Source organism: Flavobacterium sp. CG_9.10 (assembly GCF_015752245.1).
In the GTDB taxonomy this organism is placed as follows: Bacteria; Bacteroidota; Bacteroidia; order Flavobacteriales; family Flavobacteriaceae; genus Flavobacterium.
This window is the reverse complement of the sequence record NZ_JADOVD010000013.1, coordinates 1-107948: the sequence shown is the minus strand read 5'-3', so window position 1 is coordinate 107948 and position 107948 is coordinate 1. Positions and strand designations below refer to the sequence as shown.

Genomic DNA, 107948 nt, shown 5'->3' with positions numbered 1-107948 from the left:
CAAGGGGTTCTATTCTAAAAAACTATTGTTTTTCAGTCTCAAGCCAATGAAATTGCAAATTTTATTATACTTGAAATTTATTTAGGACAGTATTGGTAAAAAACCTTTAATCTGGTTTTTTTCTAACACTCAAAAAGTTACAGTGGATCAATTTAAAATATGCTTAATATCGATTATAAATTATGGTTAAAGAACGAAGCGGGCATTAACAATCCGTGAATTATGTAATTTTTTTTAAAAATTGTATAAAACAACTCAAAAATAATAAACTGATTTTTACACCAACTCTATAAAAAAATTAATTTGAAACTATATATCAAATACATGGTTAGTAATCGCTGCAAAATGGTAGTGAAAGAAGAGTTGAAAAAACTCAAACTACACTTTATTGTTGTTGATTTAGGCGAAGTTGAAATCATGGAAAATATTACTATGAGTCAACGCGAACAATTGAAAATCGGACTTGTAAATTCAGGTCTAGAATTAATGGACGACAAAAAATCCATGCTTATCGAAAAGATAAAAAATGTGATTATTGAGATGGTTCACCATTCAACTGAAACAATCAAAATTAACTTTTCGGACTATTTAAGTCAAAAATTGAATCATGATTATACGTACTTGTCTAATTTATTTTCAGAAGTACAAGGAACTACAATTGAACAATTTATTATTTCCCATAAAACAGAAAGAATTAAAGAATTGATTATTTACGGTGAATTAAATATAACCGAAATTGCTTGGAAAATGAACTACAGTAGTGTCGCGCATTTATCAAGTCAATTTAAAAAAGTTACCGGTCTTTCCCCTTCCCATTTTAAACAATTGAAAGATAAAAGAAGGAATCCGATTGAAGAAGTTGGTATTAAAAATGAGGAAAAAGAATTGACATAATTCATATAAAAGTTTTTAAATAAAAATAGAAATCATACAAACTCAAGAATTGCAATACGCTAGAAGTCTTATTGAAGCCAGTTTAGATCCCTTAATTATTATTAACATTGAAGGGAGAATTACGGATATGAATGAAGCTTTGGCAAACATTACTGGGTTGTCTTCTGAAGAACTGAAAGGAACAGATTTCTTTAATTATTTTACTGCACCTCAAAAAGCACTAGAAGCTTGTCAGCAAATATTTAAAAATGGAGCAGTTTCTAATTATTCGCTTACCATTCAACATAAAGAAGGTAAACTAACGGATGTATTTTTCAATGGTGCCGTTTATAAAAATGATAAAGGAATTGTACTAGGTGCTGTAATTTTTGCCAGAGATATCGCAGAGCAAAAATGGGCTGAAAAATTACGAATTGCCAATAATGAATTGGCCTTCCAAAACGATGAAATGGAAAAGCGTGCTGAAGAGTCCGTGATTGCCAACAAAGAATTAGCCTATCAGAACGATGAAAAAGAAAAACGTGCGGAAGAGTTAGTTATTGCCAATATAGAATTGGCCTATCAAAATAATGAAAAGGAAAAACGTGCTGAGGAACTGTCTATTGCCAACAAAGAATTAGCCTATCAAAACGATGAAAAAGGAAAACGCGCGGACGAATTAGTCATTGCCAATAAAGAATTGGCATATCAAAATGATGAAAAAGGAAAACGCGCGGACGAATTAGTCATTGCCAATAAAGAATTGGCGTATCAAAATGATGAAAAAGGAAAACGTGCAGATGAATTAGTTATTGCCAACAAAGAATTAGCTTATCAAAATGATGAAAAAGGAAAACGTGCAGACGAATTAGTTATTGCCAACAAAGAATTAGCATACCAAAACGATGAAAAGGGAAAACGTGCAGATGAATTAGTAATTGCCAATAAAGAACTTGCTTATCAAAATGATGAAAAAGGGAAACGTGCAGATGAGTTAGTTATAGCGAATAAAGAACTTCGGTTTCAAAACAATGAAAAAGAAAAACGTGCGGCAGAGTTACTAATTGCCAATAAAGAACTTATTTTTCAAAATAATGAAAAAGAAAAACAGAAAATTGTAAACAAAGAACTGGAAGTATTAAGCAATTCTTTGAAATTAGCGTCTCAATATTCTTTAAGCTTAATTGAGGCAAGTCGTGATCCTTTATTTACAATTAACCCAAAAGGAAAAATAACAGATACTAATGAAGCATCTGTTAATGTAACTGGTGTTTCCCGTAAAAAATTAATTGGTTCTGATTTCATTAATTATTTCACTGATTCAGAAGAAGCCCGCAAAGGATACCTAGAAGTTTTTAACAAAGGGTTTATCGCTGATTATCCCCTAACTATCAAAGATCATCAATTAACCGATGTTTTATTGAATGGTTCGGTATATAAAAATGAACAAGGCAAAGTACTTGGTGTTGTGGTGGTGGCCAGAGATATTACAGAACAGAAAAGAATTGAAAAAGAATCAATAGAAGCACGACTTTTTGCAGAACTAGCTACTGAAATTGCCGAAGAGGCAAAAATAAACGCTGAATTTGCGACCGTAATTGCCGAAAATGCAGTGAAGGCGAAACAACAGTTTCTGTCGAATATGAGTCACGAAATTCGTACACCGATGAATGCAATTATTGGGTTTACGAAAGTGGTCTTAAAAACAGAATTGACTGTTAAACAGAAAGAATATTTAAATGCAATCAAAATGAGTGGCGATGCATTGATTGTACTTATAAATGACATATTAGATTTAGCTAAAGTAGATGCAGGCAAAATGGTATTTGAAAAAACACCTTTTAAAATGAATTCGTCCATTACCGCCATGCTCCATTTATTTGAAACAAAGATCCTAGAAAAAAATTTAAGACTAATTATGGATTACGACAGTAAAATCCCGGATGTTTTGGTAGGGGATCCAGTTCGTTTACACCAAATTATTTTAAATTTAGTCAGTAATGCCGTAAAATTTACATCAAAAGGAACCATTAATGTAAGTGTAAATATGTTGCATGAAGATGAGGATAAAGTAATAATTGAGTTTGCTGTTAATGATACCGGAATTGGAATACCTAAAGAAAAAATAGACACCATATTTGATAATTTTCAACAAGCGACAAGTGGAACTTCAAGGATATATGGGGGAACTGGATTAGGACTTGCTATTGTAAAACAATTAGTTGAACCTCAAGGAGGCAAAATCCGAGTAAAAAGCACTGTAAATATTGGAACAACATTTAGTTTTACATTAAGTTTTCAAAAAACAAATGTCGATGCGGAATTGGAAAGTGAATTTGTAGAACTCGATACTGATATAAAAAATATAAAAGTGTTAGTTGTAGAGGATATCGCTCTCAATCAATTATTGATGATAACATTATTAGATGATTTTGGGTTTCAGCGCGATATTGCAGAGAACGGCAAAATTGCTATTGAAAAACTACAAAATAATAAGTACGATATAATTTTGATGGATTTACAAATGCCAATTATGAATGGATTTGAAGCCACAGAATACATTCGTAACAAGATGAATTCAAAAATTCCCATAATCGCATTAACTGCTGATGTAACGACAGTAGATTTAGCAAAATGCAAATCAGTAGGAATGAATGATTATGTAGCAAAACCTCTTGATGAAAAACTATTGTACAGTAAAATAGTTGCACTATTAAAAAAGCCAAAACTTGAAAAGCTAAATAAAAAGCTTGCCGAAAATATTGAAAAAGAAAATAAAAAAAGTGAAAAGATAAAATGTATTGATTTATTTTATTTAAATAAACGTACAAAATCGGATCCAGAACTGATGTCGGAAATGATTTCCCTTTATTTAGCGGAAACTCCTGCATTAATTAAGACCATAAAACACAGCTTAGTAAATAGAAATTGGCCATTATTACAGGCCACGGTTCATAAAATGATTCCGTCATTTTCAATCATGGGAATTCATCCAGATTTTGAAACCATGGCTAGAAAAATTCAAGAATTAGCCAAAACTCAAGAATTAGCAGATGAAATTCATGATCTTGTTAACCAACTTCAAAATATTTGTACACAAGCATGTGAAGAATTACAAGAAGAACTTAATATAATCAAAAATACCATATAATGAAAAATGATACTAAAGTAAAGATTTTCCTAGTAGATGATGATGCCTTATTTTTAAAATCTTTAGAAATTGATTTTTTGGAGAATGCTGATTTTATAATAGAGACGTACCCAACCGGAGAGCTCTGTATAGCAAATATATCACACAATCCGGATGTAGTAATATTAGATTATCAACTTGATGGTATAGTAGAAAATGCGATGAATGGACTTGAAACCTTGAATAAAATAAAAACTTTCAATCCAGAAATTCCAGTGGTAATGCTATCTTCCCAAGATAAAATTGAAGTGGCCATAAACTGCATGCATCACAAAGCGTTTGATTATGTAGTGAAAAGTGAAACTGCATTTGTTCGCTTACAAAAAATAATCACTGCTATTTTCAAGTACCAAAAAATGGAAAAAGAATTAAATTGGTATATGGATCGTATGTAATATATTTGTTCGCTTACAAAAAATAATCACTGCTATTTTCAAGTACCAAAAAATGGAAAAAGAATTAAATTGGTATATGGATCGTATGTAATACATTTGTACGATTGCTTTGTTCAAAATTCATTCATAAATTAGATTAATCACACCCAAATTTGGTCGGATTAAAACCAAAATTGTTTAAAAAAAATGAAAGATAAAGACACCAAGGATATAGAACTTTCATTGTTATTAGAAGCCATCTATAGGAAATACGGTTACGATTTCAGAGAGTATTCGCAAGCCCATATTAGGCGCAGAATTATGAACAACATGGCACTTTCGGGATTTGAAGATGTTGCTCAAATGCAATCTATGGTTTTAAATGATGAGCAATTTGCTTCTAAACTCTTGCAAGATTTATCAATAACCGTAACCGAAATGTTTCGTGACCCTGCATTTTATAAATCATTACGAGAAAAAGTAATCCCTATTTTAAAGACCTATCCTTTTATAAAAATATGGCATGCCGGTTGTGCTACAGGTGAAGAAGCGTATTCGATAGCTATTCTTTTGCAAGAAGAAGGCTTGTATGAAAGAACCACCATATATGCCACTGATTTTAATCAGACGGCTTTGAATCATGCCAAAGATGGGATTTTTTCGAATAAAATGATAAAAGAATACACTTCAAATTATCAATTATCAGGAGGAAAAGAATCTTTTTCGAGTTATTATACTTCCCATTACGATAACGTCATTATGAATCAATCTTTAAAAAAAAATATTGTTTGGGCCAATCATAATTTAGTAACCGATAGTGTTTTTGCAGAAGTTCACTTAATATTATGCCGGAATGTTTTGATTTATTTTGATAAAAATTTACAAAATAAAGTCCAGACTCTTTTTTATAATAGTCTTGTTAATGGGGGAGTTTTATCTTTGGGGACTAAAGAAAGTATACGGTTTACCGATTTCTTTGAGGAATACATTGAGGTAGACCTTAAACAACGAATATTTAAAAAGAAATACAGAAAATGCAGTACAAAGCAATTGTAATAGGAGTTTCTTCCGGTGGTATGAATGCTTTGAAAACTATATTCTCAACCTTGCCTGCACATTTTAGTATACCCATTATCATCGTGCAGCATTTAAGCGCTCGTTCTGATAGCCAATGGATTAAACTTTTGAATGAAAAAAGTTCTCTCGAAATAAAAGAAGCGGATGAAAAAGAACAAATTGAAAAAGGCAAAATTTATATTGCTCCTCCTAATTATCATTTGCTGATCGAAAAAGATAAAACCTTTTCCCTTACGATAGATGAACGTGTGAATTTTGCAAGACCATCAATTGATGTATTATTTGAATCGGCAGCCGAAGCATACAAAAACAAGTTAATTGGAATAGTGCTAACCGGCTCTAATAATGACGGAACAAAAGGCATTAAACGAATAAAGGAATGTGGCGGTCTAATCATTATTCAGGACCCAAAAACAGCAGAATCAGCCTATATGCCACAGTCAGCAATTGCCGCTATTGAACCCGATTATATTAAATCATTAGAGAATATAGTCGAGTTATTAATAAAAATAGATCAATAAAAAAGATATTCAAAATAAACTTTACAAATAACAAAATGAAAATGACCCTTGGTAAAAAAATAGCAACAGGATTTATTGCTTGTGCGGTAGTGCTTTTAGGAGTTGCAATTTTCTCTGTTAAAAACAATGAAAAATTCATCGCATCGAATACCTTGGTAAATCATTCCAATAATGTACTATACGAATTCGGGCAAATATTGCTATTAACCGTTGATGCAGAAACAGGAGTACGAGGTTATGTCGTTACGGGAGATGTTGATTTTCTGCAACCTTTTACATCTGCCAATGTAAAACTAATCGAACAACTTAATAAAGTTAAGGAAATAACAAAAGACAATCCCATTCAGCAAAATAACGTTGAAGAGCTTACGAAAGAAATTAAAATCCATTTTGACAATTTAAGTAAAGTCATTGCTCTTCGCAAAAAAGATTATGAAAAAGCCAAAGAATTTGTTGCTTCAGGGGAAGGGAAACAAATTCAAGATGAAATAAGAAAAATAGTTGATCAAGCTCAGGAAACAGAAAATATTTTACTTACTGAAAGAATTCAAGCCAGTGAAGAAGATGCCAGCAAGTTTAACATTGTTTTTGTTATTTTATTATTAATCATTTCTTTGATTCTTGTAGTAGTTTACCATATAGTTGCTACAAATTTAAAAGCACTTAAAAGTTCCGAATCAGAAAATGCCAGCAAAAATTGGTTGCTTACTGGTAATGCAGAACTTAATGAAAAATTAATAGGCGACCAAAGCATAGTAGAATTGGCAAACAATACCATACGTTTTTTATGTACCTACCTGAAAGCCAATATTGGAGCCGTTTATTTATTTAATGATAAGGAAAACGCTCTTATTCTCAGTGGAAAATTTGCCTTTACGCCCGCTGAAGGCACTAAAGAAAATTTCAAGTTAAATGAAGGATTAATTGGTCAAGCCGCTTGGGAACAAAAACAGATTTCTTTTACAACTACAAATGAAGATCAAATACGCATTACTTCAAGCATTCTCAATGCAAAACCAAAAAACATACTCATTACTCCTTTTTTACTGGATGGCAAGACAATAGGTGTAATAGAAATGGGCAAGCTTACTGATTTCAATGAAACAGAAAAAGAATTTATCACTGTTTCTATGAACAGCATTGCAATAAGTGTTAATACCGTTCAACAAGCAGAAGAAAAAGAAAAACGAGCCGCAGAGTTAGGAATCGCTAATAAAGAACTTGCTTATCAAAACGACGAAAAAGAAAAACGAGCCGATGAGTTAGGAATCGCTAATAAAGAACTTGCTTATCAAAACGACGAAAAAGAAAAACGAGCAGCAGAGTTAGGAATCGCCAATAAAGAACTTGCTTATCAAAACGACGAAAAAGAAAAACGAGCAGCAGAGTTAGGAATCGCTAATAAAGAACTTGCTTATCAAAACGACGAAAAAGAAAAACGAGCAGCAGAGTTAGGAATCGCTAATAAAGAACTTGCTTATCAAAACGATGAAAAAGAAAAACGAGCAGCAGAATTAGGAATCGCTAATAAAGAACTTGCTTATCAAAACGATGAAAAAGAAAAACGAGCCGCAGAATTAGGAATCGCTAATAAAGAACTCGCTTATCAAAACGACGAAAAAGAAAAACGAGCCGATGAGTTAGGAATCGCTAATAAAGAACTTGCTTATCAAAACGATGAAAAAGAAAAACGAGCCGCAGAATTAGGAATCGCTAATACAGAACTCGTCTATCAAAATGATGAAAAAGAAAAACGAGCCGCAGAATTAGGAATCGCTAATAAAGAACTTGCCTTTCAAAATGAAGAAAAAGAAAAACGAGCGGTAGAGTTGCATTTTGTGAATAAAGAGCTCTCGACTCAAGCTGAGGAACTTCAAATACAGCAAGAAGAACTTAGGCAACTGAATGAGGAACTAGAACAGCAAGCACAAAATCTTAAACAGCAACAGGAGGAATTGCAAATGACCAATGAAGAATTGGAAGTGCAAACCCAATCATTAGAAGAAAGAAACAAAGAAGTTGAGGCTTCTAAAAATGATATTGAACAAAAAACAAAACAACTTGAAATTAGTAGTAGGTATAAATCAGAATTCCTTGCAAACATGTCGCATGAATTAAGAACGCCGCTTAATAGCTTGCTTATTTTATCTAAAGATTTATCAGAAAACAGAAAGAAAAACCTGGATGAAGTTCAGGTTGAAAGTGCTGAAATCATTTATAAAAGTGGGCATGATCTTCTCGTTCTAATTAATGAAGTACTTGACCTCTCTAAAATTGAAGCGGGAAAAATGTCCATAAATGTTGAAAAAGTATCGCTGAAAAACTTCACAGACGACCTACTTCTAAATTTTAAACATCAGGCAGAACAAAAAGGATTGAAACTCACTTGCCAATTGGCCAATAATTTGCCCGAATTTATCCACACCGATTCACAACGTTTGAATCAAATATTGAAAAACCTCCTATCCAATGCCATCAAATTTACTGAGAAAGGGAGTGTGACAATACGTATTGACCGCAATACCAAGACTAGTTTAAATATTTCAGTTACTGATACGGGTATTGGAATATCAGAGGATAAGCAAACGACCATATTTGAAGCTTTTCAACAAGCCGAAGGCGGTACTTCAAGAAAATATGGCGGTACAGGATTAGGACTTTCTATTTCGCGTGAACTCGCAAAATTATTAGAAAGCGAAATTAAAGTGAATAGTAATCCGGAGGAAGGTTCCACTTTTTCTCTCCTAATACCATTAGAAATACACCCTGAACAAGAACCCGCTAATACAATTCCATTGCAACCTATACCGTATATTCCTCGCTCTGGAAATGATGTAAACTATCTCAATTATAGCACTATTGAGGACGATAGAGATACCATAAACCCTACTGATAAAGTACTACTTATTATTGAAGACGATAAGAATTTTGCCGGCATACTTTTAAAGCAGGCCAACAAAAAAGGATTCAAATGCTTATCAGCAGCCACTGGAGAAGATGGCTTACTGCTTGCTACAAAATTCATACCACAAGCCATTATTCTGGATATTGGTTTACCGGGAATCAAAGGGAAACAAGTTTTGCAGGAGTTGAAAGCAGACCCATCTGTAAGGCATATACCGGTTCATATAATTTCGGCAAATGACCGTTCACTGGAACCAATAAGAGAAGGTGCTGTAGAATATCTAATGAAACCAATATCTAAAGATGCTCTGGAAGAAGCTTTTAACCGAATTGAAAATTTTGTCAACAGAAAAATAAAAAACCTTTTGATTATTGAAGACAATGAAAATTCCAGAAAAGCAATCAAAATACTCATTGGTAATGGTGATGTAAAATGTTTTGAAGCGGGAACTGGCAAAGAGGCCTTGGAAATTTATCAGCAAAATCAAATTGATTGTGTTATTCTGGACATTGGTTTACCAGACATGAGCGGTTTTGATCTTATCCACAAACTGGAAGATATAAAAGGACGTAACTTGCCTCCTATTATTGTTTACACTGGAAAGGAACTCACAAAAGAAGAAAATGATCTGCTTCATAAATATGCGGAGAGCATTATTATAAAAGGCATAAAATCCGAAGAACGTTTACTTGATGAAACGGCTCTTTTCCTTCATAGGACAATCAGCAATTTGCCAAAATCAAAGCAAACGATTATAAATAATTTGCATGATAAAGAAGCCATTTTCCATTCTAAAAAAATATTATTGGTCGATGATGATATGCGAAACGTATTTGCTTTATCCAAAATATTACAAGAACGTGGGATGGATGTCATAAAATCAGAAAACGGAAAGAATGCCTTAGAGATGCTGGATAAACATACTAACATCGATTTAGTACTAATGGATATTATGATGCCGGAAATGGACGGATACGAAGCTATGAAACGAATACGATCTCAGGTAAAATTCAGAAACTTACCCGTAATCGCCCTTACCGCAAAAGCCATGAAAGACGATAAGCAAAAATGTATTGATGCTGGCGCCAATGATTATATTACTAAGCCTATAGATGTGGAACGATTATTATCTTTGATGCGAGTATGGTTAAGCAAATAATTACACCATTTATTGAATACATGAAATTATAAACATAAAATTGCCAGAATAATTTTTATTAAAAATGAAAGAAAATAGCCTTATTAAAATCTTATTGGTTGATGATCTTCCAGAAAATTTATTTGCTTTACAAGTAATTCTTTTAGATGAGAATTATCTATGCGTAAAAGCTAATTCAGGCAATGAAGCTTTAAAAATTCTTCTTCACGAACAAGATTTTGCACTCGTATTAATGGACGTGCAAATGCCTGAAATGGATGGATTTGAAACGGTAGAATTAATTCGCCAAATAGAAAATCTTAAACATGTTCCCATTATTTTTTTAACGGCGAGTATGGACAATTCTCAACAAGTATTCAAAGGCTATCAAGCTGGTGCAGTAGACTATATGATTAAACCGCTTTCACCGGAAATATTAAAAGCAAAGGTGGCTGTTTTTGTAGATTTACATAAGAAAAATCAGGAATTATTAGTCCAGGCAGAACAACTGAAAAAACTTAATACCGATTTAAACGCTCAAAAATTACTTTCAGAATATTCTCTTAGTCTTATTGAAGCAAGTCATGATCCATTGTTTGCAATTAGCCCAAAAGGGAAAATAACGGATATGAATAATGCATCGGTAAAAGTAACCGGCTTATCACGAAAAAAATTAATCGGCACTAATTTTTTTGATTATTTCACCGATCCGCAAAAAGCTCGTGAAGTATATCAAAAAGTATTCGAACAAGGTTATGTTGCAGATTCTCCATTAATACTTCGTCATAAAAACAATAAATTGATTGATGTATTATTCAACGGCTCAGTATATAAAGATGACAAAGAAAATGTGCTTGGTGTTGTTATTGTCGCCAGAGATGTTACCGATCAGAAAAGAATTGAAACCGAATTAACTGAAGCTAAAATTTTGGCGGAAGCAGCCACAAAAATTTCGGAAGAAGCAAAAATAAAAGCGGAGAAAGCCACTATTATCGCTGAAAATGCCCTAAACGCAAAACAGCAATTTTTGTCGAATATGAGCCACGAAATTCGCACGCCAATGAATGCAATCATTGGATTTACAAAGGTGATACTCCGAACAGATTTGACAACTAAACAAAAAGAATATTTAAACGCAATAAAAATTAGCGGCGATGCATTAATCGTACTTATCGATGACATTCTTGATTTAGCAAAAGTAGATTCCGGTAAAATGACATTTGAGAAAACACCTTTCAAAATGAAGTCTTCGATCTTAGCTATGCTTCATTTATTTGAAACAAAAATTCAAGAACAAAATTTAAAATTAATTAAAGAATACGATAACAAAATTCCAAGTATTCTAGTGGGAGACCAAGTTCGCTTGCATCAAATAATTTTAAATCTGGTGAGTAATGCCCTCAAATTTACAACGAAAGGCGAAATTACGATAAGCGTTGATTTATTACATGAAGATGCTGAAACTGTTATTCTAAAATTTGCTGTCAAAGATACTGGAATTGGTATCTCCGAGGAAAAAATAGGAACCATCTTTGAAAATTTTCAACAGGCAAATACTGAAACCTCCCGATTATATGGTGGGACTGGGCTAGGGCTAGCCATTGTAAAGCAATTAATAGAAGCGCAAGGTGGTAGTATTCGTGCCAAAAGCACGGTAGATGAAGGGTCAACTTTTAGTTTTACTTTAAGTTTCCAAAAAACAGAATTCGATGCTGAATTGGAAGATGAGATAATGATTTTAGATTCAGAAATAAAAGATATAAAGGTTTTAGTTGTTGAAGATATAGCTCTCAACCAATTGCTTATGAAAACGCTTTTAGATGATTTTGGATTTGATCGGGACATTGCTGAGAATGGCAAAATTGCAATTGAAAAACTTAAAGAAAAAGAGTACGATATTATTCTGATGGACTTACAAATGCCAGAAATGAATGGCTATGAAACTACTGAATATATTAGAAAAACCTTGAAATCTACAATTCCCATTATTGCATTAACCGCTGACGTAACTACTATGGACTTAGCAAAATGCAAAGCGGTGGGAATGAATGATTACCTTGCGAAACCAGTTGATGAGAAATTATTATTCAGCAAAATAGTAAGCAATCTTAACAATAGCTAAACTGGTAAACGGTACTGAAAATGTGGAGGAAAAAGAGAATAGGAAAAAAATAAGGGAATACATTATTTAGTGCTGCAAGTTTAAAAAGTTTCTTTACAGGTCTATATCAATTTAAAGGAACAACTTAATAAAATTAAAAATCGAATTTAATAACACCGCCTATTTATTCTTATCCACATCCAATATTCATTGGTTCTTTGTGTTATAATAAGTACTATTTAATCCATTTATAAAATACATTTCCCTACTTTTAATCAAATATTTTTTTAGATTTTTAATTATGAGGTATCCAGGAGTTCAGGCTGAAACAAAAAATTGTGGCCAATCTCATAACTATAAAAAAAATACATATTTACTTTACTATGAAATTAGCTAAGAAACAGACTCTGAATAAATTGACTCCAGAAAAAGAAGTTGAAAAAGAATCTTTTACAGTTGTAGCTATTGGAGCTTCAGCCGGAGGGCTAGAAGCAGTCAGTATTTTATTAAAAAACTTGCCTTCTACTACCGGTATGGCTTTTATTTATGCACAGCATCTCAATCCTGACCACAAAAGTTTACTTACTACTATCTTATCGAAGATTACGAAAATGAAAGTGCAGGAAATAGATAATATGGAGAAAATGGAGCCAAATAATGTTTATGTAATGCCTCCTAATAAAGAAATTGCTGTCGTTGATGGACACATTAGGTTGCTTCCAAGACTAAAAAAAATGGGCTCCAACTTATCCATAGATGTTCTTTTTTCTTCTCTTGCCGAAACTCATAAATCAAATGTGATTGGCGTTGTTCTTTCAGGGTACGCACATGACGGGATGATTGGATTAAAAGCCATTAAAGCTGCAGGAGGAATTACTTTTGCCCAGGATGAAACTGCTCAAGCCAGTAGTATGCCTAATTCAGCTATAGCCACAGGAGCCGTTGACTATATTTTACCTCCTGAAGAAATTGCAATTGAAATAGTACGTCTTAGCCAAAATAATTTTTTATTAAAAGATAATAAAGAAAAAGATGAAGAAAGTGAAGTAGCTTTAAAAAATAATAATTTCGATTTAAATACCATTTTTGAACTTTTACTTAAACAAACTGGGGTTGACTTTAGTCATTATAAAATGGCTACTATCAAGAGAAGAATAAGTCATAAAATGCAGCATTATGGTATAAAAACTATAGAGGAATATGTAAAACTTTTACTCGAAAAAAATAATGAGATAGAAATATTATATAAAGATTTGCTTATTAATGTAACTAGTTTTTTTAGGGAAAAAGAAACTTTCAAATATTTAAAAACTACTCTTCTCCCTAAACTTCTAAAAAGCAAAACAGCTGACGATACATTGCGAATTTGGATTCCAGCTTGTTCTACAGGTCAGGAAGCCTACTCCATTGCAATGATAATTAGCGAATTGCAAGATAAAGTCAATAAGATACCCGTTCAGATTTTTGCCACAGACCTCAGCGAACATGCTATTAAACAAGCCCGCATTGGTGAATATTCTCAAAATGACATGAAAACCATTTCTAAAAAATATATAGACCTTTATTTTACAAAAGTAGGCGACAATTATCGCATTGTTAAAGAGGTTCGTGATATGTGTGTATTTGCTCCACACAATATTTTGCGTGATTCCCCTTTTTCGCGTATGGATTTTGTAAGTTGTTGTAATCTTCTTATTTATTTTGATTTTGCCGCACAGAAAAAGGTGTTTTCCTCCCTTCATTTTGCTTTAAATGATGGGGGATATCTAATGCTTGGTAAAGCTGAAAGTATCGGTATAACATCACAGCTTTTTACAATAATGAATAATAAGTATAAAATTTATTCCCGTAAAAATAATTTGGGAGTACTGAAATTACTTGAATTAACACCTCGCTTTACACGCGTAAATATGTCCAATAAAAAAACAATCCCCACACCGAAAAGTACAAGTCTAAATCCTGTTGGTATAGAGGATATAATCGATTCTATTCTACTTACCAATTATATGCCGGCCTGCGCAGTTGTTAATAAAGACATGGATATCCTCCATTTTAGAGGGCCTGTATCTGCTTATCTAGTACACTCCTCTGGAAAAGCAAGTCTTAACATTTTAAAGATGGCACGACCGGAATTTGCTTTTGAACTTCGTAATGCGATTAACACAGCTATTGCTACAAAGGAATCCGTATATAAATTCGGTATAGAAATAAAAATAGATTCGGTTTTACGTATGATGTCTTTTGAAGTTAGTCCCCTAAAATATGAATGGGACGAACCTTTATTACTTATTATATTTAAACCGCAAGAGGCTGTTGCACAGAGTAATGAAAATGATACAGATGGAAAATATATTTCTTCCCAGAAAGACTTAAAAATAAAAAAACTGACTGAGGAGTTAAATAAAATACGCTCAGAAATGATTTCCATCATTGAATCACAAGAAACTACTTATGAAGAATTACAAGCCGCTAATGAAGAAATCGTTTCATCTAATGAGGAATTTCAAACTTTAAATGAAGAATTAGAGACCTCAAAGGAAGAAATTGAAGCTACCAATGAAGAACTTATTTGCACCAATCAGGAATTGCAAATGCGACATAATCTTTTAACTGAATCACATGAATTTTCTGAGGCAATAATTGGAACTATTCATGAACCAATGCTTATCCTGCAAAAAGATTTTAGTGTAAAATCGGCAAACAAATCTTTTTACAAAAAATTTCTTGTTGAAAAGGTCGAAACGGAAGGAAAATCATTATTTGACCTGGGGAATAAACAATGGAATATCCCAAAATTACGGTTAATGTTGAATGATGTTATTTCAAAAAATAATGGTTTCGAAAATTTTGAAGTAACTCATACCTTCACAGGAATCGGGGAGAAGATAATGTTGTTAAATGCCCAATTAATTATTCAAAAAATGAATAGCGAACAATTAATTCTTCTCGCCATCGAAGATATCACGGATCGCTCTCGTTATTATCTTAAAGAAAAATATTCGTTAAGCCTAATTGAGGCCAGTCTTGATCCTTTAATGACCCTAAACATTGAAGGCAAGATTACTGACATGAATCAGGCAACTATAAAAATAACCGGTTTATCACGCAGTAAATTAAAAGATTCCAATTTCTTTGACCATTTTACTGAACCTCAAAAAGCCTGTGAAGTTTATCAAGAAGTATTTGCAAATGGAACTGTAACTGATTCTCCTTTAACACTATGCAACAAAGATGGAAAACTCACTGATGTAATATTCAACGGATCAGTGTACAAAGATGACAAAGGAAATATATTAGGAGTAGTAATTGTTGCAAGAGATGTTACAGAACAAAAAAGAATCGAAAAAGAATCTTTCGAAGCTATAATTTTTGCTGAGTTAGCGACTCAAATTGCTGAAGAAGCAAAAAGTAAAGCGGAGGCAGCAACGCAATTAGCAGAAGAAGCTATGAAAGCAAAACAACAATTTTTGTCCAACATGAGTCATGAAATCCGCACACCCATGAATGCGATTATCGGTTTCACTAAAGTAGTTTTGAAGACAGAATTGTCAGAAAAACAAAAAGAATATTTAGAAGCCATAAAAATTAGCGGTGATTCATTAATCGTGCTTATAGATGACATACTCGACTTAGCAAAAGTAGATGCGGGTAAAATGATATTTGAAAAAAAACCTTTTAAAATAAAATCTTCAATCGAAGGAATGTTGCATCTTTTTGAAACAAAAATTCAAGAAAAAAATTTAGAATTAATAACTCAATTTGATCCGACAATTCCAAATTTTGTTGCTGGCGATCCAATTCGTTTGCATCAGATTATTTTAAATTTGGTCAGTAATGCTATTAAATTTACAAACAAAGGTTCAATTGAGGTAAGCGTTCATCTTTTGCATGAAGATAAGGAAAAAGTAATTCTTGAATTTGAAGTTACTGATACAGGAATAGGTATCCCTAAAGAAAAAATAGCAAGGATATTTGAAAATTTTCAACAAGCATCCAGTGGAACTTCAAGATTATATGGCGGAACTGGATTAGGACTTGCAATAGTAAAACAATTAGTAGAATCACAAGGCGGCAGTATTCGTGTAAAGAGTAAATTTAATGCTGGTTCAACATTTAGTTTTTCATTAACCTTTAAAAAAACAAATGAAAAACCCGTTTCAGAAGCGACATTAATTGAATTAGATAATAAAATAAAAAACATAAGAGTTTTAGTTGTCGAAGATATTCCGCTTAATCAATTACTAATGAAAACATTGTTAGATGATTTTGGTTTCGTTCATGATATCGCTGAAAACGGTAAAATTGCTATTGAAAAATTACAAAAGAGTGAGTTTGATATTATTTTGATGGACTTGCAAATGCCAGAAATGAATGGATTTCAAGCCACAGAATATATTCGTAAGACACTGAAATTAAATATTCCTATCATTGCTTTAACTGCTGACGTCACCACCGTAGATTTAGCTAAATGCAAATCAGCAGGAATGAACGATTATATTGCAAAACCTCTTGATGATCGAATATTATACAGTAAGATAGTTAGTATTCTAAAAAGGGATCAACTTTCAGAAAACGTTATAAAGAGTACTGAAAAATCACAAAAGGATCAAGTTCAAAATAAAAAAATAAGATGTATTAATTTAGAATATTTAAAAACCCGTACAAAATCAAATGCAACTTTGATGGCGGAAATGATATCGCTTTATTTAATCCAAACTCCAACAATAATTTCGGCAATGAAACAAAGTTTTGGCGAAAAAAACTGGCCATTATTAAGCGCTGCTGCGCATAAAATAATTCCATCGTTTTCAATAATGGGTATCAGTTCTGATGTTGAAGATCTGGCGAAAAAAATTCAGGAATATGCAAGTAAAGAAAAACATTTAGATAAAATTGAGGACTTAATCATGGAACTTGAAGAGATTTGTATACAATCATGTGATGAATTAAAGGAAGAATTGGAGAAAATCAAAAATATTTAATTGCGAAAATTATTGTCAATATTTTATTTTAGTGTAATATCTCGCTAGGGTTATGTATTGGCAATTTATAAATTACACTCAATTAATTTAACTCATTTTTTGTTGTAGTCCTCTCTATACAATTTTTTTACATCGATATACCAAATTGTAATCGATAAATTATGAAAATCTAATCCTTTCAAATACTTAAAAAACAATTACACCTATTTTTTAAATTCATAATTGATAAGAATTAGGTAGTACATAAATAGTATCATATTTTTAGTGCTTTTTCAATTTTTCTTTCAGAAACGATAATGTTATAACTAAATATGAAAATTTTGTAACTTATTTAATGGCTATAGCTTCACATTTGTAATGTGATAAATACGTCACAAAAATAAATAAATGTGTTATGAAATTAAGAAATACGCTATCTACCCTTGCCATGCTATCGGTAGTTTTTTTATCCAGTTGTAACAATGATACTACTGAGGATTCAGCATCTACTATATCGGCAAATTCAAATAGTTCAAGTTCTCCTCTTACTTCTTTTAATGAAACCTATAATATGCAGTCAAAAGCTGGCTCATTGAGTGCAGTTAATCTTGGTATTGCAGGAGATTTTGCAATACTATCAAAAACAGGAATAACAGATGTATATAAATCATCTATTACTGGCGATATTGGATCAAGCCCAATTACTGGTGCTGCCATATTAGTTAAATGTAATGAAGTAGTAGGAACAATATACACAGTTGATGCAGCTGGTCCACTTCCGTGCAGCGTGAATAACGCTACAAAATTGACGGTAGCTATTGGTGACATGCAAACGGCATATACGGATGCAGCAGGACGAACTAATCCTGATTTTTTAAATTTAGGTGCTGGAAATATAGGTGGAAAAACACTTACACCTGGCTTATATAAATGGACAACTGCGCTTAATATCCCAACTGATATTACTATTTCAGGTAGTCCAACTGATGTTTTTATTTTCCAAGTGGCCGGGACACTTAAACTGAGTTCAGCTGTTAGAATGACATTAACAGGAGGAGTACAAGCCAAAAACATTTTTTGGGTAGTTTCAGATGCGGTAACCTGCGGAACAACTAGTCATTTTGAAGGAAACATATTAGGGATGACCGGTATCAATTTGCAGACTGAGGCTACAATCAACGGAAGAATGATGGCACAAACTGCTGTAACACTACAAATGAATTCGGTTACTAAACCACAATAGATTAAAATATTATAATTCTCATAAGAAGCTGCCTTAACGGGCAGTCTTTTTTTTTTATAAAAGTATTCTAAAAATGACAATCTGTGAATAATATAAATTTTTCACAAAATCGTGAAACAATTATGTTTTATAAATATTTTACTTTTGATTAACTTTATCAAATTGCATTAAATGTGCTTATTAAGTTTTTGTATCTTTATTTCTGATTAGTAAAACAGCTGTTAAAAACATCAATTTTATTAGTTGAAGAAGTTTTAAACAAGAACTTTTATAAAAATTTAGTTATATATAAACAAACCCTTAAAAAAAAAATTATGAATCTAAAAAGAATCTTTGGAGCGTTACTTACTGCTCTCGGAATAGGTGGTCTAATTTACACTGCAGTTGTGTTTTCAAGCACTACAGGTGACACACGCGATATTAAATCGCTTATTATTTACGGTGTACTTGGTATAGTGTTTTTCGTATCTGGTATTAGCTTAGTTCGTACTACAAAAGATGAATCATAGACCGTTTTTTTGTTAATTTGTTTAAAGTAGACTCATAGTTCTTTTGAAACAGAAAAGCAAAATAATTAATCCAATTGCATTGTAATCCTGCTTGTATTCTCTTACGTTAATAAGAAGATTTCTTCAGGTATCAAATTAAAAAAATTTGAACACTCTGCTTGGTCAAATATCGAATAAATCTCTCTGGACTTTTTAAAATTCAGAGGGATTTTATTATGTAATATCATTATCGTTACGTTTATTTAAAACCTTTTTCAATTACATCCGCAATGAATTTTAAAGTTTAAATTTTTATAGATAATACTACAATTGTTGCAACTGACACAACTAGTTGGTATAGTAAACTCTCTTTTGAAATCTCCAGTAAAATAAAACTTTCATTCAATTAAATACTTCAATTTTAAAATTCTTTAAGTAAATTTTACAATACCCTTTAGATAAAAAAACTAATTTAGTGTGTTATAAATTAGCTCATTAAAATAGTTATCATTAATCAGCCGTCTTAATCTTAAAACGATGCTAAATAAAAACACAAATTCTAAAAAATAATTATGAAAATAGCTGTATTCAGTACAAAACCATATGATCGCAAATTTTTGGATAAATTCAATATGGACAATAAGCATGAGTTAATTTATTTTGAAGCTCCGTTAAATGCCAATACTACTAATTTAACTTTAGGATTTGAAGCTGTTTGCATATTTGTAAACGACAAAATTGATGCTGTAACCATTGAAAAATTATCAATAACAGGTGTCAAACTAATTGATTTGCGTTGTGCGGGTTTTAATAATGTAGATATTGAAGCTGCTAAAAATAAAAATATAAAAGTGACGCGCGTTCCTGCTTACTCTCCGCAAGCAGTAGCTGAACACGCTACGGCATTAATTCTGACTTTAAATAGGAAAACTCATAAAGTCTATAATAGAGTTCGAGAGAGTAATTTTTCATTGGAAAACCTTATCGGATTTAATCTTTATGGAAAAACGGTCGGAGTAATTGGAACTGGAAAAATTGGCACTGCTTTTTGCCACATCATGTTAGGCTTTGGCTGCAAAGTTCTTGCGTATGACGTTTACGAATCGGAAAAATTAAAAGATAAAGGAGTTAAATATAAGACATTGGATGAAATTCTGAAAAACTCTGATATCATTTCGCTCCACTGTCCATTAAATTCAGACACAAAACATCTCTTTAACCGTTTAGCTTTTACTAAAATAAAAAAAGGAGCTATGCTGATTAATACCAGCCGTGGAGCGTTAATTGAAACCTGTGATGCTATAGATGCTTTAAAAAATGGACAATTAGGGTATCTGGGAATAGACGTTTATGAGCAAGAAGAAAATCTGTTCTTTAAGGATTTATCAGAAAGTATTATTCAAGATGATTTAATTCAGCGATTATTAGCTTTCCATAATGTATTAATTACGCCGCATCAAGGTTTTTTTACCAAAGAAGCCTTAGATCAAATTGCAATTATAACACTAAAAAATTTCACTGATTTTGAAAACGGAATGCCTTTAGAAAATGAAGTGAAACTCTAAAAATTAAATTATTAGTCTTTAAAATCTATAGTATGAAAAAGGTTTTTTTACGAATAGTTTTGGTAGGATCCGCATTAGTATTTAATGGTTGTTCCGCCCAGTTATGTTGACTAAGAACCCACTTATTTTGAAGTTGTAAGAAATCTAAGTCAAGCGGCTAATTTTATTTGGATTGACGAGGCTGGGTGTGGAATAAGTACGAAAGAAGATATAAACAAAGAGAAGTTTATTGGACTAGAACAAATCATGTACGCCCAAATAAAAAGGGGTATTCGGAAAAATCACCTCTTGGTTATCATTGGAGAGAACGAAGAAGATAGAGTAAAAAAATAAGCCTGTTTTAACAGCAATATTTTATACAAATGTGTGAAAGTTGTAAGTCATTCAGGAAATTGTATAAAGGTTTACAGGGGAATAAAGCGGAAATTTACAATATGTTAAGTTTAGCGCTATAAAATATAAATCAAATGAAAAGTACTAACACCATTATTGATAAAAAAGGAATACTTCAAGAAGAAAAAGGAAATTCAGAGAAAGCAGCAACCGAAATAAAACAAGGTTGTCGCAATATTTTTGTAGATGAACTTAAAGAAATATACTTCTCAGAAAAAGCATTAATCATATCTATTCCGATAATGATTAAAAAAGCTGCAAACAAAGAATTAGTTAACGCATTAACCATACATTATGATTTTACAAAAGCACATATAAAACGTTTAGAAGATATTTTTACTTCAATAGGTGAATCAGAAACTGTAACTAAATATGAAGCGATGTACGGAGACAATAAATCTTTAAAAGAAATTTAATGTTAATGTTTAAAAAATAAATATTATGCCAATTCAAACTGTTAATCCGCTTACTAATAAAGTTGTTAAATCATTTGAAGAAATGACTGACAATACAGTTGATAGTCTACTATCTAAATCTACAAAGACATTTACAGAATGGAGAGAAACAAGTTATGAACAACGAGCTGATATACTTCATAAAGTTGCCAAATTAATGCGTGAGAAAAAGGAATCCCTTGCCAAAATCATAACCTTGGAAATGGGAAAACTTATTGCTCAAGCAGAAGGTGAAATCCTATTAAGTGCCGATATTTTTGACTATTACGCAGATAATGCTGCTGGATTTTTAGCTGATAAGCAATTAGAACCAAAATTAGGAAGCGCTATTGTTCGTTGTAGTCCGATAGGAGTAATTTTAGGTGTAGAACCTTGGAACTTTCCTTTTTATCAAGTAGCCCGTTTTGCAGCTCCAAATATAATGGTGGGTAATACCGTTCTTGTAAAGCATGCCTCGATGGTTCCACAATGTGCTGTGGCAATTGAAGAATTGTTTAATGAAGCTGGTGCTCCAAATGGAGTTTACACTAATCTTTTAATTTCTGGAAAACGAGCATCTGCTTTAGTTTCTGATAAAAGAATTAAAGGAGTATCATTGACTGGGAGCGAAGAAGCTGGCGCATTTATAGCGGCAGAAGCTGGTAAATATTTAAAAAAATCTGTACTGGAATTAGGCGGTAGTGATGCCTTTATTATTCTTGATGATGCAGATATTGACAAAGCTGTAGAATGGGGAGTTATAGGTAGAATTAATAACAATGGCGAAAGCTGTATTGCTTCCAAAAGATTCATTGCTGTTGAAGCCGTTGCGGATGAATTTATTAAAAAATTCCAAGATAAATTATCCAACTTAGTCGTAGGCGACCCAATGGATACCAAAACGGAGCTTGGACCATTAAGCAGTGAGGATGCCATTGTACATTTATTAGATCAGGTAAAAAGATCAGTTGATGCTGGAGCCAAAGTTTTGATTGGAGGTAAAAGAATGGATAATCCTGGGAATTTTATGGAACCAACCATTTTAACTGATTTAACTCCGAAAATACCTGCATATTATGAAGAATTATTTGGACCGGTAGCGTCTTTTTATCGCGTTAAAAATGAACAAGAAGCAATTGATTTAGCTAATGACTCAAGCTTTGGTTTGGGCTGTTCTATATTTACCGGAGATGTAGAACGCGGAAAACGTGTGGCTGATAAAATCGACGTAGGTATGGTATTTATCAATCATCCAACTTGGACACAATCAGATTTACCATTTGGAGGAACTAAGGGTTCTGGTTATGGCCGAGAATTATCTGAATTAGGAATTCAAGAATTTGTAAATAAAAAGCTTATTCGCGTAAGTGATCTTTAAAATCCTTTAGAAAAAGTATGTGAATTGAAGAATTCAAATTATTGCCATTTTGCCTTAATGCAAATAGAAAGTGCTGAAACGAATTCTAAAATAAATAAAATACGAGATTATGAATACAAAACAAATAGTATTAGCATCCAGACCGAAAGGATCCCCCACTCTCGACAATTTCGAGATCGAGAATATTGAGGTTCCTGAAATTCAAAATGGGGAAGTTTTACTAGAAGGAATTTATTATTCAGTAGATCCTTATATGCGTGGTAGAATGAATGATGCCAAATCATATTCAGCACCTTTTGAGATTGATCAGGCTATTCAAGGAGGTGTAATTGCAAAAGTCTTGGACAGTAAATCAGATAATTTTAAAACTGGTGATATTGTTGCTGGAACGCTTCCTTGGAAAGAGAAATTTGCAATTTCGGAAAAAAGTATAAAAAAAATTGACACTTCTATAGGGCCGGCTAGTTACTATTTAGGTGTTTTAGGAATGACCGGATTAACTGCTTATTTTGGTCTAATGAATATTTGTAAACCTAAAGCTGGAGAAACGATAGTTATCTCTAGCGCCGCCGGGGCTGTAGGTGTTGTTGTTGGACAAATAGCAAAAATTCAAGGGTGCCGTGTAATAGGAATAGCGGGTTCAGATGAAAAAACCGAATTACTGAAAACTGAATTTGGTTTTGATGAAGCCATCAATTATAAAACTACTAAAGACATAACAAAAGCTATTGCGACCTTATGTCCAGATGGCGTTGATATTTATTTTGATAATGTAGGCGGTGAAATTTCGGATGCCGTTATTGCAAACATAAATTTTCATGCAAGAATTGCTTTGTGCGGGCAAATTTCTTTGTACAATTCTACTGAAATACCTGTGGGACCGCGAATACAAACTATGTTGCTTACCAGAAGCGTATTGATGCAGGGTTTTATTGTGAGTAATTTTCAAAATGAATTTCCGGAAGTTATTCAGCATCTATCAAAATGGGTAAAAGACGGGAAATTAAAATTTACAGAAACAATCGAAAATGGTTTTGATCAATTACCAAAAGCACTTCTCGGACTATTCAAAGGAGAAAACATCGGTAAAATGATTGTTAAAGCTTAAAACCTCTTAAAAAATAATAAAAAATAAAAATAAAAAACAACATTGTATGAAACCACAAATAGGAATTACAGAAAGTCATTTACAAAAAAGCAACGCTTTTCTTACCTCTATCTTAGCGAATGAAATGACATTATATATCAAATTAAGAAAATTTCATTGGAATATAGCAGGTGAGAATTTCATGGAACTTCACAAATTATTTGAAGGACAGTACAAACAATTGGAAGAATCCATTGATGAAATTGCAGAACGTATCAGTAAACTCGGAGGAAAAACAATTGGTACAATGAAAGAGTTTTCAGAAATGACAATTCTAAAGGAATCTCCTAACCATTATCCTTCCCAAAAGGAAATGAAAAAAGAATTACTAGATGATCATGAAACCGTGATTGTTCAATTGCGAAAAGATGTGGACCTATGTGCCGAAGAAAATAAAGATGCAGGAACAGCGGATTTCCTTACTGGTTTAATGGAGCAACATGAAACAATGGCTTGGGTACTTAGAAGATATTTGAGTTAATTTAAAGAGATAATAAAAATGGAAAAATCAGATAAAGAAGCACAACTAGTTTCTCGAAGCTATTGTAAAGTTGGAAAAATAATGCCAAAAACAAATCGTGATGAAGAAGTTTTAATTTCAGAAAATAAATTTGAAAATGAAACTTCTTAAACATTAAAAGAAACTTTTGAGTAATAAAATACTTAAACAAGGGCCTTGTTTGAAAATGCTTCTATAAGCTGATTTTTTTTTAAATAGCAAAGACAAACTAAAAAGAATATGGTTAAATATTAACTCGATATGAAGTAAACTGGTTATGCACATCGCAGAATAAGAATACATTATATTTTAAAATAAAGTTTGGTTAAGTTTATTTTTGGTTTAAGTCGGAAAGGCTGTTGGTAACAACAGCCTTTTTTATTTAAAAAATTTACATCATTTAAAATGTAATTTTTCAATTAATTCAGTAGTGTGAATGATAATAAATTATTGAAAAAGTTTTATAGCACTTTAATTTTCAATACATTTATATTTATATCCACAAAATTAGATAGTATAAAAATTTTAATAATATCATTTTAAAAATAAAATAAACATGAAAAAAAAATCAGAAAAAGGACCTACTGCCCTCGAGAAAATGTCTTCATTAGTTACTAGAGCATCTGGAAGCTCCGCGGCTTTTTTAATAGCCTTATCAGTGATTATAATCTGGCTTATTACCGGGCCGATATTTAAATTTTCAGATACATGGCAATTAATAATAAACACGGGTACTACAATTATTACTTTTCTAATGGTCTTCCTTATTCAAAGAAGCCAAAATAAAGACTCTATTGCGCTACATTTAAAATTAAACGAACTAATAATTGCCCAAGAGTTTGCAAGCAACAGACTTGTCTCAATTGAAGAAATTGGCGAGGATGACTTGAAAGTCCTTCAGAAATTCTATGACCATCTTGCTTTATTGGCAAAAAAAGACTTGTCAGTCCAAGAATCACATTCAATTAATAGCGCCAATGAACATGATGAAAGAAAAAGCAAACAAGAAAAGAAAATTAAAAACGCAGTCCCAAAATAAATGTAAAACGAAACCCTAGCTTCTTTTAAGACTTATTTTCTCAACAAAATTCGTCAGTTTCGCTTTTGGAATTAGAGATTCTACTTCAAATGAATCCTTGTAAAATAGTCTGCTCGATTTGAAAAACTAATTTACAATCAAACAAATTTTATCGTTTTTATAATTACCTAAATAGAAAATTTGAAACTTTTCTATTTTAAGATTCTTGCGTACAAAATAATTCTGAGCCAAAAAATCACTCCACATAATCAAGATTTATTTTTTAGCAACCAACTTAACTCACCAGTTTAAATTCCAAATATTGTAGTAAATCCATGAAAATTTATTAGCAGAATAAAATTTAAAACATGTGAATTATATAACTTTAGAACAAAGTTATATAACCTTTTTGCGGAATAAATAGCTGAAATTTAACTGATTACTATTTACTTATTAAAAAATATGGATTAGAGTACTACTTTTTCTAAAATTTAAAAAATACCACCATGAAAGCAAAAAAGAAATTAGGTGTTTGGATGAATCATTCTATTGCCCATTTAATGGAACTAAAAACTAAACATTTTGAAATTAAAACTATTGAATCAAAATTTACAGATGAATTAAAATTTGAAGATGTTGTCAAAGGTGAAACTGTATTGCCTAAAAAGCAAAAAAAACAACTCTTAGATTATTACAGAAAACTGAGCGAAGCAATAAAAAATTACGAGCAAGTTATTCTCTTTGGTCCAACTAATGCGAAAATTGAATTTTTTGATGTTTTAAGTGAAGATAGTCGGTTTGTTAAAATAAAATTTGAAATAAAAAACACAGATGAAATGACTGAGAATGAACAACATGATTTTGTTAAAGAATACTTTGCAGCGGTATAACTTTAATCCTTACTCAAACACTGATATTTTAAAATAAATAATAATAATAATAATAATAATACATATGCAATTAAAAAATTTAGGAATAGTACTGTTGATCATAGGAATAGCAATGATGGCCTACACCGGATTCAATTATGTTACCACTGAAAAAGTAGTTGACATAGGTCCAATTCAAGTAAATAAACAAGTAAATCATCCAGTGCAATGGTCTCCAATTATTGGAATCGTTTTAGCAGTAGGAGGTGTTGTTTTGCTTGTAAGCAGCAATAAAAGATCATAAATAGTACATATACCGCAAGAATTTACTTAATCTGTAAATAATATAATTTTTAATAAAAGTTATATAACAAATAAAATTGCAATCATTGTGACATTTGCATCTTGTAATTTGTTTTTTATAACCGTTTAAATACCCAATATTAAATGAATGCAGATAAAACAATTGAAGTATTGAATACATTCATCGAAATTAATAACGATAGAATTGAAGGTTACAAAGTTGCTTCAAAAGGAACCGAAAAATACAGTTTGAAAAGCTTGTTTTTTGAATTTCAACAAACCAGTAGAAAATGCAAATCGGAACTCATTGAAGAAGTTAAAAAATTGGGGGGAATTCCAAAAAAAGAAACTAAGATTAAAAATAAATTTTTAAAATTTTGGTCAGATTTTAAAGTAGCATTTATTTGCAAAGATAGTAAAGACATTATCCATTCATGTGAACGCGTTGAATACAAAGCCGTTAGGTATTACAATGATGTATTACTTCACCATATTAAAGATTTAAATTTCGACCAAGAAATCATGTTAAGAAATCAATATATTTTACTAAATGTTGATAATGATAAAGTTAAAGCTTTGAGAGATGTTTTATCTCAAAATAAATATTTCCGTTAATAACTATATAAAAAATAATTGCGAGTAATAATACATTTAAGTCATGGGAATGCTAAATAATACATCTTCAATTACTAAAATAATTATCTCACTATTAATTTGCGAAGTAATTGGAATTGTTAGACTCATTTATTTAATTTTATTTTGATTTTTATGTAGGCGAAACTATTGCGGCATAGTGAAAGTTGCGAGGGCAATAAAGCAAATTACAATTAACTTTTATTAACTTTAATTATTAGTATTATGTTTGTCAATACACGTTCTTAATTAACATTTCATTTTAAGCTTTACGCAAAGTATTTTAATTTTTAGAAAATCTAATTTATTTTAAAAACATAAATATATAATTTAGAAAAAGAAACAATTCTAAAGAAAATATATCAACAATAACAATTCATTAACCCCAATAAATATACAATTTTGACTATTTATTTAAAGAATATTTTTAACGATCTAGGTAAAGTATCGCTATTTGTAATTCGGTTTTTCAAAGAAGTTTTTAAACCTCCTTATGAATTTAAAGAGTTCATCAAGCAATGTTACACCATTGGATATAAATCCTTACCATTAGTAACCATTACTGGTTTTATCATGGGATTAGTACTTACACTTCAATCAAGGCCCACGTTAGCTAAATTTGGTGCAGAATCTTGGTTGCCAGGAATGGTTGCACTTTCACTGATAAGAGAAATTGCCCCTGTGATTACAGCCTTAATTTGTGCAGGAAAAGTTTCATCCGGTATTGGAGCAGAATTAGGTTCCATGAAAGTGACTGAACAAATTGATGCGATGGAAGTAGCTGCTATTAATCCTTTTAAATACTTAGTAATTACAAGAATTTTGGCCACCACATTGATGGTTCCCCTTCTAGTTATTTATGCCGATGGTATTGGTATGGTTGGTGGATGGATCGGTGTTAATATGCACAGTGATGTAAACGCGCCGCGATATCTCGCTAAAGTATTCGAGTCATTAGCCTTCATAGATATTGTTCCGGCAACAATTAAAACTTTTTTCTTTGGATTTTTTATTGGAATGATTGGTTGTTACAAAGGGTTTACTGCTGCTAACGGTACAGAAAGTGTTGGTAAAGCAGCTAATTCAGCAGTAGTAACTGCTTCCTTGACCATCTTCATTATTGATATGCTGGCAGTACAAATAACTGATTTATTCTTTTAATAATGATACAAGAACAAACATATATGGATACTCCTACTCCACTGGACAAGAAAAATGCCATAATAGAAATCGTCGACTTACATAAATCCTTTGGAAAAAACGATGTCTTAAAAGGAGTTAATTTGACCGTCAATAAAGGGGAAAACTTGGTAGTTTTAGGGAAATCCGGATCTGGAAAATCAATAACTATTAAATGCTTAGTGGGATTAGTTGTTGCAGATAAAGGTGAAATAAAAGTATTTGATACGGATATTACCAAATTGAACAATAATGAACTTAACGAAATACGAGGTAGAATTGGATTTCTTTTTCAAAATGCTGCTTTGTATGATTCAATGAGCGTAAGAGAGAATCTTGGTTTTACATTAGAACGACATGTACCTAATTTATCTTCAGAAGAATTAGAAACTGAAATAGTGGAAGTATTAGAAAGTGTTGGACTCGCTGAAGCTATAGATAAAATGCCATCTGAATTATCAGGAGGTATGCGTAAAAGAATTGGATTGGCACGTACACTTATACTCAAACCTGAAATAATATTATATGATGAACCTACAACTGGACTGGATACAATAACTTCAAGGGAAATAAGCGAATTAATACTGGACATTCAGAAAAAAAACAATACTTCTTCCATAATTATTACGCACGATATGGCTTGTGCAAAACATACAGCGGATCGATTGATGATTTTAAAAGATGGTGTAATCCATGCGGAGGGCACATACGAAGAATTAGAAAAAAGTGAGGACGAATGGGTCCGTTCCTTCTTCATTTAAACAGTAAATAATAATAAAAATATAAATTATGAATAAAGAATCTGGGTTCCAATGGAAATTGGGAATGTTTGTTATAATTGGATTAGTCCTTTTTATTGGTACTATCTATTTTATTGGAAAACAAAAAAATATGTTTGGCTCCACTTTTAATTTAAAATCAAACTTTAAAAATGTGAGTGGTCTACAAGTGGGAAATAATGTGCGTTTTTCGGGAATTAATATTGGTACAGTAAGTGAGATTGAGTTAACGACCGATTCATCTGTAGTTGTAGTTTTTTTGCTAAAAGATGAAGTGCGAAAGTATATTAAAACTGATGCTACAGTAAGTATTGGTTCAGATGGATTAATGGGTGATAAAGTTTTGACTATATCCCCTGGAAAATTTTCGAACAAGATTGTGAATGACAATGATGTAATTGCTTCTAGTCAGCCTATAGACATGGATGATCTTATGAAAAGCGTAAAAAAGAGTGTTGATAATGCAGGAATCATAACGGCACAACTTGCCGAATTTTCTGTGAGTATGAACAATAAAAATGGAACATTATCTAGAGTGATGACAGACAATGCATTTGCTAATAATATAACTAATACTATGGCCAATCTGGAAACTAGTTCCAATGAATTTTCCAAATTTACAAGTAAAATGAATAATGGAAAAGGTGCATTATCCAAATTAGTGACTGATGAAAAGATGGGGAAAATGGTTGATTCAACCATGAATAATATAAAAGTTACTACTAAAAGCTTAACTGAAATTACTGAAGCAGCTAAACATAATTTCTTATTAAGAGGTTACTTTAATAAAAAGAAAAAAGAAGAAGAAAAGAAACAGGAAGAGTTAGATAATCAAGATGAAATGGAAATGAAAAAAGCTATGAAGGCTAGTGAAGATAGTATTCCTAAAAAATAAGGTAAATAGAGAAAAAAAAGGATTACCAAAAACGTAGTGTTGAATTTTATAAATAAGACTGTCATGGAAAAATATATAGTAAAAATTAAATCTCTAGTAAATATCACACATGATGTGTTACAAATTGTGACAACAAAACCTGATAATTATAACTTTTCTCCAGGACAAGCTACAGAGATATCTATAAACAAAACAGGCTGGGAAAGTAAAAAAAATCCTTTTACTTTCACTAGTTTGCCAGAAAACGATTATCTCGAGTTTACTATAAAAACCTATCCATCTCACAAAGGCGTAACTAATGAACTTTTAAAATTAAAAGAAAATGATGAGCTAATTCTTCATGAAGTCTTTGGTTACATTACATATAAAGGCGAAGGTATTTTTATCGCTGGAGGAGCCGGAGTAACACCTTTTATTTCTATTTTCAGGCATCTTAAAAAAGTAGACAAAATAGGTCATAACAAACTTATTTTTGCAAATAAAACTAAAGAAGATATAATATTAGAAGACGAATTTAAAAAATTATTAGGCAATAATTTTATCAATATTCTATCTCAAGAAAAACTAGATGGCTATGCATATGGAAAAATCACCGCTCATTTTATAAAAAATTCCAAGGAAGGAAATGATGAAATTTTTTATTTATGCGGACCTCCACCAATGATGGAAGCTATAGAAAGTCAATTAATCTCGTTAAATGTCAAAAAAGATAATATCGTCAAGGAAAAAATGTAAATTAAAATAAAACTCCTTATTCATGTTATTTTCGATGTGTGAATCCTATAACTTAAACCTAAAGTTATATAACATATCCTATTATAGTTGCTATTACCTTTACTCAATACTATAAGGTATTTTATAACTAATAAAAAAATGAAAATGAAAAAAATGAAAATTATTTTTTCTTTCTTAGTTCTTGGAATTGTAATGATTTCATGTAATAATGATGGAAATACATCAAGTTATCCTTATGCAGTGAAAATGACAGATGCACCAGGACCGTATACTAAAGTAAATATTGACCTACAAGGTGTAGAAGTAACTGGTGATGCGGGACAAACAGTGACATTAAATGTACGTAAGGGGATTTATAACCTGCTTGATTTTTCTAACGGAGCAAGTACTCTTATCGCTACAGACTCATTAGAAATTTCTAAAGTACAACAAATTAGACTTATCCTTGGAACCAACAATACGGTAGTGGTTGATAATGTAACTTATCCGTTAAGCACTCCAAGTGCTGAACAATCAGGATTGAAACTTCAAGTCCACCAAACACTTGAACAAGGTATTTTATACAGTGTTCTTCTTGATTTTGATGCTAACAAATCTATTGTTAATACAGGAAATGGTACTTACAAATTGAAACCGGTTATTAGAACAATTGAAACTGCCATAAGTGGAAATATAAAAGGTAAAATTACACCTGCAGGTAGTTTGGCTGTTGTTACGGCAGTGGATATTCTGACAAATTTATCGTATTCAACTAATGTAAATGCAAGTGGAGACTTTTTAGTTATGGGACTTCCTTCTGGGACCTATAGTGTAACAATTACTCCTGTATTACCTTTGTTACCTGTGACTAAAACTACTATTGTGGTAACTACAGGTTTAACAACTAATTTAGGAACAATAGCATTTTAAAATTATTTAAAAAAATATTAAAACACTTCATTTATTATTGTAAAAAAGGGAGTGATATTTAAATAATACATACCATTTAAAGTTATAAAAGCATCGTAAATTTTTATGATGCTTTTATGTTTAAAATATGTTTTAATTTATTGTTTAATATTTACATTTAAAAAACAAAAAATCATTTATTATGAAAACAGAAAAAGAACTCGACGAAGCTATTTTGAATATTACATTAAAAATTAATTCGGAATATCCTGAACTATCCAAATACTTGACGGAAATGCCTATTACAATTCCGGATATTAAAAACCCTGAAATGAACGTTAAAGCATTACAAGAGTATTATGATTCATTGGAGTCTATGGTAAAAAAATATTCTACAAATCATACGGATTGAAAAGATATTTAATTAATTTTACTTTAAAATTAAAGGTCTAAAGACATGGGTAAATTTTATAGTCAACTAGAAGTTCTTTTCGAAAAATTAACTTCCGTAGCAACATCTATATTGGGTAATTCAATCACCTTTATTATTGCTTTCGCCTTAGTATTATATTGGTGGACGAATAGTTTTTTCTCTACTCAAGATAGACATCAAATTATAGGTGATATTATTTTTGGGACTACTTTTTTAAGTTTATTTATTATTCAAAAGTCGTTTAATAAATTTTCAGCTTCATTACATTTAAAAATAAATGAACTGGTTTCGTCTCATGACACAGCTAGAAATGCCGTATTGAATGTCGAAGCAAAAACTGAACGGGAAATTACAGAACTTTCAAAAGAATATAGCGAACTGGCTGATCAAATTATGGAAATGGAGGATGAAATTGAGCAGGTTGACGAGAAAACCGAAAAAAAATAGCGCCTTGATTTCCTGTTAATTTTAAAAAAATAAGTGAATGATATAAGTTATTAGTTTAATTGTATAACTCGTTTTATTAGATATTCAACCACCTTTGTAGAATCATGATAACTTTCTCATGGTATAAATAAAGCAAAATGAACACTGAAGAATTAAAAGGAAATTGGGATGAACAAAAAGGTAAATTAAAACAAAAGTTCGCTGCTTTGACTGATAATGACGTATTGTTTAAGGAAGGACAAAAAGAAGAAATGATTGCAAGGCTGCAATTAAAATTGGGTAAAACCAAAGAAGAATTACTAAAGATTATTGCCGAGCTTTAATTCAATTCATTATCTAGATTTTAAAGATCTAATAAGTTAAATATTTATAAACTTGAGACTGGTTATTATATAGTTTAAATCAAGTGATGAAATAATAAAAATGGATATTGGTAAATAAAAAATATATTTCTAAAGGCGAGTTTTTTAACTCGCCTTTTTTTTGTTTCAGAATTAAACGAAATTAATAATTTATTCTACACAAGATCAAAATCCACTACATGTGAATAATATAAGTTTTCCAAAAAGTTTTGTAACACTTTTCGCCCTAAACATAACCACCTTTGTATTATAACAAAAACAAATGAAAATGAAAAACTCGAACAAACTGATTTTTGCTTCTTTGGTATTAACTTTTATGGCATTCAATAATGTTAAAGCACAGGACAATGTAACAAAATTTGGTGTTAAAGGAGGCGTAAACTTCTCTAATCTTTATACAGATAATGCAGATGACGAAAATGTATTAACAGGCTTTAATATTGGTTTATATGCCAAAGTACCTGTAACAAACTCCATTTCCATTCAACCTGAAGTATATTACACTGGAAAGGGTGCTGAAGTAGTTTACAACAATGCACTTGCCAATGGAACTGCGAAATTCAAACTAAACTATATTGAAGTTCCAGTTATGTTAGTTGCGAATGTTACAAAAAATTTCAACGTGCAAGTAGGTCCTTATGCAGGATATTTAATTAGTGGTAAAACTACTAATGAATCTAACAACGGTACTTTTAATTTCGAAAATAATATAAACAAAGACGATTTTAATAAAATTGATGCTGGAGTTGCTGCGGGTCTTGGGATCGATTTGGAAACTGTAAGTTTTGGAGTCCGTTACAATTACGGTCTTACGAAAGTAGGAAAAGAAAGAAGCTACAGTGGAACAAATTATACTTTTCCTGACGGAAAAAATAGTGTCTTAAGCTTCTACGGTGCATTTTCATTTAATTAGCACAAAAAAACATTGCAAGTAAAAAAAAACATAAAATACTAGCATACAGTCAATTAATTTTTTTAAATTTAAGTAATAATTAATAATTAACAATTAAAAAACAAAAATCATGAGCAATTTACTTTACACCATCGCAGTCATTTTAATTATTTTTTGGGCAATTGGATTCTTCGCATACAGTGCTGGTTCAATTATACATATCCTACTGGTTATTGCAGTTATAGCAATAATTTTGAGACTTATTCAAGGACGACGATTATAATCAAATCAAATTTAAACATTAAAAAATACAATTATGAAAACAGATAAAGTAGTATTAGGGATATTAGGTGGTGTTGCTGCCGGAGCATTATTAGGAATCTTATTTGCTCCTGAAAAAGGAGACAAAACAAGAAGAAGAATTATGGATAAAAGTAATGATTATGCTGACGAGTTGAAAGACAAATTAGATACATTGCTAGGAACCATGACTGATAAATATGAGAAAATTTGGAAAGAAGGCGAAAATTTAATCGCTGAAGGAAAATCAAAATTTCAAGATTTAAAATCAGAAGGAACTTCTAGATTTGATGATGCGAAAGCAGAAGGAAAATCAAAATATGAAGAGGTAAAATCTGAAGGGAAATCAAAATTTGAAGATTTTAAAAGTGATATAAAAAATTCAAATATTTAAAAATATTTGAGTCAAAAAATTCATTATAAAAATAAGCTTAAAATTAAAATCATGGACAATAGAGCAACAACAATAGAAATGCTTTTTGAAAAAGCAGAGGTTTACACTAGAACAACTGTAGAATTAGCAAAGATGAACGCTATTGATAAATCTGCGGATGTTTTATCCTCACTTCTCTCAAGGTTAACCGTTATTATTGTTGTTGCTATGTTTGCCCTGTTGCTAAATATTGGTCTTTCTTTATGGATTGGCGAATTACTTGGTAAAACATATTATGGGTATTTTGCAGTTGCCGGCGCATACTTTATTTTAGCGATTGTCATCAACAGCTTTAAAGATGAATGGATTAAGCTACCTGTGAGTAATTTCATAATTATAAAAATGTTAAAAAAGAAATAATATGAAAAAGACAAACGAAACTGATACTTTGAATGAAACTATTTCTTTATTAGAATATAGACAAGCTTATGAATTAAGAATACTTAAAGAACAGTTTGAACTAACTTATGATAGTTTGAAACCTTTAAACTTGATAAAAAGTGCCTTCAGTGAAATGACAACTTCGTCAGAATTAAAAGGTAATTTAATTAATAATGTTATTGGTATATCCACCGGATATTTGACTAAAAAACTTCTGGTTGGATCAACACATAATCCATTCAAAAGAATCTTAGGAACCGCAATACAATTTGCGATAACCAATCTGGTTACAAAGAATAAAGAGCATTCAAAATTGAGAGAAATTGAAGAATAAATAACAAATTTATTTTTTGATTAATTAAAAATACTTAAATTGTTAAGTATTTTATTTTTTGTAGATTTAGCAAGTGCAATGGTTTCAAATGCTACCCTAAAAAATGAAGTCAAACAACAGTTTGATTTATTTTTTACTAATGATTTTTTTTCTTAAAAACTTTTAATAGAAAAATAGTGATTACACCAAAAAAAATTGAATTAACTAATTATAGTAAAAACTTTTCTTTTCAAAATAAGGAAAAAGAAAAACCAGCTATACCATTAATTATAACTAATCAAGAATTGGCGTATCAAAACCAAGAAATAGTTAAGCGAACATCTGAACTTGTCATTGCAAAGGAGGAACTTGCGCTTCAGAGCGAAGAAAAAGAAAAGAGAGCGGCAGAGCTAGTACTTATCAATAAAAAAATTGCCTTCAAAAATAGAGAACTGGCCATTAAAACGGCAGAACTAAATATTGCTAATCGAAAGCTTACCTTTCTAAATGAAGAAAAAGAAAAAAGTTATGCTGACTTTATTGTGGCAAACAAAGAACTCGTGTTTCAAAACCAAGAAAAAGAAAAAAGAGCTGCCGAGTTAATAATTGCTAATGAAAAACTTGATTTCAAAAATAAAGAAAGAGCATTTCAAACTGCACAGCTTAACATTGCTAATAGAAAACTTCTTTTCCAAAATCAAGAAAAAGAAAAACGTGCGGCTGAGTTAATTATTGCGAATCGTGAGCTTGCTTTTCAAAATACCGAAAAAGAAAAAAGAGCTAAAGAGTTAATGACTGCAAATAAAGAACTTAAAAAAGTTCAAGGATATCAAAAAGAGTATATAAAAGGACTGGAAGAAATGATGTTTATGACTTCACATAGAGTTCGACAACCTATTGCTAATATTTTAGGACTATCTCAAATCCTAAATAAAAATACTAATTCACCAGAAGAACATCTAGAGTATTTAGATTATATAAAACAATCTGCTTTATCTCTTGATACCTTTACCAAAGACCTTACCTTATTTATTTTCGAACTTGGAAAAAAAGGAAAACAAAATTTATAGAAAACTGCATTTTTATTTTCAAATTGTCGACTTGTGAAATTCCAATTTTAAAAAATAGAATCTAATTTTTTTTGCTTTACTCCTTAATTATAAGCTCTTTCTTTTTATTTCACAACTACGAATTTATATAATTTTCAAAACCTAAGCTTTTTGAGCATCCTCAACAATTTTTGGAATAATCTTGTAAAGGTTTATGTCCAAAAAAAATATATTCTCTGCTTATATATTTACTCTTCCTGTTTAATAGACTTTATTCTTTTTGCATTTTTTAATTTGGTTCTTAAATAATTGCAGAATAATCCTGTTCACTACTCCAAATGCTTTTCGCAAATAAAAGATTACAATTATTTTGGTTTAAATTTTAGACTTTTTTTAGGTTTTTTTTCAATGATTTTTAGGGTTCAAATACCTTCAAAACCTATCAATTAATCTAAACAACTGATTTGTAGTATTTTAACAAAATATTAATAAGTGAATTTTACAAGTTAATTTTTGAATACTACAATAGATTATTCTCTTAACAGGGCCACCTTTGGTGCACATAATTCTTAACCTATAATCAAAGATAAAATGAAAGCTAAAAATTTACTATTAACTCTAGCAATCGTACTTATTGCTTTAATTTCTGGATGTTCCTCAGATCAATCCATGGATACTACGGCAACAGTTCCAGTTGTGAATGTTACTAGCCCTTTAAACAGCGCTATTAACACACCTTTAGACCAGGTAATTGCGGTGACCTTCAATGAAGCGATCAACCCAAGTACTACTCAAACAGTTTTTACGTTACAGCAAGGGACTACAGTGGTTCCAGGAACAGTTTCTACTAATGGTGCAACCATAACTTTTACGCCTGCTTCACCGCTAGCGCCAAACACTACTTACACCGCTACAGTAACAGTGTCGTCTGTAGATTTATTAGGTCATGCGACTTTACAATCAACGAACACATGGACGTTTAGTACTGGTGGATTTGTAACTCCATCTGTGAGCTCTACTGACCCAGCACCTAATGCTACAGGAGTTTTTATTAATAAAAACGTATCTGCAACATTTAATATGCCAATGAATGCTTCAACAATAAATGGAACAACATTTACTGTAATGCAAGGAACTACACCAGTTGCAGGAAATGTATCTTATGACGGAACAAATGCAATTTTTAATCCTAACGTTGATTTTGCAATTAATACCCAATATACTGCTACTATTACAACTGGAGCAAAAAATATTCAAGGTACTACAATTGCCAAAAACTACGTATGGAAATTTACAACTGGTAGCGTTTTAGCTGCTAAAGTTTTATCAACTGATCCTTTAAACAATGCTACAAATGTTGCTGCCAACAAGGTAATTACTATAAACTTCAGTATGCCAATGGATGTATCGACATTTACTAGTGCAAACATTACCTTAAAATCAGGTACTACAACAATTTTAGGTAATTTAACCTACAATCTTACGAAAGACGTGGCTTACTTTACGCCTTCATCTAATCTTTTATTGAATACTACTTATACAGCTACTGTAACAACTGCCGTAAAAAATGCAGCTGGTGTTCCATTAGCTAATAATTATATTTGGAGTTTTAATACAAACGTACCTGTAACTGGTTCACTTGTAGATCTTAAATCGGTTGCAAGATTTGGAATTATTTCAGGAGTTGGAGTTAGTAATAACGCTGGCTTCAGTCAAATACGTAACATGGATGTAGGTATTAGCCCAGGTGTTCGTTCTTCAATTACAGGTTTTCCACCTGCAACAATTGTAAACGGTGCAATCTATGCTTCTGATGATATTGCTCCAGCTGGAACAGCTGCTATGTTAACTCAAGCAAAAAAAGATCTTACTGATGCCTATCTTTTCGTTGAAGGAGCTTCTTACTCTGCACCTATTGGAATAGCAGGCGATCAAGGAGGAAAAACTTTAGTTGCTGGTATCTATAAATCAACCTCTACACTTTTAGTACAAAATGGTAATTTAACACTTAGCGGTAGTGCAACTGATGTTTGGATTTTCCAAATCGCATCTGCTTTTACAACTGTAGGTGGTGCCGGTGGAAATATTGTTCTTGCAGGAGGAGCTTTAGCTAAAAATGTGTATTGGCAAACTGGAAGTTCAGCGACAATTGGAAACTATACAAATTTTCAAGGAAACGTATTGGCTTTACAATCTATAACAATGGGTAGCCATGCAACTGCAACAGGAAGAATGCTTGCCAGAAATGGTGCAGTAGTAATGACTGATACAAATATTATTACAAAACCGTAATTATAAAAATTAACACATAAATAAAAATGAAAACTAAAAAGTTATTATTAACATTTGCCATCGCATTATTTGCTTTGATTTCAGGTTGCGCAACCGATGATTTCGTTGAAACAGTTGGCGTGTGTCCTGTAGTGGTTTCAACGATTCCGGCTCCTGGAGCAATTGGAGTTCCTTTGAACCAAATAATTTCAGTGACCTTCAATGAAGCGATGAATCCAGAAACGATTCAGACCTCCTTTACGGTTGAGAACGGAACACCTATTAGTGGAAAAATTACCTATTCCGGTAATGTCGCAACATTTACTCCAGGTGCTTTGCTTGCAGCAAATACAGTGTATACAGGAAGAGTAAAAACTTCTGCTAAAGATATCAATGGAAATGCGTTACAAGTTGAGTATGTTTGGAAATTTTCTACTGGTGTAGCACCTTTTGTTACGCTAACTGATCCAGCACCACTAGCTACTAATGTTCCTTTAAATAAAATAATTACTGCAACTTTTAACACGGCTATGGATCCGGCAACCTTGGTTGATCCGGCGACAACATTCACAGTAAAAGAAGGTTTAAATTCAATTGCAGGTGTAGTTACTTATTCAGGAACAATGGTTTCATTTAAACCAACGCTTTTATTATTACCTGGAAAAACATATACAGCTACTATATCAACCGCAGCTAAAAATGTTGCAGGTGTACCAATGGCAAGCAATTATACCTGGACATTTTCAACACCAATTGTACCTTTTGTAGTATCTACTGATCCTGCGCCACTTGCAATTGATGTTCAATTAAATAAAACGATTACAGCTACGTTTAATATAGCGATGGACCCTGCAACATTAGTAGATCCTGCTACAACATTCTCTGTAAAAGATCAATTAAATAATAACATTGTGGGTGTTGTTACTTATTCTGGATTAACGGCTTCATTTAATCCAAATCTGCCTTTATTATCTGCGAGAACATATACTTGCACGATAACTACTGCAGCTAAAAGTACATCAGGTATACCAATGGCAACTAATTATGTATGGACCTTTTCTACAGCCCTACCAGTTTCTGGTGGTACAATTCCGCCAGCCGCATCTGGTGTAACTATGGGAGCTTTCGGAGGAAATGCCGGAATTACCAATCAAGGTTTATTTACAAGAATTAACAATGGAGGAATTGGTACTACCGCTGCCGCATCTTTAATAACAGGTTTCACAGATCTAACTAATGGTGCTGTTTATACTGTTACACCTTTAAATAATGGACTCGTACAAGGTGGAATTACAGTTGGTTCAGCAGCAGCTCCTGAATTAGTTAAAGCTAATGCAGCTTATAATAGTATTTCTCCAGCTTCAAAACCAGGTGGTATTGATCCGGGTGCAGGTGAACTAGGTAGGTTAACTTTAGCCCCAGGTATTTATAAAGCTGCCAGTGGTACTTTTAAAATTACAAATGGGGATCTTACTTTAGATGCTCAAGGTGATCCTGATGCAGTTTGGATTTTCCAAACGGCTGCAGCATTAACAGTTGGAGATGCAGCACCAAGCAGTGTAAAACTGTTAAACGGAGCTCAAGCTAAAAATGTATATTGGTATGTAGGTAGTACAGCAGTAATTAACTACGCAGGTGGTGGAGTTATGGTTGGAACTATTATCGCTAATTCTGGAGTGACATTGTCTAATCCTGCAAACAGTACTAACGCTGTTCTTCAAACTGTGTTAAACGGTAAAGCGATATCCTTAGTTTCTTCAGTTACTATGGTAAATACAATTATTAACGTACAATAATTAAGTACGGGATAGTTGTAAAACCAAATAATTACATCCCGTCTTCGGGCGGGATTTATCTAAAAAATGAAATAATTAAAATATAAAAATGAAAGCAAAAAATAATAGTAACGTGGGATTATGCTTAGCATATTCTCCTAATAAACTAACTATCAAAAGTGTTGCAATAATTGCTTTATCATGGTTAAGTTTTCAAACTGCAGTTCAAGCGCAGGAAGCACAAGCAATTAAATACACAAAACCTTCTTGGTTTTTTGGAGTAGCTGGTGGTGCTAATTTTAATTTCTATCGCGGTTCCACTCAACAAATGAATGCTGATTTTAAATCGCCAGTTGCGTTTCACGATGGTTTTGGTACTGGACTTTATATTGCACCTCTTTTAGAATTTCACCGTCCTGAATCAAGATGGGGTTTTATGTTGCAAGCAGGATATGATAGCCGTAAAGGCAAGTTTGACCAAGTTGTTACTCCATGTGACTGCCCAGCAGATTTATCAACTAAACTGAGCTACGTTACCGTAGAGCCTAGTTTGCGTTTTGCGCCATTCAAAAATAATTTTTATTTATATGGAGGTCCGCGTTTGGCTTTCAACATGGATAAATCATTTACTTATCAGTTAGGTGTTAATCCAGCTATCCCTACTCAAGCAGCAAGTCCTGCAGTAAAAGGCGATTTTGATAATATTGACAAAACTCTTATTTCAATGCAAATTGGAGCAGGATATGATATTCCACTTTCATCAGATAACAACAAGACTCAATTTGTATTGTCTCCTTTTGTTTCTTTCCAACCTTATTTTGGTCAAAATCCACGTTCAACTGAAACATGGAATATAACTACTGTGAGAGCAGGTGTTGCACTTAAATTTGGACAAGGAACAAATATTCAAGAATCTACAGATTTAGTAAAGGATCGTGAAGTTCAATTTTCTGTTGATTCTCCAAAAAATGTTGCAGGAGAACAAAGAATGAGTGAAATATTGCCACTTAGAAACTACGTGTTTTTTAATATCGGATCAACTGAAATACCAAGTCGTTACGTTTTATTAAATAAAAATCAGGTTAAAGATTTTAAAGAAGACCAATTGGAAGTTTTTGCACCAAAAAATCTATCAGATCGCTCAAAGCGTCAGATGGTTGTTTATTATAATGTATTAAATATACTTGGTGATCGTATGCAAAAAAATCCTTCAGCAACTATAACTTTAGTTGGTTCATCTGAAAAAGGTACTGAAGATGGTCTAGCGATGTCAGAATCAATCAAAACCTATTTGGTAAATGTATTTGAAATAAACCCATCTAGAATAAGCACTAAAGGTCAAAGCAAACCAGCTGTTCCATCAGAACAGCCAGGCGCAACATTAGAACTTGAACTACTTCGTGAAGGAGATCGCAGAGTTACCATTGAAAGTAATTCTTCAAATTTATTGATGGAATTTCAAAGTGGTCCTGATGCACAATTGAAACCAGTAGTAATTATGCCTCTTCAAGAAGCGCCAGTTGAAAGTTACGTTACAATCAACAATAAGGGAGCTAAAGATGCATTGTCTACCTACTCTATTCAAATGACTGATGAACAAGGAAAAGTACAATCTTTTGGACCTTATACAGAAGACGTGGTAACTATTCCTGGAAAATCAATTTTAGGAAACAGAGCAGAAGGTGATTTCACTATGAAAATGGTAGGTCAAACCAAAAGTGGTAAAGTGATAGAAAAAGAAACTCCAGTTCATGTAGTTCTTTGGAAACCCGCTACAATTGAACAAGGAATTAGATATAGTATTCTTTATGAATTTAATAAAGCAAAAGCAATCACAATCTATGAAAAATACCTTACTGATGTGGTGACACCTAAAATCCCAGTTGGAGGAATGGTTATCATTCATGGTCATACTGATATTATTGGTGGAGAAGCATATAACCTAAATTTATCTGCAGCTCGTGCAAATGATGTTAAAACCATAATTGAAAGCGCTTTATCTAAAGCTGGCAGAAATGATGTGAAATTTGAAGTGAACGGATTTGGAGAAGATGAAAATAAATCTCCTTTTGAAAACAAAACTCCAGAAGAGCGTTTTTATAACCGTACAGTAGTTATTGATATAATCCCTGTAAAATAACAGTTTAACTATTTTTTACAGAACATATTTTTCAGAATGCAAAAAAGGATAGAAACTCAAAATTCTATCCTTTTTTTATGCAATATAAAATCATAACTAGTTACTATTAGGTAGATTAAAAGCGCTACTAAATCTATTACTGGTAAAAAAATAATAAATTAAAACAGTAAAATTTATTGAATAAAATTTGAAAGGTTAAAATTTAACAAAAAAATTACTATTTTTACTCTACACTTTTATTCAAATATGAACGCTAACGAGAAAATTTTAATTAAATTTTATACTGCTTTTGCAAATGCAGATGCTAAATCGATGTGCACCTGCTACCATCATGATATAAAGTTTCGAGACCCTGTCTTTGGTTTATTAAAGGGAAATGATGTATGCGACATGTGGAAAATGTTAATTAAGAATAATAAAGGAGAAATAAAAATCGAATTTGATGAAGTAAAAGCAACTGAATATCTTGGTTCCGCAAAGTGGGTTGCAACTTATAACTTCAGCAAAACCAATCGAAAAGTTGTGAATTTAATTAAGTCCGAATTTCAATTTAAAGATGGTTTAATAATTAAACATACCGATAATTTTGACATATGGAAATGGACCAAGCAAGCATTTGGAAGTACCGGTTATTTATTTGGATGGACTGGTTATTTTCAAAAAAAGATACAAGAACGAGCTCTATTGTCGTTGAAGAAATATAAAGAAACTAAAGATGCTCATTGAAACATTAAAAACTCTTTTTAACAGAGACTTAAATCAGTTAAAAAAGGAAATTGAGTTGTATCAGAATGAAACTGACATTTGGTGCGTCCAAAAAGGAATTTCAAATTCAGCCGGAAATTTGTGTTTGCACTTAATAGGAAATCTGAATACCTATATTGGAGCTGAATTTGGAAAAACAAACTATGTCAGAAACAGAGCACTTGAATTTTCGCTTAAAGATGTTCCAAAAGCTGAATTACTTAATAAAATTGAAGAAACTAAAACTATTGTTGACAACGCACTTCGTTCTTTAACGGATGAAATGCTACAAAATGAATATCCGCTTTTAGTCTTTGAAACAAAAATGACAACTGAATTCTTTTTGATTCATTTAACTACTCACCTTGCCTATCATCTTGGCCAAATAAATTATCACCGACGATTGTTGACGTCTTAAAATATCCCAACTATATATCTAAGGATAAATACGTCGATATAATTAATTATTAGTACTTTTAATACTCATTGTCATTTATACTGCAATGCATTAATTGATAGGTACGAAATAAAAGTTATATACGATAAAAGTATGATACCGTTTCCAAATATACCAACTCTAATTACTTCCAAAAAAACATTTTCTGTTTTAGAGATTCTTCAGTTAATTGTATTTGCGTCTATGCTCCTTTACTTTGGAAAAACACTTTTTATCCCTTTAAGTTTTTCATTGCTTAATAGCTTTATTCTTTATCCAGTTTGCAAATGGATGGAAACAAAAGGAATAAATAAAGGATTATCTATTAGTATTTCCTTGTTTTTTGTGACAATTCTTGCTGGTGCAATCATTTATCTACTTGTGGCACAATTGATGGAATTCTTCAATGAATGGCAATTATTAAAAAGTAAACTTATAGATGCGGTAACTCAAATTAGTATTTTTATAACGGAACGCTTTGGTATAAGCGACGAAAAACAAGCAGGATTTCTTAAAACTACCATCGATAATTCCGGATCCGAAGCTTTTTCATTGCTAAGAAATACCGCCTATTCCCTATCTGAATCCTTTTTTTATCTTTTAATGATTCCTGTTTTTTCAGCTCTTATACTATATCACCGTAAACTTCTATCGAAAGCGCTATATCATATTTTCCCAAAGGAGAAAAAAAATGTTATACATGAAATTTTGGTTGAAACTATTCACGCTTATTATAATTTTATCAAAGGGATGATAGTAGTGTATCTAATAGTTGGAATTTTAAACAGTGTAGGATTGGCAATCATTGGTATCCCACATCCTTTTCTATTCGGTTTTATCGCTTCGATACTGACATTTATACCCTATGTAGGGATTATGATATCGTCACTTTTACCAATCACAGTTTCTTGGATAACCTACAATTCTATTTGGTATCCTCTAGGAGTTATACTTGTATTTTCTATTGCACAAGTACTCGAAGCCTACATAATATTCCCTTTTGCCGTTGGAAGCCGGTTAAAAATAAATACACTTGTCATTATAATTATGATACTTGTAGGAGGCATTTTATGGGGTGCAGCAGGAATGATTCTTTTCATTCCGTTCATAAGCATCGTAAAATTGATTGCGGATCGTACCCCTAGTTTAAAAACGCTATCGGTACTACTGGGTGATGGAGAAGATACAAAAATCTAATTTAATACACTTTTTACAAATTGAAATCAAACGACCAATTCACCTCTTTTTCATACCACAATTGCCCCTTTGAAACTGCTAATGGGCAGTCAAAATTATTAGTATAAAGTGCTCCTGTCCCTAATCCTTGAGGCATCAAATTGTGCTGTAAAAAGGTCCACTGTGCAATAGCATTAAGACCAACATTACTCTCCAAAGCAGACGTAATCCACCAACCGATTTTATGCTTTTCAGCCAATGAAATCCATTCCTGAGTACCACGAAAACCGCCCACAAAACTAGGCTTTAAAATGATGTATTGGGGCTTTATTTTGACTAGCAATTCCTCTTTTTCTGACACTGTAAACACACCAATCAGCTCTTCGTCCAATGCAATTGGAAAAGGAGTGGTTTTGCACAGCTCTGCCATCCTGTCAGTATGGTTTTTTTGTATCGGTTGTTCAATGCTATGCATTTTAAATTCAGACAATTGATTCAATTTATCTAAAGCTGAATTTAAATCAAAAGCACCATTCGCATCGACCCTTATTTCGACTTGTTCGGGAGTGAAATGTTCCCGAATAAATCGTAATAATTGTAATTCTTTATCAAAATCTATCGCTCCTATTTTAAGTTTAATGCAATGAAAACCATCCGCTAGTTTTTCCTCGATTTGTTGCTTCATAAAAGCCTCAGTTCCCATCCAAACCAAACCATTAATTGGGATTGATTTTATGCCATTCGTAAAGTCCGAAGGAAACAACAAAAAAGGAGTTTCACTTGCCAAAGATTGAAAGGCCATTTCGATGCCAAATTGTATCGATGGAAACTCCAATAAAGACTCCCAAAGCACGTCTTTTCCTAAGTGAATATTAGCGCAAGTCCACTGCAATTTTTCTTCATAATCCGGTCGGTCATCGATACTCAATCCACGAAGAATTCCGCACTCGCCTATCCCTTTTTTATCCTGTTGTTCCAAAATAATAAACCAAGTTTCTTTTTCATTCATCACACCGCGAGAAGTTCCCGAAGGTCGTTTGAAATTAAGAATGTATTTGTGATAAGTTGCTTTCAAAAAGTTATGAATTATAAATTATGAATTCTTTTAATCTGGTAAACTTGTATCTAATTAATTTTTTCAAAAATTAAATGCCCTTAAATTACTTAAAAGGTAAAACAAATTAACCGCTTCTTTTAAACATAGAAGAGCTATAAGTTTTAAAAAAAGTCAAACTACTTTTCCATCAACTTCAAAACTCTTTTAAAATCATCATTCTGAATTCCTGATTTTTTGAATGTCTCAAAGTCTTGTCTTACTTTTTCAGCCCAGCTCAAACTATCCGTTACGTTTTGCGCTTGATATTCTTTGTAAATCGCTTTGGCAGATGAATAGTTTTTGTTTAATAAATAAGCATGCGCGAGATTCAGTTTTATCAATAATTCCGAATCATCAAGTTTCTCACCTTCTTTGAGGAATTTAATGGCTTTCCCGTATTGTTTCGTTAGAATGTAACTGTTTCCTATTGCATTATAATCCAAAGCAGTTGCTTTCCCGTCATTAATTATTGTGTTTAATTTCGCTATAGCTGCTCCATACAACCCTTGTTTTGTCAAATCAGTAGCTTGTTTACGCAAACTGCTGTAAACAACATTAGAAGCGCCAGTTTCATCAAAACATTTTTTTCCAAAATCTTTAAAAGCTTTGGAACGCTCGATGGCTAATAATTTTTGAAATTCCTTAAACTTATATTTTGTCTGTATTTTATCCAAAATACAAACACAGAAATCATCTGAATTGGTCATTTTTTGAGCCAAATTCGATGTCTTACATTGATCAATAATAGTCTTTTTGTTTTCAGCACTCCAACCTCGACTGAGTTTAAGGTCAACCCAAGGCACTACTTCAAGAATGATTTTCTGATTCATGATCCAATTCTTGCTTTCGAAACCAAACCATAAATTTCCAGAATTCGATTTCATACAAGCCGATTTCTCTGTAGAAAGTCGTTTAGCATCTTTACTAACTGGTGTATCCTGAACTAAACACGCGTCAGTCGTTTTTCCATCTTTTTTATATTTGGAAGCTAATTCTTCTTTTGAAAAAATTGCATATTTGCATTTATCATCTCCTGAGATTTTAGATAGTATAAAAACGGCTCCGGCAGAACCTTGGCTGATACCTGTTGGATCCGGAATAGCTTTTAATACCGAAACCAAACTACCCGCCATTTGTTGGTTCTGATCCAAAAGTGTGATTCTGTACACCACTTCTGTAGTTCCAACAGGGAAATCTTGGGTTTTAATCACAATTATGTTTCTTGCTGAAACAGAAATTTCTTCGGTAGTGGTACGATCTTTATCCCAATAGCCGTCTTTTTGTGAAAAAGCGGACTGAAATACAAACGTTGTAAATAGTAGAAAAAAAACTTTTTTAATATTCATGTTCTTGATTAACGTGGTTTCATAGCCCAGATAGCAGTGGAAATCCTTTTTATTTTTTCTTTAAAAATAAAAAGATTGCAACGGATAGCTGGAATAGCTCCATATTACTAAATTGTTGTCGAAAATAAAATTACAAGTCTATAGAACTTCCTATTTCCAATAGCATTAAATCTTTTCCTTTATCGAAGAATTTACGAATCGCAGCCTCATGATCGATTTCTATATAACCGAAAGTGTCGTAATGGTAGCCTAAAATCTTGTCACAAATCACAAAATCAGACGCAATAATAGCGTCTTCAACATTCATCGTAAAATTATCACCGATAGGCAGAACAGCCAAATCAAGTTTGGTACGCATTGGAATGAGTTTCATATCCATAGTCAGCGCTGTATCGCCAGCAATATAGATATTTTTATGTTCACCTTCAATTACAAAACCGCCAGGATTTCCGCCATAACTGCCATCAGGAAATGAACTGGAATGAATTGCATTTACATATTTTACTTTTCCAAAGTCGAAATTCCAGCTTCCTCCATGATTCATGGGATGGGATTGAAATCCTTTTTTGGAATAATGTCCTGCTATCTCGGCATTGGATACAATTACCGCATTTGTCCTGCGGGCAATGGCTTCGACATCCAGAATATGGTCGCCGTGTGCATGCGTTAGCAAAATAAAATCGGCTTTTAAAGTGTTGATATCGATATGTGCTGCTTTTGGATTAGCAGAAATATAAGGATCGACCAAAATGTGTTTCCCACTTACCTCGATTCCCAAAGAGGCATGACCGTAAAATGTTATTTTCATGAATATAAGTTTTTGAAATTGAAATTGACTTTTGGAATTGAAATTAACTTTTGACTAAGAATTATTAACAATCAAATCAGAAAAAAAGAAAATCATACACAAGGCCAATAACACCGAAAGTGCAAAAGTGCTTAAAGCTAATTTTTTTAATTCAGGATCTAATGCTCTAGCATCTTGGTTTTTATAAACCGTTATTAAATGCTTGGTTAAAGGAATGTATGCCAATAAATATATATATTGATCAAAATGAAAATGACTTAGTAATGAGAAAACAACTATCAAAACCATTGCAGTGATTATCAGGAAATAATGGTATTTTTTAGCTTTGGCTCCGCCAACTTTTACGACGATTGTGTTTTTGTTTGATTTCCTGTCCGAAGCTTCATCTCTCATATTGTTCAAATTCAAAACTCCCGTACTCAATAATCCGATGGCGCTTGCGGGTAAAAACAACACAAAATCCAGTTGTTTTGAATATAGAAAATTCACGCCTAAAGTACTCACTAAACCAAAAAACACAAAGACAAACAGATCTCCAAACCCACGATATCCATAAGCCGTATTCCCAACCGTATATCTAATTGCCGAAACAATAGATAATATTCCTAAAACTAAAAAAAATAAAGAATACCAGATATTTGTATCTGCAAACGCATAATAAATCAATAAAATGGCAGCGAGTAACGTCAATAATGAGGTGATTATTATTGCACGTTTCATGGCTTCAGGCGAAATTACACCGCTTTGTATGGCGCGTTTTGGCCCTACTCGATCTTCATTATCAGTTCCTTTCATACCATCGCCATAATCATTGGCAAAATTAGAAAGTATTTGAAGTCCAAGTGTAGTCAAAATGGCAAAACCAAAGATCCTCCAATTGAAGACTTCTGTCGGAGTGAGTATATTATCTGTTGGGTTTGCCAATGCATACATGCTTCCCACTATAATTCCGGATACTGATAATGGTAATGTTCGCAATCGTGCGGCTTGAATCCAGTGTTTCATTTTATTTTGTTTTAAAATATGTTTTTTACCACGAAGGCGCTAAGTTTTTATACGTTTTTTTTTGCCACGAAGGCGCTAAGGCACAGAGTTTCTCTTTGATGTCTGCAAGACTGTAAACTGCGACTATAAACTGTTTTAAAAAAATTACATCCAGTTGCTATTGGACGTTTCTATTTCGTACAACCAAAGGTTGACATATTTTTTAATTGTTGCAAAATTACCCAATTGAAAAGCAATTGTACCACCTGCAGTATGTAAAGTTAGGGAGCCTATGTTTAAATTTTTATGCCAAAAAAGTTGCGAGGTCGTAATCGCCTGAATTTTACTTAGTTCTATGATTTCATCGCTAATGTCCCAGGCGCCACTTTGCTTGATTATAAAATGATCATTTATAAAAAGTCTGTTGTTTTTGAATCTAAAAAACTGAATTAATCCAACCAATACAACATAAACCAGTACCAAATAATCTATTGAAGGCGCTTGCAAAATAACATAATCCCGCAAAAAATAAAATCCAATCAAAGGTAATCCTATTGACAAAAAAAGTGCAAAGCCTAGCTTACGAAAATTAGGTTTTAACACCACTCCTTTTGTGGGTATTTTTTCAAACAACAATTTTAGTATTGCATTACTTTCGGATTCGCTACAACCAGGAATTTCGATTGCTGATTTTCGTTCTTCCCTTTCGCCGCTTGTGGCTTGCCTGATTTTTAGTTCCAGAATATTCATTTTCTTTTGGAAATAATTTCTCGTAACTGTAGTAATCTGGACTTTTTCCGGTTTTATAATAGTGCTTTTTGTATTTAATAATCCAAAAGAAAGCAGCAGTGACCCTTTTTGTCTGGTGATTTTATAATCAAAATATCTAAAAATAATCCGAACCAAATTTATGATTAATACAGTCGCCAGCAACAATAGAATAAGAATTAGAACCGTTTGAATGATAAAATTCTTATCAATATAATTATCAATATTTTTGTCTTGCCAAACATCTCTTCCAGTAATTTTTTGAATATAATCCGAAACTGTGATAAAAAACACCAGTAATAACGAAATACTTCGTCCGTAATTAGAAGTAATTCCAACTTTCAATAAGCTTAAAAAGCTTATTTTTATAAGAGGATGTTCCGCTTCGAGTGGCTGTTCTTTTGATGTTTCTAATTCTAATTCTGTAGTTTCACTATCAACCTTTTTTACTTCATTTTCTAATAAACGAGATTTTAGTTCCAAAGCCAATTCATGAGAAATCGCTTTAATTGCGCCTTCTTTTTTATTGGTTCCGGCTGTATCTACATCAAGTTCGTAAACACCAATTAACCGTTGGATGAAGGACTGATTTATATTTACTTGTTGGATTTTATGAAGTTGGATTGCCGTTTTAGTTTTATTGAACACACCTTCGGTAATTATAAATTCGCCATTTTCGGTATCTAAAAAGAAAGTAAAATTCAAATATTTCAAATAAGACACAACTGCAATACTAATAAAAGTAATAATCGTACCTAGTAGTAGATACACTTTATTAACTTCATCAAACTTGAATAGCCAAATTACAATAATTGGCCATAAGGCTCTTGCATATTGTTGAAGTGTATAAAAAAACATGACCAAAATCCCAACAACAGATTGTCTTTGTGGCTGACTAAAATCGGTACTCATTAAAGTTGCTTTTGTATTTTACCCATCAATAACTGTTTGATTTTTTCAGCTTGTTCTTTTTCGATTCCTGGGATTTCAATATCACTGGAACTTCCTCCGGCGGTAAAGATTTCAATTTTGGCTAAGCCAAAGTAACGTGAAACCAATCCTTCATGCAAAGCCACATGTTGTATTCTGTTATAGGGAATCACAATGGTATTTGTTGCGATAATACCATGCCTAAAAAGCACATCGTGGTTTCTAAAAGCAAAACCCTTTTTGCGGAAAGCGATACGGGAAAACAATAAAATCAAACCTATTATTACAATCGTCATAATGATAAATGGCAATTCAAAACCAGATAATTCTTCGATAAAAATTAACCCAGAGGTTAGTCCTAAAGATAAAAACAAAATTAAAATTATACAATTTATCATCGTCACTTTCCAATAATTAGGATGCAAAGCCGTAAATTGAACTTCCTCAAATTTCGGAAGTTGACTGGTATCTATGGTTTCGTTTGTAAAATTTTCCATTTCTATTTTTTTATGCCACGGAGGCACTGAGGGACAAGGTTTTTATTTGATTCTGTTGAACCTGAAAACTGATTTCTGAAAACTGACCACTTCCTTAAGGCAACCACTTTTTCTCAAAATTCGGTTTTCTTTTCTCCAAAAATGCATTTCTGCCTTCCTTGGCTTCTTCCGTCATATAGGCAAGTCGAGTCGCTTCGCCGGCAAAAACCTGTTGACCCACCATACCATCATCGGTAAGATTCATTGCGAATTTTAGCATTTTAATAGCCATTGGCGATTTTTGCAAAATTTCCTGTGCCCATTCGAAAGCGGTATTTTCTAATTCAGCGTGCGGAATCACAGCATTTACCATTCCCATATCCATCGCCTCTTGAGCCGAATAATTGCGTCCCAAGAAGAAAATTTCTCTTGCTTTTTTCTGTCCCACCATTTTGGCTAAATAAGCAGATCCGTAACCTCCATCGAAACTCGTAACATCTGCATCGGTTTGTTTGAAAATGGCATGTTCTTTACTCGCCAAAGTCAAATCGCATACTACGTGCAAACTATGTCCGCCACCCACAGCCCAACCTGGAACTACGGCAATGACCACTTTTGGCATAAAACGAATTAATCGTTGTACTTCTAAAATATTCAACCGATGTTGCCCGTCTTCACCCACATATCCTTGATGCCCGCGTGCGTTTTGATCGCCACCGCTACAAAAAGAGTATACTCCATCTTTAGACGAAGGTCCTTCGGCAGACAATAAAACCACACCAATCGATGTATCTTCCTGAGCATCGTAAAAAGCACTATATAGTTCCGCGGTTGTTTTTGGACGAAAAGCATTGCGCACATCTGGCCTGTTGAAAGCTATTCTAGCAACGCCATTGCATTTTTTATAGGTGATATCTTCGTATTCTTTGACAGTGATCCAATCCATTTCAATCAATTTAAATTATTTAGCGTAAAATTAAATTATTTTTTGCATTATATCTATTCTATTTCGGATAAGGTCATGGTAATCATTCTCTGATGAAAAGCGACTAAAATGTTAAAAAATCAAAATAATAGCTAGCCAAATTAGTCGCTAATTAAAATAATTATTAATTTTAATCATTGCTAATCAATGTTGTACGGATTATTTTAGTTTGATTTAGCATTTTTTTTCACTGAATTATTAACCTAAAAAACGACTTTTTGAACACAATTAAAAATTTTGTCGCTCCTTTTTCTACGGTAATAACTTATAAAAATATTTTAAAAACCTCGACAAACGAGCAATTTAGAAAACCATTTTCCCCAATAGCAAACAAATAGAAATTTACTCCTACGGTTAAAACACAGATTACCTTTCTCGCTCATCACTAAAGTTGAGCACCGACAAAATTGTTACGAGAAATAATCTTTTGAAAGATACAAAACCAACGGCTTTAATGTAAAATTGAATATATGCTACAAAGTAAATGTTTGGACATTTAAAGACAAACCCAAATTTATTAAAGCAAATAGAACTTTATTCAATATTTTAAAAAATAGCACTCAACATACTATTTAAGAATACAAGTGAACAGATCCTTTAATAATGAAATTTAGATTATTTTATTATTGTTTTAAATTTTTGAAACAATAGTAAAAAGAGAAAGACTAACCGTTTTCGATTAGTCTTTCTTTTTTTTATTCCTTAATTAAGTAGATTCCGTCTTCCTTAATCTCGATTAATTTCTCCCTGTACAAAGCGCCTATAGCCTTCTTGAAAGTTTTCTTACTCATTTTGAGAACCGTTTTAATGTCTTCAGGATGTGAATTATCCGTTAAACGCAAGAAACCTCTACTGGCTCGCAATTCATCCAGAATTTTCTCTGCGTTAGGTTCGATACTTTGATACCCTTGAACCTGTAATGCCACATCAATTTTATTATCAGGACGAATCGTTTTGATATAACCTCGCATTCTATCACCGGTACGAATCGCATCATCATAAACTTCATCTTTATACAACAATCCTTTGTGCTTCTCGTTGATGATAACGTTAATACCTATTTCAGTAATATGCGAAACAATCAAATCAACCTCTTCTCCTTTTTCAACAGTCAGCTCTTCATTTTTAAGAAATTGATTGGTTTTACTTGAAGCTACCAGTCGATTGGTTTTTTCATCCATATAAAGGTAAACCAAATAACGTTTTCCCTTTTCCATAGGACGCGCCTGTTCTTTAAACGGCACCAGAATGTCTTTTTCCATTCCCCAATCCATAAAAGCACCAATTTGATTGATATAATTCACACGTAAAAGTGCAAATTCATTCAACAATATATATGGTTCTAGAGTTGTAGCAACTGGTCTTTCTTCGTGATCCAAATACACAAAAACAATAAGCTCCTCGCCTATTTCAAATTCGTTTGGCACGTATTTATTGGGTAAAAGTATGTCGTGAATTCCTTCAGAATCCGTTTCTGGTGTACCCAAAAACAATCCAACTTTAGTGTCACGTAATATGGTTAATGTATTGTATTTTCCTATTTCAATCATTTTCTTCTAATTTCTAAGGTGCAAAGGTACGAAGTTTGAAAATAGTAAATTAAGAAACGTTCCACAAAAAAATAAAGCTTAAATCCGCCTAATTATTCTTTCTTAGGAGCACAAATTCCCGTTATTTTTCACGAGTTGTCCCGCTCTCCGCAGTATCTTTTGCATTTGCAAAAAGGCAAACACAAAAGGATACTCGCTCCCATCGGGGCTAGATTAGAACGTTTTGTTTTTTTAGAATGATGAACTTTGAAAATATTGAATCTTCTAAGAATGAACAAATCCTAAAATTCAAATTCGCTCACAATTTCTTTTCTTTTTTACTAACTTTGAAACAAACTAAAAACCTATTAATGAAACCAACCTCAATTCTCTATTTATTCCTACTCTTATTATTATCTGCTACAACTTACGCTCAAATCACACTAAATGATCCGGTAATAAAAAAAATGGTTACCGAAGTAAAAGCGGAAAATCTGGAAGCAACGATTCGCAAATTAGCTTCTTTTGGAACCCGACATACTTTAAGCGACACCAAAAGCAACACTAGAGGTATTGGCGCGGCACAACGCTGGGTAAAATCTGAATTTGATAAATATGCTTTAGAATCTGGCGGGAGGCTTTCCTCGACCATCGATTATTTCATGATTAAAGCCGACGGAAAGCGAATTGCAATCGACAGCCAACTTGGCAATGTAATGGCAACATTAAAAGGTACTGACCCAACTGACGATCGAGTATTAATCATAAGTGGACATTTGGATTCCCGTGCTACTGATGTTATGGACGCTAAATCTGATGCTCCCGGTGCTAATGACGATGCTTCAGGAGTAGCCGCAATGATGGAACTAACAAGAATTATGAGCAAAAGAGAATTTCCTTTTACCTTAATTTTCGTGGCAGTAACAGGAGAAGAACAAGGATTATATGGTGCCAAACATTTAGCCGATATTGCTAAAGAATCCAAGTGGAATGTTATTGCGATGATCAACAACGATATGATTGGCAATAGCTTATCTAGCGGTACCAATTTAAGAGACAATACTAAAGTTCGCGTTTTCAGCGAAACAATTCCTTATCTGGAAACGGAATCCGAAGCTAAAATGCGCAAAGCTACAAACCGCGATAACGACAGTCCTTCAAGACAACTAGCCCGTTACATCAAAACAATTACCAATCAATACGTGGACCAATTAGACATAAATTTAGTATACAGAAATGACCGATTTTTACGTGGAGGCGATCACACTCCTTTTAGTCAAAATGGATTTACTGCTATTCGTTTTTGTGAAAGGAATGAAAATTACAATCAACAACATCAAAATCTGAGAACAGAAAATAACATAAAATACGGTGATCTTCCTGAATTCATGGATTTTGATTATTTGAGAAAAATAACATGTTCGAACTTGGCTACTTTCACTAATTTAGCGTGGTCACCAAAAGCTCCAGCAAACGCAGGAATCGAAGTGAAAGAACTTACTAATTCTTCAGTTTTAGTTTGGACAGCTCCAGAGGGGAAAGCAGTCTATGGTTATAACATTCTTATCAGAGAAACAGCGGCCTCACATTGGGAAAAAACAATTTTTGTTAAAGATATAAAAGCCGAAATCCCTTATTCTAAAGACAATTATTTCTTCGCCATACAATCAACTGATGAATTAGGACATTCCAGTTTACCGGTTTTCCCTTTGCCAATTCGCTAACAAAAAAACTAGTCCATAAAAAAAGCGTTCGCCTAGGCGAACGCTTTTCTATTTTTATGATGTGGGATTAATTATAAACACTCTCTTTTTTAAAGTGAACTGTCAATAAATAATAAATCACTGCTCTATATTTATTTTTGTTGGAACGACCATATTTTTCCATCACAGCATCAATTCCAGCATCTAAATTAGTTCCATCAGCAAGTCCTAACTTCTTGATTAGAAAATTATTTTTAACTGTATCCAGTTCTGATTGTTGGCTTCCGGCAACAGTCGCTGAATCGGTATTGTAAATGGAGGGACCGCAGCCAATAGTTACTTTAGTCAATAAATCCATGTTTGGACTAACACCGCATTTGTCTTTCAAATCGGCAGCATACTTCACAATTAATTCATCTCTTGCACTCATAAATAAAAGTTTAATATTTGATTATTTTTTTTATAACTCTCTCAAATTTAAACAATTAATCATATCTTTTAACAAATATTTAAAAAAAACTAAACCAATTCTTTAAAATACTGCAACAAAATACTATCGTTTTGTAATGTAGGCGTAAAAATCTCCAAAATATTTGGTTTCTCATTATGACTATACAACGCATTTAAACCCTTTGCCAGACTTGCTTCATTACTTGCAATAGAATAATCAAAACCATACATTTTTGACAAATGTTCGGCAGTCAAGCAATGAGAAGTTTCGAAAAAAGTATTAAAAACAGGAGTTTCTTCATGCCCAGGCAAAATCCTAAAAATTCCGCCGCCCCCATTATTAATCAAAATAATCTTGAAATTCTTTGGAATGTATTGGTTCCAAAGTGCATTGCTGTCATATAAAAAACCAATATCTCCAGTGATGAAAATAGTTTGTTTTTCATTGGCGACAGCCGCACCAATAGCGGTCGAGGTACTTCCATCTATTCCGCTGGTACCGCGATTGCAATACACTTCAATGGAAGGATCAATATCGATTAATTGGGCATAGCGAATGGCAGAGCTGTTACTAATTTGCAAATGACTATTTTTAGGTAAGCTTTTAATTACCTTTTCAAAAACCACAAAATCTGAAAAAGGAATTTTGGACAAATAAATTTCATGTTTCTCTTTACGCAACTTATTTACGGCATCCATTTTACTGAAATAATCACTTTTTATTCCTTTTGTCAAAGGTAAAAAAGCTTCAAAGAAAGAATTCGGATTAACATTAAAATGCTTTGTCAATGCTCCAAAAGTGTCATATGCTCTCAAAGTATCAATGTTCCAATGGTGTTGGGGTTTGTACTTTCGCAAAAAAGCTTTGATACGTTTAGAAACGATCATTCCACCAAAAGTCACCAGTATTTCCGGACGAAAAGTCTCAAAATCATCATTAGTGAAAGGCGTAATTATCGTATCAATATTATTTATAAAAGAAGGATGATGTAAATTGGATGTGGTTTCTGTCATCACCAACACTGACTCGTCTTCCGCTAGAAAATTAAGTGTTTTATCACTAATTTCATCGGGTTCATTCACGCCAACTAAAATCATTTTTCGAGTTGAATTATTCCAAATTTTGACAAATTCAGATAAATCTTCAATTGCAGGCATTGGATTTAAATTTGCAAAAGCATTCACCATTATATCGATAGAAAGTTCTGAAACCGTTTCGTATAAAGGCTCTTCAAAAGGTGCATTGATGTGAACCGGTCCCTTTTTATTCAAAGCAATATCAATCGCTTGGTTTATTTTATAATCATTTTCTTTGGAGACGGCTTCGTTTAAATTGGCATTATACAACGAATGGTTGGCAAATACATCTTCCTGACGAATCGTTTGCCCATCACCAATATCTATCTTGCTTTGCGGTCTATCTGCAGAAATCACAATCAAAGGGATTTGGCTGTAAAATGCTTCTGCAAAAGCAGGATAATAATTCAGTAATGCAGAACCAGATGTACAAACCAAAGCCACGGGTTGTTTGGTTTGTTGTGCAATTCCGAGTGCAAAAAAAGCGGCACAACGCTCATCGGCAATACTGTAGCATTGAAAAGCGGAATTGTTTACAAAACCTATTGTCAAGGGAGCATTTCGTGAACCCGGAGAAATTATGATGGTGGTGATTCCTTTGGCTAAACAAATCTGAATAATGCTTTGTGCTAAAGGTATTTTGGGGTAAATCATTTGTCTATTTTTCTGATTACAAAGTTACAAAGTTGTAACTCTTTTTCCAGTAGTTTCAGTTGATTTTTCTTAATTTTGGAGTAAAATCTTTTATAATGGAAATTAAAATAAGACCGGCCGTTTTTGCTGATATAGATACAATATTGGAAATTGTGAATCATCAAATACTTCACAGCACCTCTAATTATGATTATGAGCCGCACGATTTTGAAACACAAAAATCGTGGTTTGAAGAAAAAATGAAAAAAAATCAGCCAGTAATTGTCGCTGAATTTGAAAATGGGACTATTGGATATGCTACCTATGGTACTTTCAGAGAAAAAAATGGTTATCAACACACCATCGAACATTCTGTTTATGTTGCACAAGAATTTATAGGAAAAGGTATTGGAAAACTACTATTAGCCGAACTCATTCAATTGGCAAAAGAGCAAGGATATCATGTTATGATTGGCGCAGTTGATGCTGATAATTCAGGAAGTATTACTTTTCATGAAAAGTTTGGTTTTAAAGTGGTGGGCACTATTCGAGAAGTAGGCTACAAATTTGATCATTGGCTCGATTTGGTTTTTATGCAATTGATTTTAGAATAAGTGAATTTGTACTACAATTTGGTTCGTCTTTTATAATATGTTTGACTTTAAAAACTTTATAACTTTAAGACTTGCGACTTTATAGTATATTTGCACAACTAAAAATTTCATGGACTATACCTTACTTTCATCGCCTTTACAGGGATTTACTGACTTTCGTTTTAGAAATGCGCAAAACAAACTTTTTGGCGGAATTGATACTTTTTACTCGCCATACATTCGGTTGAACGGAAAAATGGTCATTAAACCTTCTTATGAACGAGATCTACTTCCTGAAAATAATCTTGATTTAGAGGTCATTCCGCAAGTAATAACAAATGATGCTGATGAATTTTTATTTGTGGCTAAGTATGTTCGAGAATTGGGTTACAAGGAATTAAACTGGAATTTAGGGTGTCCTTATCCTATGGTTACAAAATCTGGTATGGGTTCCGGCTTGATCAGTAATCCGGAAAAAATCAACCATATCCTTCATAGAGCCCACACAGAATCGGATATTATTGTGTCTATGAAAATGCGTTTGGGATATGAAAACAGTGAAGAAATTCTTGATGTATTACCTATTTTAGACACCTACCCAATTAAAAATATTGCCATACACGCGCGCATTGGAAAACAACTTTATAAAGGTGGCGTAAACTTAGATGCGTTCCAACACTGTATTGACAACACCAAACATAAATTGTATTACAATGGTGATATCACTTCAGTGGCTAAGTTTCAGGAAATGCAACAACGCTTTCCAAGCATTGACCATTGGATGATTGGCCGAGGATTAATTTCGGATCCTTTTTTACCCAATATGATAAAAAACAATACCATGGAATATCCTGCAAACAAAATTGAATTATTCAGTGCGTTTCACGATACTTTGTATGCTATTTATAGTGAATCTCTTTCAGGTTCCACGCATATTTTATTAAAAATGTATCATTTATGGGAATACTTTTCGGCTACATTCTCAAATCCGCATAAGGTTTTGAAAAAAATAAAAAAAGCGCAAAGTATTCGGAATTATGAAGCGGCAGTTTCGGAGATTTTCAAAAACGAAAAATTCTAAAGAAAAAAATAATCCATTAAGAAATTAAGAATAATTAAGCAATAAGTTCCACGGATACTTAATTTCTTACTGTTTATAATTTGGAATGTGTTCAATTCTTACTTAATCTATAAAAAAAATGAGAGTCTCATATGACTGAGAATCTCATTTAGATTGTTTACTTTAAAAAAATTAGCGAATTAGCGGTAGTAAATTATGCTTTAATCCAGTTTATCACTTCAGGATCTGTTACTAATGTTCTTGGTGCAATCACTTTTTCCAATTCTCCTTTTTCGTTAATAAGGTATTTTTGAAAATTCCATTCCACAGTTGAATCTTGCAATCCGTTTTTAGATTTTTGAGTCAAAAACTGATAGATGGCAGCCATGTCATCTCCTTTTACAGAAACTTTATCCATCATAGGAAAAGTTACTCCGTAATTCATTTGGCAAAAAGTAGCAATTTCTTCATTCGTTCCTGGTTCTTGAGATGCAAAATTATTCGCAGGAAAACCCACAATCACCAATCCTTTGTCTTTGTATTCTTTATAAACTGCTTCAAGATCTTTGTACTGTGGCGTCAATCCACATTTTGAAGCGGTATTTACAATCATGATTTTTTTTCCTTTTAAAGAAGCAAAATCAAAACTTTTTCCTGATAAATCTTCAACTTTGAATTGATAAATAGTTTCTTTAGCTACTAGTGGTGTACTCATTTTGGTTTCAGATTTTTGAAGTTGTGCCTGATTTTTACAGCTGAACAATAATAAAGCACAGCTGGCAATCAATAATACATTTTTCATAATTATATTTTTTATAAAATTAAACATTTATTTGTCTCATTAAAATTTATTTTGGTTAAACAGAAGTTAAATAAAAGGAAGCTTAGCGACAAACATCAACGCTAAGCTTCCAAACAAATAAACAACAAACTAATTCTGTAATTAAAACGTATACGTAATTTTTCCTTTCATAAAAAATGGAGTTCCCGGTGTAAAATGAATTTCTTCAACGCCTGCAGGTTCGTTTTGCAATCTTGATTCAGTTGCGAATTGCGTTTCTTTCCATTTGGTATTAAACAAATTATCGATAGACATTCCAATTGTTATTTTTTCATATTGGTAATTGATATTAAAATCAGATACAAAATAGCCTTTCGCAACGATGGAATTATCCTCATTAGCCGGACGACTTTTTAAATAGCGGTAATGAACTCCGCCTGAAAAACCATTTAATTTCTGGAAACTTAAACCGCCTGTTGAGGTAAAATCCGGTGCTAGCGGTATGTAATCCTGACCTTTTGGAGCATCCATACTTCTGGCATACGTATAATTTGCATCAGTATCTAAATAAAACCAATCATTCAATTGATAACGCAACCCTAAATCAACACCCATACGTTTTGATTTCCCGCTTGGCTCAATAATTCCGGCATCGCCTACATACACAAACTCTTGTTCCAAATACAAATACCATAAAGCGGAATTCACAATTAACTTAGGAAATGGCTTCCAAATAGTTCCAATATCAGTTCCAATTGCCGTGGGTAAAACCTGCTTACCGCTGTTTTGAACTACAACTCGAGTGTCATTAGAATGAAAACCCATCCCTGATTTTATAAAAAACTGTAAATTGTTATTTTCGGTATATATAAAATTCAACTTTGGAGAAATTTTCACTTTACTTTCCGACTGTGTTTTATAATCAGTTGTCAATTTATCTTGGTAATTGAATTTGAAATAATCCAAGCGAAAGGCAGGATTGATTATTAGTTTTCCAAGGTTTATTTCGGAATTTATATAACTGAATACATTTGATTCATCAATATCTCCCAATTTAATATTCTGCAAAGTAGTTCTTCTGTTTAAAGTATGCGAAAGTTCCGTATCGGTTGTAGCATCTGCCCGAAAACCAACTCCATATTGAAACGTTAAATCCAAATCATTCAGCTTCATTTTTTTATTCAGCTCGGCATTCATTCCATAAATATTTCTATTTTCTTTTTGTCTAATTTGGTCGCCATTGATAGGATCATTTAGGAAAAAAGTAAAATTAGAATACAATTCAAACTCATATTTAGAGTAAAAAGCGTTGGCTTTCAAGAACGTATTTTCGTTAATTGGTTTACTCAAACTCGCATTAAAATTAGTTCTAGAGGTTTTCCCTCCTTCAGTATCATCGACAGATCCAAATCGTGAAATCGTTCCATTATCAACCAATCGTTGTGGTATTTGTCCAGAAGCATCCCACTTACTGGAAAAACGAGAGGCTGAAATTGAAAATTTGGAATTATCATCCAATATCGCTGAATATTTTCCCAATAAATTGATTCGATTAAAATTTTGAGGCGAATCAAATGGCCCGTCTGTCAAAATATATTCAGTGGCGATATAAGCGCTCTGATTTTTTTGGTTACCCAAAAGATTAAACAACCCTACCGTTCTCAACGTATTAAATTGTCCCACTTCTAGACCGATGCTACTTTTTTCAAGTTTATCTTTGGTTTGAAAAGCAACATAACCTGCGGTTGCAAAATCTCCTTTATTGGCATAATACGTTCCTTTCCCGAAATCTATTTTTTCTACCGTTTCTGGAATTACAAAATGCAAATCGGCGTAACCTTGACCATGTGCGTGAGAAACCATATTTACCGGCATTCCATCCACTGAAATCGCAATATCAGTACCGTGATCGATATCAAAACCTCTCAAGAAAATTTGCTCCGCTTTACCTCCACCGGCATGTTGACCAATGAATAATCCGGGTACTTTTCGCAAAATTTCTTGAGAAGAATTTACCGGAGTCGTTTGCAAATCTATTTTTGAAATCACATTCATTGCCGAAAGCTTTGCCTGAATAACTACTTCATTCAAACGAAAACTATCGTCTTCCAGACTAATGATACTTTCGGATGAAGTCACAGAAAAATTCATTTTTTTATAACCCACAGCAGTTACTTTCAACGCATTTCCTACAACAGTTTTGTCTATCGAAAACATTCCAAATTCATCCGTATGTGCATGAGTTTCGGTAGTTATATTAATCAGATAGGCATTTTCTATTGGATTTCCATCCATATCCACCACTTTACCTTTTTGAATTTGACCATAAGAAGCCATCCCGAAGAAAGTAATCAGGATTATAAAAACATTTTTCATCTAATGGCTATAATTGATTTACCTTTTTGTCTAAATTAGGTCCTAATTCATAAATACTGGAAAGCAATTCTTCCTTAATGGGTTGTACTTTTACGGCTTCTTTATTAGATTTATAAATCATCGCTAAATGATATTGCACTTTTGGTTCGAATGATTTCCCAACTACATATTTTTGAGCAATTTCTAATGCTTTTTTATTTTGGCCAAGATTTAAATAAGACCACGCCAATAAATCATAAGAATCAGGAGTTGGTCGGTGATCCACTTCGACTTTTGCAATTTCAAGTGCTTTCGAAGCCGTTTCTTTTGCGTCAGCATAAATTAAAACATTGTATTTGTTATACATTGCGCCATAATTGTTGGCTTTTAGCATTTCGAAATAAGCATTTCTGTTTTCTAATTCTTTTGCTTTATCTCCTTCGAATTGGGCAATTTGAGATTTCAATAAATAAAAATCAGGCGTATTGTGAGTCACTTCAATGGCTTCAACAATTCTTTTTGCCTCTTCTGTATTTCTTTCATGTGAAAATACAATCCAGGCTATTCCTTTTAAAGCATACGAATAATTGGGATCGATTGTCAAAGTTTTTATGTAGCTGTCATAGGATTCCTGAATTCTGCCGGCATGACCGTAAAAATCTCCAAGATTTGAGTAAGACCAGATTTTAAGGACTTTATTATCTTCTTTTTCAGCAATATCTCTGGCTTTTTCCATGAAAGTAATTGCGGTTTTCAAATCACCTTTATGGTCGTTCCATTTAGCCAAACGAATTAGATAATCATAATCTCTCATATCACGCAATGCGTTCAAATTCTTTACGGCTTCCGGATAATTACCTAATTCCATTTGAACATCAAATAATAATTTTTGAGTTTCTTTCTTTCCTTCGCCTATTGCCATAGCTTTATTGGCTAAGTTCAAAGCTTCCTTAAATCGATGCTGAGCAATATAATTTCTTGCCAAAGATCGAATAGTGGAAACCTTAGAATATTTATAAGTTGCATTGGATTGCGTTAGTAAAGCTTCCGTTTTATATAAATATTTGATGTTTCCAGTATATTCAAAAAGTGCAGCATAATTTGAAGCAATTAGACTTAAGTAACTGATTTGATTAGGAGCTGCATCGAATTTCTTTTGCCAGAAATCAATTTCATCATTAGCAAAAGTCATTGATTTATTATCTTTTACATTCAAATATTTAATGTAATCTGATGTTTTTGTAATTTGAGTTGGTTTGTTACTACAGCTATAAAGTGCTATGATTGCAAAAACCAATAATGGGATTATTTTTGAAGGTTTCATAATCAATTGTTGTTTGTTTGTTTGTTTGTTTGTTTGTTTGTTTGTTTTGAAAGAAAAAAAAACAGAGCACAATTAAAATGAAAGTACCCTGTTTTTTTTAAAATAAATATTACCAGGCTGTTGCCAAATAAGGGAATGAAGTTGTAAATGTTTTATCATTTGAATCTACGTGATCAGAAGTAAGACCAGCATTAGAAGCACCTGTTGGGCCACCAAAGATTAATATTAACTCCGTATCAATAACATCATCAGCCAAAGCTCTACCTGTTAAGACATTTGTCCCATCAAAAAAAGTTGTTTTTCCTGAAGTTTTCACATTCAATACGTCAGTTGCCAATATCCCTGTAAATTGAGAAGACGTTAAACCTAAAGCATTTTTTGTATATCCAGCATTTAAAGCTAGCAATCTAGATTCAAAAATAGATTGGTATTTTGCACCCATCATTGATGGAATTGCAGCATTGAAATCATCTTTAGGTTGACCCGCAGCAATGAACACGGTATTTATAGCCGGTCTTGCCATCTGATCTTGTTGTACAAAAGTTCCAGAAAAATCAGCACTTGCCATTGGATCCGTACTATTATCGTCATTATTACAGCTTACTGCACCTATTGCGCAAACTACTGCTACCGCTATGATTTTGAATTTATTTGATTTACTCATGATATTTTTATTTAAATTTTTTCTTAATTCGTGAACTTGACGTTTCATAATTTTAAAGTTTAATAAACAATAATTGATTATTGTTTTTTCTTAGTTTCTGCCCATACATTCAAAGTACTCGCAGTACCTAACATTGCTTTTGGAACTTCTACTACTATTGAAAGTACATTTGTTCCTGCAAAAGTATCTGTACCTGGGTTTTTGAATCCTGAAGCTGTTCCACCAAGGATTGCTTTGAATTGTCCTAGGTCAAAAAAGAAAGGATCGTCTCTTGGTCCTGCGAAAAATTTCATTCCGTTTTGTGTTCCTAATATAGGAGTAGCACCGTAAGTAGAAATCGCAACAGTTCCTGAAGCAGCGCTAGATTTGATTGTACTTGATGTTCCTGTTGTTCCAGGAGCATAAGGACCAAAGAAATACATTTTGTCTCCTCTTTTAATCGCTTGAATTACTAAATCCTCCACATTATCACCTGTGTTATCAATATTAATTTCAATCATTACATTTTCATTAAATGCCGCTGCGGCTGTTGCATTAGGACTTAACAATCCTTGCGTATTTACTGCAAATACTAAGTTGTTCGTGTCTTGTCCTTGAAAAGTGTACACATCGGTAATATCTGCTGCATTACCTGTTACTGATGGAGCATCTACATGATCCGCTGCTACTAAAATTAAGCCCGAAATCGCCACTAGCGATAGACCTAATAACATTTTTGTTTTTTTCATTTTGTTATAATTTAAAAGGTTATAAAAGCATTTACGGCATTGTTTCCGTTTTGGTTTTAAAAATCATAAAAAAAAATTAATTAATATTTTAATTATTTGATAATCAATGTTTTAAATACAATATAAAAACATAATTTTTTTATTTTTTAAAAAAAATTAAAGCAGAAATTGATATAATTTACCAATTGTAGATAAGAATGTATAAGTTTGCAATAGCAAAACATAAAGGATATGACCCAAGACGAATTATTAGTGTTGATATATAAGAAAGACGATAAGGCATTTACACATCTATATGATATGTATTCCAAAAGCCTTTTTGCAGTAATTACCGTTCTGGTAAAAAATAGAGAAGAAGCCGAAGATGTTCTTCAAGATGTATTTGTAAAAATCTGGAAAAACATTGATTCCTATCATGAAAGTAAAGGTCGATTCTATACTTGGATTTTAAATATCGCCAGAAATACCTCCATCGATAAATTGCGTTCTAAAAATTTTAATAACAGTCAAAAAAACCTTTCCTCAGATAATTTCGTACATCTGTTAGACGACAGTAATAAACTCGTCAATAAAATTGATACTATAGGTATACAAGAGTTTATCAAAAAACTCAAACCGAAATGTATTCAAATAATAGATTTACTGTTTTTTAAAGGATATACCCAACAAGAAGCTTCTGATGAATTAGAAATTCCTTTGGGTACTGTTAAAACTCATAATCGAAACTGTATTAATGACTTAAGAAATTATTTAAAAGTATAATGGAAGCAAAAGAATATATAGAATCAGGTATTTTAGAACTTTACGTTTATGGTTTACTAAATGAAACCGAAAATGAACAGGTTACTATTATGGCAAAAAACAACCCCGAAATCAATGAAGAAATCATTGCGATTGAAAAGGCTATAGTGGCTTTATCTTCCAGTTTTTCACCGTTTATTTCTGCTGAGAATTTCGAAAAAATAAAAGAAAAATTAGAACTTAAACACGCCAAAGTAATTGAATTCGAACCAAGCAGAAATTGGTCTCAATACGTCGGTTGGGCCGCTGCGGTTCTTTTATTGGTTGGCATTGGCTATCAATACAATCAAATGGAGCAAACCAATAACCAAGTGGTAAATGCTACTTCCGAGAAATCAAAACTTGAGAAGGATATTAAAACTTTGGAACTGAAAAACTCGGCAAGTGAAACCAGTTTAGCAATTGTAAGAGATATTAAAAACACGGTTGTAGCTCTTGGCGGACAAGCAGTTGCGCCGCAATCTTCGGCAAAAGTATATTGGAACAAAGAAACGAAAGTGGTTTATGTAGATGCGGCAGGATTACCGGAACCACCAGAAGGAATGGTATACCAAGTCTGGGCATTAAAATTGAATCCGTTGACACCTACAAGCATCGGACTACTGGAAAATTTCAAAGTTAATGATCAAAAAATGTTTGCTGTCGATAATGCAAATGAAGCGGAGGCTTTTGGTATAACTTTGGAGCCTGCAGGAGGAAGTTTAAGTCCTACAATGGAACAACTATATACTTTGGGAAAAGTATAAATAATATCATATTTCAACATTTCAAGTTCCCAATTAAAAAGGCTAAATAGCCAACTTGGAATATTGAATTTTGAAATAAAAAAATAGCATTGGTCATCCCTTTTCAGAATTTCAACACTGAAAATTCCATGTTCCATGATCAAAAATAAGAAGATCAAATATTCATTAAAAAGTAAAAAATATTAAACACAAAAAAAGGTTCAACCGAAAAGTTGAACCTTTTTTTATGGAAATAATTCAAGAACTATTTCTTATAGTATTTTCTATATTTTGGATAGGTAACAGCTCCTATTGCAGCAATTCCTCCCAATGAATACCAAATCCAGTTTAATGAATGAGCTTCACCACTGGCATACGAATGAAGTCCAACTAAATGGAAATTCACTCCATAATACGTAAACAAAATCGATACAAAAGCAAACATACTCATCAAGTTAAAAATCCATTTTCCTCGTAAGGATGGAACAAATCGAGCATGAATCACAAAAGCATAAACCATTATACTGATTAATGCCCAAGTTTCTTTTGGATCCCAACCCCAGTAACGTCCCCAACTTTCATTGGCCCACTGTCCTCCAAGGAAGTTTCCAATGGTAAGCATGATTAAACCAATTGTCAATGCCATTTCATTGATGTAGGTGATTTCTTGAATATTCAAATCCATTTTGGCTTTGTTCTTTTCATTGGTAAAAAATATTAACAACAGAGAAACAAAACCTAATATCATTCCTAATGCAAATGGACCGTAACTGGCCACAATCACTGCTACGTGAATCATTAACCAATACGAATTAAGAACCGGCTGCAAATTAGCAATTTCCGGGTCAATCCAATTCATGTAGGCTGCTGCCAAAATCATTGCTGTAACAAAAGCAGAAGAAGCCACAGTAAGTTTCGATTTTATATCGAAAGCCAATCCAAAAAACATGGTAGCCCAAGCTACATAAATGATAGATTCATAAGCATTACTCCAAGGCGCATGCCCTGATATATACCAACGGGCGATTAAACCTATAGTATGTAAACCGAATAACAATCCAACAATAACATGCATAGAATTGACCAAAATATTCAATACTTTTCGCTCTTTCACTATTTGTAGAATAGTAAATAAAAGCATCAAAATAGCGGCTATCAAATACCAATAGGGCAATACTTTGAACACATCGTATTTATTGTACAATATCTCCAATGTAATTTTCTCTTCGGTTGGTCTCACTTTGCTTCCAAACTTTTTCTGAAAACCATTTATGCTTTCTAATAATTCATTTGCTGTTTTATAATCTTTAGTATCGGCTGCATTAGTTAAAGTCCCAAAATATAATGGCAACACACTTTTAGTATAAGTGGAATCCATTCCTTTCATCCCTGATTCATTCAATTCCAGATAAGAAATCCATTTATTATTTTCATTATTTGGAATAGGGAAAATCTTTAATATTCGGCCACTCAAGGCTGATTCCATCAGATTTACTTTTTTATCGGTTTCAATAAAGTCTTTTTCAAACTGGTTTGGATTTCCTGCTTTAAAAGCGTCATCTAAATATGGAGACAATTTATAGTTCCCTTTTTCATCAAAGAAAGCAATAAAGGGAGCGTATTTTGCTTCTTTGTCAATACCAATAATTTTTCGGATACTATCATTTCCCGCTTTGATATAAATTAATGGAACTTCAATCCATAATTTTGCATATTCCGTCATAGACAACAAAACCTGATCAGAGTTCATGCCTTTATACGTTTCCATATGGCTCACTTTTCGCAACAATTCAGACGAAAAAGTATTGATAGGCTTCATTCTTCCGCCAGCATCTTGGATTATTAATCTTCCAAATTTAGCTGCATGGTCTTCTGGAACTTTATATTTTACCAATAAAGAATCCATTTGTTTTTCATTGGGCGCCTTGTGCTGATGATCGTCTTGTTTTTGAGCAAATCCATTAAAACTTAGCATCAAAACTAAAATCGTAGTCAACTTTGCTTTTTTATTTTTTACCACTTCCAGTTTTCTTTTCAAATCAGCAAAACGAGAATACTTGGTAAACATAATCGACATCATTGCAAAAAACAACATAAAATAGCCGCTGTATGTTATGCAAGTTCCCCAAAAATCGTGATTTACAGATAATACTGTTCCTTTTTCGTCAGGATCAAAAGAAGATTGAAAAAAGCGAAACTGTTTGTAATCTAAAACATTATTCATAAAAATTCTGGCATCAAATGATTTAGTGGAATCTTGAACCGTAACCTGGCTTTCAAAAGAAGAATAACTTTTCTCGGTTCCGGGATATTTTTTAGCAATAAAATCATTCAATTTTATCTTGAAAGGCAAGACATAAGCCTTACTTCCGTAGAAAAAAGTATAATCAATTTTTCCTATTTTCACAGTTTTAGATTCTCCTATTTTACCTTTGGAACCCAGAATCGTAACCTCTTTTTGTTGTCCTTCAGCACTTACATTTAAAACTAAAGCGTCTTCATGATTCTTTGCCTTAAAGTCATTACTTGAATCATACGCAATTACTCCTTTTACAGCTGGATCAGGAAATACAAAACGCATTTCACCAATGCTGTACAAGGAACGCATCATTAATGGCTGAACATTATCTTTAGTTACTTTTCCTTGCAATTTATCTGCCATGCGCATAAAATTACCTTCAAAAGGAGTTTGGATTGTATAAGCCGCTCCAGTTGTCGTAATATTTATCGCCCCTTCGGCATATTTGTTTAATGAAAATAATACATTATGTATGTTTTGTATTTCACCCGCTTTAAGCATATGTTCGTGACGGCTGCCATCACCGGCTTCTACCACTTTCATGTAAACAACTCCTTTATTGTCCGGCTTGATAACTTCTTTTGCGCCCAAAATAAAATTTTTATATTCTACTTTAAATGGCGTATCAGCAAATTTATCTGAAATCGAAAAACTATTATTGGTAACAGGAGATAGCAATAAAGATTTTTCAAAAACTCTACGTTTCATTTCGCCTTTGTATTCACCATCTATAAAAACAGTAAGAAAGGTTTTCTCCGAAAAAACTTGATTTTCTGCAGCACCTTCGCGAATAGGCATCATTCCTTCGTAACTAATGTATCGTGTTACGAAAGCACCAAGAAGAATAAAGATGAAAGACAAATGGAGTAATAAAGTCGCCCATTTTTCTTTTTTTAATAATTGATAACGCTTAATATTTCCTATGAAATTAATCATAAAAAAAACCATAATGGCTTCAAACCACCATGCATTATAAACCCAAATTTTAGCAGTATCAGTATTGTATTTGCTTTCTATAAAAGTTCCAGTAGCCATTGCGATTGCAAAAGATAAGAAAAGGATGGCCATTAATCGTGTGGAGAACAAAATTGAAAATATTTTTTTTAACATTTGTAAGGGATTTCATTTCTTAAAAGTGCCACAAAAGTACTTAAAAATGTTGACTTCTATATTCGCACAATTGTTAATTTAATCCAAAATTAAGTCTTCTAATTTTACGGTGAAAAAAGTTAATTTGAACATCATTTTATTTTGCAAAATATCCAGAAAAGCAATAAAAAAAGCTTAATATTTTTTTGCTAATTTTGTGCTATGACTAAAGTAATAATTATCGGTTCAGGAAATGTCGCACAACATTTAATTGTTGCTTTTCAAAATTCTCAAAATTCGGGAACAGAAATCGAATTGATTCAAGTTTTTTCAAGACAAAAAGAGAGTGTCTCTCACCTACTCGATTTGGATAAAATTACAGATGACTTCGATACTTTGCTAGAAGCTGATTTGTATATCATTGCTGTTTCTGATGATGCCATTGCCGATGTTTCTTCCCAACTTCCATTCAAAAATCGTTTGGTGGTTCATACTTCGGGAAGCATTCCTTTGGATTCTCTAAATGAAAACAATAGAAAAGGTGTGTTCTATCCCTTGCAAACATTTACTAAAAACAAAGATGTTGATTTTAGAATTATCCCAATTTGTTTAGAAAGCGAAAATGCTACCGACTTTCAATTATTGGACAAAGTAGCAAAAACGATTTCTGATAAAGTTTTCGCAATCAATTCAGAACAAAGAAAAGCATTGCATGTTGCGGCAGTATTTGTCAATAATTTTGTGAATCATCTGTACCAAATAGGTCAGGAAATTTGTCAAGAGCATCAGGTTCCATTTGAAATTTTGAAACCGCTTATTTCAGAAACTGCTCAAAAAGTAATGATTCTTTCACCTGAAGATGCACAAACGGGACCTGCCGAACGCAATGACACCAATACAATTGAAGCGCATGAAGCTTTTTTATCCAATGAAAATCATGCAACTATTTATAAAACATTAACCCAATCTATACAGCACAATGGCAAGAAGTTATAAACAAATAATGAACGATATCACCACTTTTATTTTTGATGTCGATGGAGTACTAACCGATAGTTCGGTTTTTGTTACCAATGAAGGCGAAATTTTGCGCACCATGAATATTCGTGACGGTTATGCGATGAAAGCAGCTATAGAAAGTGGTTATAATGTATGCATTATTTCAGGAGGAAGCAATGAAGGTGTCCGAGTTCGACTTAGAAATCTTGGGATAACTGACATCTATTTAGGGACGCCAAACAAAGTGGAAACATTTGACGAATACACCGATGTTTACAATATAAATCCCGAACAGGTTTTATACATGGGAGATGATATTCCCGATTATCATGTGATGAAATTAGTTGGTTTACCCACTTGTCCGCAAGATGCAACTCCTGAAATCAAGGAAATTTGCGCTTATATTTCGCACAAAAACGGAGGAAAAGGAGCCGCTCGCGACGTGATTGAACAAGTGATGAAAGTCCAAGGAAAATGGATGGCTCATTTTGACGGGAAACACGATTAGACTTGCGATTTTTGATTTCAAATTTCGAAAAAACTCAAAACTTATAATCCATAACTCTATAATGAATTTTCTAAAACTAATCCGTTACCAAAACTTACTGATGCTTGCATTTATGCAACTCGTTTTCAGATATGGATTTTTTAAATTTCAAAATATCCCATTGTCCTTAGAGGATTGGCAATATTTATTATTAGTCTTATCCACTGTTTTATTAGGAGCAGGTGGTTATGTCATCAACAATATAGTTGACCAAAATACGGACAACGATAATAAACCAAATGACGTAATTGTAGGTAAAACAATTTCCGAGGTAAAAGCATACAACATATATATTGCACTTAATTGTGTTGGGGTTGGAATTGGTTTTTATCTGTCAAATGTTATAATGAAACCTGGCTTCGCCTCTATTTTTATTTTGATCGCCGCCACACTTTATCTTTACGCTACTAGCTTAAAGCAAATGATTCTGATTGGAAATGTAATCGTGGCTTTATTGCTTTCTTTCAGCGTTATTATATTAGGAATTTTTGATCTCTATCCTGCTACCTATGAAGGAAATCAGACACAAATGGCTGTTATTTTCTCGATACTTTTAGATTATGCCGTTTTTACTTTCTTCGTTAATTTCATAAGGGAAATAGTTAAAGATTTAGAAGATACAACCGGAGATTACAATCACGGAATCAATACTTTACCGGTAGCTATAGGAATCCACAGAACTACCAAAATCGTTTTTGTACTCAGTTTTATCCCCTTAATAGCGCTTCTTTTTTATATCTATAATTATTTATTCCTTCTAACTTACACGACCTTTTATTTATTGATTTTTGTATTGGGACCTTTGTTTTATTTTACTATAAAAATTTGGAATGCAAAAACAAAAAACGACTTTCACCTGTTGAGCCTGCTTCTTAAATGGATTCTATTTTTCGGAATTATATCCGTTCTTGTAATTACTATAAATATGAAATACAATGCTTAAAAATAAATTAAAAAAATACAATCTGATACTTGCTTCAGGTTCTCCAAGACGTCAACAATTCTTTAAAGATTTAGATTTGGATTATGAGGTTAGATTAAAAGAAATCGAAGAAATATATCCCCCAGAATTAGAAGCTACCGAAATCACAAACTATCTTGCGGAATTAAAAGCAAGCGCATTTGAAGGAGAACTGCAACCTAATGACATTTTGATTACAAGCGACACCATCGTTTGGCATAATCATAAAGCTTTGGGTAAACCAAAAGATGCAGCTGACGCTTTTGCAATTTTAAAATCATTATCGAATGCTACTCATGAAGTAATCACTTCCGTTTGTTTTAAAACCAATGAAAAAACTTCGATAATATACGAAATAACCAAAGTGACTTTCAACGAATTAACCGATGAGGCAATTCAGTATTATTTAGACAATTACAAACCGTATGATAAAGCGGGAGCCTATGGAATCCAGGAATGGATTGGCTTTATTGGGGTTTCAAAAATTGAAGGTTCTTACGCTAATGTGATGGGAATGCCAACGGATAAAGTTTATGAATATTTAAGTAAATTAGTATAATTAATTATGGATAGGAATCTTATTTTCGATTATACTAAAGAACTAATTGGTACAGGAATACTTTTGATTGTATTGATTTCATTACGAGTGTTAACAACAAAACTTGTAAAACGTTACGCTAAATCAAGTCACACTCTTGAGCATCGAACTAATTTAGTCATCAAATACATTCATTTATTCACTAATATATTGGCGTTCATCTCTTTAGTGTTAATATGGGGAGTTCAGACCAAAGATATTTTTATTGCACTTTCCTCTATTACAACTGTTGTGGGCGTTGCCATGTTTGCGCAATGGTCTATTTTGAGTAACATCACATCTGGCATTATTTTGTTTTTTTCTTTTCCGTTTAAAATTGGTGATATAATAAAAATCCATGACAAAGATTTTCCTTTTGAAGCTGAAATCGAAGATATCGGTGCTTTTCATGTGTACTTAAAAACCCTTGATGGAGAAAAGGTTATCTATCCTAACAACTTGCTTTTACAAAAAGGAATTTCGATAATGAAAAATCATTTTGATGATAAAGAATTTATAGATTAATTGCAATTTTGTAAAAATATAATTTACTTTGATTCAAGTTATAAAATCATTCTACTGTTTATGTGGAAATTATATAACTATTTTAAAAAAATCTATAACCATTAGAGTTTTTATAACATCATATTTGCTTGTTAGATTTTAAATTATTCATAATTGAATTTTAATACATTATAAATACAACGAAAAATATGAATGACACTATAAAACTTCCATTCTACGCAAAACTGGCACTGACTTTAGTATGCCTGATTAGTTTTGGTTATATTTTTTATATCGGTCAGGAAATCTTGATCCCAGTTCTATTGTCCTTTATTTTTGCCATATTACTAAGACCAATCGCTCATTTTATAAGACATACACTCTATTTTCCGCATGTTATAGCGGTTATGATAACTGTCTTGTTATTTATTTTACTTTTTGTTGGGCTTTTTGCATTCTTGTCAATTCAGATTAGTGAGATGGCTAATGATTTTAATAAAATTGAGAGAAACATTACCATTCATATTCATAATGCACAACAATATATTCGAGAACATTTCAATATAAGTTCAAGAGAACAAAAACAATATTTGGACACTGCCGCTGAAGATTCTATGGAAAAAGGAAAAGAAATAATAGGAACGACCTTAATGTCCTTTACGGATACGCTACTAAACCTCATTTTAATTCCTATTTACACTTTTTTAATCCTTTTGTACAGAACTCATTTTATGTTGTTCTTTTCCAAATTGGTAAAAAAAGAGTACCACCCAAAATTGCAAGATATTTTATCTCAAATAAAAGTAGCCGTAAAAAGTTATATTGTTGGTTTAATCATAGAAATGATTATGGTTTCTATATTAACAACAATAGGATTTATGATAATAGGAGTTAAATATGCAATCTTATTGGGGATCATTACGGGAATTCTAAATCTAATCCCTTATGTAGGAATATTGTTTGCAGGTGCTTTAAGTATTGTAGCATCGCTAACCGGATCTCCCGACTTATCCATAATTGTGGGTGTAATTGTAGTCAACATAGTAGTACAACTAATTGACAACAATGTTTTAGTTCCATTGGTTGTGAGTTCAAAAGTCCAAATAAATGCATTTGTTTCCATTGTTGGGATCATTATAGGTGGAGCAATTTCAGGAATTTCCGGCATGTTTTTGGCTATTCCAATAATTGCCATTCTTAAAGTGATTTTTGACAGAATAGAATATTTAGAACCTTGGGGGTATTTAATGGGAGATGATTTACCAAAAACATATACTTGGCGCAATATTAAATTACCACTTTTTGATTCAGAAGCATCAACAAAAAAAGTGATAATTAAAACGGACATTATTGTTCCGATGTTTACCGAAACGACCACCGTACAAGCTACCGAAACAACTACCGAAACAACTACCGAAGATGAGGTAAATAAAACGAACGTATAAATTCTAAAATTTTAAGTTAAATAATCAAGTCACTCAAATTTAAATTTGATTTAAGGATTGCTTTTATTTTAATTTTAAACCTACTTTTAAAGAAATTTTTTTTGATGTATAAAATAAAAAAACTGATTTTATTACTGTTGATGCTTTGTTACTCGCAAGTTTCTTTTTCACAAATAGATAAACCAAAAAAAGATTCTACTCAAGTATATAAAAGCATTCAAACCTATTCAAAAAAAAATAAATTTACCAGATTCGTTCATAAATTAGTTTTCAGACCCGTTAATATAAAAGTTGAAAAGAAAAAAGTAGTCAAAAAAAAGTACCAGGCTTTTGAAGGCAGAATAATTAGAAAAATAAATATCATTACTCTAGACCCTTTTGGATATTCAGAAATCGATTCAACAAGAAGACCCAAAAATTGGGCTGAAAGAGAAGGAAACAGAATACATATTAAAACCAACAGACTTGCTATTCTGAATTTATTATTGATCAAAAGGAACCACCCATTAGATTCTCTACTATTAAAAGAATCCGAGCGTTTAATACGTACTCAAAGATATGTTAACAGAGTTAGTATCACTCCACAATTAATTAAAAATAATTCAGATTCTGTAGATGTTTCAGTTCGCGTTTTAGATTCTTGGAGTATGATTCCAAGAGGCTCTATTTCAAGCTCCAGAGTAACTTTTGAAGTAAATGAACGTAACTTTTTAGGATCTGGTCATCAATTTGAAAATAAAATCAGAAACCGCTTCAGCGATGGAAAAACCGCTTACGGTCTTGTGTATAGCATCCCAAATATTAAAAATACTTTTATAAAGACGGCGGTAAGCTATTTTGTGGATTTAGACAATTATTATGGGAAAAGCATCAATATTGAAAGGCCTTTTTATTCTCCTTTGGCAAAGTGGGCTGGTGGAATATATGTAGATCAACAATTTAGAAAAGATACGCTTCAAGATTCTAATTTGATATATGCAAAACAAAATTTCAAGTACAATTCACAAGATCTTTGGATCGGACACGCATTTAAACTTTTCAAAGGAAATACCGAAAGCGACCGAACCACTAATCTTATTTTATCTGGACGATTTTTGAATGTAAAATATATTGAAAGTCCCACCATCGTATATGATCCTATCGATTTCTACGCTGGAGAAAAGTTTTATCTTTCGGGAATTGGAATCACTTCACGAAAATTCGTTGAGGATAAATACATTTTTAAAAATGGGGTCATTGAGGATGTTCCCATTGGAAAAACATTTGGAATAACTGGAGGATATCAATACAAAAATGAAATAGGTCGCTATTATTTAGGTGGTCAAGCTTCCTTTGGAAATTTTTATAAATGGGGGTTTTTAAGTGCCAATTTTGAATTGGGTAGTTTTTTTGACAAATCGAAAACCAACCAAACTGCTTTTTCATTCCAAGCCAATTATTTTACTAATTTAATTGATATGGGAAGATGGAAATTAAGACAATTCATTAAGCCACAATTCATATTAGGAATAAACCGTGTAAATTCTATTGGTGATCAACTCACCATTAACGATAGAGATGGAATTAATGGTTTTACAAGTGCTCAATATGGTACTGAAAAAGTAATGCTGACTTTACAAACTCAAGCCTATTCGCCATGGGATCTTTGGGGATTTAGATTAAATCCGTATTTTAACTATTCAATTGCTATGCTTGGAAATGCTGAAAAAGGATTGACTAATAGTAAGGCATATTCAAAAATTAGCGTTGGATTTATTATTAATAATGATTACTTAGTCTTTAGCTCTTTCCAAATATCACTTTCCTATTATCCTTCCATTCCTAATATTGGCGAAAATGTATTCAAAACAAATTCTTTTGAAACAACCGATTTTGGTTTTCAGGATTTTGAGCTAGCCAAACCACGAACGGTAATTTTTAAATAAGGTGTCGTTTAAATAAATGAACACTAAAATCATATTTTTTAATTTCTTGCAAACTGTGAATTATATAATTCTTACAAAAAATTTCATAAGTTTATATCGATATTTTTTTATAGATTTACTGTATCAAAAATAATTTAACTAAAACCCAAAGAAAATGAAAAAGTTTACATTCTATTTAATGATGATGGTATTCTCATTAAGTGCATTCCCAACAACAAGTTTTGCTGCTGAAAAAACACCTGTAACAGTAACAAATACTACAAAAGAAATGCCTGCAGAAGTTAAAGCAATGCTATCTCGTTTAGACGAAATTAAAGCAATGGACAAATCTTCTTTGAATTCTTCTGAGAAAAAAGAGCTTCGCAAAGAAGTTCGTGCTATTAAATCTGAGTTGAAAGCATCAGGAAATGGTGTTTATTTTTCAGTTGGTGCAATTATCATCATTATCCTTTTATTGATTCTTTTATTATAATCAATTTTTAAAATTTGAAAAGAGAGAGAAGTTAATAAACTTCTCTTTTTTTTTGTAAACTAAACTCGATTTAATTTTAATTCATCCATTTGGCACAATATTGGCTTGTATTAAAAAGATACTGGTTAAATTATAATTATATTATTACTAATTAAATATTTGAAATATGAAAACATTAAAACTTATTGCCCTAGGAATAATACTTTTTGTCTCAAGCACAATTCAGGCACAAGTTTCAGTAAATGTAAATCTTGGTACACCGCCAGCTTGGGGACCTTCAGGATATTCTAATGTAGATTATTATTATTTACCTGATGTTGAAGCTTACTATGACATCAGAGCTTCACAATTCATCTACTTAAATGGAGGAAGATGGACGAGATCTAGATATTTACAAGGACCGTATAGAAACTATAATTTGTATAACGGATACAAAGTGGTGTTAAACGATTATCATGGTAAGACACCGTATAGTAACTTTAAAAGTCATAAAGTAAAATATTACAAAGGTTATCATGGTAAACCGCAAAAATCAATAGGTTCCAATCGTAAAAACAATTACAAAGAAAACGGAAATACTGGTAATAATGGTCAAAAGCAAGAAAAAGGAAACAAGGGTCATGGAAATGGTAAACATTAATTTTTGATCAAGGCTTAATCCTGAAAAATCAATATTAGATAAGAAAATTCATTTAAAAACTCCGAAAGTCTAAAACCTTCGGAGTTTTTTTTATTTAATAATTATGTCTTTTTTGGAGTTTATTCTCACTACGCAAAAAGGATTTGTAAAGACTTGAGTAACCATTCCTCCAGGTTTAGGAATAGTTTCTTTGACAGTGATAATTATATTTTTATCTGTTTCAACAACATCTTCAATCCCTATTTTATATCCTCCAGTATTTTTTTCTCCCATATTTAAAATGACAAAATTTGAAGTTTGAATATCATTTGCGCTGATTTTATTTTTTAAATTTTCATCGCTTTGTAGCATTTTAATCTCATTTGGTTCCGAAAGAATCTCAAAAAAATGAATACTTGCACCACCATCATTTTGTTGGGTTAAGACTTCATATAAAGGTCTTTTTGCTGAGTTTTTAGTAGAAGAAGCACCACATGAATATAATAATATAGAAAGCGATAGTATAGCGATTTTTTTCATTTTTTTTTAATTAACGATATGAACTTAGTAAAGAAGAGGAGTTATACATATTGATTTATTGCTTTTTTATATAAATCTTCGTACAACGGTAAAATGTTTTTGATGTCAAATCTTTCAGCGACTGACAATGCATTTTTTTTAAATTTTCTTAAAGTTGCATCATCTTTTAAAATTTTTAAAGCGTTCTCAGCCATTTCATCTGTATTACCCACATCACTCAAATAACCTGAAATTCCATCAAAATTCACTTCTGGTAATCCTCCCGAATTACTCGAAATCACGGGAACACTCCACGCCATGGCTTCTAAAGCCGCAAGACCAAAACTTTCCGTTTCCGATGGTAACAAGAACAAATCAGTATAACTTAATATTTTATCAATTTCATTACTGTTCCCAAAAAAGATTACTCTGTCAGAAATACCTAATTCTTGGCACAAGTACTCCGCTTTTTCTTTTTCCGGCCCATCCCCTACCATCATAAGTTTAGCAGGAATTTCTTTTTGAATATTATAAAATATTTTAATAATATCTGGAATTCGTTTCACTTTTCTAAAATTACTTATATGTGTAATGATACGTTCGCTTTCCTTAGCCATTACAGATCGATGACATTTGGTATTAGGATCATTCGTGTTTTTATCTAATTCAATAAAGTTAGGAATGACTTGTATTTCATTCTTAATATTAAATAATTTAAGGGTATCGTCTTTCAAACTTTGGGAAACCGAAGTCACAAAATCAGATTTGTTGATGCTGAAAGTTACTGCGGGTTTATAAAATGGGTGATTTCCAACCAAAGTAATATCTGTTCCGTGAAGTGTGGTCACCATTGGGATATTAATACCTTCATCTTTTAGCATTTGTTTTGCCATATAACCTGCATAAGCATGAGGAATGGCATAATGAACGTGAAGCAATTCGATTTTATACAATTTTACCATATCTACTAATTTGCTCGATAAAGCTAATTCATAGGGCTGGTAATGAAACAACGGATATTCAGGTACATTAACTTCATGGTAGTGCACATTTTGATTTAAAAGTGCCAAACGAACTGGTTGACTATAGGTTATAAAATGAATTTCATGACCACGTCGTGCTAATTCAAGACCTAATTCTGTGGCGACAACTCCACTTCCTCCAAAGGTAGGATAACAAACTATTGCAATTTTCATGTATTTATTTTAAAGAAACGAAATTAATAAAAATAGAGTGGATTTTTAGAGAATTTTAAGTTAAAAACGCTTTTACTTAAAATTTCATTCGTTGAATTCTTACAGCATTCAAAATCGCCAATAAAGCGACGCCAACATCTGCAAAAACAGCTTCCCACATTGTCGCATATCCTCCTGCTCCCATAATTAGAACAACAAGTTTGAACACGAATGCCAGCCCGATATTTTGCCAAACAATTTGCTTGGTTCGCTTTCCAATTAATATTGCCTTAAAAACTTTGGTCGGCTGGTCATTTTGAATTACTACGTCCGCAATATCAATCGCCGCATCACTGCCTAATCCGCCCATTGCTATTCCTACATCGGCAAGTGCAATCACTGGTGCGTCATTTACACCATCACCAACAAAAGCAATTTTGCCATATTGCTTTTTTAAAACTTCTACTTTTTCTACTTTATTTTCTGGTAATAAATCGCCAAAAGCCTGATCTATATTTAATCCCGCGGCAACTACTGCAACGACTTCTCGCTTATCACCTGATAACATAACCGTTTTAATATTCAATTGGTGCAAACTTTGAATTGCTTCACTTGAATCAACTTTAAGTTCATCGGCAATTATAAAGTAACCCGCATATTTATGATTGATTGCTCCAACTATTATTGTAAATGGAATCTTTTCAATTTCAGCATCAAACGCAATATTATATTTCTTCATTAATTTAATGCTTCCAACCAAAATTTCTTTTCCATCTACAATTCCTTCTAATCCATGACCAGCTATTTCCTTCACATTGGTAACACTAATCCCATTTCCTGTTCCATTTGCATATTCAATAACAGCAGAACCCACTGGATGTGAAGATTTAGCTTCTATGGCGGACGTATATTTAATTAAATCAGATTCAGAAATGCCAACTGCAACTACTTTTTGAACCTTAAAAACTCCTTTCGTTAAAGTTCCTGTTTTATCAAAAACTACCATTTTAACTTCTGCTAATACATCCAGAAATACAGAACCTTTAATTAAAATTCCATTTCTGCTTGCTGCGCCAATTCCACCAAAATAGCCCAAAGGAATGGAGATTACTAATGCACAAGGACACGAAATAACCAAGAAAATTAAAGATCGATACAACCAATCTTTAAAAATATAATTATCAACAAACAATATTGGGAGCAAACAAATCCCAATCGCTAAGTAAACAACAATTGGCGTGTATATTTTAGCAAATTTCCGAATAAATAATTCAGTTGGAGCTTTTTTAGCTGTAGCTTCTTGAACCATCTCGAGAATTTTCGATAATTTACTATCGGAATAAGCAGTGGTTACTTCAACTAAAACAACTGAGTTGAGATTAATCATTCCCGCAAGAACGCTATCATTTTTTTGTTTGGTATCTGGTTTACTTTCACCTGTTAATGCTGCGGTATTAAAAGAACCATGCTCTGACAAAAGCTTTCCATCTAATGCTAATTTTTCTCCCGGTTTTAATTGAATAATTTCCCCAATGCTAATTTCTGAAGCTTTTTTGGAAATGGCATTTCCCTCCTCAATTACTGTTGCAGTATCTGGTCTTTGGTCTAATAAAGTTTTAATGTTAGATTTTGCTTTTTGTACTGCCAATGTTTGAAAAATTTCACCAATAGCATAAAATAACATCACGGCAACCCCTTCAGCATATTGACCAATAGCAAATGCGCCAATTGTAGCGATGCACATTAGAAAAAATTCTGAAAAGACTCCTCCTTTTCGAATACTTTCAACCGCTTCTTTCAATACTGGAAAACCCACAGGAATATAGGCTATAACATACCAGACAATTCGGCTCCAACCAGTAAACCAAGTTTGAGGATAATAATTATCAAATGCGATTGCGATACCCAATAAGATAAAACTTAGGAAAGCCGGAAAAAATAGTTGAAATGTCGTTTGGCCGCCTCCCGAATGGTCGTGATTGTGGTCGTGACCCTCATCATTTGAGTGTCCATGCTGATCATGAGTTGAACAACATCCAGTTTGTTCATTAGTTTTTTTATGTATTTTTTGTTCTAATGTGCAACAAAGCTGTTTACCGTTTGCATCATATTGGTGTTGATGAAGCATTTTGAATTTATTTATAATTAATGAAAAAAGAAAAGTAAATAATAATTAGAACGGTAGTTATACCTGTAATTAAAAATGTAGCATTGGCTCCAAATTGATACCAAAGAAGTCCAGCCAAAGAACTTGCTAAAAGAGTGCAAATACTTTGAAATCCAGAATACGTTCCTATAGCGGTGGCAGTGTCTTTTTTATCAGAAACATTACTAATCCAAGCTTTTGAAACCCCTTCAGTTGCCGCGGCATAAACTCCGTAAATCAAAAATAATCCACCAATAACATACATACTTTTACTGAAAGCCATTCCAAAATAGACGATTGCAAATAAAGCAAGCCCGAAAATAAACATTTTCTTTAAACCGATTTTATCCGCCAAAATACCTAATGGAAAAGCACTGAGCGCGTACACCAAATTGTAAAAAATATAAACTCCTATCACGGAAGTATCAGTAAGCCCTGCTTGTTTCGCTTTTAACAGCAAAAAAATATCGGAGCTATTAAATAATGCAAATGCTAACAATCCTAGTACTATTTTTCTATATTGTGCTGGACTAGTTTTCCAATAATGGAGAAAAGAGAAAAAAGAAGTTGCTTTGTTCTCAATTCTTTTAGTCCTAATTTTGTCTTTCAGAAAAAACGAGGCAAATACGGCCAACAATCCTGGAATGAAAGCTACATAAAAAAGAGTTTTATATTGCTGTGGGTAATAATAAAGATAAATCAACGCAATCAAAGGCCCTAAAACGGCACCAAAAGTATCCATTGAGCGATGAAATCCAAAGATTTTCCCTTTGGTTTCAGATGTTGCCTCATCGGACAAAATAGCGTCTCTCGCGCCTGTTCGCAATCCTTTTCCAAAGCGATCAATTGATCTTGCAAAGAAAATCCACACTGGAAAAATGAATACTGCCATCATCGGCTTAGAAATGGCACTTAAAGTATAACCCAGTTGAACAAAAGGAACGCGTTTTCCGGAATTATCAGATAATTTTCCAAAATAACCTTTGCTTAAACCTGCTAAAGCCTCAGCAAAACCTTCTAAAACTCCAATTAAAACAATAGAGAAACCAATTGATTTTAGATAAATTGGCATTATTGGATAAAGCATCTCACTTGCCGTATCAGTAAATAAACTTACTAATGATAAGATCCAGACCGTTCTTGAGATGTAATTTAATATTTTCACTTTACAGTCCTTTAATAATGACAATCTTTGTGGCTTTTTTTCGCTTATTGATCCATTTATTCATTTCATTACCAAGATAGGCCGAACCAATCCCTATAAGCGCACCGGCTAACACATCACTCGGATAATGAACCCCTAAATGCATTCGTGAATATCCCACCGTACCAGCCCATAAAAATGATGGTGCAATAACATACCATTTGGGATAAGCAAGACTAAGCGAAGTTGCAGTTGCAAATGCAGAAGAAGTGTGCCCAGAAGGGAAAGAAAGTGGTCCTGCTGAAGTTTGTTGTTCAATTTCAGGATAAGTTACAAATGGTCTGTCGCGCTTAATAGCGTTTTTTAGTGCTATAGTAATAAAAGCAGAAGCTATAAATGTTTCGCCAATCAATAGCCCTTTTTTTTTAATCAAAGAATCTTTTTCTATTAGTCCTACAGCATAAATGAAAATAGGAGTAGCATTGCTGATAATTATCGCGCTATTCGTTAATGTTTTAAAAGTGGGATCCAATGCTTTATTTCTATTAATATTGATATCCCTTAAAACAGAAATATCAAGATTTTGTGCATTAATAACGGTGAGAAAAAAAAGTAATATTATTGAATAAAAATATTTTAAAAAGCCTTTCTTATTTTCCATTATCTCCAATTTTAAAATCAAATATACTATAATTCAATGTGAAATTTTTCAATATACTCATTTCCTAATAAAAAATTAGAAATAAGAATTCCCAACAAAATCCCTATGAAATTTAAAGTTATCTTTCATGTTTTGTAAATCTATTTTAAATTACCTCACAATCGCATCATAAATTACTTCCTGAATATCTTCTCGAATATTTTCTTTGGATAATTTATTTTCAGTAGCCATTGGAAAAGTTCTATTGGATAGAAAAATATATACTATTTCTGTTTCGGGATCAGCCCAAGCCATAGTTCCCGTAAAACCAGTATGTCCAAAACTAGTCATTGAAGCACATCCACAAGTGGGCCCACTACTACCTAATTGAGGTTTATCGAAACCAACGCCTCTTCTATTTCCTTGAGCGCAAAAATAGCAGGTATTAAAATCACTAAATGTTTTTTCAGAAAAATATTGGTGGTTGCCATAATTTCCTTTTTGTAAATACAATTGCATTATTTTAGCAACGTCCATTGCATTCGAAAAAATACCTGCATGACCGGAAACTCCACCTTCTAAAGCTGCCGACAAATCATTGACATAACCCTGCAAAATTTGACGACGGAAATAAGTATCTATTTCTGTTGGAGGAATTCTGTTTTTATCAAACTTCCTTAACGGATTAAAGGTCGAATTATTCATTCCAAGAGAATGATAAAAGTTATCTTGAATTAAATCATCTAATTTCTTTCCTGTCGTATTTTCTAAATAATCTTTCAAAATCATAAAAGTTAGATCGCTGTATTTGTATTCCACTTTTGGCGAAAGCTTACTTTTTATAATCATTTTCATAATGGAATCATGGAAATCATTCCTGATAAAAAGACTATCCCCTAGTTGTTGCGAAAACGCTGCATCTGATGATTTTCTAAAATATTTTTCGGAAGGAGAACCTGATTTACCGATGGTTTCTTTATAAAAGGAAATCCCTGCAACTAGTCCTGCGTAATGAGATAATAATTCTTTAAAACGAATATCTTGCTTATTGGTGTTTTTAAATATAGGAGACATCGTTCCTAATGTTGTTTCCATATTTATTTTTTGCTGATCGTATTGTTGCATTACATTGGGTAAAGTAGCAAGAATTTTAGTCAATGACGCAACATCATAAATATCTGAATTAACGACCTTTATCTCATTAGCGTAGGTGTGATATCCAAATGATTTCTGGTAAATTACTTTTCCTTTTCTTGCTACCAGAACCTGAATTCCTGGAGTCATTTTAGCATTGATTGCTTTTTGGGCCAAAATATCGATTTTGGATAATATTTCAGGATTCATTCCCACGTTTTCAGGTGCAGTAAATCCAAGTCGGTTTAATTTTTCTGTTGTCAAACCATCATTCACTTTGAAACTTGTATGGATTGAAACTGGTAATTTACCTTTGGCCTCAATAGCCCCAAAAATCAATTCAGCAGAAACTTCCTGTGCAATATCGCTATTTTGATACGAAACAATTAATCCTTCAATTTCATCGAAGTTGGTAATTGGTAATAACGAATATGGTTTTGCAAAAACATCTAAAATGACATTGTTGTTTTTAGCCAAATAATTTAACTTTATTAAATCTTCGGACTTAAAATCATTGTTTTTAAAAGCAATATCCGATTTATGAAAACCTATAATTACGGTTGTAAATGGTTTTAATTTCACTTGCAGACTGTCCAAATTATCATCTGCAATAACAGTAACCTCGGCATATTTTTTCAAGGTTGAAATAAAGGAATCGTTAACATCATCCCCTATTTTCACGTAGGCAATTTTCTGATTTTCTAAATTTTTTATCGGTAAAACAGAATTCTTATTTTTTAATACTGTAAGCGCATTTTCATATAATTCGTACTGTAAAGCATTATTTTTAGACGAATTTAAATCTTTATATAAATTTAATGTCTCAATAGGCTTGTAAGAATTCAAACCCGCTTTGTATTTGAATTTTAAAATTTTCTTAACAGATACAGCCAATCTTTCAGCTGAAAATAAATTAGTGGAATAGGCCAATTTGAATTTCTCAATTCCTTCAGGAACATTTTCAGGAAATAATAATACATCGTTGCCGGACATAAAAGCTTCAAAATTAATTTCGCTAGGCATCATCGAGTTACTAACGCCTTTCATATTCAAAGCATCGGTAAAAATAAGTCCCTTGAAACCTAATTCTTTTTGAAGAATATTGGTTACTACATTATATGAAATTGAAGAAGGATAATTGGGTTTTACCTCTAGACTGGGAACATTTAAATGTGCCACCATAACCGAAGAAAGTCCTTCATGAAACATTTTTTTGTACGGATAGAACTCAACTTGTTCCAACCTTTCTTTGGAAAAATTGATTGTTGGCAAACCTTTATGGGAATCACTTTCTGTGTCACCATGACCCGGAAAATGCTTTCCGGTAGAAAATACTCCTTGACTTTGAACCCCTTTCATTAAAGCAATTGCTCTTTCGGTAACCTTATATTTATCTTCGCCAAAAGAACGAAAACCAATGATAGGATTTCGAGGATTTGTATTAATATCAAGAACCGGCGCAAAGTTAAATTGAATCCCTAATCGTTTACTTTGTTCTCCCATTTGAACTCCAACTTTCTCGATCAGCTTCATATCTTGGATTGCTCCAAGTGTCATATTCCACGGATATCGAAAGGTAGAATCTAGGCGCATACCCAAACCCCACTCCGCATCATTACCAATAAATAAGGGAAGTTTTGACTTAGATTGAAAACGATTTACCAAATTAGCTTGACGCACTGGCCCTCCTTGAAAGAAAATTAATCCTCCAATTTTGTTTTCTTTAATTAGCTTATCTATAGCATTAAAATGTACAGTATCTTTATTCGAATAGGCAGCAACCATAAATAATTGTCCTATTCTTTCGTCTAATGTCATTCCGTTATAAACACTATCCACCCATTTAGTTCCTTCTAACGATAGCTCAAAAAGGGTTGGTGTATTATTTAAATTATCCCTAGCAGAATTATCTGTAACTGCCGGACTGTTTTTTAGGATTATTTTTGACTTATTAGTTTTTGACGCCACACAACTAGAAGCGACAAAGAAAAATAGGATATAAAAAAAAACAATTCTGATGCCTATTTTTTTCATTGAACTAATTTTTGTTTAAAAAAAGCGACTGTGCCAGCTATCAATAGCCGGAACTTCCCAAGATTCATTATATTCTTCGATATTATTTACCAAATTATTGAAAACAATAGTGTTTTCAGTAACGGCTTTATCTTTTACCATTTTTTTAAAATCAATCAAAGGTTTATGTGCAATATGTTCCCCTAATTTGAAGGTAACATTCATTTTATCCAATAAATCGACATTGTATTTTTTTTCTAAGCTTTGGATAAATTCAACAGATGAGTCAATTGAGCATCCAGTTGCGGCTTGAACATCCTGATCAACAGCTATTATAATGAATCTATTATATTTTAATTGGTAAGACGATTCTAAACTTGTTCCGTGTGCAGCCCAACTTTCAAGAAAGGATTGCACAGCAGTTTCTATTTCAGAAAATTCGGCATCCGAAAATTTTCTGTTTGATTGGTAAATCCAGACTTTAGACTCTTCGGGTAAATTTTCAAATGGAACTAACATGTTGTTTATTTTAGGAAAAAATGGATTATAAAATTACGATCCGATTATTAAATATAGAATAATGGAAATTTGATTACAAATCTTGTGCGTTTGCAATTAATTCAGCAATGTCCATTACTTTTACATCACCTTCTTTTTCTTTATTTTTAATACCATCTGTCATCATAGTATTACAAAAAGGACAACCAGCTGCAATTATTTCTGGTTTTGTTTCTAATGCGTCTTCGGTTCTTTCAATGTTGATTTCCTTGTTTCCAGGTTCTGCATCTTTAAACATTTGTGCACCACCAGCACCACAACATAAACCGTTAGCTTTAGAACGTTTCATCTCCACTAATTCGGCGTCTAACTTCAATATTAACTCTCGCGGAGCTTCATATACATTATTAGCTCTCCCTAAATAACATGGATCATGGAAAGTAATTCGTTTTCCTTTAAATTGTCCACCTTCAATGGTCAATCTTCCATCATCTAATAAAGATTTCAAAAACTCTGTATGATGAACAACTTCATATTTCCCCCCTAATTCAGGATATTCGTTTTTCAGAGTATTAAAACAATGTGGACAAGCAGTAACAATTTTTTTTGCTTCATATGCATTTAAAACCTCAATATTCATCATGGCTTGCATTTGAAACAAAAACTCATTTCCAGCTCTTTTTGCAGGATCTCCTGTACAACTTTCTTCAGTACCTAGAACGGCAAAAGAAACATTAGACCGATTTAAAATTCGTACAAATGCTTTTGTTATTTTTTTTGCTCTATCATCAAAACTTCCTGCACAACCTACCCAAAATAAAACTTCTGGTTGTTTACCTTGAGCAAGCATTTCGGCCATTGTTGGCACTATTAAATTCTCTGACATAACTTTTATATTTTTATTCCAAATGGATCAATAGTACCTATTTGAAAATATTTTTATATTTCTAATTAAAACAAAATTCAGACAAGATTAATTTTCATTTTTCCAATTCAACCTGTCTTGCTGATTGTATTGCCAAGGTGCACCATTATTTTCAATATTGGACATCATGGCATTTATTGGCATTGGTGCAGCGCTTTGCTCCATAACTAAATAACGTCGCATATCCATAATAATAGAAAGTGGACTAATGTTTACTGGACATTCCTCAACACATGCGTTACATGAAGTACAAGCCCAAAGCTCTTCTGGTGTAATATAATCGTTTAATAATGACTTGTTATTAGGAATAAAAATCCCCTTATTTGCATCAATATTCCGTCCTACTTCCTCAAGTCTATCTCTTGTATCCATCATAATTTTACGAGGAGATAATTTTTTACCTGTAAGATTGGCAGGACATGCGGAGGTACAACGTCCACACTCTGTACACGTGTAAGCGTTCAACAATTGTACCCAATTCAAATCTTGTACGTCACTTGCACCAAATTTTCCAGGAACTTCGTTTTCACCAGCTGGTGGTGCCGCAGCAAATGGATCTGCATTTGGATCCATCATCATCTTTACTTCTTTTGTAACCGATTCTAAATTGTCAAATTGCCCTTCAGGATTTAGATTAGCAAAATAAGTATTTGGGAACGCTAATAAAATATGCAAGTGTTTTGAAAAGTATAGATAATTCATAAAAATTAAAATCCCAGTAATGTGCAACCACCAAAATATCTCAGTCAAAAGCATCACTGATTCATTTGACATTCCATTAAATATAGGCTCTATAAATTGACTTATGGGAAAGGAACCTGCCTTAATAAAATGAGAAAATCCTCCAGGTACATTTTGCAAGTGCAAATCGGATGCGTTCATTAATAAAAATAAAGTCATTAAAACAACTTCAAAATACAAAATATAGTTCGCATCACTTTTAGGCCATCCTTTTAAGTCAGAACTTACAAATCGTTTTAGTTTGATAGCATTTCTTCGACTCCAAAAAGCGATTACCGCAACCAAAACTAATAAAGCCAATATCTCAAAAGAAGCTATTAAAATATTATATGTAGTTCCCAAAAAAGCAAAAACCCTATGAGTTCCAAATAAACCATCAATGATTATTTCTAACAACTCAATATTGATAATTACAAAACCAACATATACCACAATATGAAGCGCTCCTGCTATTGGTCTTTTTACCATTTTTGATTGTCCTAATGCAATCATAGCCATATTATTCCAACGCGCTTTTGCGTTATCTTTTCTGTTAACTGCAACTCCCAGATTTATATTTCTAATAATTTTTTTAATATTATTATAAAAATATCCAAAACCAATAGCCAGCAGTATGGCAAATAATATATTGTCTAAATAGCTCATATTTGCTAGTTTTTTATTTTTACTATTGAATCATTTTTGGGAGCAACGTATGGCTTATTTTTCTTGCCAAATAATGAAATATTCACATATCTCGTAGGTGATAATCGAATATCTTGGAGTAATAATTCTAATTCTTTTGTAGTAGATTTCAAATTTTGATAAAAAGCTTCATCATTTAATAACTTGCCCATACTTCCTTTTCCAGATTGCAAATCACTCATAATAACGTCAACTTTAGCCAAAGTTTTATTTAAATTCCTCGCGGTCTGACCTAAATTAGCTTTGCTTAATGAATCAGATATTTTAGAAAAATCATTAGAAATTTTATTAAAGTTGCTTACTACTCCCTTTATCTGAATTTTATTTTCATCTAATAATGTATTCACACTCAAAGAAGCTTTGTGGAATTGCGCTATGGTTTTACTTAACTCAGACAAACTGACTTTTAAGTCTTCCTGACCTTGCTTATCCAAAACATTATTGACTCCGGTAATAAGTTTATCGGTGTGAAGCATTATTTTTTCAAACTTATCTTGAAGAGGAGCTAACTGATCACCTACTTTTTCAGTAAGGCCTATTTTTACTGATCCTTCAAATTTCTGTCCATCTACAGCTAAAACTTTATCCTTAAAATTAGGCAAAATGGCAATTTGTTTTCCACCAATAAATCCCGGTTCGTAAATGATTGCTTTGCTTGATTTAGATATAGGAAAATCAGTTTTTAATTGAAGTTCAACTAATAAACTTCCATTATTTTCGTTTAATGTAATGTTATTTACTTTACCTATAACAAGACCATTTAGTGTAACAGGTGCTGATTTAGCTAATCCTTCCACACTTCTATACTCCACAAAATAAGTTTTGTAATCTGTAAAAAGATCTCTTCCTTTTAGAAAACTGTAGCCCCAAATAAATAATAAAATAGATGCAATGACTAATATCGCAGTTTTAATTTCTCTTGTTATTTTCAAAATTTAAGTATTTTTTACAAATTTAATATAAAATATTTTAATTTGTTACTATTTAAGCGCTTCTTGAACACTGATTTTTTCGCCATTTTTAAATGCAATTAAAAAAGCAGAATTATATCCTTTATCCTTAGCTTCTTGCAATTGTTTTTTTGCTTCATCGTAATCAGAAGTTTCTCCGTACATGTATTTGTAAACTCTGTGATCATATGCAACCGAAATATTTTTCAATCCGTTAAAATTTCTAGGCTGCAATTCTAGTTTCTTAATACTGGCAGAAAGCTGAACTTTGAATAAAGGGATTGAATTTTCGACTACTTTAATCTTTTTTTTTTCTTCGGAAGTATTAAAGATAATTTTTGGCTTTATTGGATTCGAGGTGTCTTTTATAGGTCTTTCTATTATTTTTTGAGATGGTTTTGTATCAAATGTTTCAGGCTCACCATTTCCATAATACTCGTTTTTATAACTTACAATAGCGCTGGCAATTGATTTAGCAACATCATTTTGTCCTTCTTCAGAGTCTAAAATATTTCCTTCTTCAAAATTAGAAATAAATCCCATTTCAATAAGTACTCGGGGCATGTACGCTTTATGAAGTACCATATAAGGTGCCTGTTTCACTCCTCCACCTCTAATTTTTTTACCTAAAGCACCGAATGCATCCTCAACTTTACTCGCTAATGAAATACTATTGTCTAAATATTCCTCTTGCATCAAGGTCATTCCTATCATAGTTTCAGGAGAATTGGGATCAAACCCTTCATATTTCTGTTTGTAATCTTTTTCCAAAGTAATTACGGAGTTCTCTTTTTTAGCCGCTTCTAAGTTTGAAGCTACTTTTGTCATACCCATTACATACGTTTCCGTACCAAATCCGGCTGTATTTCTATTCGCATTACAATGTATAGAAACAAAAATATTGGCATCAGCTCTATTAGCAATATTGGCACGCTCCACTAAATCAATAAATACGTCTGTTTTTCGAGTATAAATCACATCAACTTTTGGAGTGGCCTCCAAAATTCTTCCTACTTTGAGAACCACAGCCAAAGCTATGTTTTTTTCAACATGACCATTATATACGGCACCAAAATCATGAGCACCGTGACCTGCATCTAACGTTACTTTAAAAACATTCGATTGACTAAATACTGCCGTAGAAATTATCGTTAGTAGTAAAGTCAGTATTGTTTTACTTATATATATGATTCTCATAAATTTTAAAGTTAATTTTAATTAAAACACAATGGTTATAAATTTAATATTTGATTATTTTTGACAAAAAATTATATGTAAGTTTGACGTTTCAAAAAACAGGCCATAATTTTACAAAAATAGCATTTAAACCTTTGCATACAAACTTATTTAATATCGTTTTATTATCAATTTTCCTAACAATAGGATCTGGTAAATTATATTCTCAAAATATAACGAAAAAAGCAGCAGCTATACCTACTAGTAAACAAATAGATAAGGTCAAAACGCCTACTGTTAAAACAGTAAAACCTGATGCAACTATAAAAAAGGAAAATGATTCGATTAAAATCGATACTATAAAACAAAAAAAAGCATTTCTTGATGGTAAAGTAAAATATAGGGCTGAAAAATACGCTAAGATTGACCAAAAGAAAAAACTTATAACGTTATATGACAAGGCTGAACTGTATTATCAAGACATAGAATTAAAATCAGGAATTATCGTGATGGACTATGAAAAGAATGAAGTTTATGCTGGTCGAATAAAAGATTCCACAGGAGCTTACACCCAATATCCTAATTTCAAACAAGGAAGTAACGTTGTGGAGCCTGATTCAATTCGCTTTAATTTTAAAACTAAAAAAGCTTTGATTTGGAATTCAAGAACGGAGCAAGGCGAATTTAAAGTAAAAGCAGAAATTACAAAAAAAGAAAATGATTCTGTTTATTTTTTAAAAAATGCTCGTTTTACTACTTCTAAAGATGTCGATAATCCGGAATACTATTTTCAAACCAGCAAAGTTAAATTTATTCCTGGCAAAAAAGTGGTTACAGGACTTACAAATATGGTAATTGCCGATGTTCCAACACCAATTGCCCTACCTTTTGCTTTTTTTCCAATGAGCAAGGAAACCAGCATTTCAGGGATAATCTTACCTAGTTACAGTGACTCTAATACAAGAGGCTTTTCATTGCAAAATGGTGGTTACTACTTTGCGCTAAACAATCATTATGATTTAACTGTTTTAGGAGATTATTATACTAACGGTAGTTACGGTATGCGTTTTGAATCCAATTATGCCGACAGGTATAAATATCGTGGTAATTTAAATGTACGATTTGAAAATTTGATAAATAGTGAAAGAGGATATCCAGACTATTCGAAACAAAAAATATATAATATACAATGGTCTCATTCCAGAGATTCTAAATCAAATCCTAATTCTAGTTTCTCCGCCTCTGTAAATCTTGGGAGCAGTAAATATTTTAGACAGTCAATAAATCAAGCTAATATTGGTTCAAATCTTAATAACACCTTAAGTTCGTCTATTTCTTATAGTAAAACTTTCAATACTATTCCGCAAGCTAGAATGTCTTTGACCGCCACGCATTCTCAAAATACACAGACGCAAGAAATTAACATGACGTTACCAACACTTCAGGCAAGTGTGGATCGTATCTATCCATTTGTAGGGAAAGACGGTGCTAAAAAAGGTTTTATCAAAAATATCAATCTACAATATAATTTAAGCGGTAAAAATAGTTTTGTAACAACTGACTCTTTATTCTTTAAACCACAAATGTTCAGAGATGCTAAAACTGGTATTGAGCACACGATCCCATTAAGCACTAATTTCAAATTATTTAAGTATTTCAGCGCTTCCTCTTCTTTAAACTATAGAGAAGTATGGTATACAAAAACTATTACCCGGAATTATGATACTGACCAAAGTAAAGTAGTCGATAAAACTATAAACGGTTTTGACGCTTTTAGAACTTACTCTTTTTCATCCAGTGTAGGAACTACAATCTATGGTACTTTTAATTTTGGTGATGATAAAAAGATAAAATCTATCAGACACGTCATGCGACCATCAGTTTCTTATGGCTATACTCCTAGCTTCGAAAAATATTATGATAGTTATGCTTCTGATGCCAGCGGAACAATGATAAAACAATATTCTCGTTTTGAAACCGGTATCTTTGGAGCGCCTGGAAATAGTAACTCTAACACTATGGGTTTTGATTTAAGCAATACATTTGAAGCAAAAGTCAATGACAAAGATTCTACTATGACTGAACCAAAAAAAATAATGCTTCTTAATAACTTGAATCTTTCTACCAGCTACAACTTTGATGCTGACGGAGTCAACTCTCTTGCTTTTTCACCCGTTCGAGTTAGCGGTGGAACACAGCTATTGAACAACAAAATGAACGTAAATTTTGGCGCCACATTAGATCCTTACGCGATTAATAATTCAGGTACAAGGATTAATGTTTTTAATATTGACAATGGTGGAAGTTTGTTTCGAATGACAAGTGCGAATATGACTATGAATTATGCCATATCAAGTAAAGAAAAAGACAAACCTAAGAAAGAAAAAAACAGTCAAAGTGAAAGAAATGGTGGTCGAGAAGATGATTTATTTGGTACAAACACTGATTTAAGTGACAGTAGAAAAAGTCAATTTGGTACTGAAGAGGAAGAAGATAAAGGAGAAGACAAAATTTCAGAGTTTTTTAATGCTAAACTACCTTGGGATATGACTTTTGCCTATTCGCTTACTTACGGAAACAATAATAGAGAAAAGAAAATTATTGGAAATTCATTAATGATTTCTGCCAATGCTGATATTACACCAAAATGGAAAGCAGGAGTTTCAACAGGTTATGATTTTGTTCAAAAAGGAGTAACATTTACGCAGTTTCGTTTCGAAAGAGATTTATTAAGCTGGAGAATGGATTTCAACTGGACACCATTTGGGACAAATGCAAACTGGGGATTCTTCATTGGAATAAAAGCAGGAGTATTAAGTGATATAAAATACGACAAACGCAGTAGAACCAACAGATAAGACTTTGTTTATTTTTTCGATACACAAAAATATTTAAAATACAAAACCATTTATTTTATGAAAAAGATAATTTTCACCGAAAATGCTCCGGCTCCAATCGGTCCATACAATCAAGCTGTACTTAAAGGAAATACGCTGTATACCTCTGGCCAAATTGCAATAGACCCAGCAACTGGAGATTTAGTATTAGATTCTATTGAGGTAGAAACGGAGCAAGTAATGCAAAATATGAAAGCAGTTCTTGAAGCTGCGGGAATGATATTTGAAAACGTTGTAAAAACAACTATTTTCATAATGGATATGAATGATTTCGGAAAAATAAATACCGTATATGGTTCTTATTTTAACGAAAAAACCGCTCCAGCACGTGAAACGGTTCAAGTGGCATGTTTGCCAAAAAATGTAAATGTAGAAATTTCAATGATTGCAATACTTTAAGCAGTATTGCATTTCATTTAGATTCTATTTATTAGCAATGTGATAGGCTATAAGACCGTCAATTGGCCTTCTTAAAACATTACCTAGTTTCAATTCATATTTGTCAAAAGTTTCTTGTAATTCCTCTTTCAAGTAAAAAGCGATAGAACCTACAAAGTGAACAGGAACCTCTTTACAATTGTCATATTGTTTAATATAATTTTTTACAAAAGATTTCATTCCTTTGAAGATAATTTTTCTGCAAAACTCAGTTTCTTTATGTTGAATTAAGAACTTCGCAAAAGTCGCTAAGTATGCGTTTGGATTTGGCTCTTTATACAATTTACTTTTTACGCTATCCGGTTCTAAATCATATTCTTTCTCAAATTGTTCAGCCAATTCTTTTGGCATTTTATTGAAGTAATATTTTCGGATAAGTTCTTTCCCAAAAACATTACCACTACAATCATCCATGACGATATAACCCAATGATTGTACTTTTTGATACAATTCTTTACCGTCAAAATAGCTACAGTTTGACCCCGTGCCTAAAATACTCACAATAGCTTGTTGTCCTTTAGGTGTTGTAGCATAAACAGCTGCATAAGTATCTTCTTCTACAGAAATAATGGCATTGGGAAAATACTGTTTAAAAATTTGCGAAAGCGTCATTTTCATTTTATCTGTTCCACAACCTGCCCCATAAAAAAACAAATGGGTAGTGTTTTTTTTGTTTTGCAAAATATCAAAACGATCATTCAAACGTTCAATAATTTCGTCTCCATCAAGCACTTCTGGATTTAATCCTAAAGTTTGTGTTGTAAACAATACTTTTCCTTCTTCATCTATCGCAATCCAATCGGCTTTGGTAGAACCACTATCAACTATTAATCTCATTTCTTTTGGTTTTATTTTTGGTTTTTTTAGATTTTGCTTTTCGAATTGAAAAATATATTTAAAAAGATTATAAATTTTGAAAAAGCAAACAAAAAATAAAATCCCGTCAAATGTAAAGATAACGGGATTTTTTTAAATATAAATAATTATTTTAAACCTGCAATATGTACAGATAAGTCAATTAATTTGCTTGAATATCCATACTCATTATCATACCAAGATATGATTTTAAAGAAAGTTGAGTTCAAACCAATTCCAGCATTTGCATCAATAATTGAAGTTCTAGAGTCAGATACAAAATCTTGAGAAACAACTAAATCTTCCGTATATCCTAATACCCCTTTCATTGTAGTTTCTGAAGCCAATTTTAAAACAGCCATGATTTCGGCATAAGAAGTTTCTTTTGCAACTTTTACAGTTAAATCAACTACAGAAACATCTGTAGTAGGAACACGCATAGACATACCTGTTAATTTTCCGTCTAATTCTGGAATAACTTTTCCTACTGCTTTTGCAGCACCAGTCGAAGAAGGAATTATGTTACAAGACGCAGCCCGCCCACCTCTCCAGTCTTTTTTAGACGGTCCATCAGTAGTCATCTGAGTCGATGTAGTAGCATGAACTGTAGTCATCAATGCTTCAACGATTCCAAAATTATCATTAATAACTTTAGCTAAAGGAGCTAAACAGTTAGTAGTACAAGAAGCATTAGAAACGATAGTATCCGTTGCTAAAGCTTTAGTATGATTTACACCCATTACAAACATTGGAGCATCAGCAGAAGGTGCAGAAATAATTACTTTTTTGGCACCACCCGTGATGTGCGCTTTTGCAGTTTCAATAGTGGTAAAGAAACCAGTACATTCTGCAACAACATCTACATCAACTTCATTCCATTTTAAATTAACTGGGTCTCTTTCTGCAGTAATTCTGATATGTTTATCATTTACAAAAAGTTTTCCGTCAATAACTTCTACTTTTCCAGCAAAACGTCCGTGAACTGAATCATATTTTAATAAGTAAGCTAAGTGATCTACATCTAATAAATCGTTGATAGCAACTACTTCTACATTATCTCTATTGTAAGATTCTCTAAAAACAATTCTTCCAATTCTTCCAAAACCGTTTATTCCTAATTTTACTTTTGACATTTTAATTTTTTTTTTGTTTATTTTTCTTTAACTTCATTTAAAGTCTAATTTCCTCACAATAAACTTCATTTTTTTATTTAAGTAGACATAATGTCTGACACTCTTAATAACTCTCTATCAATCTCTGTTTTTCCTTTTATGGCTTGTTCCAAAGGTGTTAACGCCACTTTATCATTTTGCAATCCAACCATATAATTTGACTTTCCTTCTAACAATGATTCGACGGCTTTCACTCCTAATCTGCTTGCCAGAACTCTATCAAAACAAGATGGAGAACCACCCCGTTGCATATGACCCAAAACGGAAACACGCACATCATATTCAGGTAAATTGGCATCTACATAATCTTTTAATTCGAATACATTTTTACCTATTTTATCTCCTTCGGCGATTACAACTATACTAGATGATTTCCCCGAAGCTTTACTTTTTTGCAATGATTCTAATAGTCTTTCCAATCCTAAATCTTCTTCAGGAATAAGAATTTCTTCTGCTCCAGCACCAATACCGGCGTTCAAAGCGATATGTCCTGCATCTCTACCCATTACTTCCACAAAAAACAATCGGTTATGCGAACTTGCCGTATCTCTAATTTTATCAATTACATCTACAACAGTGTTTAAAGCAGTATCATACCCTAAAGTATGACTTGTTCCAAAAATATCATTATCAATAGTTCCGGGAATCCCCATCACTGGAAATCCAAATTCGTTATTAAATAATAAACCTCCGGTAAAAGTTCCGTCACCGCCAATCACTACCAAAGCATCAATTCCAGCTTTAATAAGATTTTCATGTGCTTTTTTTCTGCCTTCTGGTGTTCTGAATTCAGTAGAACGAGCCGATTTTAAAATCGTTCCTCCTTTATTTACAATATTATTTACACTACGAGGTCCCATTTCTTTGAAGTCGCCTTCAATCATTCCCTGATACCCTCTATATATTCCTATACATTCTATGTTATGATACGCACATGTTCTAACTACTGAGCGTATTGCTGCGTTCATTCCTGGAGAGTCACCACCTGAGGTTAAAACGCCAACCTTTTTTATTGTTTTTGGCATTATTTAAGTATTAAAGGGTAAAATTAACAAACATTCATCACTTTCAGGACTGAGTTATTAATAAATTAGGATAGCCTTCTAAATTCAAACGTTTTCGTTAATAAGTTTTTAAAAAACCAAAAGAAAATTAGATTTATTTAACAAAAATAAAAAAAAATCAATTATTTTTTGACAATTAACAGTTAAAGGTTGTTAATAATTGAATTTTTAGGAAAAGTGTTATAAGATTGGATATAAAATAGAAGAGAATATTTTTAATAAGAGATACCTAAATTTATCTCAAAATATTTTTTGAGGTTCAATATCAATTACGCAATACATGCCGTTTATTACAATTAAGATAATTAAGTAAAACATTTCCAAGGGAAATTAATCCTCATCAGGAACAAGAGCTTCTTTATTATTTTCAACCTTTTTAGGTTTAGGTTTTTTAGAATTCGAAAAATTAATGAAATCAGGTGATGGGCTCGAATCTTGATCTTCCACAGCAGGTTTAATTTCTGTTCCTAATTTATGGTTTTTGAATATTTTATTGACAAATTCTTTGAAGGTATCAAAATCAACTTCGTAAGATACCCCTATTCCTTGTGTATATCCAATGCCTTGTCCTATGTAGTTAATATCATTTTCTTTATTAAAAAGACGCAAATTCATGGTCCCGTCTTCATTTACTCGATACAGCACTTCAACATCTCCAACAATTGCAGATTCATTGATCCCCCCGAAAGGAACACCCACTTTTCCATTAATGGTAATCCTTTCATTAATTTTGGATGAAATAGTGGCAATAAATCTTCCGTCAGATTCTCTACCAATCCTTCTATCTGCAGAGACAAAATTGAATCCTACTTTAAATTTCTCATTATCAGTCTGAATTATACCACCTAATAAACTAGTTGCAGTTTCAAATAAACTTCCCGAAAAATCAGATTGATTTACTCCTTCAGGACTTAAAAAGCCTCCAGATGATAATAAATATAGAGCTTGAGTTTGTCTAACATCCTTATCATTCAATTTGTATTGTATTTCAGATTTCAACACACTGCTCACTGTTGGGAATTCAATGTTAAAATCGGGTTCCGGACTTGTTAAATCCCCACGTACACCAATGATAACTTCGACGGGTACCTTTGTATTAAATGAAGAATTTTCTAATAAAACGGAAGGATTAGCAGTTGTTCTATAGACTGCTTCCAAATTTAATTGCGCTTTCATTGGATTCCCTTCCCAGGTAATTGACCCTCCTTTTTTAACCGCAAATTTTTTGTCAATCAACCCACCATATTTAAAGTTATAGGTTCCTTCATAAGCTTGAAAATCCCCCCACATATTGAACTTACCTAATGTATTTATTTTAAACAATAAGGATCCAAAACCTTTCCCTTTCATTCCGTGACCAGTATTTCGGTCTAGAATAACTTCTACTTCCGCATTTGGAGTAATATCCAAATCAAATTCTAATTCGAGCCCTTTATAATTATTAGTATTCTCAAAGATTCCCTTTTCAATGTTATACTTTTCTTTTGGTGTCACAAAATGGATGAAACTATTATCGCTAACACTTTGTGCATTATTAATCGGTATTTTAATTGTCGTTCCTTTTTCGGATTTTGCATCAACTTTTATAAACAATCCATTAGTAGGCCCTTTTATTGTTGCCGTTCCATCAATAAATGCAGTACCAAAGTAGGCCGCGTCTTCACTGTCTTTTGTGTCTAGTGCCAACAGTCTTTTTGAATTTATTGTCAAATCTAACTTCCAGTCAGAAAAATTTTTATGTTGAATACTTCCGGTTAAAGATGCTTTTGTTCCATATTTGGTATCCGTGAGCGTATTGTCTCTGAATAAAAACTTTTCATCCGCTAAGTCAATGATAGTTTTGTCTTTCAACGCATAATCTACATTCAAATACGGTATAGTCATTCCAGCATCATCGACATAAAGACGGCCGTTAATATCTGGTTTTTTAAGATTTCCCGCTATGGTTGAATTACCCGATACAAATCCTCTAATATTTGACAATACATTACCCCCTAGCGAACTCAACGTTCCCAAATTAAATTTATCAAATTTTAATTTTAAATCAAGAAGAGTTTCTTTATTAACGATTTCAAAATTTCCATTGGCGTTAAAAGACTCAATATTTTCATTTTCAATATTAGAATTAATGGTGAATTTTTTGAAGCTTTCATCACCCTCGATATCAAAATTCAAAACCCCTAAGTCCGTTTTATTTACATTTAAATGATCAATCTGTATCGACGCGGTGGGCTGATAAACATTTAAATTTTGCTTGTAATTTACTTCTCCATTGATATTTCCATTAAATACAAATTTATCATTTTCAGGAGTAATTTTATTAAGATCAACATCCGTAAAAGTCAATTTTAGATCTTTATAGGAAGGGCCATTTATATCTCCTGTCAAAGAAACAGACTGATTTTCGTGAGACAATATTATATTGTCAATATTGAAATTTTTAAATGATTTATCAAAAACAATTTTATTATCCGGAGTTTCTTGTTCGTTTAAAAACCACAAATAATCCTTAAATTTAGCTTCAGATTTACTAAATCCTACAACATTTTTATTTTCCTGATTTATAGTATGGTATAAATTTAAATTAAAATAATCTTCCCCTAAATTTCCACCTTTAAATTCAGAACGAAAGAATAAAGTATCTTTCATTGTAACATTTATCAAACTAAAATCCCGTATTTTATAATATTTAGTTTTTATACTGTCTAATTCTATATATGCATTATAAAGAGGGTTCTTATTATCCACCGAAATTCTAATATTATCAAATGTATTTTCCGATGCAACAATTTTTGGTGAATTAAAGTTTAATTTAAACTCATTATTATTCGAGTTGATATTTCCTTTAACTACCGTATTGGGGCTAATTGAAATGTCTGGATAAAATATCTCAATAATTTTATTATAAATTGTAAAATCAAATTTGAGAAACTGATTCTTTTTTACCTTATTCGGCTTGTAATTTGTATAAAGACTCCCTAACGAATTAGTAATCATGTTTTTTAACTGACTAAATTCGTATTTACCAACTATCTCTCCTTCCATAACATCAGGGGAATTAACGGTGATTGTACGCACTCTATTTTCGTCGAAAATAGAACTGACGGTGAAGTCATCAAAATTATAGGTTCCTTTTACATTTTGATAAGAAGTTTTATTGATATATAAGTTCCCCTGAAGATTTTCGATTGTATTTCCTGAAGCTTGAACCACAACATCTCCCTTAAAAACAGAAACAGAGTCTTTTACAAGATTTAATTTATGCAAATCTGCATTTTCTACATTAATATGAAAATCGTACCGACTGTCTTTTTTACTCAAATCGAGTAAACCGTCAAATGTCATGCTTAAATTAGGATCATTAACAGATATTTGACCTGTGTAATTTGGTAACTTAAATTTCCCATCGACTACAATATTACTATAGGTGTAATTGTTATAATCAATTTGACTAATATCCCCTTTAACAGATGTGTCTAAATATTTTTCTTTAAAACCTTTTCCATCTACATCTAAATCGAAACTTACTCTTCCTATATCTTTTCTTTCAAATAAAGTCCCGATATCAAAATCCTCTAAAACAACATTTCCTATATAAGATGCTTTGTCGATAAAATCAATATTTTTCATTTGCAACTTAGATTTCACTTTACCCAACTCTGTTGTCATGGCAAAATCAGCTTCTATTGAAGTAGTTGTAATCCGAGCAGTACCGCCGGCGGTAAATTTTCCTAATTTTTTTAATGTAGTGGGCAACTTTTTACCTAGAATATCTGGAAGGATAACAATAAGTTTATCATAACTGGAGGAAATTTTTTCAAATTTTCCATACATATAAAAACCATGTTCTTTATTTGCGAATAAATTTTTTAAATTAATATCCCCTACTATCTGGGTACTTTTAGAATCAATTAACTTTAATTTTGTTATTCTTAAATTATTAAGTGTTCCTTTAATATTTGCTTTGGTAAAAAATTGTTGGTTTTTACCTAATTCCTTATAAAAAAAACGAATATCATTAGAAGCTATTGAAGCCGTATCCAGTTTTATATTAAACTGAACCTTATCAGTAAAATTAGAGAAATCTTCTATTTTATAATTTAAAAAGACATTCCCTTTTATTTTTGATCCTCTGGTTAATAAGTCAAGATTTTCAAGTTTTATACTTTTTTTTGAATAACTGAATTTTGATTTTAAATTTTCTACATATAATCCACGATGGTCAAGAAATGACATTTTATTGATTATTGTGCTCACGTCAGAACCATATAATTTAAAATCACTGACATAAGCATTCAATTTAGTGAAATTTACTGAAATAGGTGTGACCCGATTCTCGTCAGTTAAAATAAAATGTCCGTTAGTTATGTGTAATTTTGTAGATTGTAGTAAAAAATGTTTCGTTGATTTCTTACCAGTTTCAAAAGCAGCAATAAACCTTTCGATATTAGATTGCTTTTCATTTTTATATGTTTTAAGATTAAACAGCAATCCATCTACCTGCAAGTCACCAAAAATCAAATCGCCGTCTAATAGTTTTTTCCCTTCTAAAATGGTAGTTTTTATTCGGTTCGAATAGATTAATGTATCTTTATGATGATCTAAAATTAAGACTTTTTTAAACTTTACACCCCCAAAAATGGATATTGCCACTTCATCAATAGCGATGTTAGTTTTAAAATCTTTATTAAGACTTCTGACAAAATATTGCGCTATTTTAGTTTGAACAAAAGGGGTGGTCAATGCAATACCAAGCACCAATAAAAGTAGGATAAGTCCAAGTATAGAACGAAATACTATTTTTCTAAATTTTTTGATACTTCTTTATTTTTTAATTTTTATGAAATTTTATTTTGCTTTTGGAAACAGCCGTACCTTTGATAAAAATTCTTTAATTTTGGCTCCGCCGTAAAAATAAATATTTTAAAATCAGTTCGTCAAATATAATTCAAAATTTGTGCCTTTTTATGCAAAATCCTGAGGTTTTTATTCTCGCTATCGAAAGTTCATGTGATGACACAGCGGCAGCTGTTTTACAAAACGACAAAGTATTGTCAAATGTTGTTGCTAATCAGCTAATTCACACACAATATGGCGGCGTGGTTCCGGAACTTGCCTCTCGTGCGCATCAGCAAAATATTGTTCCTGTAATTGATGCCGCACTTCGCAAAGCAAATATACTAAAAGAACAGTTATCAGCAATTGCGTTTACTCAAGGACCTGGATTGATGGGATCGTTACTTGTAGGAAGTTCATTCGCAAAATCATTAGCGCTAGCGCTACAAATCCCTTTAATAGCGGTAAATCACATGCATGCTCATATCTTGGCTCATTTTATTGATGAAGAAGGATTTGAAAAACCAACTTTCCCTTTTTTGGCACTAACAATTAGTGGCGGACATACTCAAATTGTGCAAGTAAATGATTTTTTTGATCTGGTCATTATAGGCGAGACCACAGATGATGCTGTTGGCGAAGCTTTTGATAAAAGTGCAAAAATACTGGGTCTTCCCTATCCTGGTGGCCCTTTGATAGATAAATATGCCCAACTGGGAAATCCAAATGCTTTCGCTTTTACAAAACCAAAAGTACCTGGATTAGATTTTAGCTTTTCTGGTTTAAAAACTGCCATTTTATATTTTATTCAAAAGAAAAATTTAGAAAACCCAAATTTCATTGACGAAAATCTAAATGACATTTGTGCCTCAATACAACATACAATTATCGAAATTTTAATGGATAAAGTTAAGTTGGCGGTAAAGGAAACCGGAATTAAGCAAATTGCGATTGGAGGAGGCGTTTCTGCCAATTCAGGAATCCGAAAAACATTAAAAGAAACGGAGAATAAATATGGATGGAAAACATTTATTCCTAAATTTGAATACACTACGGATAATGCTGCAATGATTGGAATTGTAGGTTACCAAAAATTTTTAACTAAAATTTTCGAAACTTCCTCTGTAGTTTCTAAAGCAAGAATACAATTCTAAATTATGCAATTATTTTACAATATAAATATCAACGAAACCACTGAAACCTTTTCTTTTGACAAAGAAGAAAGCAAACATATCATAAAAGTATTGCGAAAAAAAGATACTGATATATTATACGTTACCAATGGTTTAGGTTTTTTATTTAAAACAGAAATCACATTAGCGTCTGATAGTAAATGCACCGTAAAAATTCTTTCTTTCGAAAAATCGGTGCCTTCAAAATTTCATTTACACTTAGCTGTTGCACCAACTAAAATGAATGATCGTTACGAATGGTTTCTCGAAAAAGCAGTAGAAATTGGCATTCATGAAATTACACCAATTATTTGTGACCGTTCCGAAAGGAAAGTGATCAATACGGAACGATTTGATAAAATTATATTGACCGCATTAAAGCAATCCAATGAGCTATTTCTCCCAAAATTGAATGAAGCCATTACTTTCAAAGAGTTTGTAAAACTTAAAAATGAAGGAAAAAAATTGATTGCACATTGTGAAGAAACCAATAAAAAAACATTGAAATCAGTTTTAGAACCTAATGAAAATATCACAATTTTAATAGGCCCTGAAGGAGATTTTTCTGAAAAAGAAATTGAAGCAGCACTTGAAAATAATTACATCCCAGTTTCTCTGGGAAACACACGTTTAAGAACTGAAACTGCAGCTATTGTAGCTTGTCACAGTGTTGTTTTTGTTAACGAAGTATAATAAATATAATTTCCTGAAATATAGTTATGAAAAAAATATATTACATATTATTACTAATTTCTATCACTTCTTATTCGCAGGAAATCGCTTTATTAAAGTACAGCGGTGGTGGCGACTGGTACGCTAATCCAACTTCATTACCCAATTTAATCAAATACTGCAATGCTAATATAAATACTAAAATTAAACCCAAACCAGCAACAGTAGAACCAAGCAGTCCCGATTTACTTTCCTACCCGTTCGTGCACATGACCGGGCATGGAAATGTGGTGTTTAGCGATGCTGATGTTTCTAATCTTAAAAATTATTTATTAGCGGGAGGGTTTCTTCATATTGACGATAATTACGGAATGGATCAATACATCCGAAAAGAAATCAAAAAAATATTTCCAAATAATGATCTGGTTGAACTTCCTGCAAATCATATAATTTTTCAAAAACCATATCTATTTCCCATTGGATTACCTAAAATTCATGAGCATGATGGAAAAAGACCACAAGCTTTCGGCATATTTATAGAAAACAAATTAGTACTTCTTTACACCTACGAAAGTGATTTAGGGGATGGATGGGAAGATCCGGAAGTAAACAATGACCCTATTGAAGTTCGCGAAAAAGCGCTAAAAATGGGTGCCAATATTATCAATTATATCTTTAATTATTAATAAAATATACAGTCCTCTTATTAAGATATTCCGTTATAAAGTACTTCTTATTATCCTATTATTTGGCAACATTTTTTGCTAAAAAACAGGAAGTATTTATTCAGAAATAGAGATCATTTGGTATAAAAATAGACATCTAAATCCCCGAATAACACCTCACAAATCTGATTTCTAAATAATTCAATAAAAAAAATCTAATTATTATTTACAAAGAAATAATTATGAAATTATTTCTTTAGAAATTGTCTCTGTCAGTAAATTAACAACAAGCACAAATATCAAATATTTTTGTAATCAGTTATATTGGTGAATCGCTAGAGTTCAAGCTTCAACTATTATTTTATAGAATTTAGTCAGAGTTCTTTTAAGAAAATTAATTCTACTATAATAAATACAACGTTTTAGTTAATTAATAAATTTTATTTAAAAAATATAAACTTATTAGATAAATTGTTATATAATTGCATTATTATTAACCAAAACCAATGTTTTATAACAAATAATCTAAATTAATTATGAAAAAAATTCTTTTAACTGCAACAGCATTTTTAATGCTTTTTTCTTGTCAAAACGACCAAACAGAATCTACAACCTTACCAGCAAATGCTATTGCACGTCGCTCATGTGCTTCTCAAGATGTATTGGCAGCCCAAATGAAAGCGGATCCAACTTTAGCCTTAAGAATGAATGAAATTGAAGCATTCACACAAAAAGCAATGTTGACTAACCGTTTAGTAAACGGGAAAGTTCAAATTCCAGTAGTAGTAAATGTTCTTTACAGAACTACTTCAGAAAATATTTCATTAACACAAATTCAATCTCAAATTGATGTATTAAACAAAGATTATAACGCAGGCAACTCTGATTTCAATAGCGTTCCTTCCTTATTTTCTGGAGTTAAAGCGAACGTAGGAATCTCTTTTGTTTTAGATCAAGTAATAAGAAAATCAACTACTTATACATCTTGGGGAACATCAGATGCAATGAAAAAAACTACCTACGGTGGTATAGCGCCAACATCTCCAACGACAAAATTAAACCTTTGGGTTTGTACAATTGGTGGTGGAATTTTAGGATATGCTCAGTTTCCTGGAGGATCATCTTCAACAGATGGTGTTGCTATTGATTCTAAATACATAGGAACTACTGGAACGGCTACTTATCCTTATAATTTAGGAAGAACAGCTACACATGAAATTGGTCACTGGATGAATTTACGTCACATTTGGGGAGATGCTAACTGTGGAAGTGATTTAGTTTCTGATACTCCTACACACAATGACGCTAATTATGGTGTTCCTGCTTACCCTCATTACAGCACTTGTTCTGGAACTCCTGTAGAAATGACAATGAACTACATGGATTACACAGATGACAGAGGAATGTACATGTTCTCTAACGGACAAAAATCAAGAATGGCTGCTTTATTTGTTTCTGGCGGATCAAGAGCTAGTTTTGGAATATAAATTTTTAGTTTTTTAGATTGTAAAACTCGCTACTTGTTAGCGAGTTTTTTTTTAATCTTCATAATCTAAAAAAGCGATATGATTACATCCAAAACCATTTTAAAGGGCTTTACAGCAGCATTACTAAATATGGAATTCATTGGTTCAATTGTATTATTACTTTGCAAATTTAATGGGTACTCATTTATCTAGTCGTATCTTTTACAGTTACATTGATTGCAAGTCCGATTTAAAACTTTTTGAAAAATCGATTAAAGTTCAACCTTATTTTTGCAAAAATAGCGACTTTGTTTATCTTCATACGAATCATTTTCGGGTGGTCATTGATGTTCGTTCCTTTGATTTTATCCTCAAGGCAAAACCTATCGCGGCTTAATACTGCGGGAATTGAAAAAAAAATATTCCAATTTATAAATTCAATTTATTTTTTGGAAATACCAAATTGCTTCCATTAAGTCTTTACAGGAATTAAACCATGCCTATAAGATAAATTTCAATATCATCTCTAATTTTTAAAAATCAAGTACAGTTGAAATAAACAGTATTGGAATAGGATTAGGCTACCTTCTATCAATCATTTTTTTTTCATTTTGAAATACAGATTAAAGTTTTTGTTGGTGATAAAAATTAATTCCAAATCGTCATGAAGATTAAATTTTGAATTCAAAAAAAAAATGTACCCTACTATTAATAGACAAGCAATTATCAAATTGTTGTTTAAAAATTGTCTATCAAAATAAGTATTCGAGAAGCCGAACGATCACATAGTAACTTATTTTGCAGTATAAAGTAGAATGTATAGAGTTCAAGTTTCAATTATTATTTTAAAGCATTGGGCATAAATTCTTTTAATAAAATTAATCATTGTTGTCCGATAAAAAAGAAGCCAAATTAATGGCTTCTTAAAATAATCGTAATTTAGAGTTGCAAAATTCAAATAACGATGGGTAAAAA

89 protein-coding genes and 1 pseudogene are annotated in these 107948 nt (G+C 32.2%); 59 read left to right on the top strand and 31 right to left on the bottom strand.

The features are described 5' to 3' along the window. Positions 1–324 precede the first annotated feature (324 nt). From IWX84_RS12190 to IWX84_RS12005, 39 genes and pseudogenes are all read left to right on the top strand, one after another. Positions 325–894 (top strand): helix-turn-helix domain-containing protein, encoded by a 570-nt coding sequence (locus IWX84_RS12190; RefSeq protein ID WP_196851037.1) that lies wholly within the window; start codon positions 325–327, stop codon positions 892–894. Between the two features lie 49 nt (positions 895–943). Further along, positions 944–4024, top strand: a pseudogene (locus tag IWX84_RS12185) (ATP-binding protein); the annotation flags it as partial. After that, positions 4024–4458 carry a response regulator gene (locus IWX84_RS12180; RefSeq protein ID WP_196851030.1) on the top strand — a complete coding sequence of 145 codons (435 nt, stop codon included), beginning with the start codon at positions 4024–4026 and terminating at the stop codon, positions 4456–4458. The pseudogene IWX84_RS12185 and the gene IWX84_RS12180, both read left to right, overlap by 1 nt. A 186-nt stretch (positions 4459–4644) precedes the next feature. After that, positions 4645–5493 (top strand): CheR family methyltransferase, encoded by an 849-nt coding sequence (locus tag IWX84_RS12175; RefSeq protein ID WP_196851029.1) that lies wholly within the window; start codon positions 4645–4647, stop codon positions 5491–5493. Further along, complete coding sequence (locus IWX84_RS12170) at positions 5472–6035, top strand: chemotaxis protein CheB (protein WP_196851028.1); 564 nt, start codon at positions 5472–5474, stop codon at positions 6033–6035. Before IWX84_RS12175 ends, IWX84_RS12170 begins: the two co-directional genes overlap by 22 nt. A 35-nt stretch (positions 6036–6070) precedes the next feature. Further along, positions 6071–10099, top strand: coding sequence for a response regulator (locus tag IWX84_RS12165; protein WP_196851027.1), 4029 nt, complete (start codon positions 6071–6073; stop codon positions 10097–10099). A 64-nt stretch (positions 10100–10163) separates the two neighbouring features. After that, positions 10164–12200 (top strand): response regulator, encoded by a 2037-nt coding sequence (locus IWX84_RS12160; RefSeq protein ID WP_231385484.1) that lies wholly within the window; start codon positions 10164–10166, stop codon positions 12198–12200. A gap of 362 nt (positions 12201–12562) precedes the next feature. Beyond that, on the top strand, positions 12563–17161 hold the full coding sequence (locus IWX84_RS12155; RefSeq protein ID WP_196851026.1) for a chemotaxis protein CheB: 4599 nt from the start codon (positions 12563–12565) through the stop codon (positions 17159–17161). A gap of 394 nt (positions 17162–17555) precedes the next feature. Further along, positions 17556–18383, top strand: coding sequence for an ice-binding protein (locus tag IWX84_RS12150; protein ID WP_196851025.1), 828 nt, complete (start codon positions 17556–17558; stop codon positions 18381–18383). Positions 18384–19443: 1060 nt separating this feature from the next. After that, positions 19444–20436: a 2-hydroxyacid dehydrogenase gene (locus IWX84_RS12145; RefSeq protein ID WP_196851024.1), complete on the top strand. Its 993-nt coding sequence runs from the start codon at positions 19444–19446 to the stop codon at positions 20434–20436. 467 nt (positions 20437–20903) lie between these two features. Then, positions 20904–21245 (top strand): DUF892 family protein, encoded by a 342-nt coding sequence (locus IWX84_RS12140; protein WP_196851023.1) that lies wholly within the window; start codon positions 20904–20906, stop codon positions 21243–21245. A gap of 25 nt (positions 21246–21270) precedes the next feature. Further along, positions 21271–22641, top strand: a complete 1371-nt coding sequence (locus tag IWX84_RS12135; RefSeq protein ID WP_196851022.1) for an NAD-dependent succinate-semialdehyde dehydrogenase — start codon at positions 21271–21273, stop codon at positions 22639–22641. Positions 22642–22750: 109 nt separating this feature from the next. After that, complete coding sequence (locus tag IWX84_RS12130) at positions 22751–23749, top strand: NADP-dependent oxidoreductase (protein ID WP_196851021.1); 999 nt, start codon at positions 22751–22753, stop codon at positions 23747–23749. Between the two features lie 46 nt (positions 23750–23795). After that, positions 23796–24269, top strand: coding sequence for a Dps family protein (locus IWX84_RS12125; protein ID WP_196851020.1), 474 nt, complete (start codon positions 23796–23798; stop codon positions 24267–24269). A gap of 18 nt (positions 24270–24287) precedes the next feature. Next, entirely contained in the window at positions 24288–24419 is a 132-nt protein-coding gene (locus IWX84_RS15460) for a hypothetical protein (protein ID WP_255549323.1), read from the top strand. A 424-nt stretch (positions 24420–24843) separates the two neighbouring features. Beyond that, the gene (locus tag IWX84_RS12120; RefSeq protein WP_196851019.1) at positions 24844–25326 is read left to right on the top strand and encodes a low affinity iron permease family protein; all 483 of its coding nucleotides are present in this window, start codon (positions 24844–24846) and stop codon (positions 25324–25326) included. A gap of 485 nt (positions 25327–25811) precedes the next feature. Beyond that, a complete protein-coding gene (locus IWX84_RS12115; protein ID WP_196851018.1) occupies positions 25812–26195 on the top strand; it encodes a hypothetical protein in 384 nt (127 codons plus the stop codon). Positions 26196–26259: 64 nt separating this feature from the next. Next, positions 26260–26478 (top strand): hypothetical protein, encoded by a 219-nt coding sequence (locus IWX84_RS12110; RefSeq protein ID WP_196851017.1) that lies wholly within the window; start codon positions 26260–26262, stop codon positions 26476–26478. 143 nt (positions 26479–26621) lie between these two features. Next, positions 26622–27092 (top strand): PA2169 family four-helix-bundle protein, encoded by a 471-nt coding sequence (locus IWX84_RS12105; RefSeq protein ID WP_196851016.1) that lies wholly within the window; start codon positions 26622–26624, stop codon positions 27090–27092. Between the two features lie 420 nt (positions 27093–27512). Further along, positions 27513–28271, top strand: a complete 759-nt coding sequence (locus IWX84_RS12100) for an MlaE family ABC transporter permease (protein ID WP_196851015.1) — start codon at positions 27513–27515, stop codon at positions 28269–28271. Positions 28272–28273: 2 nt separating this feature from the next. Next, positions 28274–29050, top strand: coding sequence for an ABC transporter ATP-binding protein (locus tag IWX84_RS12095; protein WP_231385483.1), 777 nt, complete (start codon positions 28274–28276; stop codon positions 29048–29050). 28 nt (positions 29051–29078) lie between these two features. Beyond that, on the top strand, positions 29079–29963 hold the full coding sequence (locus tag IWX84_RS12090; RefSeq protein WP_196851014.1) for an MlaD family protein: 885 nt from the start codon (positions 29079–29081) through the stop codon (positions 29961–29963). Between the two features lie 63 nt (positions 29964–30026). Next, on the top strand, positions 30027–30698 hold the full coding sequence (locus tag IWX84_RS12085) for a flavodoxin reductase (protein WP_196851013.1): 672 nt from the start codon (positions 30027–30029) through the stop codon (positions 30696–30698). Between the two features lie 144 nt (positions 30699–30842). Continuing rightward, the gene (locus IWX84_RS12080; protein ID WP_231385482.1) at positions 30843–31607 is read left to right on the top strand and encodes a DUF4382 domain-containing protein; all 765 of its coding nucleotides are present in this window, start codon (positions 30843–30845) and stop codon (positions 31605–31607) included. A gap of 181 nt (positions 31608–31788) precedes the next feature. Further along, positions 31789–31998, top strand: a complete 210-nt coding sequence (locus IWX84_RS12075; RefSeq protein WP_196851011.1) for a hypothetical protein — start codon at positions 31789–31791, stop codon at positions 31996–31998. Positions 31999–32043: 45 nt separating this feature from the next. Further along, a complete protein-coding gene (locus tag IWX84_RS12070; protein WP_196851010.1) occupies positions 32044–32466 on the top strand; it encodes a low affinity iron permease family protein in 423 nt (140 codons plus the stop codon). A 137-nt stretch (positions 32467–32603) separates the two neighbouring features. Next, positions 32604–32789, top strand: coding sequence for a CsbD family protein (locus IWX84_RS12065; RefSeq protein WP_196851009.1), 186 nt, complete (start codon positions 32604–32606; stop codon positions 32787–32789). 307 nt (positions 32790–33096) lie between these two features. Continuing rightward, positions 33097–33741 (top strand): porin family protein, encoded by a 645-nt coding sequence (locus IWX84_RS12060; protein ID WP_231385481.1) that lies wholly within the window; start codon positions 33097–33099, stop codon positions 33739–33741. A gap of 109 nt (positions 33742–33850) precedes the next feature. Beyond that, positions 33851–34003, top strand: a complete 153-nt coding sequence (locus IWX84_RS12055; protein ID WP_196851007.1) for a lmo0937 family membrane protein — start codon at positions 33851–33853, stop codon at positions 34001–34003. A 33-nt stretch (positions 34004–34036) separates the two neighbouring features. Continuing rightward, positions 34037–34414, top strand: coding sequence for a YtxH domain-containing protein (locus IWX84_RS12050; RefSeq protein WP_196851006.1), 378 nt, complete (start codon positions 34037–34039; stop codon positions 34412–34414). Positions 34415–34465: 51 nt separating this feature from the next. Continuing rightward, entirely contained in the window at positions 34466–34813 is a 348-nt protein-coding gene (locus IWX84_RS12045; RefSeq protein ID WP_196851005.1) for a hypothetical protein, read from the top strand. Between the two features lies 1 nt (position 34814). After that, a complete protein-coding gene (locus tag IWX84_RS12040) occupies positions 34815–35168 on the top strand; it encodes a hypothetical protein (RefSeq protein WP_196851004.1) in 354 nt (117 codons plus the stop codon). A 176-nt stretch (positions 35169–35344) separates the two neighbouring features. Continuing rightward, positions 35345–36217, top strand: a complete 873-nt coding sequence (locus tag IWX84_RS15510) for a histidine kinase dimerization/phospho-acceptor domain-containing protein (protein ID WP_196851003.1) — start codon at positions 35345–35347, stop codon at positions 36215–36217. A 570-nt stretch (positions 36218–36787) separates the two neighbouring features. Continuing rightward, a complete protein-coding gene (locus IWX84_RS12030; protein ID WP_196851002.1) occupies positions 36788–38488 on the top strand; it encodes an Ig-like domain-containing protein in 1701 nt (566 codons plus the stop codon). A 26-nt stretch (positions 38489–38514) separates the two neighbouring features. After that, positions 38515–40263: an Ig-like domain-containing protein gene (locus tag IWX84_RS12025; protein WP_196851001.1), complete on the top strand. Its 1749-nt coding sequence runs from the start codon at positions 38515–38517 to the stop codon at positions 40261–40263. 88 nt (positions 40264–40351) lie between these two features. Continuing rightward, positions 40352–42382 carry an OmpA family protein gene (locus IWX84_RS12020; protein ID WP_196851000.1) on the top strand — a complete coding sequence of 677 codons (2031 nt, stop codon included), beginning with the start codon at positions 40352–40354 and terminating at the stop codon, positions 42380–42382. Between the two features lie 246 nt (positions 42383–42628). Continuing rightward, positions 42629–43108, top strand: coding sequence for a nuclear transport factor 2 family protein (locus IWX84_RS12015; protein ID WP_196850999.1), 480 nt, complete (start codon positions 42629–42631; stop codon positions 43106–43108). After that, complete coding sequence (locus IWX84_RS12010; RefSeq protein WP_196850998.1) at positions 43098–43544, top strand: DinB family protein; 447 nt, start codon at positions 43098–43100, stop codon at positions 43542–43544. Before IWX84_RS12015 ends, IWX84_RS12010 begins: the two co-directional genes overlap by 11 nt. Before the next feature lie 132 nt (positions 43545–43676). Further along, positions 43677–44759: an AI-2E family transporter gene (locus tag IWX84_RS12005; protein ID WP_196850997.1), complete on the top strand. Its 1083-nt coding sequence runs from the start codon at positions 43677–43679 to the stop codon at positions 44757–44759. A gap of 13 nt (positions 44760–44772) precedes the next feature. Here the strand turns inward: IWX84_RS12005 and IWX84_RS12000 are convergent, their stop codons facing one another. From IWX84_RS12000 to IWX84_RS11965, 8 genes are all read right to left on the bottom strand, one after another. Next, positions 44773–45813 carry an o-succinylbenzoate synthase gene (locus IWX84_RS12000; RefSeq protein WP_196850996.1) on the bottom strand — a complete coding sequence of 347 codons (1041 nt, stop codon included), beginning with the start codon at positions 45811–45813 and terminating at the stop codon, positions 44773–44775. Between the two features lie 158 nt (positions 45814–45971). Further along, positions 45972–47180: a tetratricopeptide repeat protein gene (locus IWX84_RS11995; protein ID WP_196850995.1), complete on the bottom strand. Its 1209-nt coding sequence runs from the start codon at positions 47178–47180 to the stop codon at positions 45972–45974. 130 nt (positions 47181–47310) lie between these two features. Then, the gene (locus IWX84_RS11990) at positions 47311–47988 is read right to left on the bottom strand and encodes a metal-dependent hydrolase (protein ID WP_196850994.1); all 678 of its coding nucleotides are present in this window, start codon (positions 47986–47988) and stop codon (positions 47311–47313) included. Between the two features lie 54 nt (positions 47989–48042). Continuing rightward, the gene (menA, locus tag IWX84_RS11985; RefSeq protein WP_196850993.1) at positions 48043–48993 is read right to left on the bottom strand and encodes a 1,4-dihydroxy-2-naphthoate octaprenyltransferase; all 951 of its coding nucleotides are present in this window, start codon (positions 48991–48993) and stop codon (positions 48043–48045) included. A gap of 144 nt (positions 48994–49137) precedes the next feature. Then, on the bottom strand, positions 49138–50652 hold the full coding sequence (locus IWX84_RS11980) for a PH domain-containing protein (RefSeq protein ID WP_196850992.1): 1515 nt from the start codon (positions 50650–50652) through the stop codon (positions 49138–49140). Next, on the bottom strand, positions 50652–51167 hold the full coding sequence (locus tag IWX84_RS11975; protein ID WP_196850991.1) for a PH domain-containing protein: 516 nt from the start codon (positions 51165–51167) through the stop codon (positions 50652–50654). The genes IWX84_RS11980 and IWX84_RS11975 overlap by 1 nt, the downstream gene beginning before the upstream one ends. Positions 51168–51261: 94 nt before the next feature. After that, complete coding sequence (locus IWX84_RS11970; RefSeq protein ID WP_196850990.1) at positions 51262–52092, bottom strand: 1,4-dihydroxy-2-naphthoyl-CoA synthase; 831 nt, start codon at positions 52090–52092, stop codon at positions 51262–51264. A gap of 734 nt (positions 52093–52826) precedes the next feature. Next, the gene (locus tag IWX84_RS11965; protein ID WP_196850989.1) at positions 52827–53681 is read right to left on the bottom strand and encodes a S1 RNA-binding domain-containing protein; all 855 of its coding nucleotides are present in this window, start codon (positions 53679–53681) and stop codon (positions 52827–52829) included. Between the two features lie 350 nt (positions 53682–54031). Between IWX84_RS11965 and IWX84_RS11960 the strand changes: the two genes are divergently transcribed. Further along, positions 54032–55384: a M20/M25/M40 family metallo-hydrolase gene (locus IWX84_RS11960; protein ID WP_196850988.1), complete on the top strand. Its 1353-nt coding sequence runs from the start codon at positions 54032–54034 to the stop codon at positions 55382–55384. Between the two features lie 67 nt (positions 55385–55451). On the opposite strand, the gene IWX84_RS11955 is transcribed toward IWX84_RS11960, so the two are convergent. Continuing rightward, complete coding sequence (locus IWX84_RS11955; RefSeq protein ID WP_196850987.1) at positions 55452–55793, bottom strand: DUF2853 family protein; 342 nt, start codon at positions 55791–55793, stop codon at positions 55452–55454. An 89-nt stretch (positions 55794–55882) separates the two neighbouring features. Then, on the bottom strand, positions 55883–57544 hold the full coding sequence (gene menD / locus IWX84_RS11950) for a 2-succinyl-5-enolpyruvyl-6-hydroxy-3-cyclohexene-1-carboxylic-acid synthase (protein WP_196850986.1): 1662 nt from the start codon (positions 57542–57544) through the stop codon (positions 55883–55885). A gap of 95 nt (positions 57545–57639) precedes the next feature. Here menD and IWX84_RS11945 point away from each other — a divergent pair, with 95 nt between their 5' ends. Continuing rightward, the gene (locus IWX84_RS11945) at positions 57640–58137 is read left to right on the top strand and encodes a GNAT family N-acetyltransferase (RefSeq protein ID WP_196850985.1); all 498 of its coding nucleotides are present in this window, start codon (positions 57640–57642) and stop codon (positions 58135–58137) included. A gap of 109 nt (positions 58138–58246) precedes the next feature. Then, positions 58247–59197, top strand: a complete 951-nt coding sequence (locus IWX84_RS11940; protein WP_196850984.1) for a tRNA dihydrouridine synthase — start codon at positions 58247–58249, stop codon at positions 59195–59197. Positions 59198–59390: 193 nt separating this feature from the next. Here the strand turns inward: IWX84_RS11940 and IWX84_RS11935 are convergent, their stop codons facing one another. From IWX84_RS11935 to IWX84_RS11915, 5 genes are all read right to left on the bottom strand, one after another. After that, complete coding sequence (locus IWX84_RS11935; RefSeq protein WP_196850983.1) at positions 59391–59978, bottom strand: glutathione peroxidase; 588 nt, start codon at positions 59976–59978, stop codon at positions 59391–59393. Positions 59979–60119: 141 nt separating this feature from the next. Next, positions 60120–62333: a TonB-dependent receptor gene (locus IWX84_RS11930; protein ID WP_196850982.1), complete on the bottom strand. Its 2214-nt coding sequence runs from the start codon at positions 62331–62333 to the stop codon at positions 60120–60122. 7 nt (positions 62334–62340) lie between these two features. Beyond that, positions 62341–63636 carry a tetratricopeptide repeat protein gene (locus IWX84_RS11925; RefSeq protein WP_196850981.1) on the bottom strand — a complete coding sequence of 432 codons (1296 nt, stop codon included), beginning with the start codon at positions 63634–63636 and terminating at the stop codon, positions 62341–62343. 109 nt (positions 63637–63745) lie between these two features. Continuing rightward, on the bottom strand, positions 63746–64348 hold the full coding sequence (locus IWX84_RS11920; RefSeq protein ID WP_196850980.1) for a DUF4331 family protein: 603 nt from the start codon (positions 64346–64348) through the stop codon (positions 63746–63748). Positions 64349–64377: 29 nt separating this feature from the next. Beyond that, positions 64378–65028, bottom strand: coding sequence for a DUF4331 family protein (locus IWX84_RS11915; protein WP_196850979.1), 651 nt, complete (start codon positions 65026–65028; stop codon positions 64378–64380). 231 nt (positions 65029–65259) lie between these two features. Here IWX84_RS11915 and IWX84_RS11910 point away from each other — a divergent pair, with 231 nt between their 5' ends. Together IWX84_RS11910 and IWX84_RS11905 are read left to right on the top strand one after the other, a co-directional pair. Beyond that, on the top strand, positions 65260–65790 hold the full coding sequence (locus IWX84_RS11910) for an RNA polymerase sigma factor (protein ID WP_196850978.1): 531 nt from the start codon (positions 65260–65262) through the stop codon (positions 65788–65790). Continuing rightward, positions 65790–66575 (top strand): anti-sigma factor domain-containing protein, encoded by a 786-nt coding sequence (locus tag IWX84_RS11905; protein ID WP_196850977.1) that lies wholly within the window; start codon positions 65790–65792, stop codon positions 66573–66575. Before IWX84_RS11910 ends, IWX84_RS11905 begins: the two co-directional genes overlap by 1 nt. 244 nt (positions 66576–66819) lie before the next feature. Here IWX84_RS11905 and ccsA read toward each other — a convergent pair whose 3' ends face one another. Continuing rightward, on the bottom strand, positions 66820–69963 hold the full coding sequence (ccsA, locus tag IWX84_RS11900) for a cytochrome c biogenesis protein CcsA (RefSeq protein WP_196850976.1): 3144 nt from the start codon (positions 69961–69963) through the stop codon (positions 66820–66822). Positions 69964–70164: 201 nt separating this feature from the next. On the opposite strand from ccsA, the gene IWX84_RS11895 reads away from it, so the two are divergent. From IWX84_RS11895 to IWX84_RS11855, 9 genes are all read left to right on the top strand, one after another. Beyond that, on the top strand, positions 70165–70938 hold the full coding sequence (locus IWX84_RS11895) for a Rossmann-like and DUF2520 domain-containing protein (RefSeq protein ID WP_196850975.1): 774 nt from the start codon (positions 70165–70167) through the stop codon (positions 70936–70938). After that, positions 70922–71449: a KdsC family phosphatase gene (locus IWX84_RS11890; RefSeq protein ID WP_196850974.1), complete on the top strand. Its 528-nt coding sequence runs from the start codon at positions 70922–70924 to the stop codon at positions 71447–71449. The genes IWX84_RS11895 and IWX84_RS11890 overlap by 17 nt, the downstream gene beginning before the upstream one ends. Before the next feature lie 61 nt (positions 71450–71510). Continuing rightward, positions 71511–72431, top strand: coding sequence for a geranylgeranylglycerol-phosphate geranylgeranyltransferase (locus IWX84_RS11885; RefSeq protein WP_196850973.1), 921 nt, complete (start codon positions 71511–71513; stop codon positions 72429–72431). After that, positions 72424–73008 (top strand): Maf-like protein, encoded by a 585-nt coding sequence (locus IWX84_RS11880; protein ID WP_196850972.1) that lies wholly within the window; start codon positions 72424–72426, stop codon positions 73006–73008. Before IWX84_RS11885 ends, IWX84_RS11880 begins: the two co-directional genes overlap by 8 nt. A 6-nt stretch (positions 73009–73014) precedes the next feature. Beyond that, entirely contained in the window at positions 73015–73551 is a 537-nt protein-coding gene (locus IWX84_RS11875) for a mechanosensitive ion channel family protein (protein WP_196850971.1), read from the top strand. Positions 73552–73739: 188 nt separating this feature from the next. Then, complete coding sequence (locus IWX84_RS11870; protein WP_196850970.1) at positions 73740–74975, top strand: AI-2E family transporter; 1236 nt, start codon at positions 73740–73742, stop codon at positions 74973–74975. Between the two features lie 104 nt (positions 74976–75079). Further along, positions 75080–76900, top strand: a complete 1821-nt coding sequence (locus tag IWX84_RS11865) for a hypothetical protein (protein ID WP_196850969.1) — start codon at positions 75080–75082, stop codon at positions 76898–76900. A gap of 154 nt (positions 76901–77054) precedes the next feature. Continuing rightward, entirely contained in the window at positions 77055–77372 is a 318-nt protein-coding gene (locus tag IWX84_RS11860) for a hypothetical protein (protein WP_196850968.1), read from the top strand. A 166-nt stretch (positions 77373–77538) separates the two neighbouring features. After that, complete coding sequence (locus IWX84_RS11855) at positions 77539–78012, top strand: hypothetical protein (protein WP_196850967.1); 474 nt, start codon at positions 77539–77541, stop codon at positions 78010–78012. A gap of 90 nt (positions 78013–78102) precedes the next feature. On the opposite strand, the gene IWX84_RS11850 is transcribed toward IWX84_RS11855, so the two are convergent. The 11 genes from IWX84_RS11850 to IWX84_RS11800 form a co-directional block, all read right to left on the bottom strand. After that, a complete protein-coding gene (locus IWX84_RS11850; protein WP_196850966.1) occupies positions 78103–78531 on the bottom strand; it encodes a protease complex subunit PrcB family protein in 429 nt (142 codons plus the stop codon). Positions 78532–78572: 41 nt separating this feature from the next. After that, positions 78573–79706, bottom strand: coding sequence for an N-acetyl-alpha-D-glucosaminyl L-malate synthase BshA (gene bshA / locus IWX84_RS11845; protein ID WP_196850965.1), 1134 nt, complete (start codon positions 79704–79706; stop codon positions 78573–78575). Positions 79707–79782: 76 nt separating this feature from the next. After that, positions 79783–81813: a heavy metal translocating P-type ATPase gene (locus IWX84_RS11840; protein ID WP_196850964.1), complete on the bottom strand. Its 2031-nt coding sequence runs from the start codon at positions 81811–81813 to the stop codon at positions 79783–79785. Positions 81814–81820: 7 nt separating this feature from the next. Continuing rightward, positions 81821–82996 carry an MFS transporter gene (locus tag IWX84_RS11835; RefSeq protein WP_317192120.1) on the bottom strand — a complete coding sequence of 392 codons (1176 nt, stop codon included), beginning with the start codon at positions 82994–82996 and terminating at the stop codon, positions 81821–81823. A gap of 1 nt (position 82997) precedes the next feature. Continuing rightward, entirely contained in the window at positions 82998–83636 is a 639-nt protein-coding gene (locus IWX84_RS11830) for a phosphatase PAP2 family protein (RefSeq protein ID WP_196850963.1), read from the bottom strand. Positions 83637–83786: 150 nt separating this feature from the next. After that, positions 83787–86783, bottom strand: a complete 2997-nt coding sequence (locus tag IWX84_RS11825) for a glycoside hydrolase family 3 N-terminal domain-containing protein (RefSeq protein ID WP_196850962.1) — start codon at positions 86781–86783, stop codon at positions 83787–83789. Between the two features lie 15 nt (positions 86784–86798). Next, the gene (locus IWX84_RS11820) at positions 86799–87281 is read right to left on the bottom strand and encodes an ABC transporter ATPase (protein WP_196850961.1); all 483 of its coding nucleotides are present in this window, start codon (positions 87279–87281) and stop codon (positions 86799–86801) included. 73 nt (positions 87282–87354) lie between these two features. Continuing rightward, complete coding sequence (locus IWX84_RS11815; protein WP_196850960.1) at positions 87355–88146, bottom strand: (Fe-S)-binding protein; 792 nt, start codon at positions 88144–88146, stop codon at positions 87355–87357. 87 nt (positions 88147–88233) lie between these two features. After that, entirely contained in the window at positions 88234–89571 is a 1338-nt protein-coding gene (locus tag IWX84_RS11810; protein WP_196850959.1) for a (Fe-S)-binding protein, read from the bottom strand. A 5-nt stretch (positions 89572–89576) separates the two neighbouring features. Continuing rightward, positions 89577–90542, bottom strand: a complete 966-nt coding sequence (locus IWX84_RS11805; protein ID WP_196850958.1) for an MlaD family protein — start codon at positions 90540–90542, stop codon at positions 89577–89579. A 48-nt stretch (positions 90543–90590) separates the two neighbouring features. Then, positions 90591–91757: an N-acetylmuramoyl-L-alanine amidase gene (locus tag IWX84_RS11800; RefSeq protein ID WP_196850957.1), complete on the bottom strand. Its 1167-nt coding sequence runs from the start codon at positions 91755–91757 to the stop codon at positions 90591–90593. An 83-nt stretch (positions 91758–91840) separates the two neighbouring features. Here IWX84_RS11800 and IWX84_RS11795 point away from each other — a divergent pair, with 83 nt between their 5' ends. Further along, positions 91841–94594, top strand: a complete 2754-nt coding sequence (locus tag IWX84_RS11795) for a putative LPS assembly protein LptD (protein WP_196851033.1) — start codon at positions 91841–91843, stop codon at positions 94592–94594. 57 nt (positions 94595–94651) lie between these two features. Next, positions 94652–95032, top strand: coding sequence for a RidA family protein (locus IWX84_RS11790; protein WP_196850956.1), 381 nt, complete (start codon positions 94652–94654; stop codon positions 95030–95032). A gap of 24 nt (positions 95033–95056) precedes the next feature. On the opposite strand, the gene IWX84_RS11785 is transcribed toward IWX84_RS11790, so the two are convergent. The 4 genes from IWX84_RS11785 to IWX84_RS11770 all read right to left on the bottom strand — a co-directional run bounded on the left by IWX84_RS11785 (position 95057) and on the right by IWX84_RS11770 (position 102920). Continuing rightward, positions 95057–95908 (bottom strand): N-acetylglucosamine kinase, encoded by an 852-nt coding sequence (locus tag IWX84_RS11785; RefSeq protein WP_196850955.1) that lies wholly within the window; start codon positions 95906–95908, stop codon positions 95057–95059. A gap of 146 nt (positions 95909–96054) precedes the next feature. Further along, positions 96055–97059, bottom strand: coding sequence for a type I glyceraldehyde-3-phosphate dehydrogenase (gene gap / locus IWX84_RS11780; protein ID WP_196850954.1), 1005 nt, complete (start codon positions 97057–97059; stop codon positions 96055–96057). A 77-nt stretch (positions 97060–97136) separates the two neighbouring features. After that, positions 97137–98123, bottom strand: coding sequence for a 6-phosphofructokinase (pfkA, locus tag IWX84_RS11775; RefSeq protein WP_196850953.1), 987 nt, complete (start codon positions 98121–98123; stop codon positions 97137–97139). Positions 98124–98492: 369 nt separating this feature from the next. Beyond that, the gene (locus IWX84_RS11770; protein ID WP_317192119.1) at positions 98493–102920 is read right to left on the bottom strand and encodes a translocation/assembly module TamB domain-containing protein; all 4428 of its coding nucleotides are present in this window, start codon (positions 102918–102920) and stop codon (positions 98493–98495) included. 209 nt (positions 102921–103129) lie between these two features. On the opposite strand from IWX84_RS11770, the gene tsaD reads away from it, so the two are divergent. The 4 genes from tsaD to IWX84_RS11750 all read left to right on the top strand — a co-directional run bounded on the left by tsaD (position 103130) and on the right by IWX84_RS11750 (position 106994). Continuing rightward, a complete protein-coding gene (gene tsaD / locus IWX84_RS11765) occupies positions 103130–104152 on the top strand; it encodes a tRNA (adenosine(37)-N6)-threonylcarbamoyltransferase complex transferase subunit TsaD (protein WP_196850952.1) in 1023 nt (340 codons plus the stop codon). Positions 104153–104155: 3 nt separating this feature from the next. After that, positions 104156–104863 carry a 16S rRNA (uracil(1498)-N(3))-methyltransferase gene (locus IWX84_RS11760; RefSeq protein WP_196850951.1) on the top strand — a complete coding sequence of 236 codons (708 nt, stop codon included), beginning with the start codon at positions 104156–104158 and terminating at the stop codon, positions 104861–104863. 26 nt (positions 104864–104889) lie between these two features. After that, positions 104890–105528, top strand: a complete 639-nt coding sequence (locus IWX84_RS11755; RefSeq protein WP_196850950.1) for a DUF4159 domain-containing protein — start codon at positions 104890–104892, stop codon at positions 105526–105528. Positions 105529–106043: 515 nt separating this feature from the next. Beyond that, entirely contained in the window at positions 106044–106994 is a 951-nt protein-coding gene (locus IWX84_RS11750; RefSeq protein ID WP_196850949.1) for a zinc metalloprotease, read from the top strand. Positions 106995–107948 lie beyond the last annotated feature (954 nt).

Excerpts from the sequence above, each read along its gene's own strand:
- IWX84_RS12010 (WP_196850998.1), top strand. The coding sequence starts at position 43,098 with ATGCTCATTGAAACATTAAAAACTCTTTTTAACAGAGACTTAAATCAG.
- IWX84_RS12065 (WP_196851009.1), top strand. The coding sequence starts at position 32,604 with ATGAACACTGAAGAATTAAAAGGAAATTGGGATGAACAAAAAGGTAAA.
- IWX84_RS11875 (WP_196850971.1), top strand. The coding sequence starts at position 73,015 with ATGGATAGGAATCTTATTTTCGATTATACTAAAGAACTAATTGGTACA.
- IWX84_RS11850 (WP_196850966.1), bottom strand. The coding sequence starts at position 78,531 with ATGAAAAAAATCGCTATACTATCGCTTTCTATATTATTATATTCATGT.
- IWX84_RS12130 (WP_196851021.1), top strand. The coding sequence starts at position 22,751 with ATGAATACAAAACAAATAGTATTAGCATCCAGACCGAAAGGATCCCCC.
- IWX84_RS11930 (WP_196850982.1), bottom strand. The coding sequence starts at position 62,333 with ATGAAAAATGTTTTTATAATCCTGATTACTTTCTTCGGGATGGCTTCT.
- IWX84_RS12105 (WP_196851016.1), top strand. The coding sequence starts at position 26,622 with ATGAATGCAGATAAAACAATTGAAGTATTGAATACATTCATCGAAATT.
- IWX84_RS12020 (WP_196851000.1), top strand. The coding sequence starts at position 40,352 with ATGAAAGCAAAAAATAATAGTAACGTGGGATTATGCTTAGCATATTCT.
- IWX84_RS12140 (WP_196851023.1), top strand. The coding sequence starts at position 20,904 with ATGAAAAGTACTAACACCATTATTGATAAAAAAGGAATACTTCAAGAA.
- IWX84_RS12150 (WP_196851025.1), top strand. The coding sequence starts at position 17,556 with ATGAAATTAAGAAATACGCTATCTACCCTTGCCATGCTATCGGTAGTT.
- IWX84_RS12060 (WP_231385481.1), top strand. The coding sequence starts at position 33,097 with ATGAAAAACTCGAACAAACTGATTTTTGCTTCTTTGGTATTAACTTTT.
- IWX84_RS12160 (WP_231385484.1), top strand. The coding sequence starts at position 10,164 with ATGAAAGAAAATAGCCTTATTAAAATCTTATTGGTTGATGATCTTCCA.
- IWX84_RS11910 (WP_196850978.1), top strand. The coding sequence starts at position 65,260 with ATGACCCAAGACGAATTATTAGTGTTGATATATAAGAAAGACGATAAG.
- IWX84_RS11965 (WP_196850989.1), bottom strand. The coding sequence starts at position 53,681 with ATGATTGAAATAGGAAAATACAATACATTAACCATATTACGTGACACT.
- IWX84_RS12180 (WP_196851030.1), top strand. The coding sequence starts at position 4,024 with ATGAAAAATGATACTAAAGTAAAGATTTTCCTAGTAGATGATGATGCC.
- IWX84_RS11815 (WP_196850960.1), bottom strand. The coding sequence starts at position 88,146 with ATGTCAGAGAATTTAATAGTGCCAACAATGGCCGAAATGCTTGCTCAA.
- IWX84_RS12025 (WP_196851001.1), top strand. The coding sequence starts at position 38,515 with ATGAAAACTAAAAAGTTATTATTAACATTTGCCATCGCATTATTTGCT.
- IWX84_RS11905 (WP_196850977.1), top strand. The coding sequence starts at position 65,790 with ATGGAAGCAAAAGAATATATAGAATCAGGTATTTTAGAACTTTACGTT.
- IWX84_RS11920 (WP_196850980.1), bottom strand. The coding sequence starts at position 64,348 with ATGAAACGTCAAGTTCACGAATTAAGAAAAAATTTAAATAAAAATATC.
- menD (WP_196850986.1), bottom strand. The coding sequence starts at position 57,544 with ATGATTTACCCCAAAATACCTTTAGCACAAAGCATTATTCAGATTTGT.
- IWX84_RS11830 (WP_196850963.1), bottom strand. The coding sequence starts at position 83,636 with ATGGAAAATAAGAAAGGCTTTTTAAAATATTTTTATTCAATAATATTA.
- IWX84_RS11970 (WP_196850990.1), bottom strand. The coding sequence starts at position 52,092 with ATGGATTGGATCACTGTCAAAGAATACGAAGATATCACCTATAAAAAA.
- IWX84_RS11895 (WP_196850975.1), top strand. The coding sequence starts at position 70,165 with ATGACTAAAGTAATAATTATCGGTTCAGGAAATGTCGCACAACATTTA.
- IWX84_RS12045 (WP_196851005.1), top strand. The coding sequence starts at position 34,466 with ATGGACAATAGAGCAACAACAATAGAAATGCTTTTTGAAAAAGCAGAG.
- IWX84_RS11880 (WP_196850972.1), top strand. The coding sequence starts at position 72,424 with ATGCTTAAAAATAAATTAAAAAAATACAATCTGATACTTGCTTCAGGT.
- IWX84_RS12015 (WP_196850999.1), top strand. The coding sequence starts at position 42,629 with ATGAACGCTAACGAGAAAATTTTAATTAAATTTTATACTGCTTTTGCA.
- IWX84_RS11865 (WP_196850969.1), top strand. The coding sequence starts at position 75,080 with ATGTATAAAATAAAAAAACTGATTTTATTACTGTTGATGCTTTGTTAC.
- IWX84_RS11955 (WP_196850987.1), bottom strand. The coding sequence starts at position 55,793 with ATGAGTGCAAGAGATGAATTAATTGTGAAGTATGCTGCCGATTTGAAA.
- IWX84_RS11810 (WP_196850959.1), bottom strand. The coding sequence starts at position 89,571 with ATGAGCTATTTAGACAATATATTATTTGCCATACTGCTGGCTATTGGT.
- IWX84_RS11750 (WP_196850949.1), top strand. The coding sequence starts at position 106,044 with ATGAAAAAAATTCTTTTAACTGCAACAGCATTTTTAATGCTTTTTTCT.
- IWX84_RS11885 (WP_196850973.1), top strand. The coding sequence starts at position 71,511 with ATGAATTTTCTAAAACTAATCCGTTACCAAAACTTACTGATGCTTGCA.
- IWX84_RS11860 (WP_196850968.1), top strand. The coding sequence starts at position 77,055 with ATGAAAAAGTTTACATTCTATTTAATGATGATGGTATTCTCATTAAGT.
- IWX84_RS11945 (WP_196850985.1), top strand. The coding sequence starts at position 57,640 with ATGGAAATTAAAATAAGACCGGCCGTTTTTGCTGATATAGATACAATA.
- IWX84_RS11935 (WP_196850983.1), bottom strand. The coding sequence starts at position 59,978 with ATGAAAAATGTATTATTGATTGCCAGCTGTGCTTTATTATTGTTCAGC.
- menA (WP_196850993.1), bottom strand. The coding sequence starts at position 48,993 with ATGAAACACTGGATTCAAGCCGCACGATTGCGAACATTACCATTATCA.
- gap (WP_196850954.1), bottom strand. The coding sequence starts at position 97,059 with ATGTCAAAAGTAAAATTAGGAATAAACGGTTTTGGAAGAATTGGAAGA.
- IWX84_RS11760 (WP_196850951.1), top strand. The coding sequence starts at position 104,156 with ATGCAATTATTTTACAATATAAATATCAACGAAACCACTGAAACCTTT.
- IWX84_RS12125 (WP_196851020.1), top strand. The coding sequence starts at position 23,796 with ATGAAACCACAAATAGGAATTACAGAAAGTCATTTACAAAAAAGCAAC.
- IWX84_RS11975 (WP_196850991.1), bottom strand. The coding sequence starts at position 51,167 with ATGGAAAATTTTACAAACGAAACCATAGATACCAGTCAACTTCCGAAA.
- IWX84_RS11820 (WP_196850961.1), bottom strand. The coding sequence starts at position 87,281 with ATGTTAGTTCCATTTGAAAATTTACCCGAAGAGTCTAAAGTCTGGATT.
- IWX84_RS11980 (WP_196850992.1), bottom strand. The coding sequence starts at position 50,652 with ATGAGTACCGATTTTAGTCAGCCACAAAGACAATCTGTTGTTGGGATT.
- IWX84_RS12135 (WP_196851022.1), top strand. The coding sequence starts at position 21,271 with ATGCCAATTCAAACTGTTAATCCGCTTACTAATAAAGTTGTTAAATCA.
- IWX84_RS12075 (WP_196851011.1), top strand. The coding sequence starts at position 31,789 with ATGAAAACAGAAAAAGAACTCGACGAAGCTATTTTGAATATTACATTA.
- IWX84_RS12040 (WP_196851004.1), top strand. The coding sequence starts at position 34,815 with ATGAAAAAGACAAACGAAACTGATACTTTGAATGAAACTATTTCTTTA.
- bshA (WP_196850965.1), bottom strand. The coding sequence starts at position 79,706 with ATGAAAATTGCAATAGTTTGTTATCCTACCTTTGGAGGAAGTGGAGTT.
- IWX84_RS11800 (WP_196850957.1), bottom strand. The coding sequence starts at position 91,757 with ATGAGAATCATATATATAAGTAAAACAATACTGACTTTACTACTAACG.
- IWX84_RS12070 (WP_196851010.1), top strand. The coding sequence starts at position 32,044 with ATGGGTAAATTTTATAGTCAACTAGAAGTTCTTTTCGAAAAATTAACT.
- pfkA (WP_196850953.1), bottom strand. The coding sequence starts at position 98,123 with ATGCCAAAAACAATAAAAAAGGTTGGCGTTTTAACCTCAGGTGGTGAC.
- IWX84_RS12145 (WP_196851024.1), top strand. The coding sequence starts at position 19,444 with ATGAAAATAGCTGTATTCAGTACAAAACCATATGATCGCAAATTTTTG.
- IWX84_RS12050 (WP_196851006.1), top strand. The coding sequence starts at position 34,037 with ATGAAAACAGATAAAGTAGTATTAGGGATATTAGGTGGTGTTGCTGCC.
- IWX84_RS11855 (WP_196850967.1), top strand. The coding sequence starts at position 77,539 with ATGAAAACATTAAAACTTATTGCCCTAGGAATAATACTTTTTGTCTCA.
- IWX84_RS11825 (WP_196850962.1), bottom strand. The coding sequence starts at position 86,783 with ATGAAAAAAATAGGCATCAGAATTGTTTTTTTTTATATCCTATTTTTC.
- IWX84_RS11790 (WP_196850956.1), top strand. The coding sequence starts at position 94,652 with ATGAAAAAGATAATTTTCACCGAAAATGCTCCGGCTCCAATCGGTCCA.
- IWX84_RS12190 (WP_196851037.1), top strand. The coding sequence starts at position 325 with ATGGTTAGTAATCGCTGCAAAATGGTAGTGAAAGAAGAGTTGAAAAAA.
- IWX84_RS12120 (WP_196851019.1), top strand. The coding sequence starts at position 24,844 with ATGAAAAAAAAATCAGAAAAAGGACCTACTGCCCTCGAGAAAATGTCT.
- IWX84_RS12090 (WP_196851014.1), top strand. The coding sequence starts at position 29,079 with ATGAATAAAGAATCTGGGTTCCAATGGAAATTGGGAATGTTTGTTATA.
- IWX84_RS12055 (WP_196851007.1), top strand. The coding sequence starts at position 33,851 with ATGAGCAATTTACTTTACACCATCGCAGTCATTTTAATTATTTTTTGG.
- IWX84_RS11785 (WP_196850955.1), bottom strand. The coding sequence starts at position 95,908 with ATGAGATTAATAGTTGATAGTGGTTCTACCAAAGCCGATTGGATTGCG.
- IWX84_RS11840 (WP_196850964.1), bottom strand. The coding sequence starts at position 81,813 with ATGCTTCATCAACACCAATATGATGCAAACGGTAAACAGCTTTGTTGC.
- IWX84_RS12030 (WP_196851002.1), top strand. The coding sequence starts at position 36,788 with ATGAAAGCTAAAAATTTACTATTAACTCTAGCAATCGTACTTATTGCT.
- IWX84_RS12115 (WP_196851018.1), top strand. The coding sequence starts at position 25,812 with ATGAAAGCAAAAAAGAAATTAGGTGTTTGGATGAATCATTCTATTGCC.
- IWX84_RS11960 (WP_196850988.1), top strand. The coding sequence starts at position 54,032 with ATGAAACCAACCTCAATTCTCTATTTATTCCTACTCTTATTATTATCT.
- IWX84_RS12170 (WP_196851028.1), top strand. The coding sequence starts at position 5,472 with ATGCAGTACAAAGCAATTGTAATAGGAGTTTCTTCCGGTGGTATGAAT.
- IWX84_RS12005 (WP_196850997.1), top strand. The coding sequence starts at position 43,677 with ATGATACCGTTTCCAAATATACCAACTCTAATTACTTCCAAAAAAACA.
- IWX84_RS12095 (WP_231385483.1), top strand. The coding sequence starts at position 28,274 with ATGATACAAGAACAAACATATATGGATACTCCTACTCCACTGGACAAG.
- IWX84_RS11915 (WP_196850979.1), bottom strand. The coding sequence starts at position 65,028 with ATGAAAAAAACAAAAATGTTATTAGGTCTATCGCTAGTGGCGATTTCG.
- tsaD (WP_196850952.1), top strand. The coding sequence starts at position 103,130 with ATGCAAAATCCTGAGGTTTTTATTCTCGCTATCGAAAGTTCATGTGAT.
- IWX84_RS11890 (WP_196850974.1), top strand. The coding sequence starts at position 70,922 with ATGGCAAGAAGTTATAAACAAATAATGAACGATATCACCACTTTTATT.
- IWX84_RS11925 (WP_196850981.1), bottom strand. The coding sequence starts at position 63,636 with ATGAAACCTTCAAAAATAATCCCATTATTGGTTTTTGCAATCATAGCA.
- IWX84_RS12080 (WP_231385482.1), top strand. The coding sequence starts at position 30,843 with ATGAAAAAAATGAAAATTATTTTTTCTTTCTTAGTTCTTGGAATTGTA.
- IWX84_RS11940 (WP_196850984.1), top strand. The coding sequence starts at position 58,247 with ATGGACTATACCTTACTTTCATCGCCTTTACAGGGATTTACTGACTTT.
- IWX84_RS12110 (WP_196851017.1), top strand. The coding sequence starts at position 26,260 with ATGCAATTAAAAAATTTAGGAATAGTACTGTTGATCATAGGAATAGCA.
- IWX84_RS12155 (WP_196851026.1), top strand. The coding sequence starts at position 12,563 with ATGAAATTAGCTAAGAAACAGACTCTGAATAAATTGACTCCAGAAAAA.
- ccsA (WP_196850976.1), bottom strand. The coding sequence starts at position 69,963 with ATGTTAAAAAAAATATTTTCAATTTTGTTCTCCACACGATTAATGGCC.
- IWX84_RS12175 (WP_196851029.1), top strand. The coding sequence starts at position 4,645 with ATGAAAGATAAAGACACCAAGGATATAGAACTTTCATTGTTATTAGAA.
- IWX84_RS15460 (WP_255549323.1), top strand. The coding sequence starts at position 24,288 with ATGGAAAAATCAGATAAAGAAGCACAACTAGTTTCTCGAAGCTATTGT.
- IWX84_RS11995 (WP_196850995.1), bottom strand. The coding sequence starts at position 47,180 with ATGAATATTAAAAAAGTTTTTTTTCTACTATTTACAACGTTTGTATTT.
- IWX84_RS11990 (WP_196850994.1), bottom strand. The coding sequence starts at position 47,988 with ATGAAAATAACATTTTACGGTCATGCCTCTTTGGGAATCGAGGTAAGT.
- IWX84_RS11755 (WP_196850950.1), top strand. The coding sequence starts at position 104,890 with ATGAAAAAAATATATTACATATTATTACTAATTTCTATCACTTCTTAT.
- IWX84_RS12165 (WP_196851027.1), top strand. The coding sequence starts at position 6,071 with ATGAAAATGACCCTTGGTAAAAAAATAGCAACAGGATTTATTGCTTGT.
- IWX84_RS11870 (WP_196850970.1), top strand. The coding sequence starts at position 73,740 with ATGAATGACACTATAAAACTTCCATTCTACGCAAAACTGGCACTGACT.
- IWX84_RS12085 (WP_196851013.1), top strand. The coding sequence starts at position 30,027 with ATGGAAAAATATATAGTAAAAATTAAATCTCTAGTAAATATCACACAT.